Consider the following 115,343-nt stretch of genomic DNA (forward strand, 5'->3'; position numbering starts at 1 on the left):
GAACCCCGATCGAGGGACTGTACGCCGGTGGCTGGCTCACCGACGAATCGGTCCATCAGGCGGTGACCAACGCGGGCGACGGTGCCCGCGCCGCGCTCTCCCTGATCCGCGACGATCTGACCGACCGCTACTGGGCCGAGATCGGCGACATCTACGTCGACTGGGTGGTAGACGCCGACCGGTACGGCGGCGAGGAGTGGCACGAGAACGTCGACGGCTGGTTCGACCGCGAGATCGCCCCCGGCGCACCGGACGAGATGGACGACGAGACGCTCGCCGAGGTTCGAGACGACCTGAAGACGGCGTTTCTCGACCGGGGGATCACCGCCGACGAACGCGACCGGCGGGAGTGTGAGGGCCAACGACACCTCCTCGACGCCCTCGACGACGACGTGATCAGGGAGTACGTCGCCGAGATCGACGCGGACTGAACGCGGGTCGAATCGGGCGATTCGCCCGATTCGCCCGAGTCGACTGGTTCGATCTTGCCTCCTGACCCACTGCCCAAACCTACATACCGGATCGGGGCCACGCTTCTGACGACACTCGCGACGACCCATGCCACGCTACGCCCACTTCGAGGACCTCGACGACTTCGCCGCCTGCTACCGCGAGGAGATCGCCCCCGCGATGCGGGCCGACCCCGACGCGCCCGATCCGGAGGTCGACACCCCGACGTACGCGTGGCTGAAGTCGAACTTCTCTGGGTTCGTCGAACGACTCCGCCGGGACCACGACTGCTCTCCCGGCGAGTTCTACGACGCGGTCGGCCTGCCGCCGGCGACCGGCGACGGGAGTGAGACGGACGAGTCCGCCGACAGCGACTGGGGACTCGCTCACACCCCGACCGTGCAGGCGCTGGACGACTACCTCGAGGAACTCCGGCGTGATCGCGGCCGCGCGGAGACCACGGTCGGCCCGCGACGCTCCCGCCTGCGGACCTACGTGACCACCTACCGCGACGTGAACGACACCGACGACCTGCTCTCGCCACTGCTCGACGAGTCGGCCAGACCCGACGAGATCGCCCGCGTCCGCGACACCTTCCGGGTGCTCGACGACGAGTTGGGGACGCTCGCCTCGAAGAAGAAGTACGTCTCGGCGGTGTCGAACTGGTACACGTTCTGTGTCGAGATGGGTCGGGCGATCTACAACCCGGCCGAGAACCTCACGCGCCGCTTCGGGTGGGACGAGACCCCGATCTACGACCACCCCGCGCTGTCGCCCGCCGACATCGAGGCGATGCTCGCGGTCGCCGACGACGCCCAGCGATTCCTGCTCCTCGCGCTCGCCGGGTGGGGCCTCCGGCCGGTCGAGGCCTGTGAACTCCACGTCGAGCAGTTGGTCCTCTCGCCCGAGGCGGGCGACGTGCCGTACATCGAGTTCGCGCCCGGCGAGCGAAAGAACGCCCGGCGCACGCGGAACACGGTCGAACTGCTCGTGGGGCGGGAGGCGGTCGAACGGCGTATCGCCCGGCTCTCTGATCGGGCGGGGTGGACCGGTTACCTGCTCCCCGGCCAGTCTGTCGGTCGCCCCATCTCGACCGCGACGGCCCGGCGCTGGCTCCGCCAGTTGGGTGAGGAGGCGGGCGTGCAAATCGACGGGAGTCACCCGCTCCCGAAGATGGGCAGACGCACGTGGTACCGCCTCTACCGCCAGCAACGGCCGACTATCGACGCCGGGACGGCGGCGGTCGCAGACGCCCAGGGGAGCCGTGACGCGGGCGTCTCCGAGCGCAACTATCTCGACGAGCGCACGCGCCGGGAAGCCAGAGCCGACGCGATGCGCGAGTTGGTCCGCCAGGAACTCGCAGACGTCTTCGAGTCGTCGCTGTAGTCGCTCGGCGAACGACGTCGGCTCTCTCAACGGGTTATTGAAGCTTTCTTTAGGGTGAGTATCCTGTGACTAACTTAGTAATGACAGCAGAGCTAACATTCTATGTCCAGAAACGTTGCGTTGATCGTTCTCGACACGCTCCGGTACGATGCCTTCGAGTCGGAGTTCGGCTTTCTTGACGGGGTGACCTTCACCAACTGTTATTCGCCGTCTCACTGGACGATCCCAGCTCACGCATCCCTGTTCACCGGGTACTCCCCATCCGAGGTGCAGGCCCACGCAAAATCGACGGCACTCGATACTCCCAACTCGACGCTAGCCGAAGCACTCTCGGCGGCGGGGTACCGAACACGAATGTGGACCACCAATGTCCAACTGAACATCAATCCTGGGTGGAGGCGTGGGTTCGACGAGCTTCGTGGGCCACAGAACCTCGACCCTGCCGCAGACGATCTGTTCAACTGGACCGAGGCACTCGCCGATATCGACGCCACTGGACTCCGGAAGTACGCTCGGGCGGGACTTGAGTGCCTCCGGAGTGACGCCGCAACGGTCCCTTCGATGTTCGACATGGCTCGACGACACGTAACTGAACGACACACCGAGAACGACTCGCCCAAGGTACGTCGTCGGCTGGCAGAGACTTCTTTCGGTGACGGGAACGAGTTCCTCTACGTAAACTTGATGGAAGCACACACCCCTTACTGGTCGGGGCAGGACTTCGGCCTGGACGAACCGGTCGACGTGGTCGTTTCACAGTCGTTCCTCCCGGAGACGATCGACAGAGACCGTATCGTCGACGCGTACGGGGAGGTCGTTCAGTATCTCGCCAGTGAGTACGAACGACTGTTCACGTCGCTCACCGAGCAGTTCGACTGTGTGATCACGGTCGCGGACCACGGTGAGATGTTGGGTGAGGGTGGCTGGTGGAACCACGGCTACGGTCTCTTTCCGGAACTCGTCCACGTCCCATGCCACGTCTGGTATGACGGGGTCTCCGACAGAACCGTCGACCGACCTGTCTCGCTGCTGGACGTCCCCGCGACCGTGGCCGAGTTCACGGACATCCAACCGCTCGGCCGTGGTTACGACCTCCTCGGAGAGGACGCACCGAACGACCGTGCGGTCGTGACCGAATATCACGGTGTCCTGCCGTGGCTCTTCGACCAGGCGGAGAGCTACGGGGTGGATACGACGGAGTACGAACGACGGGACACGCCGCTTTTCGGGATCGCGGACGCAGACGGTTACCGGTTCCAGCGACACGGTCGAACGGATGAACTCACCGACACGGACCGCGACAGACTCGACGAGAAAGTGGACATTCGATCGATCGACTTGGAACACAAGCAGACGGACGTCAGTGACGATGCGATTAGTCGGTTGGAACACCTGGGCTACGCCTGAACGCTCGCCCTTGCTCCCTGTTCGACAGAACGCTCGTTCTCGCCGGACGAACCACTCGTCGGTCATGTCTCCGTAGAAGACGGCCGTCCGGGTCGCGGCCGTCTCGACTCGTCGACCGAGAACGTGGGGCCGTGCCGAAGGTCTCGTGATCTCGGTCACGCGGTACCCACGGGAAGTGCGGACCGCGTTGCGAGCGCTACAACCCCCGAACGCCACTGCCGTGTCGCACGAGGGTCACTCCTACAGTTCGGGTAGCGCTACTTGGTTATTGAGCGACTACGTCAGACGCTATCTCGCTGCAGGCTGGCGTTTCTTTCGCCTGTAGCTGGTTAACGCGGGTCTTATACCCCCGACGCTGTGTGTCGGCTGCTCACACGCACTAGACGCCGAGCGGAGCGGCCGGATCGTGTCTCGTTCCGGACTGTTCGTGTCGTTCATCGGTTTAGGCATGATATACTAAACCGCGTTCGGGTCGGAGACGAGGTATGTTCGGAACCAGCGGTATCCGGGGTCCCGTCGGTGACATCGTCACCTCCGATCTAGCCCTCCGACTCGGTCGCGGACTCGGCAGTACCAACGCAGAGACGGTCGTCGTCGGCCGTGACACACGCGCCACCGGCGAGTTCCTCGAAGACGCCCTCGCCGCCGGGCTTCGGGAGTCCGGCGTCGACGTGATCCGCGTCGGCGTCGCCTCGACGCCGACGATCGCCCGCAACGTCGGGTGGCTCGGCGCGGACGCCGGGGTCTCGATCACCGCCTCGCACAACCCGCCCGCCGACAACGGTCTGAAGTTCTGGGGTGCCGACGGCCGCGCGTTCGATACCGAGCGCCGCCGTTCGCTGATCCAGGGCGTCAACGCCTGTGCCTTCTCGCTGGTCCCGTGGGACGAGGCCGGCTCTCAGCGGACCGACACCGAGGCCGAAGAACGCCACGTGGAGGCCCTCCTGGACGCCGTGGGCGTACCGAACCCGGAAGACCTCTCGGTCGTCGTCGACGTGGGTCACGGGGCCGGCGGCGTCACGGTCGAGGCTCTCACTCGACTCGGCTGTCACGTCACGACGCTGAACGCACAGGAGGACGGCCGGTTCCCCGGCCGAGAGAGCGAACCGACCGCCGAGACCTGTACCGCGCTGCAAGCGACAGTCGCCGGGACCGACGCCGACCTCGGGATCGCCCACGACGGGGACGCCGACCGGATGATGGCGGTCGCCGAGGACGGCACCTTCCTCTCGGGTGACGCACTGCTCGCGCTGTTCGCTGGCGAGGCAGTCTCCCCCGGCAAACGCATCGCCGTGCCCCTGAACACGAGTCTGCTCGTGGACGAGGTCGTCGCGAGACACGGTGGGAGCGTCGAACGCACCCGCGTCGGCGACGTGTACATCGCGGAGACGGCGACCGACCCGGACGTGGTGTTCGGCGGCGAACCCAGCGGCGCGTGGATCTGGCCCGACGAGACGCTGTGTCCGGACGGCCCACTCGCGGCGGTCAAACTCGTCGAACTCGTCGCCACACGCGGTCGTCTCTCCGAGTTGACGGCCGACTTCGGTGGCTACACGCTCCGCCGGGAGAAGGTCGAGACCGACCACAAGGAGTCCACGATGGAGCGTGTCCAGGCGCGGGTCACCGCCGAGTTCGACGACGTGCAGACGATGGACGGCGTCCGGGTCGCGGTAGACGACGGCTGGTTCCTGATCCGGGCGAGTGGGACGCAACCGCTGATCCGGATCACGGCCGAAGCCCCGACCGCCGACCGTGCCGACGAACTGCTCGCTCGTGCGGGTGACATCCTCACGGGTGAGGCGCTCGAAGCGTGATTCTCGTCGGAGGCCGGGAGGGTAGTCTCGCCAGTGGTCGGGCACAGTGTCGGCAGGGACAGACTGGAAGCCCACCCGTGAAAGATTGTTGCCACACGACCGTCCAGGGGCGGGCTACGCGCTGGGCGCGTGTGCAGAAGTAGCACGACCAACGAAATAAAACTGTGGGTGGATTGTTCACCCCCGAGAGACGCGGCAGACTTACTCTATCGTCGAGATCGGTGAGGCGGTGATCCGCCCGTCGTGGACCGTGACGGTGTAGCCCGCGTACTCGAACTTGACCGTCCCGACGGGGTGGCCGTTCCGCGCGCTCGGTTCGAACAGTCGTTCGAGCGCGTCGGTGTCGACGTACTCTCCCAGCGGCACGACCTCGGTCGGCTGTCTGTCTTCGAGTGCGGCGACCAACTCGACGATGGCGTACGGGATCGAGTCGATCTCGTCGTCGCCCCACTCGACGGCGTAGGTGCCGTGACGGTCGTCGTATTCGATCTCTCGCCCGGATGGTAGTGCCCGCCCTCGGCTCATACTTCTTTTTCTACTCGGTCGGTGATCGCATATGAAAATACCGTTCTCGCCGAGATGATGTTGTTGGAGCAACACGATTTGTCGCACATTACTTGCGGGGTCGACTCCGTCTGGTATCGGTCTTGTGGCCGGTTCTGTGACTCGTGGCACCGGTCTCCCGGAGTCGCTCACCGACGGTGGCACACGCCGGACCGGTGATCGTGCGGGCGCTCCGTCACCGGTCCCGAAGCACCGTCTCGCCGGGCGTGCTCGTCGCGCCGGCCGAGAAGGTGACGCCAGCGTTGACGCTCGTGTTGATCCCGGTCTTCGCGCCGGGCCCGAACACGGCACCGAACTTCCGGCGACCGGTCGAGACGCGCTCGCCTTTCACCGTCAGTTCCACGTCGGCGTCGTCGTGCCGGAGGTTCGCGACTTTCGTCCCCGCCCCGAGGTTCACGTCGGGGGCGAGCAGACTGTCGCCGACGTACGAGAGGTGCGGCACTGCGGCGTCGGCCATGACGACGCTGTTCTTCACCTCGACCGCGTGACCGACCGTCGCGCCGGGGCCGACGTACACCGCCCCCCGGAGGTAGGCGTTCGGGCCGACCTCGGCTCCGGCACAGATGCGTGCCGGTCCCGCGATGGTGACGCCCGAGTGGACCGTCGCGCCCGCCTCGACGACGACACCCTCGGCGAGGGTCGCACCCTCCGCGACCTCGCCGTCGATCCGTGTCTCCTGTTCTGCCAGCTTCCACTCGTTTGCCTCCAACAACTCCCACGGGCGACCCACGTCCAGCCAGTGGTCGAACTCGACTGGTGTCACGGCGCGTTCCCGGATCACCCGCGCGAGGACGTCCGTGATCTCGAACTCGCCTCGGTCGCTCTCTGCCACGTCGAGCCAGTCGACAGCTTCCTCGGGAAAGACGTACGCGCCGGCGTTGACCAGCGAGGAAGGGGGGTGCTCGGGTTTCTCGACGATGCCCGTCACCACGCCGTCTTCTACGTCGAGGACGCCGTAGTTGCTCGGTTCGGCGACACGGGTCGCGCCCACCGCGGGACCAGACTGGAACAGTCGACGCAGGGAGTCGGCGTCGTAGAGGTTGTCGCCGTTCAACACCGCGAAGTCGCCGTCGAGTTCCGCGCGGGCGACCCGGAGTGCGTCGGCGGTGCCTCGGCGCTGCTCCTGTTCGACGTAGCTGACCGGCACGCCCTCGTACTCCCCGCCGAAGTAGTCGCGGACCGTCTGTGCCTCGTAGCCGACGACGAAGACGAGTTCGTCCGCGCCGGCCGCCACCGCGTCGCGGGCGACGTGACCGCAGATCGGTCGCCCGGCCACGGGGAGCATCGGTTTCGGAATCGTGTCGGTCAGCGGCCGCATCCGGGTGCCGGTCCCGGCTGACAGGACGACTGCTTGCATAGCTCTCGAAACTGGCCGTAGCCGCTTCGTTATAGTTCAGCTACCGGCCGCGACGCGAGAAAAGTGCGTTCGACGGTCGAGTCAGTCGGCGGCTTCCGCCGCCGAGCCCGTCGGTGCTGTCGCCGACTTACGACCGCCTGCGCGCGAGCAGTGCGGCCGCGAGGAGCGCGAGCAGTGCGACGAGCACACCGAAGCCGGGTGTCGTCGTGGTCGTCTCCTCGCCGGGGTCCTCGGCACCACTGCCGCCGTCGTCGCCCGGTTCGACCGTCACAGTCACCCGTTCGCCACCGACGAGCACGTCGTACTCGCCGACCGCATTGAACTGCTGGACGAACGTCACCGTCGCCGTCTCGCCGGCCTGGAGTGCGATCTGTTCGGTCGCGACCTCGTCGCCGAAGACGGTCAGACTCACGTCCTCGGTGCCCTCGGCGGTCCCGGTGTTCTCGACCGTCGCGGTGACGAGCACCGACCCGCCGGCCGACAGCGTCGTGCGGTTCAACTCGACCGAGCTGACGCCGATGTCGGGTTGGCGTTCGGTGACGACCACGGTCTGGTTCTCGGTGCCGATGCCGCTGCTCGTCCGGACGTGGACGCCCACGTCGTAGGTGCCGGGTTCGTCGAACTGGCGGCTGATCTCGATCGCCCGCCGGTTGCCGGTCGGGACACCGATCTGTCGCTGATCGACGCGCTCGCCGTCGACGAACACCGAGATGTCGGCGTTACCGAGCACCTCGCCGGTGTTCCGCAGGTTGACGGTCACGGCGTAGGGGTCGCCGACGAACACCTCGTCGGTCGCGTTCAGGCCGGTGAAGCCGACGTTGGCGCTCGGGACGTTCCCGCCGCCACCGCCGCCGCCGCCACCACCGCCGCCTCCGCCGCCGCCACCACCGGAGTTCTGGACGGAGATGGTTCGGTTGGCGGTCGCGGCGTTACCCTCGGTGTCCACGACACGGACGCTCGCGTTCTGCTCGCCGTCCGACTCGTAGGTGTGCTGGACGGTCGCCGACGCCGTGGTCCGGTCGATCTGGCCGTCGCCGTCGAAGTCCCACTCGTACTCGGCGATCTGCCCGTTGTCGGTCGAGTTCCCCGCGTTCATCCTGATGGGGTCGTCCTCGTCCACCTCGTCGGGAGCGTAGAGGTCGGCGGTCGGCTTCGTGGTGTCGGTCACCTCGACGCTCTGTTGGGCCGTGTCGCTGTTGCCGTCGGCGTCTTCCACGGTCAGGATGATCTGATAGGTGCCGGTCGCCGAGTAGGTGTGCGTCGCGGTCTCTCCCGAGGCGCTCGTGCCGTCGCCGAAGGTCCACTCGTAGTTCGTGATGCCCTCGGCGTCGCTGGAGTTCGAGGCGTCGACAGCGACCTGCGTCCCGGCCTCGACCGTCTCCGGTGCGTCGAACTCGGCCTGCGGGATCGACCGGTCGACGACCGTGATCGACACCGAGTCGTTCGCGGTGTTGCCCGCGTCGTCGACGACCGTGACGGTCGCCGTGACGGGACCAGCGCGGTCGTAACTGGTGTCGATGGACGATGCGGTGGTCGCCTCCTCGGCGGTTCCGTCGCCGTCGAAGTCCCACCGGTACTCCGTGATCGCCGTGTTGTCCGACGATCCCGAGGCGTCGAGCGTGATCGTCTCGCCGATCCCGACCTCGCTCGGCGTGGCGGTGAGATCGGCGATCGGGTCGTCCTCGTCGCGTTCCTCCACAGTGATCGTCGCGGTCGCCGTGGCCGTGTTCCCGCTGGCGTCCTCGACGGTCAGTCGCACCTCGTAGGTGCCGGCCGTCTCGTAGGCGAACTCGGGAGTCGCGCCGGTCGCGTCGACCGCGGTGTCGTCGCTCGTGTCGAAGTCCCACTCGTAGGAGACGACCTCGTCGTTGTCGGAGGAACCGGAGCCGTTCGCGACGAACGTCTCGCCGGTCTTCCGGGTCGTCGGCACGTCGATCTCAGCGACCGGATCTTCGTCGTCGGTGACGCTGATCTCCTGTGTCACGGTGCCGGTGTTCCCGTTCGCGTCCGTGACCGTCAACGTGACCGGGTACGTTCCGCCGTCGGGGAGCGTGGTGTAGGTGTGTTCGACCACCTCGCCCGAACCGGTCGCACTGTCCCCGAAGGACCACTCGTAGTCGGTGATCCCGCTGGCGTCACTCGACGCGCCCGCGTCGAACTCGACTGTCCCGCCGAGTGACACGCTGGTCGGATCAGCGGTGAAGTCGGCGACCGGATCTGTCGTGTCCTGCACGGTGACGGTCACCTCGTCGGTGGCCGAGCCACCGTTCTGGCCGACGACGACCAGCGTGACGGTGTACTGCCCGGTCGCCTCGTAGGTGTGCGGGACGGTCGGCGAGGCCGTCTGCGTCGTGTTCCCGTCGTCGAAGTTCCACTCGTAGCTCTCGATCTCGCCGGTCGAACTGGAGGCGTTGAACGTCACCGTGTTCCCGAGTTCGACGGTCTGCTGGTCCGCGGTGACGTTGGCGGTCAGTTCCTCGGCCGGTTCCGTCACCGTGACCTCGCGAGTCGTGGTGTCCGTCGCGCCGTCGTCGTCGGTGACGGTCAGTTCGACCGTGTACGTGCCCGAGCCACCGTAGACGTTCGTCGCGGTCTCGCCGGTCGAGGTGTTGCCGTCGCCGAAGTCCCACTCGTAGCTCTCGATCTGGCCGTCCACGTCTGAGGAGGCGGCGGCGTCGAACTGCACGTCGTCGCCGACGGTCGGGTTCGCGGATACGGTGAAGTTCGCCGTGGGTGGCGTGTTGCCCGCTTCGGTCACTTCGATGACCTGACTCGTGGTGTTCGACGCGCCCGCGTCGTCGGTGACGGTCAACGTGATCGTGTACGTGCCGGCGGTCTCGTAGGTGTGACCCACGGTGACGCCAGTGTCGGTCTGCCCGTCGCCGTAGTCCCACGTGTAATTCGCGATCGTGTCGTCCCCGTTCGGATCGGTCGAGCCGAGTCCGTCGAGACTGACCGACTCGCCGACCGTCGCGTTCTCCGGCGCGTCGATCCGAGCGGTCGGCGGCGCGTTCTCGTCGACGATCTCCACCTGCACGCTGTCGAACGAGGTGTTGTTGTCCGAATCGACGACTGCGAGGGTCGCCTCGTAGGTGCCGGTCTCGTCGTAGGTGTGTTCGACGACCGCCGTGTCGGTCGTCGTCAGATCTGTCGTGTCGTCGCCGTCGAAGTCCCACCGGTACTCCGCGATGGCACCGGTCGACCCGGTGCCGCTGAACTCGACTGGCTGGCCGAGCGTCTGTTGGGTCGTGTTGGCAGTGACGTTCGCCGACAGCCCCTCTTCGACGTTGACGATCTGGCCGACCGTGTCGGTGTTGCCCGCCGAGTCTGTGACGGTCAAGCTGACGTTGTAGACACCGGGCGTCGTGTAGGTGTACGTCGGTGCGACACCCGATCCGCTTCCGCCGTCACCGAAGCTCCAGTCGTAGCTAACGATGCCCACGTCGTCCGAGGAGGCGGAGGCGTCGAAGGTCAGCTCCTCGCCGGTCCGGGGATTCTCGGGGGCGTCGAAGCTGGCGACCGGGTCCTCGGTGTCCTCCTCAACTTGGCCGACGGGCGCGTAGAAGTACTGCCGACCGCTGGGCAGCGCGCTCCCGGACTGCTGGATCAGCACCTCGTTCGCCGCCGTGTCGACACCCGAGGGGTCACCGACCGACTCCCACTGACCACCGGGTCGGTCGTACCGCTGGAGGTTCAGCGTGCTCTCGGTCACCGGCGGCACGTCACTGTCCGCGTACGTGAGAGTCAGGTCGAGGACGCGTCCGGCGTCCCCGCCCGCCCCGACGACCTTCAGTTGCCGACCGATTGTCTGGTTGTTCGGTGGCTGCGTCGAGAGATCGTTCCGCTCGAGGCCACCGAGACCGAGGTTCTGTGCCTCACTGAAGGAGACCGTCTCGCGGTTCAGCCCGAGCGTGAAGTTCTCCGCCTGCATGTTCGCGGTCCGGCTCTGATCGTCGTAGACGAAGTGGAGGTAGTCGTACCGTTCGTTGTCGACCGATCGACTGTCGAAGATCGACACGTCCGTCACGGCCTCCTCGAAGTGGAAGCCCCAGAGGTTGCCGACTGCGGTGTTGTTCCGGAGGACGATGCCACTCGCTTGCCGGTGGGCGAACCCGAGGGAGTTGTCCTCGGCACGACTGTCGGCGATCAACACCTCGTCGGCCTCGATGGCCCACGTGCCGTCGATGCTCCCTCGGGCGGTGACGTTCCGCATCTCGCCGCCGGTGAGGAATCTGTAGTGGACGCCGACGAGCCAGTCGTTCGTCTCGACGTTCGTGACTGTGACGTTGCCGATCCGGTCGCCGTTGCCGGTGCCGTGCGCGTAGACGCCGTACGTCCCCGCCCTGTTGGCGGCCGCGCGGTCGAAGTCGAGCAAGTGGTCGTTCCCGTCGAAGTTCACGTCGCTAGTGGTGATCTCGATACAGTAGTCGACCGTCTGGTCGGGCTGATCGCTCGTCAGTTCGTAGCTGCCCTCGCCGACGATCAGCGTACACTGATCGAGCGCGAGCGTCTCACCCGACTCGGCGAACCCCACGTCGCGGGTGCTTGTCGCGGTGTCCGTGTTTCCGTTCCCATCCGTCACCGTTACGGTCGGCTCGAACAGTCCGGGGTCGGTGTACTCGGTGGTGATCGTCGGGCCGGTCGTCGTCTCGTCGACCTCGCCGTCGCCCTGGAAGTCCCACTGGTACTCGTCGATCCCGCTGTCGTCGGTCGACGCCGAGGCGTTCAGCCGGACCGTCTGCTGGCCGGCCGACTCCACCGAGAGGCTCGCGGTAGGTGACTCGGTGTCACCGGGCGCGTTCACCGTGACGGTCGCTTCGTCGGTGTTCCCGCCGGGATCAACCGCCGTGACGGTCGCGTCGTAGGTTCCGGATGCCACGTACTCGTGTTGGACGACCGGCTTCTCGGTCTCGCGGTCGATCTCGCCGTCACCGTCGAAGTCCCAGAGATAGCCGACGACGCTCCCGTTGTCCGTCGACCCGGTCGCGTCGAAGGTGAACGTGTCGCCGTTCTGTGTCGCCGAGAGATCGGCGGCTGGCGGATCAGTGTCACAGCCCCCGCGTGTAATCGTCACGTTCCGGTTCATGTCGAGGGTACCGGCCGAGCCCTCCACACCCCGGACGAACCAGTTCTCGATGCTGTTGTCGTCGAGGTAGTCACCGTCACCGTCGGCGTCTTCCCAGCCCTCCTCGGTGACGAACTCCTCGGTCAGCGGGAAGTCAGACTCCCCGTTGAACTGCGGCTGAATCTGGACGACGCCGAGATCGGCACCCTCGAAGCCTTCGATGGCCCCGCCGTCGTTCCGGTCGTTCGCCCAGAACCATTGGTAGTGTGACCGGCCGGCGTCCCGGTCGTGGCGAACCACGTCGTCACGGAAGTTATTGGACTCCGGCTGGAAGTAGAAATCGTCCTCAACCGCCCAGCGTGTCGTGACGCCGCGATCGATGGCGGCCTGGTCCTCGACGTCTTGGAAGCCCTCGGACGGGATCCCGGAGACGTTGAACGTCACAGTCCCGCCGTGGTCGGTGTCGTCGTCGAACCTGTCGTGCAGGAAGACGAGGCTGGTGCCGTTCGTTCCGTTGTAGAGGAACAACTGGGACTCGCTGTCGACTTGGAGGTCACGTGTCCCATAGGAACTGAACTGCCCGGTGGGGTCCGTGGTCGGGCTCCGGTAGTCGTAGAAGTCCTCAACCGACTCGGTGCCGTCCCCGAGCGGGGAGACGACGTAACAGACGCCGGGTTGGGAGACAGAGTAGTGAGCGGCGTCTTCCGTGTTCGCCGCGTGGTCCGCGAGTGCGACTCCGACGCCACCGACCGTCATCGTCGAGGTTACGACGAGCAGACTCAGTGCGAGGGAGAGTATCCGGCGGACCTGTTCTGTAGACGAGACCGTCGGCCGATGAACAGGGCGTTCGTCAGTCACGCCAGAAGGGTCGCCCCTGATACCCATTGTTATGGATGGACTATGCGCGCTCACACGCGGAAAGTGGAACCGAGGCGGCGACTGACAGGGTCTCACCGGCGGTGGAGAGGGACGAAGTGGCGACTGAAAGAAACAGCCCGAGGAGTGACCGGCGGCACTACCGGCGATAACGAGTGTTCGACCGCGAGACGCGATCGGTTGGTGAGGCCACACAGCGAGGGCCGCGTGGACAGCGACGACAGCGACCGTCGGACGACGGCCGACTCGGTGCTCGCGACCGCGACGGCTAGATCATGTCGGTCGCCTCCATGCGGTCCCAGACGCGTTCGCCCTCCTCGGTGATGCCGTAGACGCGGCCCTTCCGCTGGTCTTCGGAGACGAGCAACTCGACGAGCTCCTTCTCTCGGAGTTCGCCGAGCGCCCGCGAGACGTGTGCGATGGCGAAGTCGGCCTCGCCAGCGATCTGTGAGGGGGTCGCCGGCCCGTCGACGAGTCGGCGCAGTACGGCAGTTCGATACTGCGAGCGGATCACGTAGCTTACTAAATCCCAGTCGTTCGTCATGAGTTGGTGGTCGGTCACTCACCTTCGAACGGGAGGCTACATAATGGGTTGTGATAATACACCGGATAAACGACCAATTAACTAATCTTTGTACCATGATTAACTGCGTATGGTTATCTTTATCGAACTGTCGTCCCGATGAGAGTCAGAAACTTCTCAGTTGTAAGTTCGGTCTACACACCCCGCGCGTGAGGGTCGATCCACCCAGAAGTATTCATTCGGTAGTGTGTACGGGGGGTCTCCCGGCGGCCTGCTGACCGGCGATCAATCGGTCCGCTGGCTTGAACGGATTGGCGTATATATCTGTGATTAACGTCGTACGTGATCGGGTCGAGTTCGCCACGAACGGGAGACAGATTTCTGACTAGACAGAATTCGTATGTGTACGGCAGGAACTGCGTACCGACCGTTATCGGCTCAATAGTTATGAGGTGATCCTGACAGGGTACTCCTGCGATGTCAAGCCGTGCCACCAACCCCACGGGAAGCCGACAGCTACAGGACGACGACAGTGGAGACGCTGGCGACGAGCAACAGGACGCTGCCGAGCAGACACAGGCCGAGGCCGAGCGTGAACCGGTCGAGTTGTCGCTCGATACGATCTTCGAGATCCTGAAGAACCAGCGCCGCCGCTACGTGCTGAAGTACCTGCGCGAGGCGACCGGGACGGTCCAGCTCAACGAACTGGCCGATCAGGTCGCCGCCTGGGAGAACGACAAGGCGGTCGGACTCGTCTCCTCGAACGAGCGCAAGCGCGTCTACGTCGGCCTCTACCAGTGCCATCTGACAAAGATGGACGACTCGGGCGTCATCGACTTCGATCAGTACCGCGGCACCATCGAGGTGCGCCCGGCCATCGACCGACTCTACGAGTATCTCGACTTCGGCGAGGAGACCGAGGAGGAACCGGAACCGGCCTGGGACCGCTACTACACCGGTATCGCGGTCGGCGGTCTCGCACTGGCGCTCGCCGGGCTGGCGATTCCGACGGTCCCGCTCGGACTGCTGGGCTTCCTGCTCGCGACCGTCCTCGCGGTGGCCGTCGTCGGTGTGACGGCCGCGTCCACGCTCCAGGCACAGGACCTCTCGCTCGACGCCGTTCCCGCACAGTTCGTCGCCGATGACGAGGCGTAAGTCGCCGGCCCCTCCGGAGTTTCAATGATCAGAACTATCGTGACACAGGTCATCGAGATGGCCGCCCTGCGACGCCGTGCCGGACTCCTGCTCCGTGCGATCACGGAGTTCCCGGCCGACCTCGCGGTGGTCCTCCTCTACACGCTGGTCTCGTCGGTGCTCCTCGCCCGCCCGGCCCTGACCAGCGACGCCTTCCGGACCGCGCTGGCGGTCCCCCTGCTGTTCGTCGTCCCCGGCTACGTCCTCCTCGCGGTGCTGTTTCCCAGACGAAGCCGCCCGGACCCCGCGACCGCCTCCCCGCTAGTCGCCAGCCCCACCTCGTCGCTCCCGCTCCACGCCCGCGGTATCGACGGAGTCGAGCGTGGCGTCCTCTCGTTCGGTCTGAGCCTTGTCGTCGTTCCGCTGTTGGCCGTGACCTACGTACTGCTGCCGGTGTCCTTCACCCCGCAGACGGCGGTCGCGGTCGCCGGCGGGTTCGTCCTGCTCTGTATCGCGGTCGCCGCGATCAGGCGTGCGGCGGTCCCGCGCGAGGACCGGTTCTCGCTGGCGCTCGGCCACTACGCCGAGCGTGCCCGTGCCGGACTCACGGAGACGACGAGACTGGACGCGGGGCTGAACGTCCTGCTGGCGATCTGTGTCGTCGTCGGCCTCTCGGCGGTCGGCTACGCCGCCGTGAACCCGCAGGACGCGACACAGTACACGGAGGTCACGCTCCTCACGCAGTCGGACTCGGGCGACCTCGTCGCCGGAAACTACCCCGACGAGTTCGTACGCGGGGAGCCACAGCCCCTGACCGTCTCGATCACGAACCGTGAAGACGCCCGCCAGACCTACGAGGTGGTGGTGGTCGTCCAGCGCGTCCGTGACGAGGGTGGATCGCCGACGATCCTCGAACAGCGACGCGTCGACGACTTCAGTTTGACAGCCGATGCCGGCGAGACCACGCAGGTCCAACACGCCGCCCAGTCACCCATCTCGGGTGAGAACCTGCGGCTGGTCTACCTCGTCTACGACGGGACCCCGCCGGACCGCCCGACGACCGACAACGCCTACCGCTACGTCCACCTCTGGATAGACGTGAGTGATCCCGCATAACCCGCCCCCTGCCACGTCAGCCGGCGTTCACGACTGCGTGAGGTCCGACTGATGTGGCCGTGGGAACACGCCGCCGTCGCGTATCTCGCCTACTCGCTGAGCGTCCGCGCCGCGACCGGCCGCGCTCCCCGCGAGTGGCCGGTGGTCGCGGTCGCGTTCGGCTCGCAGTTCCCCGACCTGATCGACAAGCCGGCCGAGTGGGTGTTCGCGGTCCTGCCCTCCACGGGTGTCGCGCACAGCGTCTTCACCGCGATTCCGCTGACGCTCGTCCTGCTGGCGGTCGGCTACCGCCGGGGCTGGTTACAGGTCTCGACCGGCTTCTCGGTCGGCTACCTCCTCCACCTGCCGGGTGACGTCTACTACGGGGTGATCCTCGGCAACGAGCCCTCGTACGACACGGTGCTCTGGCCGCTGGTGCCCGGCGACGTGCAGTCGAACGTGGACCTGTTCGCCCTGCTCACGCGCTTCTTCGACCGCTACGCCGAGTTCATCCTCTCGCCGGCGGGCCTCCCGTACCTGCTCGGCGAGGTGGCGCTGGTCGGCGGTGTGATCGTGCTCTGGCTGGTGGACGGCCGGCCGGGACTCGGCGTCCTCCGGCGACTGCTCTGGCGGATGATCGGTCGGCCGGGGCGGTCGGTGCGGCCCGAGGATCGGTAGCCGTCGCTGATCGCCGGTGGTGTCACTTCCGAGTCGGCGACGGCTCAGCAGTGATAGTACTTCACGTCGCCGTCGGTGACGTCGATGCAGAACCGCTCGTCCTCGCGTGCGAGCCACACCGGCCAGACCGGATCGGGACCCTGTTCGTCGGGGTGTGCTTCCTCGTACCTCTCCTTTTGCCGGACGTATCGGTCGAAGATGGCCTGCGTGAGTTCGTCGAGTCCCTCGGTCTTCTCGGTGTCCGGGAAGCGGTTCCCGCGCTCGTAGGTCACCTCGTAGCCGCCGGCGCTGTCGGCCTGATCGAGAATCTCCTGGTGCGGTGTCGGCAGGTCGGCGTACACCAGTGGGTCCACGTACTCCGCGTACTCGGTCGGGAACTGGTGTTGAACGAGTCGGATCAGGACGGTCTGCCGTGGTGGCGTCTCGGTCGTCGTGGACTGTGGTGTCGTCGGCGTGTCGGTCGGTGTCGCCCTGTCAGTCGTCTTCTTCGTCGTCTGGCCCTCGCCGGGTGTCGCACTCCGACCGCGCTCGCCGAGACAACCGCCGAGTACGACCGCGCCGAACAGACCGAGGATCGTTCGTCGTGCGGGGATCCGACCAGAACGCGGTGGCTCCCGGGTAAGTGCTTTCCTGTGCCGAAAAATCGTCGCGTGTCGCCGACGCTTAGCCGTACTCCGAGTCTCGCCGACGCTCAGCCGTACTGCTTGTAGAGGTGTGCGGCCGCCCGAATTACCGGATGGCCGAACTCCGCGACGTGGTACGCCGACAGCTCCGGACTCCACTTCGCCTTGTACTTGTTCAGGCGTTGTGTGTTCGCCCCGATCAGGTCGTAGGCGGTCGCGCCGCGTTCTCTCCCTGCTGTCATCAGGTGCCAGTCGAGCAGGTCGTTCACCGGCAGGTCGCAGTCGAAGTCCACCGCGCCCTGCCACCGGTAGATCGTCTCCCCGCCGTCGACCGCGAGAATCCCACCGACGAACTCGCCGTCGGCGTGGCAGACGGTCGGGCGGATCGAACCCTCGGGAAGGGCCTCGTACAGGTCGACCGCGAACTCGGGCGTCAGGTCGTAGGGCTCGTCCTGTTCGGCGTAGCGGTCTGCGACCATCCCGACGATTCGCCGCACGTCGCTCGCGTCACCCTCAGTGATCTCGTAGGCGTCCGCGTCCGTGTTCCGGACGTTCTTCCGGGCGTCACTGCTGAAGGAGGCCAGCATCTCGTCGTCCGGCCGGTCGACGTCGACGACGTAGGTGTACGCCGGCGACACCTCGAAGCCGCCCCACTGGAGCGGCCTGAGGTCGTCGTACCGGGTCGTCGTCCGGAGGTGGCCGTAGCGGTAGCCGACCTCCTGGGCCAGCAGGTCGAGACAGCTCTCGACGAACTGCTGGTGTCTGCGCTCTGCCTTCCGGGTCGAGAGCTTCTGGTGGTTCAGCAGCGCCGGTCCGAGATACGGCACCAGCAGGTTCGGCGGCGGCGAGAACAGGGTGCCGAGACCCGCAGTCGTCAGCCCGAAGCCGGGGAAGATGCCGACCGGTTCCTGGCCTTTGTAGCCGACCAGCGTGTGCAGGTCGCTCCCCGAGTGGTCGGCACAGGCTTCCAGTGCCTCGTACCGGTGGAAGGGCGTCCCCTGTGGCGACTGCTCGACGAACCGGTTCCACTGCTCTGCGTCCGCGTCTGTCCCCCCTGTGTCCACCGATCCGAGTCGTTTCACGTCGATGCTCATGAGTCGAGATACCCCAACTGTTCCAGATGTTCCTCGACGGTCTCGTCGGCGGTCTCCCGCCGGTCGCCCGCGTCCCACGCCGGATACGTGATGCGCTCCCGCGACTCGGGGACGAGCGACCGCCCGTCCATGCGTTCGTCCGCCGGCAGATCCAGCAGCGCGAGGACCGTCGGTGCCACGTCGAACAGGTGTGCGCCCGCGAGGTCGGCCGACTCGGTGCCCGGTCCCGACAACGCGATCACGCCGTCCCACTTGTGGTTGTACGGCTCGCGTGGCTCGCCGAACACCGACTCCCGAAGCTGTGCCGAGAGGAACTGATCGAAGTCCGCCGGCACGACGATCACGTCGGGGGCGTCCTCGACGCGTGGCCCGTCGAACACCTCTTCTCTGCGTGCGACACGCTCGAAGACCGGATCGCCATCGGGCGTCTCGACCGACTGGAAGAGCTCGATCAGTCGATCTCGCAGGGGCTCGTACTCCTCATCCGAGACGACGCCCGCCGGTTCCCTGCCGGCGAGGTTGATCCGGACGCCGCACTCGATGCGGGAGCGCATGTAGACCTGCGAGGCCGGGAAGTCCACACGCTCGATACCGGCCCGGACGACGTCTTCGGGGACGATGCGCTGGACGACGCCCGCGAGCCGGAGCGTCGAGAGGACGCCCGCGATTCGCTGGCTCGTGATCCCGACGCTCGCGGCGGTCGCCATCGCTCGCTCCGCGAGACCCGGTGTGTCCTCGCCCGCGAGTGCGCCGTCGCGGACGTCGCCCCACTCGGGCATCCCGCCGGCACCGCGCGTCCCGGTCACCAGCCCCTCGCGTCGCAGGTGTTCGTTCACCCGGTACTCGTAGCCGCCGTACTCGCCCATCCCGTGGTCGCTGGCGACGACGACGATCCGAGGCTCGGTCGCCTCGATTGTCTCTCTGATTTCGCGGTCGATGCGTTCGTACACCGCCGCGACCGCCTCGTCGTCGCCCGGCAGTTCGTGGAAGACGGTGTCGGACTGCTGGAACTGGAGGAAGCCGAAGTCCGGATCGAACCGATCCGCGAGATACCGGAACGCCGAGCCACGCTGGCCGACGAGGCGCGTGTACGCCGACACGCGCTCCTCACGCGACGGCGTCCGGTCGGTGCCGGTCCAGTCGGGGTAGACGCGGTAGTCGCCGACCGCCTCGCGCACCTCGTCGAGGAGGCCGTCGGGGTGACACGGCGGGTTCTCCGGGGCGGTGTAGCCGGGGATCAGCGCACCGTCGAACGGTTCTGGTGGGCCGGTGACGGGGACGTTGACGACGACGCTCGACAGGCCGTGGTGGTCGAGCGTGTGCCAGAGCGGGCGCTCCCGAACGTGGGTCGCGTTCACCACGTCGTAGTCGTAGCCGTCGAACGTCAGAAACCCGAAGACGCCGTGTTTGCCGGGGTTCGTCCCGGTGTACAGCGAGGGCCACGCACTGGCCGTCCACGGCGGCACCTGCGACCGGAGGGGACCACGCTCGCCGTCGTCGAACAGTCGAGCGAGTGTCGGAATCCGCCCCTCCCGCGCGAGGGGGTCTGTGACCCCCGCGCAGGCGGCGTCGATCCCGACGAGTAACAACTCCATGGGACACGAGAGGCCACCGATCCGCTTTGTTATGCTCCGGTTGGTGGCCGGCGCGCGGCGTAGCCACCCCCTTCTCGACCGATCGATCCACCGAAACCGAAGTTAAACGTGTCACTCGAAGTGAGTGTATTCGGAGATAACGACCGGGTACGAGCAGTTTGCCTACCGATTCGATTCGTTTGATTCTGCTTACGTTCCGATTCGTGGAGGTGTGTCGTCGGTTTGCATCTCACCGAGTTTCCGGGCGCGAACGACGCGCTCCGTCCAGTCGCATCCGTCACGGTCGAAGACACACGGTAATTTTTTCTGTTTAAGCTGTGATTACGGGAGTATGCCACACGACCAGCCGCCATCCGACACTGCCGGGACGCGCGACGAACCGCGCGAGACGGCGGGTGTCGAGTGGGAGGCGAAGTGGACGCGGAAGGACCGCGCCGACCACCTCCTGTTCGTTCCCTCTGCGTCCGACCGGGACTCGATCGAGGAGTTCCTGGTCGTCGATCCGGCCAGCCTCAGGGACCTCAGCGAGTGGCGGTGACACACCGCCGCCGTCTGCGGCGTCACACGGCGTGAGCGACTGCGTTCGTCGTGACCGGGCGTCTACTCCTCGCGCAGTTGCTTGCGTTCGGAGGCGTCTCGCGGCGTTCCGGACTGCTGGGCGTGTGCGAGTGCGAGAACGACGAGCGCCAGCGAGACGAGCAAGAGGAGGTTCGCACCGGAGACGAGTCCGGCGGGCGGGAGTCCGAGCGAGACGAGTACCCCCAGCAGGACACCGAACAGGCCGACGGCGAGGTAGTACACCTGCCACGCCGGCCCCTCGTCGTGGGGGTTGAGATACGGGTCGAGGAGTCGCACGCGGTCGGTGAGTCTGATCGTCCCGGTGTCGTCGTGTTCGATCAGGCCGACCTCGGTCAGTCGCGGGACGTGACTCTGGTACAGCGAGACGTACACGCGTCGGCTCTGCTTCTCGGTCACGTCCTCCGGGTCCTCGTCTTCTTCCCAACCGGCGACCGCGTTCGCCACGTCGCGGAGCGGTGCCTCGCCGCCGTGCTCCTGGAGGTAGTAGATGATCTGTCGCCGCCGGCGGTTGCTGAGGATGTCGAAGACGGTGTCTTCGTCCAGCGGTTCGGCGTTCGAACCGGCGACTCCCGACAGCACCTCGCCGATGAGCCGTCTCGGGCGGCTCGACGAATCGCTCGACATCGGGAGGCTACGCCCACCGCCTCGGCGTCCGCCGCTGGTCTGGTACACGATAGATCGACATGGGTACTTCTGCAATGTGTCCGGGCTTTGTTACGATGTTCCTACCCGCTGAACGGTTGGTTATTCGGTAGGTAGCACCTCGCTGGCGACGGAGCGCGTCTGACGCTTCGAGCGGCGAAAACCGCCCGCCTGCGACCGACCGACCATCTCCATCCGTGGTAAAGAGACCCATAACAAAGGGGGAACTCGGCATCTCTTCTCACCGAGCAACGCTAACGATGGAACAGGAAGACGACGGACGACAGTTCGACGACACGGTCGGGTCGCCGGCGACTGCCGGTGAGCACGCAGTCGACCGACGGGAACCAGCCGACACGGCAGGTCCGGACACGGCCGAGTTCGGCACGAACGTCTCGGTCGCGGCCGACGCACGCGTCGGACTCCGGTACACAGACGACGCCGGTCCCGCCGTGATCGGCGACGACGCCACGATCAGGTCCGGGTCGGTGATCTACGCCGACACCACCGCCGGGGCCGGGCTGACGACCGGCCACCGGGTGCTGATCCGCGAGCAGACGACGCTCGGCGAGGATGTCCTCGTCGGCACCGACACCGTCGTCGAGGACCACTGCGAGATCGGCTCGCACGTCAGACTCCAGACCGGCGTGTACCTCCCGTCGTACACGACCGTCGGCGACCGGGTGTTCGTCGGGCCGCGCGCCACGATGACGAACGACCCGTACCCCGTCCGCCAGACGGCCGACCTCGTGGGACCGACCCTCGCGGACGACGCGACCGTCGGCGCGAACGCGACACTGCTGCCCGGCGTCCACGTCGGGGAGCGCGCGTTTGTCGCCGCCGGCGCGGTCGTCACCGAAGACGTTCCACCCGACACATTGGCCGTCGGCGCACCTGCCCGTCACCGACCGCTCCCCGCCGAACTGGCAGGAGGCAACGACTTACCGTGATCCCTATCGCACGCCCCCGACTCGGTCCGACCGAACGCGACCGCCTCCTCGCTGTCCTCGACTCCGGCTATCTGGCCGACGGTCCCGAGGTCCGCGAGTTCGAGACGAACTTCGCCGACTACTGTGGCACCGCCCACGGGGTCGCCGCCTCGAACGGGACGACCGCGCTCCACGCCGCGCTGGTCGCCCTCGGTGTCGACCCCGGCGACCGCGTGGTGACCACGCCCTTCTCGTTCGTCGCCACGGCCTCGGCGATCAGCCACGCCGGCGCGGAACCGGTCTTCGCCGACGTCGACCCGCTGACGTACAACCTCGACCCGCACGCCGTCGAGTCGGCACTCCGGGCCGACCCCGACATCACCGCCATCCTGCCGGTCCACCTCTACGGACTGGCCTGTCCGATGGACCACTTCCGCGAGTTGGCCGACGAGTACGACTGTGCGCTCCTCGCGGACGCCGCGCAGGCCCACGGCGCGACCTACCGAGGGACCCCGGTCGGTTCGCACGCCGACGCCGCCTGTTTCTCCTTCTACCCGACGAAGAACATGACGACGGGCGAGGGCGGGATGATCGTCACCGACGACAGCGCGGTCGCAGAGCGCGCCCGCCGGTTCGTCGACCACGGCCGGACCGAGGGGTACGAACACGTCTCGCTCGGGCACAACTTCCGACTGTCCAGTCTCGGCGCGGCGCTCGGCAACGCGCAACTCGACAAACTGCCGGCGTTCGTCGGCACCCGCCGGGACAACGCCGCCAGACTCGACGAGGCGGTCGCCGAGTCCGACCTCCGTGCCCCCGTCGAGCCACCGCACCGGGAACACGCCTACCACCAGTACACGGTTCGGTGTCCGCCGGGTGACCGCGACGCGGTCGCCGACGCCCTCGAGTCGCGGGGTGTCGCCAGTCGGGTCTACTACCCGACGCCGATCCACCGACAACCGCTGTACGCCGGTGGTCCGTCGGTCGCCGACCCGCTTCCCTCCCACGGCGGGGACTGTCCGGTCGCCGAGCAGGCGGCCGAGGAGGTCCTCTCGATTCCGGTCCATCCCGGCCTGACCGACGAGGAGTTGGCGACCGTCGCCGACGCGGTCGCGTCGATCCGGGGGGTGATCGCGTGACCCTCGCGGTCGGCGTGATCGGTGTCGGGCGGATGGGTCGGAACCACGTCCGCGTCTACAACGAACTGCCGGGTGTCGAACTCGTGGGTGTCGCCGACGCCGACGAGTCGCGTGCCGCGCACATCGCTCGCGAGTACGGCACCGCCGCACTCGACACGGACGACCTCCTCGCGGCCGCCGACGCCGTCTCGGTCGCGGTCCCCAGCGAGTACCACTACCGAATCGCTCGCGACGCGCTGTCTACGGGCGTCCACGCGCTGGTCGAGAAACCGTTCGTCCGGCGGGTCGACCACGGCGAGGAACTGATCGCGCTCGCCGAGCGCCACGACTGCCGACTGCAGGTCGGCCACGTCGAGCGGTTCAACCCGGCGGTCCGGGAGATCGGCGACGTGATCCGCGGCATGGACGTGGTCGCCGTCGAGAGCAAACGACTGGGCCCGCCGGTCGATCCGGTGCCGGACGACGACCCGGTGATGGATCTGATGATCCACGACCTCGACGTGTTGTTCTCGCTGTTCGGCGAGGACGTGACCGCGGCCAGCGCGACCGCACCCTCCCCGGAACACGTGCTCGCGCAGTTGACGTTCGCGGACGGGCCGACCGCCTCGCTGACCGCGAGTCGGTGTACCCAGAAGAAGGTCCGGACCCTGACCGTCACGGCCGAGGAGGCACTGGTCGAACTCGACTACACCGACCAATCGATCCGCGTCCACCGCCACTCGGTACCGGAGTACATCGAGCAGAACGGCGACGTGCGCTACCGCCACGGGAGCATCGTCGAGCACCCGCTCGTGGAGAGCGCCGAACCGCTCCGCGCCGAACTCGCCGGCTTCCGGGACGCCGTGACCGAGGGGACCGACCCCCGCGTCACCGGGCGTGACGGCCTGCGCGCCGTCGAGTTCGCCCAGCGCCTCCAGCGACTCGCCGGTCTGGTGCCGGGCGAGGAGGTGGAGCCGTGGTGAGTTCCGACGCCGAGCAGGTGACGTGGCTCTACGAGAACGAAGGACCGACAGAGCGCCAGCGCGAGGCGTTCCTGTCGGGGCAGGTCCCGGTCGCGGTGTACGGCCTCGGGAAGATGGGCCTCCCGCTTGCGGCCGTCTTCGCGGACGTGACCGGCAACGTCGTCGGCGCGGACATCGACCCGGCGGTCGTCGACAGTTTGAATCGCGGCCAGTCGACCGTGGACCGGGAACCCGGACTGGACGCCCTCGTCACCGACCTCGTGTCCGACGGCGACTTCCGCGCGGTCACCGACGCCAAGCGCGCCGCGAGCGACGCCGCGATCCACGTCGTCATCGTCCCGACCGGCGTCAACGACGACGGCACCCTCGATCTCGGCGCGCTCCGAACCGTGCTGTGTGACGTGGGCGACGGACTCTCGCCGGGCGACACCGTCTTCGTCGAGTGTACGGTCCCGCCGGGCACCTGCGCGAAACTCGTCGAACCGATCCTCGCGTCGGTCTCCGGGCTCGACCCTGGCGACTTCGGTGTCGCGTTCTGCCCGGAACGCACCGCGAGCGGGCGCGCGCTCCGTGACATCCGCGGGGCGTACCCGAAGATCGTCGGCGGCCTGAACGACGAGAGCACGCGAGTCGCCGAACTCGTCTACGAGACGATCAACGAGTCGGGCGTCGTGACCGTCTCGGACGCGACCACCGCAGAGGCGGTGAAGGTGTTCGAGGGGATCTACCGCGACGTGAACATCGCGCTGGCGAACGAACTGGCGACCTACACCGACACGCTCGGGATCGACGTCCGGGAGGCCATCGACGCCGCCAACACCCAGCCGTACTCCCACATCCACACGCCGGGACCGGGCGTCGGGGGCCACTGCATCCCCTTCTACCCGTACTTCCTCACGACGCCGTTCGACGTGGACGCCCAACTGATCCGGACCGCGCGCCGGATCAACGACGGGATGCCGGTCTACACGGTCCAGCGCCTCCAGGACTGTCTGGAGGCGGTCGGTCGTGACATCGCCGACTCGTCGGTGCTCGTCCTCGGTGTCACCTACCGCGCCGGCGTCAAGGAGACGACAGAGTCGCCCGCGCTGGGGATCATCGAGGGACTCCGGACGCTCGGCGCGACCGTCTTCGCCAGCGACCCGATGGTCGACGATCTGGAACAGTTCGGAGCCACCACGGTGCCGATCGAGTCCATCCACGAGGCGGACGTCGACGCGGTGATCCTCGTCACCGACCACGAGGAGTTCGGTGAGATCGAGTGGGACCGCTTCGACCGCCGGTTGGTGGTCGTCGACGGCCGGGACGCACTCGACCTGGGCGACACCGACCACTACGTCTACACCATCGGGAGTGGCTGATGTACCGGAACAAACACGTCGCGGTCGTCGTCCCGGCGTACAACGAGGGCGGCTTCGTCGGCGAGGTGATCGAGACGGTCCCCGACTTCGTGGACCGGGTGTACGCCGTCGACGACCGCTCGACCGACGGGACGTGGGACGAGATCTGCGAGTCGGCCGACCGGATGAACGCCTCGGATCGCGTCGACACCCCCCTCGCGGACGGCGGGCAGGGAGACGACGCGTTCGTCGTCCCGATCCGCCACGAGCAGAACACCGGCGTCGGCGGGGCGATCAAGACCGGCTACCGCCGGGCCTACGCCGACGGGATGGACGCGGTCGCGGTGATGAACGGCGACGGGCAGATGGACCCGGCGATCCTCGACCGCATCCTCGATCCGGTCGTCTCCGGCCGGGCCGACTACGCGAAGGGGAACCGACTGGCGCGTGGGACCGACCGCCGGGGGATGCCACCGGTTCGGCTGTTCGGCAACCTCCTCCTCTCGCTGTTGACGAAGATCGCAAGCGGCTACTGGCGGATGCTCGACCCGCAGAACGGCTACACCGCCGTCTCGCGGCGGGCACTGGAGACGCTGGAGATCGACGAACTGTACGATCAGTACGGCTTCGCCAACGACGTGCTGATCCGGTGTAACGCGGCCGGTCTCCGAGTCGCGGACGTCCCGATGCGCGCCCGGTACGGCGACGAGCGGAGTCACATCCGGATGTCCACGTTCGTCCCGAGCGTGAGTCGACTCCTGCTGTCCGGCCTGCTGTGGCGACTCCGGACCCGGTATCTCGTCTTCGACTTCCACCCGCTGGTCGCGCTGTTCCCCCTCGCGCTGTTCGGCTTAGCGTCCGGCCTCCTGGGTGCGGGTGCGGTCGCACTCGGCGTCGGCACCGCCGGTGACGGCGCGGTCGCCCGGACGCTCGTTCTGGCGGTCGTCGGGATCAGCGCGGTGCTGTTCTCGACCGGCTTGCTGTTGGACCGGCACGCCAGCGACCCGCTGTGGGTCCACGTCGAGGAGGAGGTCGGGCCGCGATGAGGACTCGTCTCGCCGCGAGCGAGTCGGCGACTCCGATCCGGAGGAGCCGACGATGAAGGTGCTCTCCGTCGTCGGCGCTCGCCCGCAGTTCGTGAAGGCGTTCCCCGTCTCCCGTGCCCTGCGAGCGCGCGGCGAGGAGGTGCTGGTCCACACCGGCCAGCACTACGACGAGGAACTCTCCGACGTCTTCTTCACCGAACTCGGCATCCCCGAACCCGACTACCACCTCGGGGTCGGCAGCGGGAGTCACGCGACCCAGACCGCCCGCGTCATGGAACGACTCGACCCGGTCGTCGTCGACGAGGACCCGGACGCACTGCTCGTCTACGGCGACACGAACTCGACGGTCGCCGCCGGACTGGTCGGGGCGAAACGCGACACCGCGGTCGTCCACGTCGAGGCCGGTCTGCGGAGTTTCGACCGGGAGATGCCCGAGGAGGTGAACCGCGTCGTCACCGACCACGTGGCCGACCTCCTGCTGTCGCCCACGGAGAAGGGAGCCGAGAACCTCGCGCGCGAAGGACTCGCGGACCGAACGGTCGTCACCGGCGACGTGATGTACGACGCCCTGCTGTGGGCACGCGACCGGGTCGGTGACGCGACGACGGTCCTCGCCGACAACGATCTGACGCCCGGCGAGTACGTCCTCGCCACGGTCCACCGGGCGAAGAACACCGACGATCCCGCCCGCCTGTCGGCCATCCTCGACGGTCTCGCGGGCGTGTCCGATCCGGTCGTCGTCCCGGTCCACCCGCGCACCGAGACGGCTCTGCGGGAGCACGACCTGTGGGACCGTGCCTGCGACGAGTTGCGGGTGATCGACCCGGTGGGCTACCTCCCCTTCGTCCGTCTGCTCGACGGCGCGCGCCGGATCGCCACCGACTCCGGCGGGGTCCAGAAGGAGGCGTTCTTCCTCGACACGCCCTGCGTGACCCTCCGCGAGGAGACCGAGTGGGTCGAGACCGTCGAGGCAGGCTGGAACGAACTTGTCGGGGCCGACGCCGACGCGATCACGACCGCGCTGACCCGCGACTGGCCGCTCGGTGAGAAGCCACACCCCTACGGCGACGGTGACGCCGCGTCGGTCGTCGCCGAGGCTATCGACGCGTACCTCCAAGACGGCGCGACGCCACCGACCGACGACGCTTCGAGGTGAACTGGCCGTGTTCGACGACTACTCCTTCGCGCTCTGTCTCACCCACGATATCGACCGCCCGTTCAAGACCTACCAGTGGCTCCACGAGGCGGTTCGCGACCGCGATCCGAGCGCCCTCCGGCGGTGGTACGCGGGCGAGAACCCCTTCTGGCAGTTCGAGACGATCCGGCGACTGGAGGCCGACATGGACGTCCGGTCGTCGTTCTACGCCCTCCAGACACCACGACTCCGTGACGGCCCCGCGAGCAGACTGACGGACCCGAAGCGACTGCTCGACGCGGTGGGTCGGTACGAGTTCGCGGACGAGCGAATCGGGCCGATGCTCCGGAATCTCGACGCCGACGGCTGGGAGGTCGGACTCCACGGCTCGTTCGAGTCGGCGGTCGATCCGGGTCGCTTGTGGGAGGAGAAACGACTGCTGGAGGAGACGCTCGGCCACGAGGTCGGCGGCTGTCGCCAGCACTACCTGCGACTGGCCGACCCCCCGACCGAGACGTGGCGCGCCCAGCGAGACGCCGGCCTCGTCTACGACGCCTCGCCGGGTTCGAGTGCGACGGTCGGCTTCGACCACGGCGACCGGCCCTTCCGCCCCTTCGACGACGACTTCCTGGTCTTCCCACTGACCGCGATGGAGGTCGCCCTCCCGGCGGACCCCGACGAGCGCTGGCTGACTTGCGAGCGACTGCTCCGGGAGGCTGTGGAGCGTGAGGCGGTGGCGACCGTGCTGTGGCACCCGCGCTACTTCGCGCCGGAGTTCCCCGGCTACCGCGAGACGTACCGCCGGCTGATCGAACGCGCACGGGAGTTGGGTGCGTGGGTCGGACCCGTGGGCGACGCCTACGCCCGGATCGACCCCGACGACTGTCCTCGCTGGCCCCGTGAGAGTCCGATCCCCGAGTAGTCCACGCACCGACAGTGGCACCGCGTCTCGCAGCGGGTACGGTCGGTTCCGGGTCGGTTCTCTCTCCCTCGCGTGACCCGTCGAGAGCCGGTCGAGCCACGGGATTTAGCAGACACGACGGGGGTGAACTGTGGGGGGGTCCGAAAGCCTGATAAGAACACGGCGTAATAAACAGACGTTATGAACGAGGACGCCGCGTCGCAGCTTTTGGGGACTAACAGCGGAACTGACGGGCGAATCGGCGAACTGCCGACCGACGAGATTCCGAACTCGTTCGGCGCCGCCGGCGAGAGCGGTGACGTCGAGGAACTGAAGACCGGGACGACCACCATCGGTATCACTGCGACTGACGGCGTCGTCCTCGCGGCCGACCGCCGTGCGAGCATGCAGAACATGGTCGCCAGCAAGACCTCGGTGAAGATTCACCAGATCCACCCGAGCGCCGCGATGACCATCGCCGGCAGCGTCTCCGCGGCACAGGCGCTCGTCAAGCAGATTCAGGCCGAGGGTCGCCTCTACGAGACCCGTCGCGGCAAGGAGATGAGCATGACCGCCCTCTCGACGATGCTCGGGAACCTGCTCCGCTCCGGACAGTTCCTCATCGTGTCGCCGGTGCTGGGCGGCGTCGACGAGGACGGCCCGCACGTCTACTCGTTCGACCCCATCGGGGGCGGCGGCGAGGAGGAGTACACCGTCAGCGGCTCCGGGTCGATGTACGCGCTCGGTGTGCTCGAAGACAAGTACCACTCGGAGCTCAGCCTCGACGAGGCACGCGACGTCGCCATCCAGTGTATCCGCAGTGCCACCTCGCGTGACACCGCCAGTGGCAACGGGATGATGCTCACCACGATCACCGAAGACGGCGTCGAGACCGAGACGTTCGAGACGATGGACGACGTGCCGGTCGTCTCCGAGTAAGCGCCCGCTCACCGCCGGCGAGCACTCACACAGTCGGACACTTCTCCGGGTAGCGAGGGGATAACCAAGCCCCACAGGGTCGTAGGTCGGCGCAAGCTGTGAACGTCGAATCTACGACCCTCGACGAGTGGGACGCCCTGCTCCCGTCGAGCGACATCGAACCTTTCCACCGGTCGGCAGCCCTGCGTGTCCTCGACACCCACGCCGCCGGCGACCTCCAGTTGTACGCCGGCTTCCGGGGCGAGCAACCGGTCGCACTGTTCCCCGCGTTCGTCCGCGAGACACCGGTCGGTCGCATCGTCACCTCCCCGCCGCCCGGCCTGCTGGTCCCGCGACTCGGCCCGGTGCTGATGCCGACCAGTCCGAAACAGCGCAAACGTGAGAAGCTGAACGTCACGTTCACCGACGCCCTGGTCGAGGCACTCGACCTCGACGCCCCGACCGCACTGTTCCGGACGCTCACGCCGGTCGGCTACGGCGACCCGCGACCGTTCGAGTGGCGCGGCCTGTCGGTGACGCCGGAGTTCACCTATCGCCTCGCGCTCGCGGACAGATCTGTCGACGACGTGCACGCGAGTTTCAGCAAGAGCCTCCGCCGGGAGGTACGAGACGGCGAGGACCTACCGATCACCGTCGAGGTGGAACCGGACGCCGCCGAGACGGTCAGGCGTGACGTGGCCGACTACTACGCCGAACAGGACGAACCGTTCGGCGTGACCCCCGACTACGCTCGGGATCTCGTCGAGGCGATGGGCGAGGACGCGCGCGTCTACGTCGCCCGAGGCCCGGACGGCGAGTACCTCACGGGCATCGTCGTCCTCTACGGTGGCGGGTCGGCGTACTTCTGGCTCGGGGGGACCAGAGCGACCTACGACGGGACGAGTGTCAACACGCTCGTCCACGACCGCATCCTCCGAGACGTGATCGAGGACCCCGACCTCGCGGACGTGACGGCCTACGATCTGGTCGGTGCGAACACCGAGCGACTCTGCCAGTACAAGGCGAAGTTCGGTGCCGACCTGACGCCGTACTACACCGTGGAGTCGGCCGGTGCGCCGATTCGTGTGGCGAAGAAGGTCTACGGTGTGGTGCGTGGGCTTCGGGGGTAAGTCGCACACCCAACGAGTCGGGGAGGCACTTATCGTCCGGACCGATCAACTGCAGTCGTGTCTCCCGCACCGCCAATCGACGGTAACGTGGCCCCGGGTTTCGAGCCAGTCCACGAGACCTTCCGCGAGAATTTCGAGTCACGCCGGGAACTCGGTGCGGCCTGCGCCGTCGTCCACGAGGGAGCGGTCGTCGTGGACCTGTGGGGTGGCTACCGCGACACCGGTCGGACCGACCCGTGGACCGCCGACACACTCGTCCTCGTCTTCTCCACCACGAAGGGCATCGCCGGCGGCGTGATGGCCCACGCCCACAGCGAGGGGCTGTTCGACTACGACGACCCGGCCGCCGACTACTGGCCGGCGTTCGGCCAGCAGGGGAAAGACGACGTGACGATCCGACAACTGCTCGCGCACCAGGCCGGCCTCGCCGGGATCGAGACGACCCTGACACCTGCGAAGATCGCGGACCGTGACGGTCTCGTCGATCTGCTCGCCCGGAAAGAGCCGGACTGGGAGCCGGGCACTCGCCACGGCTACCACGCGTGGTCACTCGGCTGGTACGAGAGCGAACTGCTCCGACGAGCAGCCCCCGGATCTCGGACCCTCGGGCGCTACCTCCGGGAGGAACTCGCCGGGCCACTGGACGCCGACATCTACGTCGGTCTGCCGGACGAGGACGGCGGGGTGAGCGAGACCCGGATCGCCGAGGTGCAGAGTTTCGGCCCGCTCGACCTGTTGCGGAGTGTCGGCTCGTTCCCGCCGGGGATGCTCCTCGGCTTGGCGAACCCGTGGTCGCTGACGACGCGCGCGATGAGCCCCTTCGACGTGTCGACGCCCGCCGAGTTGAACGACCCCGCGTACCGCCGACTGGAGATTCCGGCCGGCAACGGCGTCTGTCGCGTCCGGGACCTCGCGCGGTTCTACGCTGACCTGATCGACGAGGATGGGTTCCTCGATGCCGAAACGCGGGAGGCACTGGCCGCGTCCGGCACGCCACCCACCGACGGCACGCACGACGTGATCCTCCACACCGACACCGCGTACTCGCTGGGCTTCTGGAAACCGTTCGACGGCTTCCGGTTCGGCTCCTCCTCGGCCTTCGGTGCGCCGGGTGCCGGCGGGTCGTTCGCCTTCGCCGACCCCGAGCGTGAGTTGGCGTTCGCCTACGCGCCGAACCGGATGGGCACCCACGTCTGGGACGATCCACGCGAGACGGCGCTTCGGGAGGCGGTGCTCGACTGTCTCTGAGTCGGTGGTGCTCCGTCGACCACTCTCGTCGCGTCTCTGCCCCCCGACCGCCACATTCATGCCGACCGGCCGACAGCACCAGACCCCATGTCGCCCGGAGACCTCCCCTTCACCAGCACGGTCGAGTTCTACGCCGACTACCGCCCCGCGTATCCCGACAGCGTGTTCGCTCACGTCGCCGACTTCTTCGCGCTCGATGCCGACGACCGCGTTCTCGACCTGGGCTGTGGCCCCGGTACGGTCACGCTCCCGCTTGCGGAGTACGCCGGGCACGTCGTCGGGATGGACCCGGACGAGACGATGCTGGCGGCGGCTCGCGCTCGTTCCGACGCTGGCGGGCCTGCGGACACCGCTGGGTCGCCCGACACTCGGGGATCGGTCGAGTGGGTCGTCGGCTCCGACGCCGACCTGCGGACCGACGACAGACTGGTCGACCGCCTCCGACCACTCCGACTGACGACGATGGGTCGCTCGTTCCACTGGATGGAGCAGGGACCGACACTGGAGCGCCTGCGCGACATCACCGAACCGGGTGGCGGCGTCGCACTGCTGAACGACACAGGGTGGCTCACACGCGGGACCGCCGACTGGCAGGACGCGGTGTACGCGGTGCTCGACGACTATCTCGACGACCCACCAGAGCGCACCGGCCCGGTCAAGTACGACGACCCGTGGCACGAACTGCTCGCCGACCACGGCTTCGTGGAGACCGGCGAGGACCGCTTCCCGGTCGAGCGCGACTGGACAGCCGAGGCGGTCGTCGGCTACCTCCTGTCGCTCTCCTTCTGCTCGCCAGCGATTCTCGGCGACCGGCAGGCAGACTTCGAGCACAACGTACGGCAGGCTCTCGCGGAGTTCGACCGCGAGACGTTCCGGGAGATCGGCGACGTGCGAGTGACGCGCGGTCGGGTGCCGAGGACGGACGAATGACGGCTGGTGAGTGGGAGTCGGTGGTGTCCGCGTGCTGTGCTCGTCACGCCGACGACGTCCGGGTCACTCGTCTGCTTCACGCGGTCCCGCCCCACTGCGTCGCCGACGTCGAGTTCGCCGGGAGACGGGCGGTCTGCAAGGTGTCACTCGCCGAACGCGGCCGGGCAGGTGTCGAGGGGCGCGTCCTCCGGTACGTCGACCGCGAGACCTCGGTTCCGGTGCCGGCGGTGCTGGCGACAGACGACGCAGGCTTCGTCGCCGACTACCGTGAGGACGCGCCGACAAGCGACCGGTCCGCAGCCGGGTCGCCGGGAGACACCGACTCGTCTGCCGGAGACACCGACTCCCACGTCACCACCGAGTGGCTCAGCGCCGCCGGCCGCACGTTGGCGACACTCCACGACGAAGCGACGTTCGACCGGAGTGGAACGCTGGCGGTCGAGAGCGAGTCGTCGTCGGCTGAGTCCGAGCGCGACTCGCTCACGGTCGGCGAGTGCGGGCTCCGAATCGAGTCGCTACCCGGTGTGAAGACATCTGACGCGAGGTGGCCGGCCGCCCTCGACGCGCAACTCGCAGTCTACGAAGACTCACTCGCGGGGACGGGCTACGCCGACGTGGCGCGTGACGCCCGGCGGTTCGTCACGACCCACGCCGACCGCGTCGCGCTCCCGGCCGACTGGCGACCGTCGCTGTGCCACGGTTGGTTCTCACCGGACCACGTCGCGGTGCGGGACGGCTCGGTCGCCTGTGTCGTCGACTTCGAACACGCGCTGGTCGGGAGTCCCGAGTGGGACTACTGGCGGACGGTGGTGCCGCTGGTCTCGGGGCGAGGCTGGTCGGTCCCCGCCGGTGGGCGGGAGACGTTCCGAGCGAGTTACGAGTCGGTTCGGTCGCTCCCGCCCGGCACCGACGAGCGGGAACCGGCCTACCGCGCCCTGCTCGCGGTCTCGTATCTCGACTCCCTGCACGCTCAGCAGGGAATCGACGCCGAGACCCGCGACCGGGCCGAGTTCTTCCGGGAGCGCGCGACCGAAGGGTTCGACAGGCTCAGTGTGCAGTGGTCCGAGTGAGAGAGAAGCCGCCGGCTCACTCGGGGCTACTCAGCCCCGGGCGGTCCACGCCCCTGTTGGCGGTGCCGGCGGTCAGCCCCGAGACCGCACTGACCTCGTCGCGGTTGTACGCCACCGCCACGAGAAGATCGGTGAGGTTCACCATCTCCGAGAGGTAGTCGTGTGCCCGGCGCTCCCAGCGCGCTTCCGCGTCGGGGTCGGCCAGCAGGCGATGGGCGCTGTCGACCACCGCGTCGAAGTCGGCGTGGTTTACGATCAGATCGGCCGCCTCGAGTTCGACGAAGTTCCGCATGTCGGTCCCCCCGACGAAGGAGTTCGACCGGACTGCGGGCGTCCCGAGCAGGGCCGCCTCCGCGACCATCGTCTGGGTGTCGGCGACGAGCAGACTCGCCTCCGCCAGCGCGTCGTGCATCAGCGCCGGGTGCAGATCGTACGGTTCGGCGTCCAGGTCGTCGAAGTCCAGCCGGCCCCCCTCGTCGGAGACGAAGACGGTCACGTCCTCGCTCAACTCCTCGATCAGTCGCCGGCGGTCGCCCGGCGAGAAGCCCGACTGGCCCACGTCGTGGTGTGAACCGAAGGCGTTCAGTCGGACGATGGCGAACCGCTCGTCCTCGGCGACACCCAACTGCTCGCGTACGTCGCCCGAGGGACTGAACGTCTCCGGGTGGAGGTACGCACACTCTTTGAACCCCCGGAATCGGTAGTGGCGCGGGCCGAGGTCCTTGCCGAAGACGTGCGGCGTCAGGATCGCACGCGAGAAGGGACGCGAGAGCGCGTGATCCAGCGTGTCGGTCTCGGAGTCCACGACGAGAATCGTCGGTGCCCCCGTGATCGCCCCGGCGTGGGCGGCGTAGCTCCCGCGACCGAAGATGCAGTCCGGATCGAACTCGCGGGCGTGCCGGACGATGTTGTAGTAGTGTTTCGGTAGTTCGCGCGCCAGCGACCACTTCGTCGTGTCGAGGGTGCCGTAGACGCGGTGTGGGAGGTCGTAGTACTCGAGGAGGGCGACGGTGCAACCGTAGTCCCGCGCGAGGACCAGGACGTCGTGGCCGTCGTCGCGGAGTCGCCGAACGAGCCCCTTGTAGACGTGGACGTGGGCGGGGGTGTTCGTGAAGAACAGGAACTTCTCGGCGGTCATCTCGTCACCATCTCGGCCCGAGAGACGTTAAGTTACTCACCGCTTACCCGCAACGCGACCGAATTCACCGGAGCAGTCGGGTCGGTATCCGGTAACTACCCAGTTTACAGACGAGGACTACGCGATCCGAACCGGTCGTTCACCGGCGTCGAATCGGTCGTTTCTGATACTCAATCGGTCGTTCACCGACGCGCTCGCGTCGGTAGTCGGCGAGGATCCGACACGACTCGTCGGTGGTGACCGGTCGTGGGCGGTGACGAGAGAAACAGGAGTCGAGTGGACAGGGAAGGTGCCGCAGATCGTACAGGGGGTCGAGTGATCCGGAGACGCGCCACAGCGAGCACAGCAGGTCGAGTGAGGCGCGACCGACCCGCGCCTCACTCGACGGTGACGCTCTTGGCGAGGTTCCGTGGCTTGTCGATCGGTCGACCCAGCCGCCGGGCGGCGTGGTACGCCACGAGCTGGAGCTGGACGTTCGCCATGATTCCTGATGCGTACGCGGGGGCCTCCGGGAACGTCAACACCTCGTCGGCGACCCGGTGGACCTCCTCGCTCTCGTCGCCGACGACCGCGATCACGGGTGCCCCGCGCGACTGTACCTCCTTCACGTTGTTCAGCATCTTCTCGGTGTGCTGGCCGGTGAACACCGCGAAGACTGGCGTGTCGGGTGTCACCAGCGCGAGGGGGCCGTGCTTCAGTTCGCCGGCCGCGAACCCCTCGGCGTGTTCGTAGGAGATCTCCTTGAACTTCAGCGCGCCCTCCAGCGCGACGGGGTAGCCGAGTCCCCGTCCGATGAAGAAGTACGCGTCGCTCCCGTCGAACAACTCGGCGAGTTCGTCCGCCGTGGAGTCGTCCAGCGTCTGCTGGACGTCGCTCGGGAGCCGCGAGAGCGAGTCGAGCAGCTCGGCCGAGAACCGACTCGGCGTCCCGGTCACGTCCCGGATCAGGCGCTCGCCGAGCAGTGCCAGCGAGGCGACCTGCGAGGTGAACGTCTTCGTCGCCGCGACGCCGATCTCAGGGCCGGCCCGGATGTACATCGCGTCCGTACACTCGCGCGCGGCCGTCGAGCCGACGACGTTCGTCACGACCAGCGTCCGCGCACCCACGGCGTCCGCGTACCGCAGTGCTTCGAGCGTGTCGGCCGTCTCGCCGGACTGACTGACGCCGACGACCAGCGCGTTCTCCGGGATCGGTGGCTCGCTGACGCCGTACTCGTTGGCGAGGTACGCCTGTGCCGGGACGCCAGACTCGTTCAGCAGGCCCGCCGCGTAGACGGCGGCGTGGTAGGAGGTGCCGCAGGCGACGAACTGGACGCTCGTCACCTCGTCGAACGACCCCGGCGGGAACGAGTCGAGGATCACGTCGTCGTTCAGCGTGTCGATCCGCCCCCGGATCGTCTGCCGGAGGGCGGTCGGCTGTTCGTAGATCTCCTTCAGCATGTAGTGATCGTAGCCGCCCTTCCCCACGTCTTCGGGGTCCCAGTCGACCGTCTGGATCGGCCGCTCGACCGGTCGGCTGTCGCCGTCGGTGACGCGGTAGCCGTCGGGCGTCAGGTGGACCACGTCGCCGTCGTCGAGGTAGATCACCTCCGAGGTGTGTTCGAGGAACGCCGGGATGTCGCTGGCGAGGAAGTACTCGCCGTCACCCAGTCCGAGGACGAGTGGCGACCCTCGCCGGGTGGCGAAGACGGCGTCTTCGTCTCTGACGAGCATGGCGACCGCGTAACTGCCCGACAGTTCGCCGATGGTCCGCCGGAAGGCGGTCTCGGGATCGGTGTGCCGGAGGTGTTCTTCCATCAGGTGCGGGATGACCTCGGTGTCGGTCTCGCTGACGAACTCGTGGCCGGCCTCCGAGAGGCGATCACGGAGTTCGGCGTAGTTCTCGATGATCCCGTTGTGGACGACCGCGACCTCACCGTGGCAGTCGGTGTGCGGGTGAGCGTTCTCGTCGCTCGGCGCGCCGTGGGTACTCCACCGGGTGTGGCCGATGCCGACGCTCCCGGAGATCGTCTGGCCGGCGACCGCCGACTCGAGGTCGGCGATGCGACCCTCGCGCTTGTGGACCTCGATGCCGTGGCCGTTCTGGACCGCGATGCCGGCCGAGTCGTAGCCCCGGTACTCCAGTGTCCGGAGTGCGCCCAACAGGTCGCCGATCGCGTCGTCGTGGCCGACGCGGGCGATGATTCCGCACATCTAGATCACCTCCACGTTCGCCTCGACCGTTCCGCTGACGACCGTCCCCGGGGCGGCGTTCGCGCCGGTACCGAACCGGGTGCCGGGTCGGCAGGTGGCGTTCCCGCCGACGCTGGCTCGATCACCGAACAGCGAGCCGATCTTGACGGGGTAGACGCGCCCGCCGACCGGGAGGTCCACCTCGCCCGACGAGAGGGTCGCGCCGGGACCGACGACCACGCCTTCGCCGATCACGCTGTCGTGGAGGACGGCGTTCGCTCCGATCTCGACGTCGGCACCGACGACGCTCCGGGTGACGATCGCACCGGGGCCGACCCGGACGTTCTCGCCGAGACAGCTTCCCCGCCGGACGACAGCACCGGGGCCGACCCGGCAGTCCTCCCCGAGGACGACCGGGGCTTCAACGACGGCCGTCTCGTGGACGCGGGCCGACTCGGCGATCACCGGTTCGCGGGTGTCGCCGATCATGTCGCCGTGTTCACGCAGGAGTTCTTCGGTCACGTCCAGCACCTCCCAGGGGTAGGAGGGGTCGAGCCACACGCCGTCGGACTGCGCCCGGCGCACGCGCCCGGTGAGGTTCATCAGCGCGTCGGTCAGGTGGATGTCGCCGTTCCGCGAGTCGGTCTCCGCCAGCGCGTCGAAGATGGCGTGCGGGAGGACGTACACCCCGGCGTTGACGGCGTGGCTCGGCGCGTCGACGGGGTTCTCGATGACCGCCTCGATGTAGCCGTCGTCGGCGACGACCGCACCGTAGTCCTGCGGGTGTCGAGAGGTCGAGACGGCGGCCGTGGCGACGGCGTCACCCGCTTCGTGGGTCGCGATCGTGTCTCTGACCACGGTCGCGTCGATCACGTTGTCGCCGTTGACGACGAGGAACGGATCGGACTCGACGATGTCACGGGTCTGGAGGAGCGCGTGGCCGCTTCCCAGTTGGTTCTCCTGCGTGACGTAGGTCAGATCGACACCCCGGAAACTGCTCCCGAGGTGGGTCCGGATCCGGTCGCCACGGTAGCCGACGACGACCGTGATCCGGTCGATGCCGGCACCGACGAGCGCGTCGAGCACGTACTCGAGGATCGGCCGGTTGGCGACGTGGAGTAACGGTTTGGGGCGGCGCTCGGTGAGCGGCCGGAGTCTGGAGCCTTCACCGCCTGCGAGGACGACGGCTTCCATGCTAGCTGTGGTGGCGCGAGAGGTTCTCGCGTCCACCGTGGTCGGTCGTGTAGGTGTGTCGTTTCATCGGAAGTCACCGGACAGTGATGTCTACACATGTAGACCTCCTCTCGCGGGTTTGTTATTGAGAGACTACGTGAGGCGGTCGCACGGGTACGGAGTGCCGACTCGGCACGAGTGCCCGTGCCCGACCTCGCTCACGCCCGGTGCTCGCCGACGGTCCGTCCGCCCCGTCCCTGCGAACCACTCGCACATCGATCGATCGTTCGGCCGATCACCGTGTCGCGTGTCGTGGATCGACACCTACTTTAGCGACGTTTCCGACCCCTCGAACGACGACCGTTCGCTCGACGCTCGCTCTCGGCCGCCGGCGCTGTCTTCTGCGCCGTCGATCCGGCCACCCGCGCCGAGGCTCCGACCCGTCAGAGTAGTCAAACAGTCGACACTGTGTCCGTAAAGCACAGCTTAAACTGTGTAAATACGCTTGTAACTCCGGAGAAGGCGGTCTACTCTGTCGTTCCAGCCTGTCGAAAGGTACTGTGGTAATGGTAGGCATACGGCAGGCATCAGACAACCACTTTGCTACAAGCTGGCCAAATCTGTTTTATCCTTAATCGGCCATTAACGAGTATGCCACACGACCATGAAGACAGTCCCGGAGGGATACCTTCCGGACTCGACAGACGCAGTTTCCTTCGCCTCGGCGGTGCCGCCGTCGGGACGGCGGCGCTGGCCTCCTCGTCGGCAGCAGCGGCGGTCACTCGGTACGACATCACCTTCTCCCGGTCCGTGAACGTGGTTGAGGAGTACGGCGTCGATCCGACCGGGTCCGAGCGAGTCGACGACGTGTTACAGGAGCACATCGAAGACGACACGCTCTTGATCTTCCCGGAGGGCGAGTACCGGTTCGAGGGCAAACTCGCCGAGTACGGCATGGACCGACTGGGCTTCTACGGCGACGGCGACGTGCGGTTCGTCGCGCCGGACGGCTTCAACGACATGCTGATCGACTACAACATGATCGGCGAGATCCTCGTCGAGGGGATCACGCTGGACATGACCGCGCCGAACACCGTGACCGGGATCGACATCGACGCGAAGTACCGGGCGGTCGTCGAGGACGTGACCTACGAGGGTCGCGGCGTCCACGAGGACACCGGGACGACGAGCGCGTTCGGGATGTCGATGAAGAACGACGACGCGGTCGGAATCATCCGGAACGTCTCCGTTGAGGAAGGTGGTGCGCTGGGCCACTACGAGGGGGGCAACGGCCGGATCGGGGTCTACGTCGGCCCGAAGAACGAGGGGACCGTCCGTATCGAGAACACGACACTGGCCGACTTCCCGAACAACTGTGTCTACGCCAGTAAGACACCCGGTAACGTCGAGGTCGTCGACTGTACTTTCCGGAACAACAACGTCGCGTCCGTCAGGATCAGCGGCGAGGGCAGCTTCGTGAAGAACTCGACGTTCCTCATCGACCTCGACCAGTACGACGGACCGACCGACGGGATGGACTACTCGTTCAACACTCGCGGTATCTGGCTCGAACAGGGGAGTTTCGACTTCCCCGGCGGGGCCGTGATCGAAGGCTGTGACATCACCGTGGTCGACACGCGCTCCTGTTCGGGAGCCATCGCACTCGCGGGGTCGGCGAAAGAGACGACCATTCGTGACACCGAGATCCGCGTCGACACCGACAGCACGAACGCGATCCGACGGAAACCGCCGAACGACTACGCCCCACTCACTGTCGACAACGTCACCATCACCGGCAGTGCCGACGGTGGACAGGCGATCCTGCTGTGGGAGGCGGACGGCTCTGTCGTCAAGAACAGCTGTCTGTACGTCCCCGGCACGAACCGCGACGGCGTCCGTGCGCTGGAGGCCTCGAACTGTACCGTCGAGAACACGAACATCTCGGCCGGTGGTATCCGTGTCCGGGAGGACAACACGACCGTCTCGACTGCGGACCTCACCGAGATCGACGCCTGTCCGGTCTCCAGTGTCGACCGGAAGGAACTCCTGATCGAGAGCGTGGGCGACGAAGGCGCGGTCGACTTCGAGGCGACCGTCTCCGGCGACGTCGAACGGGGACCGCTCGCGGAGGACTACGACCAGATCGACGGCAGCACGGTACTTGGCCACGTCGCTGGCGGCGGCAAGGACTCGTTCATGTTCACGGGCGATCTGACGGACTTCGACGTGACATTCGGCGACTACTCCGACGTGCGGGTTTCGGTCGACGGCGAGGAGCAGTTGTGGGCGACCGGGAAGAAACTCGAGATCCGCAGCGTCGGCGACGAGAAGGCGGTCAACTTCGAGGCGACCGTCGACGGGAGCGTCGAACGCGGCGACCTCGCGGAGCCCTACGACGACATCTCGGGCGGGACGATCGAGGGCCACGTCGCCAATGGGGGCGTGGACACGTTTCGGTTCACGGGCGACTTGACGAACTTCGACGTGACGTACGGCGACAGCGCCGACGTGGCGGTGCTGGTCGACGGCGAGCAGGTATCGTGGGGGACGTCCCACCGGCTGTTGGTCGAGAGCGTCGGCGACGAAGGGGCGGTCGACTTCACCGCGACCGTCTCCGGCGAGGCGTGGCGCGGTGACCTCGCGGAGGACTACGATTACGTCTCGGGCGACACGATCGAGGGCCACGTCGCCGCCGGGAAGGCCGACAGCTACCGCTTCACTGGCGAACTGACCGACTTCTCCGTGACGTTCGGCGACAAACGGGACGTACGAGCTTCGGTCGACGGCGACACGATCTGACGGCGACCCGATCTGCTTCGGTCACCGGCCGTCTCCGCTTCTCCCGCTTCACCTTCCCGGGGAGACCGTCGAACACACTCTCGTTCGGGTGGTGACGATCCGTTCCCGGAACGATCAGTCGCTCTGCCGACCCGGCCTACCCACTACCTCGCGGTACAGCGCTTCGAGGCGGTCGGTCACGTGGTCCCACGCGTAGCGGTCTTCGATCAGGTTCCGGTTGCGTCTGCCCATCTCACGGGCGGTCTCGGGGTCGGCGAGCAGGTCACCCAGTGCCGCAGCGAGTGCGTCGGCGTCACCCGGTTCGACCAGTCGCCCGTTCTCGGGACCGACGACCTCCGGGACGCTCCCGACGCTGGTGGCGACGACGGCGTTCCCGCCGGCCATCCCCTCCAGCAGGGCGAAGGGCAGTCCCTCGGCGTGTGACGCGAGTACGGTGATCGTTCCCTCGGAGAGCAGGCGGCGCTTCTCGGCCTCCGAGACGTAGCCGTGGTAGGTGACGGTTCCGTGCCGTTCGGCCAGCGCCTCGGCTTCGGCCCGGAGCGGCCCGTCACCCGCCAGTACGAACTCGAACTCGACACCCTCGTCGGTGAGGCTGTCGACCGCGTCGAACAACTCGGCGATCCCCTTCCGGGGGACGAGATTCGAGACGACGACCACTCGCGGCGGATCGGCGTCGTCCCGTGGTTCGAAGTCGCCGGGCGTGACGGCGTTCGGGAGGACGACGAGCTTCTCCGGGGCGACGCGTCCGGCGAGGCTCTCTGCCCAGTACTCCGAGAGGACGATCACCGCGTCGCTCTGCTCGAAGACGAGCGACTGAAACCACGATAGCGGGGGGCGAGCGTCGGCGACGAACTCGTCGAAGGTCGGGCCGTGGACGTGGAGCACGACCGGGACCCGCCAGAACAGAGCCGACACCAGGACGTACAACCCTGCCCGGAGAAACGAGAGGTCGTCGGAGGCGTGGACGTGGACGAGGTCGGGCCGCCGCCGGAACGGAAACCGAGCGAGGGCTCTGAGGGTCCGGTAGCACTTGTGCCAGAAGACGGCCCGTTCCTCGCCGAGCAGTCCGGCGAGTGCGACCGTCCCCTCGGGTGCCGGTGTCGCAGTGTCGTGAATCCGCGACCGGACTGCGCCGTCGAACAGGTCGTGCTGGTGGTTGATGTAGTGGGCGATGCCACCGGTTCTGTGGCCTGCCGGACCGACCAAGAGTACGTCGAGTGGAGCCACCTCTTGTCGGCTGTGATGGTCCGACTGATCGTGCTCTCCTGCCCAACTGTGATCGTCAGACTGACAGCGGTCTCTCGGTCGGTTGTAGCTCACGGGGTTGTCACCTCCCGCGTTGCTGTGGGTACTGGTGTGGGCGCACCCTGCACTGCCGTCGGTCGCGGGACTCTCACCGGTCCGCTCGGCAGTCCTCGTTCGCTCAACCGTCTCATACCCTCCCGTGCGCTGGACGCCCGGTTAGTTATCGCCGACCTACAGCCCACGACCGCTAGCGCCGACGGCCGCTCAGACCGTTATACGATACATAACCAAGCCGCTAGAGGCTGGATGAAGGAGTACAAATGTCCCGACTCTCGAAAGTGGGTCTCGTCTGTGGGTACGCGGCACTAGCTGTCGCCGCAGCCGTGGCTCATCTCTCTCCTACGTCAGGGTACGAGCTGTCAATCTACACGGCGACGCCTCCCCCCTACTGGATCGCCGTCGGCGTCGCACTGTTCGTCTCCGTGCTCATCGCGTTCACGAGTACCGGCATCCTCCGAAGCGGCTCACTCGTTCTCGCCGTCGGGTCGATGTACTCCATCGGGAGCCTCCCGCTCGCTCGTGGCTACTATTTTTACGGCTCCGCAGACGCGATGACGCACCTCGGCTGGACAGCAGACCTCCTAACTGGCAGGCTCCCCGTTCTGGACCTGTACTACCCCGGTCTCCACTCGACGACGCTTCTCACGAGCACGCTCTCGTCGATCCCGACGAGACGAGCGATGCTTCTCTTCGTCTCACTGTTCCTCTTGGCGTTCGTCGCGTTTAGCTTCCTCGCCGTGCGGGCGATCACGACGCGACAGACCGACACGACGTTCGCGGTGTTCGCGGCGCTCCTGCTCCTCCCGATCACGCACCTGACGACCCACTACATCAACCCGCACCCGATCTCCGACGCGATCCTGTTGATCCCACTCGGACTCTATCTGCTTGCCCGGTACATCACCGACAGCGAGCGCGACAGACCCCTGACGAAGCTGGGTATACTGCTGGCGCTCTACTCAACGGCGACGCTTCTGTACCACTCGATGCAGGCGCTCCACCTGCTGATCCTGCTCGGTGGGATCGTGTTGATCCAGTTCTACGTCCGGGTGCGGTCCAATTTCTTCGAGAGCGCGACCGCCTCGTTCAGCCGGATCACCGAACACCGCCCTGTCTACGTCCAGACGGCCTTCCTCGCGGGACTGTTCCTGCTCTGGAACCTGAACCGGGATCGGACCGTGAACGCCGCCGAGGGGTTCGTCTCCGAGTTCAGCAGCTTACTCGCTGGTACCGGGCAGTCCGCAACCTACGTCCAATCGCGGGGGTCGTCGCTGTCCGCCATCGGAGGTGACCTCGTCGAGGTGTTTGCCAAGATGTTCCTGCCGAGTGCGATCTTCTGTGCGATCACGGGCATCCTGATGATCGGGGTCTTCTTCGGCCGACTGAAGCAGGACTCCGACGCCGACGCATTCGTCGAGTACCTCTGTGCCGCACTGGTCGGGTTGCTGGTGTTCGACGTGCTCCTGTTGATCGCCGGTGACACCTCTGACCTGTTCTTCCGGACGCTCGGTGCAGTCATGGCGGTCGTCACCGTCCTCACGGTGTTTGCGGTCCCGAGACTGCTGGACTGGGCACCGATCTCGCTTCCTGAGAAACCCCGTCGGATCGGGGCGATGGTCGCCATCGGTCTCCTGTTGACCGCCTCCGTTCCGACCGTCTACGCCTCGCCGTACATCTTCCAGACGAACGGACAAGTAACCGAACAGCAGATGACCGGTCACGAAATCCTCTTCGAGCACGAAATGGACGACACACAGATCGCAGCACTCCGAAACGGCCCATGGCGCTACTACCACGCCATCTACGGCGTCGAGACCTCCGAGGAACGCATCTCTCGGATGAAACAGAACGGTGTTCCCTTCGGGACTCTCGGCTCACTCCAAGCGACGTACCAGACCGATCAGTACGTCGCGCTCCGTGAATCCGACGAAGAACGAGAAGCCGGCGTCTATCGTGGCTTACGCTACGACGGCGCGAGCTTCGATTCGCTCGACTGGCAACGGGACGTCCACCGGGTGACCAGCAACGGCGGGTTCCGTGCGTACCTCGTTGATAAGGGGGGGTCGGCATGAGCGGTCCGGCCGTGGTCATCGGTCTCGACGGTGTCCCCTGGGATTTCATCGAGCGATGGACCGACGACGGCCATCTCCCGAACTTCGCCCGCCTCCGCGAGGAGGGGGCCGCTGGGCCGTGTCAGAGTACGGTGCCGGCGCTGACGGCGCTCGCGTGGCCGTCGATCACTACCGGTGTCCGGCCGGACAAGCACGGGTTGTACGCGTTCAGCGGGTTGCAGCCGAACTACAGCCACTCGCTCAACACGAGTCGGCAGTCCCGTCACCCAGCGATGTGGGACGCACTTCGGTCGGTGGTAGTTAATGTCCCGATGACCTACCCTGCCAGCGACATCGACGGCATCATGATTACCGGCATGATGACGCCGGACGGATCGCCACAGTTCACTCACCCGCCGGAGTTCCGGGATCGATTGGAAAGCGACTATCCCGACTACCGCATCGGTCTGGACTGGAAGGCGTATTACGGCCGGCCGACCGAACTCGCTGCGGACCTCGGTGAGGTGCTCTCGACCCGTCGTCGGTTGATGAACGACCTGCTGGACGAGGACTTCGAACTGTTCTTCTTCGTCTATACCGAACCGGATCGGCTCCAGCACCTCGTCTGGGACGAAGACTTGCTCCGCAGCCACTACGAGCGACTCGACGACGTGATCGGCGACGCGCTCGCACACGTTGAGGCGAACGACGGGACGCTGTACGTCGTCTCCGACCACGGCTTTGGGCCGGTGAAGCGACAGGTGAACCTCAACACGATCCTTCGCGACGCCGGGTTCCTCACTCCCGCGAGTGACGACGGCGTCCGAGGCTTGCTGTCACGAGCAGGTCTCACGAAGTCGCGCGTGCTCGATGGTCTCGAGAAGGTCGGGGTCAGCGAGAACCACCTCGTCAGATACCTGCCGCGACAGTTGGTCGATTCTGCGGCCGCGACGGTCCCCGGTGATCACGGGATGTACGACGTAAACCACGGCGAGACGGACGTGTTCGCCCATGGCATGGGTAACATCTATATCAACACGACCGATCGATTCGACGCCGGCACGGTGGCCCCCAGCGAACGTGATCGGGTCAAGACGGAGATCGTCGAATTGTTCCGGTCTGTCCAGGACCCTGAGACCGGCGAACGCCCGCTCCGGGTCGCCGACGGCGACGACCTTTTCCCGACAGATCCGGACTCACCGGACCTCGTCGTCGAAGCTGGCGAGAACTACACGGTCAGCACCGGAAAGCTGACCACGGCGGCGTTTAGCTCCCCAACGAACCTCGCCGCCGACCACAAGCCCGAGGGTATCTTCCTCGCGTGGGGGCCAGACATCGCGGCCGGCGTGACACCCGAAGACGCGACTGTCTACGACTTCGCACCCACCGTCCTCCACGGAATGGGAGAACCCGTGCCGGACGACGCTGACGGTCGCGTCCTCTCCGAAATCTTCACGCCGGGATCCAGCCCTGCCGAGACTCCGGTCGCGTCGGCCAACTACGGTGATCGAGTCTCCGACGGAGACGACGAGGAAGATGACTTCAGCGGCGTCGAGGACCGACTCAAAGGCCTCGGCTATATGGAGTGAAATGTTCGTCGACCAAGACGACGTATCGAAGTTACTCTCGAGCGCGTCCCTCGTCGTCGCCGGGTCGCTGATCTACTCGGTCGCACAACTGTTCGAGCGGATCATCATCGCCCGGGCGCTCGACCCCGGTGCGTACGGTGAGGTGTCGATCGGACTCACAGTCATGGGCATCAGCGCGACGTTCGCGTTGCTCGGGTTCAGCCAGGGGATCCCACGGTTCATGTCGAAGTTCGAGAACCCGACAGACGTTCGGGGAACGCTGGCGACGGGCCTGCTCGTCGCGGTCATCACCACCACGCTGATCACTGCGATCCTCCTGTTGAACGCCGAGTTCCTCGCGCGGACGTTTCTCGACCCCGGCACACCGTCGAGTCTGATCACCCTCTTTGCGCTGGCGGTGCCGTTCGTCGTCCTCATGCGACTCGGGATCGGCGGTATCCGTGGCCAGGAGAACACCCGCTACAAGGTATACGCGGAGAATCTGCTGTACCCCGGACTCAGGCTCGGCTTGATCGCGGGGCTGCTCGGTCTCGGTTACGGCATCCAGGCGGCTGGTTACGCCTACCTCACGGCCGCTGCCGTCTCGGCGGTGTTTGCGGTCTATATGCTCCACCGGTTGTTCCCGCTCGTCGGTGACTTCTCCCTGCACACCCGCGAGATGCTGACGTTTTCGGCCCCGCTCGTCGTCTCGTCGCTCCTCTCGGTGATCTTCTCACAGACGGACACGCTGATGATCGGCTACTTCCACCCCAGCGAGGAGGTCGGCTTCTACAGCGCGGCCTACCCGCTGGCGACCGGGCTGAACCTCGTCCTGACCTCCTTCGGGTTCATGTACCTCCCGGTGGCAACCCGGCTCGACACCGGGAACAAACGCGAGGAGGTCGACGCGGTGTACAAGCTGACGACGAAATGGATCTTCGTCCTCACGTTCCCACTGTTTCTCACGCTGGCGTTCTTCTCCAGTGACGTTCTTACTGTCGTCTTCGGGGCCGAGTACGCTGTCGCGGGCCTGACGCTGACGATCCTGACGATCGGCTACTTCACTCACGCGGCCGCCGGTCGGAGCAAGGAGACCTTCTCCGCGCTCGGATTCACGAAGTACGTCCTACTGGTCAACGCCATCTCGTTCGGCCTGAACTTCGTCTTGAACCTCCTCCTGATCCCCGACCTGGCACGCGTCGGGGCAGCTATCGGCTCGGCGACGGCCTACATCCTCGGCAACGTGATCACGCTCCTGATCTTGAACCGGAACTTCGGTATCTCGCCGTTCTCGCGCTGGTCGATCCGGACGTTCGTCGCACTCCCGGTCGTGATGCTTCCGCTCGCGTACCTCGTCTCACAGAACGTCGAGGGAACGTTTCCGATCCTCGCTGTCTTCGGGATCACGAGTGCGGCTCTGACACTGGTCGTCCTGACGCTGTCCGGCGGTCTGCAACCGGAGGACATCATCCCGGTCGAGTACGTCGAGACGGCACTCGGCGTCAGAATTCCCTACATCCGACGGTTCATCCCCGAAGACGACTCGATCCTCGAGTGAGCGATCGAACACCTCGAACAGCGGTCTTCGAGTGGCCCTTCGGACGACTCGATCGGTCGGCGCTCGGGAGTCTATCTTCGGTCTCTCGGCGCTTGTTGCTATTGCTCTGACACGACATTGGCGTCGACTCAGCTTCTCGGTGACGCGCCACTCCGAACTGTCACCAGGACTGTGATGGGGGACGCGGCTACAGGACGTTCCTCGGTCGAAAATTTCTTTCGGGTCTCCGATTCTCGGGTGGCCCTGTCCCCTGCCCTCCCGAGCCGGCTGCACATCCCGACGCTTCAGGCCACGGCATCGCCGTGATCGACGGACAGTCCGCCGTACTCGCCGCCGGTCAGCACCGACTCGTACAGATCGAGCAGTTCCGCGACGACCTCCTGCCACGTGAACTGCTCGGCGTACGAGAGAATCAGTTCGCGGTCCCACTCGCGGGCTAATCCGTCTTCGATCACGTCTGCCAAGCCCGCCACGTCGCCCGCATCGGACAGCAAGCCGTACCGGTCGTCGGTGATGATCTCGCCGACCCCGCCCACGTCCGACCCGACGTAGGGTTTTCCACAGCCGAGCGCCTCGAACATCACGGTCGGATTGCCTTCGGCCGTGCTCGGGAGCGCGAACACGTCACAGGCGTTCATCCACGCCGAGAGGTCTTCTTCCGGGATGTAGCCGAGCAACCGCACCGTTCCCTCTAAGCCACGCTCTGCGATCTGCTTCTCGATGGCGCGTTTCTGCCCACCGTGGCCGCCGATGGCACAGACGAGCGGTGTGTCGTCGCCGGCTCGCCCCCGGCGCTCCACGAGGTCCGCGATGGCGTCGACGAGGTAGTTGTAGCCTTTCCGCTTCTTCAACGCACCGAGCGAGAAGACCACGTCCGCGTCGGGATCGAGGCCCAACCGCTCGCGGGCGACGTAGGTGTCCATCAGGCTGAACCGCTCGCGGGAGTAGCCGTTCGGAACGAACACCGCGTTGTCGCTGTACTCCCGTAGCTTCGGCAGGTCCCGGCGGTTCACCCGGATCACGGCGTCCGCGTCGCGCCAGGTCTCGTAGACGCCCTCGGGGCCGTTCTCGTACTCGTCGAGGAACCGGCCGCGGTTCGCGTGGACCGTCAGGACGAACGGGATGTCGAACTCGCGGCTCACGGCTCTGGCGGCGTAGCCCGCCGTCCAGGTGAAGTGCGCGTGGAGCAGGTCGAAGTCCAGGGGGTGGTCACGAACCTGCTCACAGAGTCGCTCCGCGTGGCGGTCGCCGAGTCGACGGTAGCCGCCGTCGGTGGGGAGGTAGAAGAGCGACGTCGTGTGAACCTCGACGTTGTCGGGGGACTCTTCGTCGATCTTCGAGGACTTCCGGTACGGTTCGAGCCACCGGATCGGAAGGTAGTCGGCGGCCTCGGCGACCGGGTTGTACCGGACGAAGACGACCACGTTGGCGAACTGTTCTGCGAGAAGGTCGATCTGCTGTTTCGCGAACGTGGTGTACGAGTGGGAGACGACGAGGAGGTTCTTGTCGTCGAAGCGCATGGTCACAGGTCCGCGTGCTGTTTGACGACCTCGAACGCCTCGGCGTAGTCACAGTTGGCCTCGTAGCCCCTGTACGCCGCCCGGCCCCGGACAGCCTCCAGCCAGGTCTCGCCGTGCTTCTCGACCTGCGAGCCGTGAGCCCGCAGGCTGTCGATCTTCCGGTCGATCGAGTCGGTCACGTCCACGTAGTGTTGCGGCCGGAACTCGTGGGGCGTGATCCCCCCGGGGATCGTCGGTCCGTACATGTAGACGGACTCGTGGTTCTTCCGGGTCGCCGCGATCACCGCGCGGGCGAGGTGGCGGTGGTCCTGGTGGGAGTCGTAGTGCCACGGGACGTAGACGACCTCGGGGTCGTAGTACTCCAGCAGGTGGTCGACCTCGCCGACCAACTGTCTGTCGTACCTGATGTCGTCGAGTGGCACGTCCAGGATGTCCAACTCACAGCCGAGAATCTCGACTGCGTCGCGGGCTTCACGCCAGCGTTCGTCCTGCTCGTTGTCGGGGAAGCTCGTGGCGACGACCATCGTCACCGTGTCGCCTCTGTCTGCGTGGCGGGCGACCGTGCCGCCCATGCCAACCTCTACGTCGTCCGGGTGTGCGCCGAATGCGAGTACCTTCATCGTTCTAGTTCCGTGAGTTCGTCGGGCTGTACCACCAGTTCGTCCCAGAAGCGGGAGACCACGATCTCTTCCGGTTCGGGCACCGTGACCGACTCGCCGGCCGCCAGTCTGAGGGTGAGATGCGGGAGGTTGACGCCGGCGTGGGTGGCGATGACCGTCCCGCCGCCGAGACGGGGGTTCACCTCGACCAGTCGCGGCGTCCCCTCTGCGTCACGCTTCAGTTGCATACACGAGGGACCGACCAGCCCCAGATCGCGGGCGATGCCGCGACAGATCGTCCGAATCTCGTCGTCCAAGACGGTCCGACCCTTGAAGCTGATCCCGCCTTTCGTCTCCATCCGGACGCGCGGCAGTGCCACGAGTGGCTCGCCGTCCAGGTCCGAGAGGACGTCGACGGTGTACTCCTCGCCGGGGAGGTACTCCTGGACCAGCATCGGTTCGCCGGTGTCCATCGCTCTGTGGGCTTCCTCGGGCGTCTCACACAGCGCGACGTGGCGGCTCCCCTTTCCGGCGACCGGCTTGACGAAACACGGGTACGTGTCCAGTTCGTCGGGATCGGTCGCGGTTCGGGGGAAGGGGTAGTCGTCGGCAAGCGCGTCGTGGAAGGCCAGTTTGTCCGTGCAGGTGTCGATCGTCTCGGGACTGCTGACGACCGCCGTGACGCCCTCGTCTGCCAACTCCTCGCGGATCTCTGCGTAGCGTGGTAGATCGTAGCCGGTGGTCGGCAGGATCACGTCCACGCCGGCCTGTTCGATCACCGCTCGCGCCGTCGGGAGGAAGTCTTCCTCGTTCGCGCGCGGGACGACGAACCCCTCGTCGGCGAGGTAGAGACCGGCGGCGGTCTCGTCGGCGTCGGTTGCGACGAGTCGGCCCTCGAAGCCGGCCCGCCGGAGCGACCGCATCGCCCCGACGCCGGCCGCGCCGCCCGCCCCCGGAATCAGTACTGTCTGTCGATCCATTTCCATCGTTTCTGCAACTCCTGTGTACTTTGTAATTGAGAGGCTTCGTGGGCGTCACTGCCGACGACCACGCTCGCGTCGTGCGTTCTCGTGACCCCCACGAGGTCGGCTCGCGGCAGGTCGTATCGACTGTTCACCTCGATCGCCGTGTCGTGTTCGACCGCCGTAGCGACCACCTGCGACCAGTCGTCGGCCGTCAGGTCGAGTCCCCGCCGCGTCGGGAGCAGAGTAGGATGTCCATACACGTCCACGACAGGGTTCGCGACCAGCGCGCAGGCGGCGTCGACGTACTCCGCGACGCTCACCTCGGGGAAACTGTGGAAGACGCCGGTCACGACGTCCACCTGTCGCAGCACGTCGTCGGACACGTCCAGCGTCCCCTCGCTGTCCAGCACTTTCGCCTCACAGCCGAGGAGGATCGTGAGGGTCGGATACGCCTCGCGGGCCTGCGCTACGTCACGCCGGAGGGCGTCGAAGTCGTAGTCCAACTCCCGCCGGACGTGTTCGGAGAAACAGAGCAGGGCGGGACCCGCCTCCACTGCGCGTCGGCAGTAGTCCGCGACCGAACTCTGCCCGTCGGTGTAGTCGGTGTGCATGTGCCAGTCGCCCCCGCGCCGAACCTCGCTCGGGAGGTCCGCGACCGACTCGGTGGAGATCACACTGCTCACGGCCGACCACCGCCGACTGTCGTCGGACGAGTCACGGCCGACCACCTCCGACCGTCCCCTCGCTCCGCACGTCTCTCGTCGGCTCGCCCGCCTGCTCGCCGACGCCCGCGAGGTCGGCTACCTGCTCGTGGATCACTTGGGTCGTGTCGACCTTCTCGGCGAGGAGTCTGGCCCGACGTTCGGCCCACGACTCCCCTGTCGAGGCCAACACGTCGTCGGTCGCCGGCACCGGCGGCTCTCCGCCGGTCAGAATCTCCCGCGCGACCGCCAGCCCTTCGCGCTGTCGCGTCTCGCGGTCCTCGTCCACGAAGCTGAACAGCAGGCCGTACCGTTCCAGATCACGCGTGTAGCCGAGTTCCCAGTTCGAGATGTAGACGGCCGGCGTGCCCAACACGGCGGACTCGGCGGCCATCGTCGCGCTCTCGCCCACGAACAACTCGGCGTGGGCCAGCAGGTGGTGCATGTGCTCGGGCGGCACGTCGTACCGCCGGTCGGCCAGCGACTCGGGCACGTCGGCCTCCGCCGAGACGACGACCCGCCCGCCCGAGGCTTCCAGTTCTTCGACTACCGCCTCGATCCCACCGAGTCCCGACTGGCCGAAGTCGTGGGCCGCCCCCCACGCGACCGTCCGCAGGACGATCAATCGCTCGTCGGGGTCGACGCCGTGAGCGCGCAGTATCTCGGGGTCCGGCGTGAACCGGTTCGGGTGGAGATACGCGAGTTCGTGATACCCTGGGTACCGGACCGCCGTCGCCGGCAGGTCGCCGAAGTAGCAGTCCGGCACGCAGATCCGGTCCGCGAAGGGGAACGCGAGCCGATTCTGCAGGGTTCCGTGTTCGGTGTCTACGAAGAGCAGGCTCTCGGCACCGACGAGTGGTGCGACGTGGGTCACGCCCGGTTCGGCGATGGCGACCAGCACGTCGGGGTCGAACCGCCGGGCTTCTCCGAGGAGTTTCGCCTCCCAGACCAGTTGTGTCACGGCCAGATCGAGGAAGCCGTCTGTCGCACCCGCGAGGACCGTGTGCTCGACGTCGTAGGCGTCCAGCAGGGCCGTGGCGACGCTCTTCTCGCGGACGCAGACGTGGACCGCGTGGCCCTCGGCGCGCCACTCGGCGATGGCGTTCCGGAAGAAGTGGACGTGGCCGGGATGCTGGATGGTGACGAGGACTCTCACGGGGAGGGTTGCACCTCCAGCGGCCGGTTCCGCGCGCGATCCAGCGTCATCGCGGCCACCAGCAGGCCGCCGCCGAGCAACACTGCGAGTACCGCCGACAGCAGCCCCGAGACCGGCGAGGGGGGCGCGGGCACCCCGACGCCCGCGAGGGGAAGCGCGGTCCACAGCAGGAGGGGCAGACTCGCCCCCGTCAGGCCCGCACCGAGGTAGTAGCCGGCGAGCGTCGGGAGCGTGCGACCGCTCCGAAACTCGGCGTTGATCCGCCAGAGGAAGTTCCACAGCAACATCAACGACACGCGCCGGATGTAGGTCCCGTACTTGATACTGCTCTGTTCCTCGCCGTATCGGGCCGGCATCGGCACGTCCGCGATCCGGACGCCCGCGACGTTCAGCTTCACGAGGAGGTCGTTGCAGTAGCCGTAGTACTCGTAGAGGTCGTCGAGGTCGATGGCGACGAGTGCGTCACGCGAGATGGCCGTGTAGCCGTTCTGCGGGTCCATCATCCGCCAGTAGCCGCTGGCGATCTTCGTCAGGAACGTCAGGGTGAGGTTGCCGACGAACCGGAACCGGGGCATCTGCTCGCGGAACTCCCGGTAGAGCAGCCGGTTCCCCTTCGCGTAGCCGGCCCCGCCGTCGATCAGCGGGTCGAGGAAGCGCGTCATGATCGAGAGGTCCATCTGGCCGTCGCCGTCGACGGTGACGATCAGGTCGACCTGTCGTTCGACGGCGGCCATGTAGCCGGTCTTGATCGCACCACCCGCGCCCTGGTTCTCTCGGTGCTGGACCGGCAGGACGCGCCCGACCCGGTCGGACACGGTCGCCCGCTCTGTGAGCGGCGTCGCGGGCGCGTCGGGGTGACGAGCGACGGCGGTCGCCGTCTCGGCGGTCGGTTCGGTCTCGGCGGCCGTCGTCAGAATCTCCGCCCACGTGTCGTCGGTCGAGTCGTCGTCGACCGCGATCACCAGATCGACGTAGTCGGGCATCCCTCGGAGGACGTCGCCGACGAACCCGCTCTCGTTGTACGCCGGCACGACGACGGCGACGCGGTGGTTCCGGTACATCAGAGATCGCGGTAGATCGCCGGCAGATCGGCGAAGCTCTCTCGGTCGAACGTCCAGTCCACGTCGACGATCACGGGGTACTCGCCGAGTCCCGACACCACGTCGGCCGGTCGGAGATCGGTGAACTCCGGGTGGGCCGTCGGGATCACCACGCCGTCGAAGCCGGTGAAGTCGAGGTCCTCGAGCAGGTCGATCTCGAAGACGCTCGCGAGCACCTGGTCGTCACCGTGCGGGTCGTAGCCCACCAACCGGTAGCCTCGGGTCTCCAACTCCCGGACGAGTCGTTTCAGTACCGCAGACCGCACGTCGGCCGTCCCCGGCTTGTACGTCAACCCGAGCACGAGGAGGCGCGGACTGTCGTCGCTCTCGTCGCGCTCTGCGGTGATCGTCGTCGCCTCGTCGCGTCCCTGGACCAGTGTCCCGTCGGGCGTCTCGTGTGTCTCGTGGGCGACCGCGTGGTCCACTGCGTGGCTGTCGCGGATCTCCGCGCGCGTCGTGAAGGCGTCGTCGACGAGGTCACAGACCCTGTTCGGCACGTCGTCGTTCACTCGCCGGGCGGTGCTCATCAGCTCCGGTTCGTAGTTCGCCTGCCGCGCCCGGTAGATCAGGTAGTAGGGATCGATGGGGATGCAGTGACCGCCGACGAGACCGGGTTCGTACTGCTGGAAGTTCCACTTCGTGCCGGCGGCCTCCAGTACCCCACGCGTGTCGATGTCGAGTGCGGACAGGGCGGCCGACAGTTCGTTCATCAACGCGATGTTCACGTCCCGCTGGATGTTCTCGACGCACTTCGCGGCCTCTGCCGACTCGATGCTCGGTGCGGTGTGGACGCCCGCGTCGATGATGTCGCCGTAGAGGTCGGCGAGTCGTTCCGTCACCGCGTCGGTGCGACCGCTGACGATCTTCACCACCTCGTGGAGTTTCCGGCCGCCGATCCCCGGCGAGAGACGTTCCGGCGAGTAACCGACCTCGAACTCCTCGCCGACCGTGAAGCCGGACTCGGTCTCGACTGCCGGACAGAGCACTTCGCAGGTCGCACCCGGGTACACCGTCGATTCCAACACGACCGTCGTCCCCGGCGAGATGTGCCGACCGAGGGTCTTGCCGGCCGACTCGACGTAGCCCAGATCGGGATTCCCGGTGTCGTCGACCGGCGTCGGGACGGTGACGATGACGTAGTCGGCCCCGGCGAGCGACGACGGATCGGTCGTGAACTCGATACTGGACTCGGCGATGGCGTCTGCGCCGGTGTCTCCGGTCGGATCACCGCCGGCACGCAGTGTTGCAACTTTCTCGGCGTCGATATCGAACGCGGTGACAGTATGGCCGGCTCCGTCGAACGCCACGGCGAGCGGCAAGCCGACGTAGCCGAGCCCGATCACCGCGATTCGAGAGGGGCCCTGCTCCATTACGACTCCCCGTTCGACACCAACGGTCTTGACTAAACACTGGCTAACTGTGATAGGGGGACCGAAACACCGACTCGACGCAGCCGACCGCCAGACAGCAGATCGTCGATCTCGCGGGCCGCCGACCGCCCACCCACGGCCTCGCCTCCGACCGTCGATCACTCGTTCGCCACACGTACGACCTGGCTCGGCTCCGGGTCGACGTCTCCCGGCGTTCACCGCTCGTCCCACAGTTCTGCGGGGTCGTCGGCCCGCAGACGCCCGATCCGGCGGCAGACCTGCTTGACCGCTGTGGGCGGTCGCGTCCGGCCACCCCGCCGCCTGAGGGTCGCATCGGCAGGGTCTGACGACTGCAGGGACTGCCCGGTTAAGCCACTCTTAACGCCCGACGAGTCGGCAACAGAGCCCACCGCTGTCGGTGAGGGACGCTGACCGTCGATCGGTGCGTGACGCGCTCTCGTCGAAGGACGATGCCGATAAGCCGCTCCAGTCCCTTCTGCCGACAGTGACGACGCGACAGGATCGGACCGCGCTGGCGGGAATCGTCTTTCTCGTGCTGTTCGCGCAGGTCCTGCTCTACCCCGGCATCGACGCGCTCGTCGCGGCGCTCGGTGCGGAGACGCGACTCTCGGCGAGTATGTGGTTCCTCGCCGTCGAGTACGCCGCCTTCGTCGCCTTCGCCGTCGTCTGGGGGGCGCTCAGCGACGCGACCGGCCGCCGTGTTCCGTTCGTCGTGTGCGGTGCGCTGGGCGGTGCGGTCGGCTACGCCGTGCTCGCGTTCGTGCCCGTCGCCTCCTTCGAGACGATCCTCCTCTTACGACTGTTTCAGGGTGCGACTACCATCGGCGCGTTCTCGCTGGCGATCACGATGCTGATGGACCTGCCGGGCGGTCACGGCCGGAACATGGGCTCTGCCGGTATCGCGATCGGCGGGGGCACCGCCCTGGGCGCACCGATCGGCGGGCAACTGTACGAGGTCGGCCCGCTGGTGCCGGTGGCGGTCGCGGCCGGCCTGTTCGTACTGGTCGCACTGCTGGCGCTGACTGTGAACGACCGCGCGCCGGGCGAGCGTGGCACCTCGCACCCCTCGGCAGCCGCCGACACCGGCGGATCTCGCCTCGGTGCCGGCGCGGTCTCGTCTGCGCTGTCGGGACTCGCCCGCCGACCGATCCTGCTCGTCCCCTACGCCTTCGGCTTCGTGGACCGACTGACGGCCGGCTTCTTCGCGCTGGTCGGGACGCTCTACTTCCGGGAGACGTTCACGCTCTCGCCCGGCGAGACTGGTCTGCTCCTCGCGTGTTTCTTCGCACCGTTCGCACTCCTCCAGTACCCCTTCGGGAAACTGTCTGACCGAGTCGGTCGCGTCGCGCCCGTCCTCGCCGGATCGGCGGTGTACGGGCTGGTCGTGATCGTCGTCGGCCTCGCACCGACCGCGACGACCGCCGCGATCGCGATGGTCGGCGTCGGCGTCGTCGGGGCGTTGATGGCCCCCGCGACGATGGCACTCGTCACCGACCTGGCGAGCGAGACCGAACGCGGGGCCGCGATGGCCGGCTTCAACGTCTTCGGCAGTCTCGGCTTCCTCGCCGGCGTGCTGGTCGGCGGGACGGTGGCGGGGCTGTTCGGCTACTTCTGGGCGTTCGTCGTTGCCGGCGGCATCGAACTTCTCGTCGTCGTCCTGTCGCTGCCGGCGCTCTCGCGGCTCTCGGTCGGGACCGACAGATCGCCGGTCCTCACCGACTGAGGCCGTTCCTCGGTCGCTCGTGTGTCGGTGGTCAGTCTCTCGGTGGCTCGTGTGGCCGTGGCTCGTCTCTCGCTCGTGTGCCGACAGCGTTCCGCGACCCCAAACCACATTCTCACTGCCTCCGACAGACCGGTATGTCCACTCCGAGCGACCCACCCTTCGCCGGCGAAGACCACGAGAGACACGTCGGGCGAGCGATCGAACTCGCCCGCGAGGCGGGCGACCGGGGCGACGGCCCCTTCGGGACCGTGCTGGTTCGAGACGACGAGGTCGTCCTCGAAGCGCGGAATCGCGAGGTGACCGACGACGACCTCGCAGAACACCCGGAACTCTCGCTGGCGCGACGGGCGACCCGCGAGTTCGACGCCGAGACCCGCGCCGAGATCACGATGTACACCAGCACCGAACCGTGTCCGATGTGTGCCGCAGGGACCGCCTACGCCGGACTCGGTGGGGTGGTCTACAGCGTCTCGGGTGCGCGACTCGGCGAACTGCGCGACGGACCCGAGGGTATCCCCTGTGGAGAGGTCTTCGAACGACTCGGCCGGGAGATTCCGGTCCACGGACCGGTGCTCGCCGAGGAGGGCGAGGCGGTCCACCGCGAGTACGGCGCGATCAGCGACGACTGAGCCGGTTCCGAGACGACGGCGTCGACCCGGCACCCCAAGTGACCCACGCGTCACCGGGTGACGTCGAGGTACGCGAACCGCTAAACCCCCGGCGTGCGTCTATCGAAGTGTGACTGTACGTATCGACGGCCGCGACCGCGCGATTCGGCGCTCCGTCCGCCGAGAGACATCGATGACGCGAGCCGACAGCCGGCGACCCGGAGGACCCAGATGAGCGGTCCCCACCAGAACCAGCCTGTCGCGACCGCCGGCACGGCACCGGAGGACGCGCAGGCCGGGGTCGTACTCGTCCACGGACGCGGCGCGACCGCACGCGGGATGGTCGGCATCGCCGAGGACATCGGCGTCGACGGTGTCGCCTATCGCGCGCCACAGGCCGCGCGCGGGTCGTGGTACCCCAACCGGTTCATCGCCCCCATCGAACAGAACGAGCCACACCTCGCGTCCGCGCTGCAAGCCGTCTCGGACTCGGTCGAGTCGTTCGTCGATGCGGGCATCCCCTACGACCGGATCGTCGTCCTCGGCTTCTCACAGGGCGCGTGTCTCGGGAGCGAGTTCGTCGCCCGGACGACCCGCCGCTACGGCGGTGTGGTCGCCTTCAGCGGCGGCCTGATCGGACCACTCGGCTCCGAGTTCGACCACGAGGGCGATCTGGAAGGGACGCCGGTCTTCCTCGGCTGTAGTGACAGCGACCCGCACATCCCGGTCGAGCGCGTCCACGAGACCCGCGACGTGTTCGAACGACTCGGCGGCGAGGTCGAAGAACGCATCTACGAGGGGATGGGCCACACGATCAACGCCGACGAGATCGGCTACGTGCGTGAGCTGTTGTCGGACCTGACGAGCGACTGAACCGGCCGTCGATCCTCACTCCCGCGCGGATTCGATCGCCTCGCGGAACTGCTCTGCTCGCTCTGTCAGTGCGGCGTAGTCCTCGCGTTCGACCGCGTCGCCGTCGACCAGCGAACTCCCGACACCGACGCCGCCTGCTCCGGCGTCGAAGAAGTCCGCGACGTTGTCCAGCGAGACGCCGCCGGTCGGGAGCAGTGGGAGTTGCCCGAGTGGCCCGCCGATGGCTCCGACGTAATCCGGGCCGAGCGGCCCGGCGGGGAACACCTTCAGCAGGTCTGCGCCGGCCTCGCTGGCCTCGACGGCCTCGGTCGGGGTGGCGACACCGGGGGCGACCGCGACCCCGTGGCGGTTGCAGGTCTCGACGACGCCCCGGTCGAAACTTGGCGTGACGACGAAGTCCGCGCCGGCCCGGAGCGCGGCGCTCGCGGTCTCCGAGTCGAGGACGGTGCCGACCCCGATCAGGGCGTCCTCGCGGTCGAAGGCGTCGGTCAGGTGGTCGATGGTGTCGATCGCGCCGGGCGTGTCGGCGGTCACTTCCAGCGTCGTGACGCCGCCGGCGACGAGGGCGTCGACGACGCGGTGGGTCTGTTCGGCGGGGACGCCCCGGAGGATGCCGACGATACCGGTGTCGAGGATACGACTGACTGCGACGTGTCGCTGCATACTCGGGTGTCTGTGGTGGTCGGGATAAATCGGTCGGGGGACGACGTGGATGGTGTCGAATGCACTCTAGACGACGCGAGTCGAGAGCCTCCTTCTGACGGGAGTGTCGTCGAGTTCGTCGCGGACGACGGGGGGTGAAAGCCCCCGGACGATAGGATCATCGTTGGGTGAGTCGCAGACAACGAGCGGTGAAAGCCCCCGGCCCCTTTCAGTCCCACCCGGGGGAATTTGCGAAAGCGCACGCAACTCGCGGTGGACCAGTCAGTTTCAGCGATAGCCTCCCTGCGACCGTCGGCTCACCTGAGGCGGCCCTACGCCGCCGAAGTGCGCGACACGAGACCCGCCCGAGGCGGCCCCACGCCGCCGAGGTGTGGTGGCCGAGGCGGCCTCACGCCGCCGAGGTGTGGTGCCCGAGGCGACCCTTCGTCGCCGAGGTGTGGCACCCGAACCGGGTGCATCCCGGTGAGGTGTCGCGCCAGCCCGTTCGACTGGTCAGGAGCGCGTTCGCTTGGTCGTTCGTGACGATTAGCGAATCTAAGAATATTCCGTTCGTATATTTTTGATTTGGATTTCTGCGGTTGCGGTCGGCGCGCGCGAGGAGTCGTCCTCGTGAGCTTGCGAACAGGGCGAGACCGGAGGTCTCGCCAGCAACCGGCGCGAAGCGCCGGTGACGAGGGTCAGCGAGAGCGTCGCTCTCGCCAGACGTGCGAGGGAGTCGGATGCGGGCGGTGCGGAGAGCATCCGACGAGGTTGGGGAGTGTGAGGTGCGGTGCTGTCGCGGTTCCACTGGGAGGTGCGCTAGATTGAGTGAGGTTGCCGGTGCGGTGCTGTGTGGTCGCGTTCGCAGTGCTGTGCGGTCTGCGGTTGCTGTCGCGGATGCGTGCTTCTCGTCGGTGCGCTAGCAATCGTCGCGTTGCTGTCGCTGTTGTGGTCCCGGTAGCTGTCCGCGTGCTGATCACGCCCGAACTCGTCACAACCCGACTTCAGAGCCACGTCCCTACAGCACCATTGCGCGCAACACCACCGAACACACCAGTTTGAACCCACCCACTCCACGCTTTCACCGATACAAAACGAAACTCACGGACGAAATCTCGTTCACCATTACAAAACGAATCCAACCAGACTCACTCCGCGAGCGCCAACTCGACACTCTTCGCCGCACTCAACACCAGCCCCGGCAGGTCCTCCTCCAGTCGCTTCCCGGAGAGACGCTCACCCGGTCCCACGACCGACACACTCGCCACGACACCCGTTTCGCCACGGATCGGTGCCGCCACGCCACGCATCCCCTCGAAGAACTCGCCACGGTCGTAGGCCAACCCCCGGTCTGCGACCGAGCGCAGTTCCGCCCGTAGGTCGGCCGACTCAGTCACCGTCCGACCGGTGTGTCGGGACAAGCCACCCTCACAGTAGTCGTCCACCGCGTCCGGTGAGTCGTAGGCGAGCAACGCCTTCCCGCCGGCCGTCGCGTGCAGTGGCACTCGACTGCCAAGTCGAACCCGGCGGTCGTTCCGGTCGGCGTCCTGCACGTCGGCGTACACCGCCTCGCGGTCCTCTCGGAGCAGGACCGCCGCCGACTCCCCGCTGGACTCCGACAGCGCGGTCACCTCCGACCGAGCGACCGTCGGAATCTGCATCCCGTCGCGGACCGCCATCCCCAGATCGAGGAGCTTCAACCCCAACCGATACCGACCGTCCTCCCGCCGCACGACGCCCAGTGCTTCCAGCGTGGCGAGGTGGTTGTGAGCCGTCGCCTTCGAGACGCCCACCTCGTCGGCGAGTTCCGTCACACCGGCGTCTTCCACCGGGACCAGCGCGTGGACGATGCGGGCTGTCGTGTGGGTCGCTCCGACCGGATAGTCGCTCATACTCCCGTTCGCACGCGCAGTCACTTAAATATCGTTCACCGATACCGAACGAATCTGGTCGAACGTGAACGATCATGAGGAATATTCACTTCGGCACGATCGTCGTCGAGAGTCCGTGAATCTGCCGAAATCCCCGGAATCTCCCCGGATGCGACCGGCAGTGTTGTTCGGTATCGCCGAACACCGAGAATATGAATAACCCCCTTGCGTTCACGAAAACGACTGTCTTAGCGTCTCTAAACGTCGATCGCTGAAATCTACCCCAAGTTTTAAGTCGCAACTTTCCAAACCGTGATGATGGACACATCATGACAGATGATCACACGAACGCGGTCGGCAGACGACGCATCCTCCAGGGTGCCGGTGCGGCCACGCTCGCGGGACTGGCGGGCTGTGTCGGAACCGGTGACCCGACCCCGACGCCCGGATCGAGCGGCGGCGGCGGTGGCGACGACAGCGGTGGCGGCGGTGGCGGCGACACGACGACGGAATCGCAGATGGCCCAGTCGATCGAGGTGTGGGGCTGGGACGTCGCGGCGAAGTCGCTCGACCTGATCGACGAACCGTACGAGGAGGCGAACGGCGGCGACGTGTCGATCACCCAGATCGGCCGCGCCGACATGAAAGACAAGTTCAAGTCCACGCTCCTCTCCGGATCCGGCGCACCTGCCGCCGCGATGATGGAGAGCGTCGACGCCGCCTCGTGGGTCGACACGGGCGGCCTGCGCGACATCTCGGCGTGGCTCGACGAGGCCGGGATCAAAGACCAGTTCGTCGAGGGCAAGTGGGGTCCGCTGGAGAAGGACGGCGGCACCTACGCGCTCCCGTGGGACATCGGCCCGGTCGGGACGTTCTACCGCCGCGACGTGATGGAGAACCACGACATCGACCCGACGAGCGTCGAGACGTGGGACCAGTACATCGAGGAGGGCCAGAAGCTCCCCGACGACCAGTACCTGCTCAACCTCCCGTCGAACGACTACGACGGTCTGTGGCGGATGATGTTCCGTCAACTCGGCGGTCAACCGTTCACCGCGAACGGGGCGGTCAACATCCACTCCGACAAGAGTCTGCAGGTCGCGCGCATCCTCAAGCGCATCCGCGATTCGGGCATCGCCAACGACCTCGCCTCGTGGTCCTCCTCGTGGTTCACCGCCTTCGGCGAAGGCACCACTGCGAGTCTGACTGCGGGCGCGTGGATGGAGGGCACCCTGAAGGCCGAACTGGGCGACACGTCCGGCCAGTGGGGCGTCATCAAGCCGCCGGCGATCGAGTCCGGCGGCTCCCGTGCGACCAACTGGGGCGGCTCGAACGTCACCATCCCGGCGCAGGTCTCCGACGACGTGGCCCGGCGCGCGTGGGACTACATGGCCTTCACCCTCGGCTCTGCGGAGCACCAGATCACGATGTACCAGGAGTACGGCATCTTCCCGGCGCTGGAGTCGGCCTACGAGTCCGACGCCTTCGACCAGCAGAACGAGTTCCTCGGCGGGCAGGAGGCCGGTCGGATGTACGCCGAGATCGCGCCGGAGATCGCGCCGTACCGCTACACGGTCGACACGCCCGAGGTGACGAAGGCGGTCAACACCCACTTCCGGGACATGATGACCGGCGACAAGACGCCGAAAGAAGCTGTCGACGCGGCCGCACAGCAGGTCGCCGACCGCACCGACCGGGACCTCGCCTGAGGCCACGATGGCCACGCAGGACTCCACCGTTCCGGCCGGTCCGTCGCTGGCTGACCGCGTGCGGTTCGTCCGTCAGTCGCTGAGCCACCGGCTTCCGAACGCGGGCGAGGGCGTGGTCGGCTACCTCTTCTTGGTGCCGGCGTTTTTGCTGTTCGGCGTCTTTCTCGCGTTTCCGATCCTCTACACCTTCTACCTCTCCTTTTTCCGGTTCGAGGGCGTGAGCAACGAGACGATCCTCTGGATCGACACCGGCTTCTTCTCGTACCGACTCACCCGCATCGCCGACCTGGAGTTCGTCGGTCTCTCGAACTACACGGCGATGTTCGCCGACACGCTGTTCCACCAGGCGCTGTTCAACACGACGTTCATCCTCGTCGTGCAGGTGCCGCTGATGGTCCTCTTCGCGCTCCTCTTTGCGGTGGCGCTGAACGCCTCGTTCGTCAAGTTCCGGGGCGTCTTCCGGACCGTCCTCGCACTGCCGGTGTCGGCGAACCTCGTCGCGTACTCGACCGTCTTCCTGCTGATGATGCAGGACGCCGGCCTCGTCAACTACGTCCTGACGAGTCTCGGGTTGCCCTCGATACCGTGGCTGACCAGTTCCTTCTGGTCCCGGATGACAATCGTCGGCGCGGTGACGTGGCGGTGGACCGGCTACAACATGATCATCCTCTTGGCGGGGCTCCAGAACGTCCCTCAGCAACTGTACGAGGCGGCCGAGATAGACGGCGCGGGCCGGTGGGAGAAGTTCCGGTACGTGACCGTGCCACAGCTTCGACCGGTCCTGCTGTTCGTCTTCGTCACCTCGACGATCGGGACGTTCAAGCTGTTCTCGGAACCGGTGATCATCAACGGCGGCGGCGCGCCGCTGGACTCGACGATCACCATCGTCCAGTACATCTACCAGACCGCCTTCATCGACTTCCGGTTGGGCTACGCGAGCGCGCTGACCTACGTGCTCATCGCGGTGGTCAGCGTCCTCTCTGCGGTCCAGTTGCGAGTCGGAGGTGAGAGCGATGCGTGAGGAGACCCGCCGTGAGGCCGTCTGGCAGTTCCTCACCTACGCGTTCGTCATCGTGGGGGCCATCCTGACGATGGTCCCGCTGTACTGGATCTTCGTCGCGTCGACTCTCCGGGAGTCGGAGTTCCTCTCGTCGACCGACCCGCGACTCCTGCCGGGCGACAGCTTCCTCGCCAACTTCCAGTCGCTACAGGCACGCGAGAACGTCCAGTTCGTCGGCGAACCCGGGCAGATGACCCAGTTCGTCGATCTGGGACCGATCTACTTCGCGTACGACTTCTGGCACCTGTGGGACATGGGGGCCATCGAGAGCAGTATCTTCATCGCGGTGGTGTACACGCTGCTGTCGCTGGTGCTCTGTTCGATGGCGGGCTTCGCGTTCGCGAAGTACGAGTTCCGGTTCAAGAAGCCGATCTTCTACGCCATCCTCGCCACGCTGATCCTGCCGATCCAGTTGCTCGTCATCCCGCTGTTTCTCCTGATGAGTCAGATCGGGCTGACGAACAGCTACTGGGCGATCATCCTGCCGTGGGCGGCGAACCCGCTGGGTATCTTCTTGATGCGCCAGAACATGCAGTCGATCCCCGACGCCTTACTCGAATCGGCCCGGATGGACGGCGCGACCGAGTTCCAACTGTACTACAAGATCGCCCTGCCGACGATGAAGTCGTCGCTGGCGGCGCTGGCGATCATCCTGTTCTTGTTCCAGTGGAACCTGTTCTTGTTCCCGCTGGTCATCTTGGAGCAGGGCAAGTACACCATCCCGGTCGCCATCAACCAACTCGTCGGTGCACAGCGCGTCTACTACGACCAGATCATGGTCGCCGCGACGCTGTCGGTGATCCCGATCTTCGTGCTGTTCCTGTTCTTACAGAAACAGTTCGTCAGCGGGATCCTCGCGGGGTCCGTGAAGGAGTAACCTATGTCAGGAATCACATTAGAGACGGTACGGAAGGAGTTCGACGCCGGCGACGAGCAGATCGTCGCCGTCGAGGACATCGACCTGGAGATCCGCGACGGGGAGTTTCTCGTCCTCGTCGGTCCCTCCGGGTGCGGGAAGACGACCACGCTCCGGTGTGTCGCCGGCCTCGAAGACGTGACCTCCGGTCACATCCGGTTCGGTGACGACGACGTGACCGACCTCCGGGCGCGGGAACGCGACGTGGCGATGGTGTTCCAGAACTACGCGCTGTACCCGCACATGAACGTCAAGCAGAACATCGGGTTCGGCCTGAAACTCTCGACACAGCTCTCGTCGGCCGAGATCGACAGCCGAGTACAGGACGTCGCCGAGATGCTCGGCATCGAGGACCTCCTGGGCCAGAAGCCGAAAGAGCTGTCCGGCGGCCAGCAACAGCGGGTCGCTCTGGGTCGTGCGATCATCCGCGACCCGGCGGCGTTCCTGATGGACGAACCGCTCTCGAACCTGGACGCCAAACTCCGGTCGCAGATGCGGACCGAACTCCAGACCCTCCAGCACGAACTGGACGTGACGACGGTGTACGTCACCCACGACCAGACCGAGGCGATGGCGATGGGCGACCGCATCGCGGTGATGAACGACGGTCGTCTCCAGCAGGTCGGCACGGCAGAGGCGGTGTACCGGTCGCCGGTCAACGAGTTCGTCGCGGACTTCATCGGGTCGCCGAGCATCAACGTCTTCGACGTGCGGGTCGACGGCGACCGTCTCGTCGGACCCGGCGGCTTCGACTACCCACTCTCCGATACCGCACCGATCGAGGGCTACGACCGCCTGCGGGCCGGTATCCGCCCGGAGGACATCGACCTCGCGGCCGACGGCATCGCGATCGAGACGCAGGTGCTCGAACCGATGGGCAACGAGAACTTCCTCTACGCCACGCTCGGCGACCGGGAGATCACGGCCCGCATCGACGCCACCGCCCGTCCGCAGCCGGGCGACGTGGTGACGGTCGACTTCGCGGAGTCGTCGCTGTACCTGTTCGACCCCGACACCGGCGAGTCGCTGAAGACGAAGACCGACGGCGAGGGCGGGAGCGACGGCCTGCCGCCGTCCGCGACCGGCGCGACCGACCGCGACACGACTGGGACCGCCACCCAGGACGAGCAGGTGGGGGAGGTGACCGAGTAGATGCGCATCGTCGACTACGACCTCTACCAGGTGCCCCCGCGCTGGCTCTTCTTGCGACTGGAGACCAGCGACGGCCGTGTCGGCTGGGGCGAACCGGTCGTCGAAGGCCGCGCCCGCACCGTCAGAGCCGCCGTCGAGGAACTGCTCGACACCTACCTGCTCGGCGAGGACCCGACACCGATCGAGGACCACTGGCAGACCATGTACCGGGGCGGCTTCTACCGCGGCGGCCCCGTGCTCATGTCGGCCATCGCCGGCATCGACCAGGCACTGTGGGACCTGAAGGGCAAGCAGTTCGGCGCGCCCGTCTACGAACTGCTCGGCGGCAAGGCGAGAAACCGCGTCCGCGTCTACCAGTGGGTCGGCGGCGACCGGCCCGAAGGCGTCGCACAGGCCGCAGAAGAGAAAGTCTCGGAGGGGTTCACCGCACTCAAGATGAACGCGACCGCCGAGATGCGCCGAGTCGACAACCCCGCCGCCATCGACGCGGCCCGCGAGCGACTGGCGACCGTCCGGGAGACGGTCGGCCCGGAGGTCGACATCGGCGTGGACTTCCACGGGCGCGTCTCGAAGTCGATGGCGAAGCGCCTCGCCAGCGCCCTCGAACCCTACGAGCCGATGTTCATCGAGGAACCGGTCCTGCCGGAGCACAACGACGCGCTCCCCGAGATCGCCGCCTCGACCTCGATCCCGATCGCCACCGGGGAGCGGATGTACTCCCGGTGGGACTTCAAGGAGGTGTTCGAGTCGGGTGCGGTCGACGTGATCCAGCCGGACCTCTCGCACGCCGGCGGCATCACGGAAGTCAAGAAGATCGTCGGGATGGCGGAGGCGTACGACGTGGCGATGGCACCCCACTGTCCGCTGGGGCCCATCGCGCTCTCTGCCTGCGTGCAGGTCGACGCCTGTTCGCCGAACGTCCTCATCCAGGAGCAGAGCCTCGACATCCACTACAACGAGACCAGCGACGTGCTGGACTACCTCGCCGACCCCTCCGTGTTCGACTTCCGGGACGGCTACGTCGGCCTGCCCGACGACCCGGGCCTCGGCATCGAGATCGAGGAGGCACACGTCAGGGAACTGGCCGGCGACGTGGACTGGCACAACCCGGTCTGGCGACACGAGGACGGGAGCGTGGCGGAGTGGTGACGATGGACCGCTTCGCCGGGAAGGTCGCGGTCGTCACCGGGTCCACGCGAGGGATCGGTGCCGGCGTCGCGAAACGACTCGCCGCCGAGGGCGCACAGGTGGTCGTCACCGGGCGCACCCGCGAGGCGGGGGAGGCAACCGTCGCCGACATCGAAGACGCAGGCGGCGAGGCGGTCTTCGTCCGCGCCGACATGCGCGACCCCGACGACATCGAGGCGCTGTTCGACGCGACCGTCGAGCAGTACGGCCGATTGGACGTGCTGGTGAACAACGCCGGCGTGGAGACGAACACCGGTATCGAGGAGGCGACGATGGACGACTGGGCGTTCGTCGTGGAGACCGACTTCCGGTCGTTCTGGCTCTGCGGCAAGGCCGCCGCCGAGCGCATGGACACCGGTGCCATCGTCAACACCTCCTCGAACCACGCCTTCCTGACGATGCCGAAGCTGTTCCCCTACAACGCGGTGAAGGCGGGGATCAACGGGATGACGCGCGCGATGGCGCTCGATCTGGGTCCCAGAATCCGCGTCAACACGGTCAACCCCGGCTGGGTCGCCATCGAGCGGACGATGGGCGACATGGACCCCGACTACCGGGCACAGATCGAGTCCATCCACCCCGTGGGCCGCATCGGGAGACCCGCAGATGTGGCCGCCGCCGTGGCGTTTCTCGCGAGCGACGAGGCCGGCTTCGTCACCGGGACGAGTCTGCTGGTCGACGGCGGCCGGACCGCCGTGATGCAGGACGACATGCTCCCGGACTACCGGGCACGGCGCGGCCAGTTGGGCGACGCGGTGCCGGACGCGAACGCCTCGGGTGAGGCCAGTGGAGACGGCGGCTCGGCCCCGGCCGAGGACGGCGAATGACACGGGTCACCGCCGGCGAGACGACGGTCGAGTACGACCCCGAAACGGGTGGCCTCGCCGTCTTCGGGGACGGGACTCGACTTCTCGACGGGCGCGTCGTCGCCACGGGCCACGGCCACACCGGAGCGGATACCGGTCTCCGGACGACCGTCGACTGCCGATCGGCAGCGGACGGAACGGTCGATCTGAGACTGGGCGTCGAGAACCGGGGCAGCGATCCGATCCAGCTCGACGAACTTCGGCTGGTCGACCGGGCGACGACGCCGTTCGGCTCCGACGACCGCGTCTACGAACACGGCTACCAGTCGTGGTCGCCGACTTCGACACTCCGCCTCGGCGAGAACTTCCCCGACGAGTCAGACCGCGCCAGACCACAGATGGTCGACCTCGCTGCACCCGCGGACGCACGTACCAGCCACGCCGTGATCGGCCTCGCGGGCGACGCCGGCACGCTGACACTGGGCTTTCTCGACCACGCGGAGTACCTCTCACGATTCGAACTGCACACCGACGCCGACACGGGCGAGACCAGCCTCACCGCGACCTGTCCAGCAGACGGCGTGACACTCGCACCGGGCGAGTCCCGCGAGAGTTCGGCGCTCCGCATCGACGCGACGCACGATCTCACGGCAGCGCTCGTGGCCATCGCCGAGGCCGTCGCCGACCTGATGGACGCCCGCGTCCTCGACTCGGCACCGACCGGCTGGTGCTCGTGGTACCACTACTTCACCGACGTGACCGCCGACGACGTCGCGGAGAACGTCGCCGCTATCGACGACTGGGGCGTCCCGCTGGACCTCGTGCAACTCGACGACGGCTACGAGGCCGCGTTCGGCGACTGGCGGACGCTCGCCGCGGGGTTCGACGACATGCGCGCCCTCCGCGACTCGGTCGTCGACGCGGGCCACACGCCCGGGCTCTGGCTCGCGCCCTTCTACGTACAGGCCGACTCGCTGCTCGCGCAGGAACACCCCGAGTGGCTGCTGACTCGCGACGGGGAACCGGTTGACGCTGGTGCGCGCCACGGTCCGATGTACGCACTCGACACGACGCATCCCGAAGTCGAGGCGTGGCTGACCGAGACGTTCGAGACGGTGGTCGACGACTGGGGGTTCGACTACCTGAAACTCGACTTCCTCTACTGTGCGGCCCTGCCGGGCGACCGGCACGGCGACCTCACCCGCGCCGAGGCGTACCGTCACGGGATGGAGACCATCCGCGAGGCGGTCGGCGAAACCACCATCCTCGGCTGTGGCGCACCGCAGTTCGCCAGCGTCGGCCTCGTCGACGCGATGCGGATCGGGCCGGACACCGCCCCCTACTGGCGGCGCGGGGGCGACTCGGCGAGCCAACCAGCTCACGAGAACGCAGTCCGGAACGTCCTCAATCGACAACTGTGGCACCGCCGCCTCTGGCTGAACGACCCCGACTGTCAACTCGTCCGGACGACGACGGACCTGACCGCCGCCGAACGCGAGTCGTTCGCCGCGCTCGTCGCGCTGCTCGGCGGGACGAACGTGCTGAGCGACGCGATCCGGGAGATCGACGCACCCGGCAGACGGCTGTTCGAGCGCACGCTCCCGCCGGTCGAGACCGGTCGCGTGGCAGACTTCGGTGAGCGCGAGTTCCCGCAGACCGTCGTCGCCGAGCGCCCGGCAGACGGCGGCCGGGCGGTCGCGGTCTGTAACTGGCACGACGAGTCGCAACTGGTCGCAGTCGACCCGAGCGAGTACGTCGACGCTGAGGACGGCGTCGGCGTCGTCGCACTCGCCTCTGGCGACGAGGACGCTCCACCCGCCGGTCTCCACGCCGACCGTATCGAGCGTGACCTCCCGCCGCACGGCGTCCTCGTGGTCCACGTCGCGCCGGCGCGTGACCGACCGCACCTCGCTGGTGCCGACCACCTCGCGGGTGCCGTGTCGCAGGTGACGGCGACCGAGTGGGACGCCGACAGCGGGACGCTCTCGGTGACGCTCGACGCCGACCGACCGATGGACCTGCTCGTCGCTACCCCGAGGGCGTGGCGACTCGTACCCAGCGGCGGCGACACCACGAGTGAACCGACGACGACCCGAGTCACGGCGACTCCGGGCGAGAACCACTTCGATTTCTTCGAGCCATGACCGACGACACGATGCAGGACGACGACAGCACAGCACCCGCCAGCGGCGTCCGCGGGGGACAGACTGGCGATGCAGGCCCGCAGATCGGCGTCTGCTACTTCCCGGAACACTGGCCGGACGACCGCCTCGAACCCGACGTCGAGATGATGGTCGACGCCGGCATCGAGGTGGTCCGCATGGCCGAGTTCTCGTGGGGGCGACTCGAACCAGAGCGGGGCGAGTTTGACTTCGAGTGGCTCGACCGGGCGGTCGGGACCCTCGGCGAGGCGGGCATCGACGTGGTGCTCTGCACCCCGACCGCGACGCCGCCGAAGTGGCTCGTGGACGACCACCCCGGGATTCTGCAGGCGGAAGCCGACGGCACGGTTCGGGAGTTCGGGAGTCGCCGCCACTACTGCTTCAACTCGGCTGTCTACCGCGAGGAGACCGAGCGAATCGTCTCCCGGATGGCCGAGCGGTACGCCGACTCCCCGCACGTCGTCGGCTGGCAGACCGACAACGAGTACGGCTGTCACGAGACGGTGCAGTGCTACTGTGACGACTGCGCCGCGGCGTTCCGCGAGTGGTGCAGCGAGCAGTACGAGGACATCGCCGACCTGAACGAGACGTGGGGGACGACTTTCTGGAGCCAGCAGTACGGCTCCTTCGAGGCCATCGACCCGCCACGGCACAGCGCCGCCGAACACCACCCCTCGCGCCTGCTGGACTACGCTCGCTTCGCCAGCGACAGCGTGGTCGACTACAACCGCCTGCAGACCGACCTCCTGCGCGAGGCGAACGACGACTGGTTCGTCACCCACAACTTCATGGGCAACTTCCCGACGCCGGACGCCTTCGCGGTCGGCGAAGACCTGGACTTCGCCTCCTGGGACTCCTACCCTACCGGGTTCGCGCAGGACCGCGCGCTCGGCGAGGTGACCGCCGACCGCCTCCGGGCGGGCGACCCGGATCAGGTCGGCCTGAACCACGACATCTATCGCGGGCCGGCGGGCTTCTGGGTGATGGAACAGCAACCCGGCGACGTGAACTGGCCACCGTACTCCCCGCAACCGGGTGAGGGCGCGATGCGCCTGTGGGCACACCACGCCGTGGCTCACGGTGCCGAGGCGGTCTGTTACTTCCGGTGGCGGCGCTGTCGAGAGGGGCAGGAACAGTACCACGCCGGCCTCCTGCGCCACGACGGCACCCCGGACCGCGGCTACCACGACGCGAGTCAGTCGGCCCGGGAACTGGGCGCGGTGGCCGAGTTCACCGACTCCAGCGCCAGCGACGTCGCCGATACTGGGAGTCTCGCGGGCGTCGACGCACCGGTCGCGGTGTTGTTCGACTACGAGGACCTCTGGGCGCTCGACACACAGCCACACTCGCCGGAGTTCGACTACTGGACACTCGTCGGGCAGTTCTACGGTGCGCTCCGGGCGCGGGGTGTGCAGGCCGACGTCGTGTCGCCGGAGTCGGACCTCACCGACTACGCGGCGGTCGTCGCGCCGACGCTCCACCTCGCGGACGAGACGCTCGCCGACCACCTCGCCGAGTTCGTCGACTCCGGCGGGCACCTCCTGCTGGGCCCGCGTTCGGGCGTCAAGACACCGGGGAACCAGTTGCACGAGAATCTCGCACCCGGTCCGCTCGCGCCGTTGGTCGGCGGCCACGTCGATCAGCACGAGACACCGCCAGAGTCCTTGCCCACGACCGTCTCCTACCGGGGAGAGAGCTACGACTACGACACGTGGGCCGAGTGGCTGGTCGCCGAGGACGCGGACGCGACCGGCACTCACGAGTCGGGCGTCGGCGACGGGAATCCGGCACTCCTCGATCACGCGGTCGGCGACGGTTCGGTCGCCTACTGTGGCGTCCAGCCCGGTGAGGACCTCGCGGACGCACTCGTCACCGACCTGCTGGACCGGGCCGACGTGGCCCACACCGACCGGTTCCCCGAGACGGTCCGGGTCGCCGAACGCGACGGCCTGACGTGGGTGCTGAACTTCGGCGCGGAGTCGGTGACGGTCGAGGCTGCGGACGACGCCGAGTGGGTCGTCGGGAGCGAGACGGTGCCGGCCTACGGCGCGAGCGTGGTGTCGGCACCAGTCGCGTCGGTGTCGCTCGCGGATCGGTGAATCGGTGAGTCGGCGGGTCGACCACCCAGCGACTCGCCGGCAAACACCCACGCGGTCACAAGGCCGATACGACGCCGGTCCCAACTCGGGTGCATGGTAGACGAGACGCTGACTGTCGGTGACTTCTCGGTGCCGACGATGGGACTGGGCACGTGGGAACTCGAAGGCAAGCAGTGTTACGACGCGGTGAAGACCGCCCTCGAGTTGGGCTACCGGCACATCGACACCGCGCAATTGTACGAGAACGAGTGGGCGGTCGGCCGGGCTATCGCCGACGCCGACGTGGATCGGGAGGACGTGTTTGTCACGACGAAGATCAACCCGATGCACCGCTCGGCCGAGGCCATGCGGGAGTCGGTCGATGCGAGTCTGGAGCAGTTGGGCGTCGACGCGGTCGATCTGCTCCTCATCCACTGGCCGAACCCGCTCGCCGATCTGGAGACGACGATGACGACGATGTCCGACCTCCAGGTCGAGGGCAAGACCCGACACATCGGCGTCAGCAACTTCGGTGCCGACCGCCTCGAGCAGGCACAGGAGTACGCCCACGTCCCCATCGCCACGGACCAGGTGCAGTTCCACCCCTTCTACCCCCAGCGCGAACTGCTCCAGTACTGCCAGCAGGAGGACGTGGCGCTGACGGCCTACAGCCCCCTCGCGCAGGGTGGCGTCCTCCGGGACGACCTGCTCGCGGAGATCGGTCGCCGGTACGACAAGAGTCCCGCGCAGGTCGCCATCCGGTGGGCGATCCAGCACCGGAACGTCCACGCCATCCCGAAGTCCACGAGTCGAGACCACCTCGCGGACAACCTCGACGTGTTCGACTTCTCGCTGTCCCGCGAGGAACACGACCGGATCACCCGGCCGTCGATGCTGAAGACCGGACTGGCGACGGTTCGTGGGCGATTCGGGTGAGGCGACAGTCGGGCGTTTGTACGCCGATGCTCGTTCACCCCGCGCCGAGTGGCGGTGCCCCCGTCGGCTGTGGAACACACCTATATCGACAGCGGACGACACCCGGGCATGACGACCGACTCGAACGGAACCATTGCACTGTGGTTAGGGCTCGGAAACGCACTCGGTGCCGGGACCGGGACGGCTATCGGCGCTGTCACCGGCGACCTCCCCTTCTGGTTGGGGGTCGGCATCGGACTCGGTGCTGGACTCGGGACGGCGATGGGTGTCGTGTTCTCCCGTGACGGGGACGCCAGTCCCGCCGACACCTCGGAACCCGACTCGGTCTGACCGGCCCGCCCGGTCTCCGTCTCGGTCCGGTAGCCTCCAGCGACTCTGGCTCTCTACGCCGGGCGAAGGAATTTCACGCTCCCCTGCGCATCTCGGGTTATGGACCTCACGAGCGTCGTCGCCGATCTCGTTCACGAACCGATCCAGACCGAGAGTCGGGGTCTCGATCTCACGGTCGCCGAGGTGCGCAAAGTAGTCGACCCCGGTCGCATCGACTTCGGCGGCGGGGAACTGACCGATGCGACGACCGAACCGGTCGAGACCGACCTGCGGAACCCCGACGACGACTACGGCTGGTGGCACCTCTCGAACGACGTGTACCTGCTAGAGTACAACGAGTCGCTCGCCGGACCGGGGGACGTGAACCTCGTGCTCCAACCGCGCGACGAACTTCGGACGCGCGGGGCGTTCCACCCGACCCTTCACCTCGCGGGCGACGACGATTTCGGGGCTGTTCCACTGAGCGTCTCGAACGGCGGCCTCATGCTGAAGGAGAACGCTCGGGTCTCGACACTGCTGGCGGACTGACTGGTGCGGCGTGACCAGTGCGAACTCACCGGCGGACTGTTCCGGCGGTCGCGTGCGACTCGTTAGCACTCGATAGCGGTCCCGATCCCTGCCGAGTGGCACGTACCGAAATTACCGAAGAACTAAGCGAGCGAGCGTCTACCCGCCGGATAGACGCGGTTCCGACGTGGGTCAGCCGACTCCGGTGGACCGCCCCAGACGCCATGTCACGAGCAGACTCTCACCCCCCGGACAGCACCGCAGAGTCGATCCACCGCGAGTACCCACTCGACGTGCGGATCGTCGAAGTAGACGAAAGCGAGCAGCACGGGGACGACGTCGGACCGCGCTACCGGTTCGAGGCCCCCCAGCACGTCGAGATAGAGTTCGAAGCGGCGGAGACGGCGGAGTTGTACGCCGACGTCTACTTCGACACGAACGGGTTTCAGGAGGCCGGCACCGGCGACCGGGGTATCCCGCCGGAGGTCGTACAGGCTGGCCGGGACACCTTGGCGGCGTATATGTTGACTCAGCCGATGGCCGACGAGTACTTCGTCGCGTCCTTCTTCGGCAAGAAGCCGAGTCGGATTCAGCGGTACGTCTCGTGGGTGCAGGATCGCGCCGAGGAAATCCGCGCCGGTGTCGAAGCGGAGGGAATCGAGTCGGCCGACTGAATAGTGGGTGGATAGCGGGTCGTGGACGCCGAGGAGTGAAAGCCCGCGACTGCCCGACCTGCCGACCCGTTTCAGTCCCACGCCGGAGAATCTGTAACGCATCACGCGGTCACCGATCGTCACCCGGAAACCGGTGATCTAGTCGAGCACCCGACAGTCGCGGTCTGCGCTCGTGGTCGTCTCGTCGATTCGCCCGCCCTCGTCGCCTCACTGTCGCGGATTTCACAGCCAACACCACCTCGACTCACGACCGGTCGTCGTGATTTCCGGACCGCCACCGGACCGACACTCGGACCACGTTCCTTCAGAGAAACGTGTTCGCTGTTTATACGACACCTCAACCCTCAGTACTCTTGTCCAGCGGAACCCGACTCACGCTACACGTTCCACTCGACACACTCGATTCGGCGTATCCCGAGACCGACAGTTTCAAACCCGTAAACCACGAATCGAGAGACACGTCAGCACCGTTATCTAAGCGATTTACGGACCAGAAATTATCGCTATATACCGCGCTGGAGTGATCCAGTCGAGTAAACCTACGTCAGATTCATATTATAAACTGATTTACAACGGTTTCGCAGTTCTCCACCTGCATGGTCGAATTCACTCGACGTACCCTGATGGCCACCTCGGTCGCCGCTTCGCTCGGAGCCAGCGTTGGCGGCGCCGGCGTGGTGACTGCCGACGACACCGACACCCCCGGCGCACCGAGCGTCAACGGGTCGCTCACGCGCCTCTCCTCGACCGCCTTCGGTGCCGAGGTCACCGGCCCGTTCGTCTTCCAGGACGGCTCGCTCCTCTACAGCGTCCAGCACCCGAGTCGTGACAACCCCGCGCCCTTCGACAAAGCCGGCGTCGGCTACTTCGAGGGGTTCCAGTTCACGATGAACGGCCGCAACGACGAGTTCGAGGAACTCTCGACCCCGCAGACCAACGAGGAACAGGGCGTGGTCAGAGGTGCCGGCGAGTTCGTCTACCTCGCACAGGAGGGCGAGGAGATCAACGGCGGCACCGAACGACTCGGCGTCTGCCAGACACCCGATGGGACCGACCTCACGCTCGACAACTTCGCCGGCCCGCTCTACTCCGGCAACGCCGCGTACAACCCCGACTGCAACCAGTTCGTCCCGACGAACGACGACGGCACCGAGGGCTACCTGTTCACCAACTGGGAGAACAGCCCCGGCAACGTCTCGCGCATCCCGCTCTCGCAGGCCGAAGACGGCTCGTGGGAGGCAGACCTCGAGAACGCGATCAACCTCGCCAACACCGACGCGCTCCGCGAACTGGGCGGGACACGCATCAACTGCTACGGCAACCGGTCGCCGTGGAACACGATGCTCTCGGCCGAGGAGAACTACGCTCACCCGCGCGTCGCCCTCTCAGCGACGGTCAGCGACATCGTGGAAGCCGGCTCCGGCGTCGGCCTGCGCGGCGGCCACGAGTTCTGGAACCGACCGAACCCGACCGAGATCCAGTCCGCAGTGGACGAGTACTACGGCGACGACTCGTGGTACGTGCAGGCGACGTGGGCACTCGGCGGGACCGAGATGCTCGCCTACTACCTCGGCGCGACTCCGGTAGACGAGGCCGAGGGCGGCGAGACGAACACCCGGAACCCCATCGGCGACACGTACCCGAATCCATACGACTACGGCTACATCGTGGACTTCCGCGACCCGGGCGCCGAGGAACCGTCGCCCGTCAAGTACTACGTCATGGGCCGCGCCGCGTGGGAGGCTCCGGACGTGCAGACCGACGAGCAGACCGTCTACCTCTGTTCCGACGGCGACAGCAAGGGTATCTACAAGTTCGTCGCCGACGGACCGATCCCGAGCTACGACGACCCGATGGACGTGGCCGGGACGCTCTACGCGCCGAAGGTCACCAACGCCGCGGCCGCACAGGGTGGCTCACCCGCCGAGGTCCCCCTCGAACTCGACTGGCTCGAACTCGGCCACGCGACGAACGCCGAGGTCGCCGAGTGGATCGCGGCGTACGACGACGTGACACAGGAAGACTACCTCGACGCCCACGCCGAGACCGACTGGACCGACGACCTCGCGACTGCGCTCGAAGAAGCCGACCGGGAAGTCGTCGAGAACGGGAGTCAGAACTACATCACGGATCAGGAGATCGTCGCGTGGGCCGCACAGTACGACCAGCACGGCCCCGACGGCGTCGACGACGACCTGCGCAAGATTCCGTTCCTCGAGACGCGCGCCGCCGCGAAGGAGATCGGTGCGAGCATCGAGTTCAACAAAGCCGAAGGTGTCGACAGCGTCGAGGGCGCGGGTCCCGGTGACTTCGTCTACTTCGGCATCTCGGAGTTCAACGACGACCTGAGCGACGAGTCCGGCTACGAGGGTGTCGGCGACGTCGAACTCGACCGCGTGGACGGCGGCGTCGTCTACCGAGCCGAACTCGACGCGAACTACAACGTCTCGACGCTGGAACCGGTCATCACCGGCCCGGACGCGACCGACCCGGCGGACGTGGCTGACGACGCGCTGATCAACGTCGATAACGTCTACGCCTTAGACGACGGCCGTCTCCTCTGCTGTGAGGACGCCGACCAACTCGGGCGCTCGTACCCGAACGACTGCCTCTACGTCTACCAGCCGAACGTGATGCTCGACGTCGCCTCGGTCGCCATCGCCAACGGCCAGACGGCGCGCACGCCGCTCGTCATGTCCTCGGCTCCCGAGGGACTGGCCGGTGGAAAGGTCACGGTCACTATCGAGGAGCAGAACGTCGCGGCGTTCACCGACGTCGAGTTCGCGGACGCGGTCGGCCTCACGGAGTCGTCGGTCAGCAACGACGGTTCGACGGCGACGCTCCGGTTCACGGACACCGAGAAGGCGATCCAGCAGGGCGCACTCGACGTCACCCTCGCGACGCTCGGTCTCCGGGCGCGCGGGACTGGCACGACAGACGTGACCATCGAGGTCGAACGCGTGGACGACGAGGGTGGCGATCCCATCGCGGTCGAGATCCGAACCGGGATGGTCGTCACCGGCCCGCCCTCGGTCGGCGGCGGCACCCCGACCGATCCGGACGGCGACGGGAAGTTCGAGGACCTGAACGGCAACGGTCGGATCGACTACGACGACATCGTCCTGCTGTTCGAGCAGTTCGAGTCCGATGCGGTCCGACTGAACCCGGCGGCGTTCGACTTCAACGAGAACGGCGAACTCGACTACGACGACATCGTGACGCTGTACGAAGAGGCCTGAGACCGCCACTCACGGCGACAGCGTCACACGCCACTCGCGTATCGCTCTCGACTACCCGGACCACACCTGCCATGCACACCGACTCACCGCCAGATCCGCCGACCCATGTTCGCCCCGCTGTCGCCAGCCGACCCCCGGTGACCGACAGCCCCGGCGCGAGGGCGCTCCTGACAGCAGCCCTCGTCGTCTGTCTCGCACTCGCCGGCTCGGTCGGTGCCGTCACCGCCAGCGCGCCCCCGGCTTTCGACACGAACCCGCCCCTCACGAACGCCACTGCCACACAGCCGGACGCGCCGACGCCGACGACGAGCCAGTCTGACGCGCCGACGCTGACGACGACGACTGCCTCGGTCGATCCGGGCGAGACGACGACGGTCACGGTCCTGTTGACCAGCGCGCCGGAGGGTCTCGCGGGCTACGAACTCGTCGTCTCGCTGTCGGACGACGCCGCGACGATCACCGACGCGACCTACCCCGAGGGCTTCGGGTTGACGACCGACCCACAGATCGTCGGGGACGTATCGAGCGTCACGCTCGAAGCGGCCGACACCGCCAGCACGGTCGAACCGGGCGCGACGAACGCGACGCTGGCGACGCTCACCATCCGGGGAGAGTCGGTCGGGACGGTCGCGGTCGAACTCGACGCTCGCCAACTGGACGCCGACGGCGGCGGCGAGTTCACGCCAGCGACCGTTCCGGGGACGGTGACAGTCGGTGATCCAACGACCGCGACACCGACTGCGGGCGACGACGCGACCGACCGGCATCCGGGGTCGGCCGACACCGGCGAGGAGACGAGCGTGACGACCGCGCTCCCGCTCGCCGGCGTCGGCGTCAGTCTGCTCGCGGTGGTTCTGGTTGCCGGACTGCTCGGGCGGCGAGGCTGAGACAGTCGGCGACCGAGCAGTCCCTCGCTTCCTCACCACTTCTTCGCCCGATTCGTGTCAGACACAACTGTCATGCGACCCTGATTCCAGTGAAACGACAGCGTAGTTAAGCCAGTCTCCAGCGATCTCCCACCTGCCACAGCGTGGCACACCATGCCGACACTGACGAGCTGTATTTTCGAGAACAGCAACTTCACAGGCGGTGCGAACTGCTTCAGCCAACCGTACGGCACCGGGGGGTGGGCGTGGGTCACGTGGACCTTCGGCAACCGACGCGCCTCGCTCGCTCGCGTCCGCCGGGACGACGAGATCGAGGTCGCGCTGGTACCGATCATGGACACGCCGGCCAACCGCAACCTGATCGACGGCTTCCTCTCCGGGGACGCCGACCGGATCACCGGCATCCGAGCCGGGATGGTGCCGTACAGCGCGGTCCCGTACTCGTCGAGTCACCCGACGCGACACCCACCCGGGCGCGTCCTCGTGGACATCTCGTTCCGCGTCCGGATCGACCTGCCGTGGTACTGTTTCGTCGGCGACACGCGCGCGACGATCCACTACTACGTCCACGTCTTCCTCGACGGGTCGGGCCGCGTCCGGGCGAACGTGGACGGCTGGAGTTGGAACCGCACCGAGAGCGCGGGCGTCTGCGGCGGCGGTGTCGCGGACGAACTGAACGACAACGTGCCGGACGGGATGGCACCCCTCCAGCGCGCACTCGACACGCAACTGGGGTTGCTGTCCGGCTTCCGGTTCAGCGACCTCTACTTCCTGCCGGGTGACGGCCGGACCTCCGGCCGCGACGACGTGAGCGAGGTCCGAAACGAGGCGGCACTGATACTGATCCCATGACGACCGAGACACACCGGAGCCGACGATGACAGACGAGAGACGCGAGGAGTTCACGGAGGCACTGTTCGACGCCATCCGCGAGGTGGCGGCGGAGTACGGACTACCGGAGAAGGCAGTCGCGATCGAACGCGCCGACCCGACCGTCTTGGCGCTCCGCGGCGATCTGACGGCAGACGACGAAGACGAGCAACCGACGCCGGTCGAACTGGTCGTCCAACTCTCGGGCGACATGGCTCGCGCCCGGCGAGTGAACCTCGACGCGCGAGCAGTGCGGGAGGATCTCGCGATCGACCCCGAGGAGGTCGCCCGGAGTTTCGACATCACCTCGGCCGACCTCGGCCGACTCGTCGCCGAGGAGTCGGGACAGCGCGTCTCGACCGACAGCGCAGGCCGGGAGCAGGACGCAGACGAGCGACGCGACGACTTCGACCGCGACGACGTTCGGGCGCGAATCGACCATCTCACTCGGCTGAAGTCGCTGGACGACGTGAAACAGTACGGGAAGTGACGCTCGCGATCACCGACGCGAACGACGGAGGCGTCGAGTAGACCGGCTCTGCCGGCCACTCACTCGTCTCGCTCGGCCTCGGCCGGCACGGCCTTCAACCCGTACCGGATCACGCCCTCCTGCTCGTAGATGCGCCGAATCGTCGTCCGCACCTCGGTTCCCACGGCGGGCGTCTCGTCGCATTCGACCACCTGCATCGGGACGCTGACGCTCCGGTCGGCGTCACCACCGCCCGCTTCCGCGTCGGCCACGCCGAACGCGACGACCGCACTGACGTAGCTCCCGCCACGAGCCTGCTGTTCGACGAACTCCGGCGGCGCACCGCCCTGTCCGATGGTCGTCGCGGTCTCGACCGCTCCTCGGCGGGCCAACCGGACCGACTCGTACTCGACCAGTTCGTGGCAGTCGCGGCAGGCACCTTCCGGCGGGAACGCGAGCGCACCACAGTCGGGACACTCCCCCGCGACCAGTCGGTGTCGCTGTGGGAGCGTCCGCCGCCAACTCGGGACGCTGACGTACGCGCCGCCGCCGGCCGGTTCGCCGGGCGTGATCTCCCCCCGGAGTCGCAGATACTCGGCGTAGCTCACCTCGTCGGTGCCGGCGGTTCGGCGGGTGACCGGAACCGACTCGTCCGCCTCGAGCATCAACGCGGTCGCCTCGCTTCCCGCGCCGTAGCCGACGACCAGCACCGACTCGCTTCCGGTGTCGAGTGCGCGGGCGAGACCGAGCAGTGGTGTCGCGGTCCCGCAGTCGCCGAGGTCGTGGACCACCGACCCGGGTCGGATCGCCTCCGAGCCGACACCGAGGGCGTCGCTCGCTCGGTACGGGAGGCTGCCGTCGGGTGCGCCGATCGCCGCCGCGTCGACGCCGGCGATCCAACTGTCTGCATCGTCGTCGCCGACCGCCGCACCGAGCGACTCGACCGCGCCCGCGACCGTCTCTCGGTACGCCTGTCGCTCGTAGGCCGTGATCCCCAGTTCCTCGCTCTCGCGTTCGCCGGCCCGCCGGAACCGCGTCCCGGGGTAGCTTTCGGTGTGCTCTGCGACGCCCAGCACCCGGCCGGGACCGTCGGGCGTCAGCACGACCGCCGCCGCACCCGCCCCGCCAGCCTGGTCGACCGCACTGTCCGGGTCTCCTCGCACATCGTCGCTGGCGACGACCAGCACTGCCTCCTCCCCGGTGTCGTCGTCGGCGAGTTCGGCGTCGTCTGCGCCCTCGGCGTCGAGACTCCCCGACAGCGCGGAGACGCCGCCGGTCGCGCTCCCTCCGACCTGCCGGGTCGTCGTCGCCGCGTCGAGCCCCAGCATCGAGACGAGTCGCGCCGGCATTCCCGGTTCCTCGGTCGGTGGGGTGGTGGTGCCGACCGCGAGACGGGCGACTCGCTCGGCATCGACCTCGGCCGCGTCGAGCGCGAGTCGGGCCGCCTCGGCCGCCATCGTCAGGGTGTCCTCGTCGCCTGCCGGGACCGACGTCTGCTGGACGCCACTCCCGGCGAACTGCCCCCACGCTTCCTCCACCGCCTCGCTGGTGACGTACCGCCGAGGGGCGTAGGCTCCGACGCCGGCGATTCCCAGTTTCGCCTCGGTCGCCTCACTCGCCTCGTTGTTCTCGTCGCCCCCGTCGCTCGCGTCGGTCATCGCCCCGCCTCCCGTTCGAGGACGTGGACGACCGCGCCTCCGCCGGAGCCGCCGACGTTGTGCGTGAGTCCGCAGGTCGGGTCGTCCAGTTGCCGGCTCCCGGCCTGCCCGGTCAACTGGTCGAACGCCTCCACGATCTGGCCGGTCCCGGTCGCGCCGATCGGGTGCCCCTTCGACTTCAGGCCGCCCGAAGTGTTCACCGGCAGGTCGCCGTCCCGGTCTGTCAGGCCCTCGCGTAGCAGTCGATTAGCGTCGCCGGGATCACAGAAACCGAGGTCCTCGTAGGCCAGTAGTTCCGCGATGGCGAAGCAGTCGTGGACCTCGGCGAAGTCGAGGTCGTCGGACCCGATTCCGGCCATCTCGTAGGCCTGCTGACCTGCCTCGCGGGACGCCGAGATGCTGGTGTAGCTGTCGCGGTCGGCTAGCCCGACGCGGTCGCTTCCGGCACCGACGCCTGCGACTCGCACCCGGTCGTCGGTGTACTCGCCGACCACGTCACCGCCCGCGAGGAGGACGACCGCCGCACCGTCGGAGGTCGGACAGCAGTGGTAGAGGTTGAGTGGATCGGCGACCGGCGGCGCGTCGGTCGCGTCCGCGAGCGAGCAGGCGAAGTCGAGGTGTGCTTTCGGGTTCTGCGCGCCGTTCGCGTGGTTCTTCACGGCCACGCGTGCGAGGTCTTCGGTCGTCGCGTCGTACTGGTCCAGGTAGGCGCGGGCCATCTGCGCGTAGACGCCCGAGAAGGTCGTCCCGGTCAGTCGCTCCCACTCGGTCTCGCCGGAGACGCCGAGCCAGTACTTCGTCGTGTCGGCGCTCGCGTCGGTCATCACCTCGACGCCGCCCGCGAGTACCACGTCGGCCATCCCCGACTCGATGGCCTGCACGCCCTGCCGGACTGCGAAGCCCCCGGCGGCACAGGCGTTCTCGACCCGACTGGCCGGTACCCCGTGCAGACCGACGTGTTCGGTGACGGCCGGCGCGGAGAGACCCAACTGGCGACCGCCGACACCGAGGGTGCCGACGACCGCCTCGTCGATAGCGTCGGGAGGAAGGTCACCCGCCACGCTGTCCAGCGCCTCGCGGTAGGCGTCGGCGAACAGACTCCGGTAGCTCTCGTCGGGAAACGCGCCGAAGGCGGTCTGTCCGGCCCCGACGACGTAGACGTTCGACATGGGCGGGCGGTTCGCCCGTAGTCGTGAAATACGTTCTCACGTACCGACCCAGTCGAGACTCGGCGACGCCAGCACGATTTAGACACGTCTAAACTAGAGGTTAGATACAAACCCTTTTCAACTTCGGCATCACACAGTCACGTGTTCACAGACTCATGTCGCTCTCGCTTCTCTCGACGGACACGGCCGACTCGCTGTCCAGCCGTGAGCAGACGCCCTCGCTGATCGAATCGACTCCGGAACGGCCGGCCGACACGACCGACGGGACTGGTGATCGGCCGTGATCCCGCTCCAGTCGCTCGCCGACACGCTCGGCATCTCGGCACAGGAGGCACTCGACATCCTGATCTTCTCCGTGCGGGACGGCTTCGTGCAGGTCAGCGCCTTCGTCGCGGTCACGGTTCTCATCTTCAGCTACATCCAGTACCGCACCGGCGGCCGACTCGTCACCTATCTGGAGGAGAACGAACGCCTCCAGCCACTCGCGGGCGCACTGCTCGGCCTGACGCCGGGGTGTGGCGGCGCGATCATCGCGATGCCGCTGTACATCCGGGGATCGGTCAGCTTCGGGACCGTCGTCGCCGCACTCGCCGCGACCGCCGGTGACGCGGCGTTCGTCATCCTCGCGTTGGCTCCCGAGGCGGCACTGTACGCCTACGGTCTCGCGTTCGTCTCGGCCGTGCTGTTCGGCTACGCCATCGACATGTACGGACTCGGTGTCGGCCGGGTCGACGACGCGGTCGCTCGACTCGGTCGGCCGATGACCGACGGCGGCCTCGCGACCACGAACGTCGCCAGCGGCGGCCCGAGTATCCCCGACTACGAGGGCGACGACGCGCACTGTCGCGTCGACGACGACTCACCGGTCGAGAGCGGTCCCATGACGACGATCAGTCACGCGGTCCACGTCGTCTGGTGGGTCGTCGCCGCCGGTGGATTAGTCGCCGGCGTGCTGTACCTCGCGCGCGGTGCCCCGGAGGTCCCGCTGGCGTTCGGCCTGTCCTTCTTCGGCCTGTTCACCGTGGCCGGTCTCGTCGGCACGGTCGCCTCGTTCTACCTCCACTTCGTCGGCCGCCGGTTCATCGGCGAGGGTGCGGCCGGTCGCATCCGCGACGACTTCGCCAGCGCCTACGACACCTTCCAGCACGCGGCGATGGAGACCAGCATGGTCACGGTCTGGGTCATCGGCGCGTATCTGGTCTACGAGTACAGCATCGTCGTCTTCGCGCTCGACATCGGCGCACTCACGGCGGCCGCGGGCGTCCTCGCACCGATCGGCGGCGCACTGCTGGGTCTCATCCCCGGCTGTGCCCCCCAGATCGTCTTCGCCGGCCTCTACGCCGAGGGGGCGATCCCCTTCTCTGCGCTCACCGCGAACGCGATCAGTCAGGACGGGGACGCGCTGTTCCCCCTGATGGCGATCGACATGAAGGCCGCCATCGTCGCCACCATCTACACGACGATCCCGGCGCTGATCGTCGGCATCGCGCTGTACTACGTCTGGCCATTCGCCGACTTCGGCTTCGGGGTGCTGTAGATGTACGACACGATCCTCGTCCCGACCGACGGGAGCGACCGCTCGCTGACGGCGTTGCGCCACGCGCTCGAACTCGCCGAAGCGGTCGACGCGAGCGTCCACGCGCTGTACGTCGTCGACACCGAGACGAGTTGGCTGACGGTCTCCAAGTCGGAGGTACGAGACACGCTCAGGAACGTCGGTGAAGACGCCGCCCGGCAGGCGCTGTCGAGTGCCGAGCGACTGGCCGCCGACTTCGACGTGTCGCTCGTCACCGCGACCCGCGAGGGGAGTCCCGACGAGGCGATCATCGACTACGTGACGAGCGAGGACATCGACCTCGTGGTGATGGCTACCCACGGGCGACAGGGTATCGGACGGCGGCTCCTCGGAAGCGTGACCGAGCGAGTCGTTCGGGACGCGCCGGTGCCGGTGACCACGATCAGCGAGTCCGCCGGCGACGGCTGAGTCGGTCGACGCGAGAGTGCGTGCGAGTCCAGTCCAGTCCAGTTCGGTCGACGCGCGAGTGGTCCTGCCCGGTTAGTCCAGTGGCTCTCCGCGCGCCTTGTGGTCGGCGACGATCCCTTTTCCCCACTCGACGGCCGCGTCGTCGTCGGTCGTCGCCACCGCCGCCACGATGCCGCTCTCGTCGTCGAACCCGGCGACCACGAGCGTCCCGTCGTAGATACCGATGTCCAGCGGCGACTGGTCGACGATGTAGGTCGTGGTCGTGTCGAACCTCATCAGTTCGTCGTGGCCCTCGTTGTGTTGCCGGCGTACCCCGTCGAAGGCTGACTGGGTGAGCACCCACTCGACGTCCACGCCGGAGCGGATCACCTCGTAACTCGCCGCCATCACCGACGGCGACGCGAAACTGCTGGTGAGGCCGGTCATCGACTCCTCCGTCGACTCGATGATCGCCGCGATGTGCTGGTCGACGGAGTAGGGCGCAGCCGGTGTACTCTGCACGACGGTCGCGTCGGTGAACAGGTCGGCGTTCGCGGCCAGTTCCGGCGCGTCGACGTGTGCCAACACCGGTTCGAGCGTGGTCGTCCCGTCGAGCCCGGACCGGAACGACTCGATCTGTCGGAGCACGGTCCGCCCGACCCCCGTCAGCCGATAGCCGTTGCCGACCTTCTCCAGGAGTCCCCGTTCTTCGAGACTCCCCGTCGCCCGGTACGCCGTCGCTCGTGAACAGTCCGCGCGCTCGGCGATCGTCGGCCGACCGACCGGACCGTCACGACAGGCCTCGAGGACCGGGGCACGCTGGACGAGCGACCCGATCTCGTCGAGTGGCGTCCGACTCATACGATACTCTCTCTGTCGCACACCTTAACGTTTCATCTCCCGTACCCATCTCACAACTGTTGTGACGGCCGCACGGTCGCGTTCGGTCGTCTCAGCCGTGAACCACCGTCTCACCGGTGCTTATTAACGGAATTGGACATTTCCCGAACTAATGGCAGTCAGGAGACGGGCGACGGCGGGACGACGTATCGACAGATCACGAACCTGGGAGACGGTCGAGGTGGGTGCGACTGCGGAGCACCCCGAATGAGTCTTCCGAGTGACACATCATATCGTCGACTGATCACTCGCGGCCGACTCCAGACACTGGTCGTGGTGCTCGTCACCCTGCTGGTCGTCACCGCCGGCGTCGGCCCGGCGGTCGCCGTGTCGACCGCGTCCGGCGACGCGACGCTCTCCGATTCGACCGACCCGCCCGCCGACCGAACCGAACTCGCGGTCGTCGACACCAGCGTCGCCGGCCACGAGACGCTCGCACGAACCGCCTCGGCCGAGGGGATCGAAGTCGTCCGCGTCGACGGCGCTCGCGACCTGCGCTCGGCACTCGCCGACCGGTCGGGCCTCGACGCGATCCACCTCCTCTCACACGGGAATCGCGGCCGCCTCCACCTCGGTGACGACGACTTCTCCGCAGACGGCCCGACTGCCGCTGACGCCACCCTGCGCGCACTCGGCGACAGTCTCGCAGTCGACGGCGACCTGCTCCTCTACGGCTGTCGGATCGGCACCGACGCGGGCGACGACTCCTTCGTGACGCGACTCGCGGCCGTCACCGGTGCGGACGTGGCCGCCTCGACCGACCTCACCGGCACCGAGCGTCTCGGCGGCGACTGGGACCTCGAACGCGAGGTCGGACGCGTCGACACCGCGAGTCTGACAGCCGACGACTACTCGGGTCTCCTCCTCGGTGGCTACACCACCATCCCGGCCGGCAGTTCGCCACTCTCCGGCTTCTCCGACTCGCGGCTCCGCATCTCGGGCGCGACCGAGATGCTCCCAATCGACTACGACGGCGACGGCGACACGGACTTCATCGTGGCCGACTCCGGGAGCAACTTCAACCTCCTCGAGAACGACGGGAGTGGCGGCTTCACGGAGCGAACCGGCGTCACGGTCGATCTGACGCTGACGACGGTGGACAACTTCGTGGTCGTGGACTACGACGACGACGGCGACCCGGACATCGTGGACGCGAACGCCGGTGCCGAGAGCGAGGCGCGAATCCTCCGGAACGACGGCGGCGGAACCTTCACCACACTCTCGGCTGGTAGTTCACCCCTCTCGGGGTTCGGCAACTCCCGACTGGCGATCGGTGGCACGAACGAACTGATCCCCATCGACTGGGACGGCGACGGCGACACCGACTTCGTCACGGCCGACACCGGCGCGGGCTGGAACCTCCTCGAGAACGACGGCAGTGGCGGGTTCACGGAGCGAACCGGCGTCTCCATCGACATCTCGGAGACGAACGCGATCAACATTCTGGTGGTGGACTACGACGGCGACGGCGACCCCGACATCGTCGATCCGATGGTCGACAGCGCGAACGACGCGACCGTCCTCCGGAACGACGGCGGTGGCTCGTTCACGACGCTCGCGCCCGGGAGCGGCTCTCCGCTGGCTGGCTTCACGAACTCACAGTTCAACGTCTCCGGCAACCGGGAGCTACTCCCCATCGACTACGACGTGGACGGCGACACCGACTTCCTCGTCGCGGACTCCGGCAGTGGCTGGAACCTCCTCGAAAACGACGGCACCGGTGGGTTCACCGAGCAGACCGGGGTCGCGGGCGACCTCTCGCTCGACACGGCAAACGAGTTCCCGGTCGTGGACTACGACGACGACGGCGACCCGGACATCGTCGACGCCACGGCGGGGACCGATCAGAACGCGGCGATTCTGGAAAACGGTGCGTCTCCCCCCGCGCTGATCGCCAATACACCGGCAGACGGCACGACGGATTTCCCGGCGAACGCCGACATCGTGCTGGAGTTCGACGAGACCGTCTCGCTCGGCACCGGCGACGTGGTGATCCGGCGCGTCTCGGACGACTCGCCGGTGGCGACCGCAGACGTGACGACCAGCGCAGTCACGCTCGGTAGCGGGACGCAGGTGACGGTCGATCCGTCCAGCGACCTGCCGACCGGCGTCGATCTGTACGTCCACGTCGAACCCGGCGCGATCACCGACGGAGACGGGGAGATTCCGACCTCGCTGACGGACGACCCCTCGACGCTGAACTTCGTCGCAATCGTGCCGAACGACCCGCCGACCTTCGTCGACGCCAGTCCCTCGGTCTCGGTGCCGGAAGACGGCGGGCCGGTCTCGGTCGACGCGGGCCTGACAGCCAGCGATCCCGACGGTGACGCCCTGACGTGGGAGGTCGCCAGCGCACCCGACCACGGTACACTCGCCGGCTTCCCGACGACGGTCTCCTCGGGGACCACCACCGACACCGATCCCTCGGGACTGAGCTACGAACCCGACGCCGACTTCGCCGGCTCGGACAGCTTCGAGGTACGCGTCGTGGACGCAGTCGGCGACAGCGACACGATCACCGTCTCGGCGACGGTCGCCGACGCGCCCGAAGTCGCGTCGATCACCCGCGCCGGCGCGGGCGACGAGACGAACGCCGACAGCCTCGACTTCGACGTGGCGTTCTCGACAGCAGTCCAGAACGTCGACACCGGCGACTTCACCCTCACGACGACCGGCGACGCGACCGGCACCGTCTCGGCGGTCGACGCCTCGGCCGGCAGTTCGATCACCGTCACTGTCGGTTCGCTCGCCGGCGACGGCACGGTCCGACTCGACCTCGCGGACGACGACTCGATCACGGGCGACGACGTGGGCGCGGTCCCTCTCGGCGGCGTCGGGACGACCGGCGCGGGCGACGGGAGCGCGACCGGCGACGAGACGTACACGCTCGACAACACCGGGCCGACCTTCGACTCGGCTCCCAGCGCGTCGATTCTCGAAGGTCGGACCGGCACCCTGCTCGACGTACAGGCCGACGACGACGCCGGCACCGCGTACGACACCGATGTCTCCTACGCGCTCTCGGGGACCGACGCCGGACCCTTCTCGCTCGACTCGGGCACTGGGTCGCTGTCGATCGGGACGCCACTGGACTACAGTTCCCCGACCGACGCGAACGCGGACAACGACTACGAACTGACCGTGACCGCGACCGACGACGCCGGCAACACGGCGACCCAGTCGGTCGTCGTCTCGGTCACCGAGGACACCAGCATCCCGACCGTCCTGCCGGCCGACTCCGACCCGGCAAACGGCGACTACTACGTCTCGGGCGATCCGATCACGGTTCGGTTCTCCGAGCCGATTCTCCTCGGCTCGGCGGGCACCGTGACGATCACCGACGAGACGAGCGGGACCGTCGCCGAGACGTTCGACGTGCAGGCCGACGCCGGGAGCGGTCCCGGCACCGTCTCGGTCTCGGACGCGAACCTGACGATCAGGCCGTCGTCCGCGCTCGCCGACCGGACCGACTACGCGGTCGATCTGTCGGCCGGTGCGGTCGTGGATCGCGGCCAGAACCCGATTCCTGCGTTCGACGGCACCGACACGCTCCAGTTCACCGCACTCGCGGGCGACTCGGCACTGATCACGACCGCACCCGACTTCGACACGACGACCGGCGCGGGCATCCGCGACGGGGTCACGGCGAGTGCGAGCGACCAACTCCTGATCGTCTCCGACCCTGCCCACCTCACGTCGGGGTCGGTTCTCGACGGGGCTGGGGGCGACGACACCGTCTCGCTCTCGCAGGCGGGCACCTACGACCTCACCGCCACCTCGCAGGTGACCGGCTTCGAGGACGTACAGAGCCGCGCGGACGGCGACACGACACTCGTCGTCGGGAGCGGGAGCGACGACTTCGACGGCTACACCGGCACCACGGCCCACACCGAGACGCTGACGACGACCGCGAGTAGCACCTCGCTGACCTTCGTCCCCTTCACCGACTGGGAGCGCGTCAGCGTGACAGGCACCGACGCGACGCTCACCGTCACGACCGGCGTCCTCACCGACCTCGACAGCCTCGACGCGCCGGGCGCGGCCAGCGGGGACACCCTGCGGTTCGCCACCGGATCGGCGGACGCCACCGGTGCCGACCTGACCGGCTTCGAGACGGTCGCGGTCGGCACCGGCGGCGACACGCGCCTCGTGATCGACCGCGACGCGACGCGCGACGTGACCGCGTTCGACACCGGCGACACGGCCGGAAACGACTCACTGGTGACGACCGACGCCGAACTGAACGTCTCCGGGCGCTCGCTCGGCGGCTTCGACACGCTCCAGACGACGAATGCCAGCGGGACGACCTTCGTCGTGGACGACGCCGGCACGAGGACGCTGACTGAGATCACCGGCGAGTTCGCCGCGAGCGACACGCTCTCGCTGACCGGCACTGCGCCGAACCTGACCGGCACCGATCTCACGTCTCTCGACACGATCCGACTCTCTCGGGACGCGACGCTGACGACCGACCAGCAGACGGTCGACTCGGTGACGACCCTCGCGGGCAGTGACGGGACCGAGGGACTCACGACCGCAGACGAGACCCTCGACCTCTCGGGGACGCAGGTCACGAGCGTCGAGTCGCTGGCGAGTACCTCGGTGAACGCCTCCTCGTTCACCGTGACCGACGCGCAACTCGGCTCGCTCACGACAGTCACCGCGACCGAGAGCGGGAGCGAACTGGTCACGACCGGCCCGACGCTCGACGCCTCGACGCTGACCGTGACGAGAGTGGACACCTTCCGGACCACGGACGCGTCCGGCACGGTGATCATCGGGACCGCGACGCCGGACACCCTCGTCGGCTTCGACGGCGACGACAGCCTCGTCGGCGGCACGGGTGCGGACACGCTCACCGGGAACGCGGGCGTCGACGAGTTCGGCGGGACTCCCGCCGGTCTCGACCGCGACACGATCACCGACTTTGGCGACGCTGGCACGACCGTGGACGCCGAGTCCATCGTCGTCACCGGCGACGCGACCGCCGCGACCGAGGGCGAGTACGCTCGTGTCACACAGAGCGGTGGCGACAGCGTCGTCACCCTCGACACCGACGTCCCCTCGGCCGACACCTTCGACTCGGCGGACACTCGGCTCACGCTGACGGGGATCACTATCGACAGTCTCCGGGTGGAGACCGACGCCGGCGACGCGGTGCTGACGGTCAACAGTCCGCCGACGACCGCCGACTTCGGCGTCACGACCGACGAGGACACCCGGTACGTCTTCGCGGTCGGAGACGTCCCGTTCGACGATCCGAACCCCGGCGACACGCTCCAGCAGGTGACGTTCACCGGCGTCGCTGGCGACGGCTCCTTGTTCCTCGACGCGAACGCCGACGACCGGAACGACGGGGAGGAACTCACTACCGGCGACACCGTGCCGGTCGGCAACATCTCTGCGGGCGACCTCCAGTACGCACCGCCCGCAAACGCCTCGGGCGACGCGCTGGCGACCGCGACCTTCACGGTCGGCGACGGCGTGACGACTGCGGCGACAGACGCGACGCTGACGGTAGACGTGACCGCCGTCAACGACGCCCCGCGCATCTCGGGGTCGCCGACCGCCTCGGTCGCACAGGACCAGCAGTATCGCTTCACGCCGACCGCGACCGACGTGGACACCGGCGACACGCTGACGTTCTCGGGCACCGGCGTCCCGGACTGGGCCAGCGTCGATCCGGCGACCGGCGAACTCGCCGGCACGCCCGGGCCGACCGACGTGGCGACCTACGACGGGATCGAACTCGTCGTCACCGACTCCGCGGGCGCGACAGACACGCTCGGGCCGTTCTCGATCACGGTGACGAACGTCAACGACGCGCCGACGATCACGAACAGTCCGGCGACCACCGCACCCGAGGATGCGGCGTACAGTTTCGTCCCGTCGGTCACGGACCCGGACGCGGGCGACACGACGACCTTCGCCGTGACCGCGCTCCCGAGCTGGGCGAGCTTCGACACGGCGACCGGCGAACTGTCGGGGACGCCGACGAACGCGGACGTGGGTAGCTACGACGACATCGAGATCACCGTGACCGACGCGGCGGGCGCGACCGACACGGTCGGGCCGGTCTCGATCACGGTGACGAACACGAACGACGCACCGACCGCGACCGACGAGCAGTACGCCGTCGGTGCGAACTCGACGCTGTCGGTCTCCGCGCCCGGACTCCTCACGAACGCGACCGACCCGGACGCAGGCGACAGTCTCTCGGTCGAGCAGACGCCGGTCACCGCCCCGACGAACGGGAGTGTCACGCTCTCGGCCGGCGGGTCGTTCGACTACGACCCCGACGGGACGACCGGACCGGACACGTTCACCTACCGCGTCCGCGACGGCAACGGCGGCACTGACACCGCGACCGTGACGATAGACGTGCGTCAGCCGACCTTCGCGGTGAACGTCACCGACACGAACGACCCGGTGACGGAGGGCGACACGCTGGTCGTCAACGCGACGGTCGCGAACACCGGTTCGCTCACCGACACCCAGCGCGTCGACCTCCGGTCGGAGGTCGACGGTGTCGTGAACACCACGGCGGTCACACTCGCGCCGAACGCCTCGACGCGGGTGTCGCTCGTCTGGCCGACGAGTCGCGGCGACTCGGAGACGGGTAACGTGACGGTCGCCAGTCCGACCGACGCCGACAGGCGCGCCGTCGAGATTCGCGTCCGGAGTAGCGGCGGCGGTGGCGGTGGCGGCGGCGGGGGCGACCCCGGCGATGGCGAGGCGGACAACTGGCCGCGTATCATCGAAGCCGAGTCGGACATCCGCGCCGAGATGGCGGTCCCGACCGGGGTCCGCCCGCACTTCGCGGTACAGGACAGACTCCCGGTGAACCGACTCGAACCGGCCGTCGCCGAGTTCGCCGACAACTCCTCGGTCGCCTCGGTCCGGTACGAGACCGGCACGACCGGGACGGTCACGGTCGCGGAGTTCGACCGGCCGACCAGCCTCACCGACGCGACGCCGGGACGCGTACTGACCGCGTTCCTCGTCGGTGCGGCGGGCGACGCAGAGCGGACGACGGCGACGATGCGCCTGCGGATTCCGACCGACCGACTGACCGACGGTGGACTCACGTCCGACGACCTGCGAGTCGCCCACTACGAGGACGACGAGTGGACGCTGCTCGACCCGACCGTGGTCCGACAGCGGAACGGTGTTCTCCTCGTCGAGATCGAGACGGACGGCTTCTCCCCGTTCGCGGTGACGGCGGTCGGCGACCCGACTGCCGACTTCGTCACGCCGTCATCGGCGACGGTCGGCGAGGAACTGACGCTCGACGCGGGCGACACGACGACCCGGTTCGGCGAGATCGTCGCCTACCAGTGGTCGGTCGACGGCCGGACGCTGACGGGCGAGACGGGTACGCTGACGTTCGACGCGCCCGGCGAGTACGGCGTCACGCTGACGGTCACCGACGACACCGGCCGGACGGCGACCGCGACTCGGACGCTGGTCGTCCGCGAGCAGGGGGAGACCCCGACCGCGACTGCGACGCCGACGGCGACGAGTGAGCCGACCACGACGACGACGCCCGGATTCGGCGTCCTCGTCGCACTGCTGGCGCTGCTGTCGCTGGTGGCGGTCGCGCTGGTGGCTCGGCGGGACTGAGCGCCCGCCGAGGTGGACACCCCTCGCCGACACCGATCACACAGAATCGAGGAGGAAGCCCACGACTTCAGTCGTGGGTTACTGACACGGCGATCTCTTCTGTCGACACCGAACACGGACCGACTCATTCTACCGACACCGAACCACGCCGGAGCGGCGGCCCCCGGCGACGTACAAAGGTAAAGTGTCTCTGCCGCGCATAGTGCTGCATGGCCGACCAGGAGATCGACGACGTGGACAGGGCGATCCTCTACGCACTGCAGGAGGACGCCCGAAACATGTCCTCGGGCGACATCGCACAGCGAACCGGCACCTCGGACAGCACGGTCCGGAAACGCATCCAGCGGCTCGAATCCGACGGCATCATCAAAGGCTACAGCGCCAACGTCGACTACCAGCGGTCGGGCTATCCGCTCCGGATGCTCCTCTTCTGTACCGCGTCGATCCCCGAACGCGGCGAGTTGGTCCCCGAGATCCTGCAGATCGACGGGGTCGTCTCGGTCCAGGAACTCGTGACCGGCGAACAGAACCTCCTCGTCACCGCCGTCGGCGAGTCCGACAGCGACATCACGCCGGTCGCACAGGCACTGCTCGACATGGGACTGACCGTCGCCGACGAGGTGCTCGTCCGGAGCCACGAGACGACCCCCTTCGGCACCTTCGACGCCGGCCGCGAGGAGTAGCCCGGCCTCCTCGGCCACCGGTCAGACGAGCACGCGCTTCACGTCGAGTTCGGTCGCGCGCCGGACGACCGCCTCCACCACGTCCGTCGTTCCAGCCAGATTGTCCGAGTCGCCGTCGAGGACGAGCAGTGCCGCACGCCGGCCCGGTTCGACGACCCCGCAGTCGAGGCCCGCTATCTCCGCGCCGGCGGTCGTCGCCATCCGCAACACCTCGCGTGCGCTCACCTCGAACTCTCGGGCGGTGTACGCCATCTCGCGAAACATCGACGGGACGTTCAGCATCACGTTGTCCGTCCCGAGTGCGACCGTCGTGTGGTCGAGTAACTCGCGGATCGGAGCTCTCCCGACCTTCAGGACGCTGTTCGCGCGCGGACACGCGACGATCGGGACCGACTGCTCGGCGACGCGGTCGAGATGCTCCCGTTCGGCGTGGACCATGTGGACGAGCAGATCCGGGTCGAGATCGAGCGCCGGATGGATGTCGGTGGCGTCCGGTTCGCCGGCGTGGATCGCGAAGGGGACGCCACGCTCCCGGCAGGCGGCCCGTTCTGCGGTGAAGTCGGCGTCGTTCGCACCGGAGGCACCGTAGCCGTCGGCGACGTCTAGCACCGAGAGGTCGTCGCTCCCGAAGATGAACGGGTCGACGGCGACCGGTTCTGCGGCCTCCCGGAGAGCGCGTGCTCCGGCGAGCCCCGACTCGCGGAAGTCGAGACAGGAGACGGTCCCGGTGCGTGCCACGAAGCGGAGCGTCCGACGCATCGCCGACACGAGGTCGTCGTGGCCGGCGGCCGCCAACCGACGGTGTTTCAGACTGTCCGGCGGGACGACCGCCTCCTCGAGCGACAGACCGACGGCCGCGTCCTTCGCCACGGAGTCGCCCAGGTGCGTGTGGGCGTTGACGAACGCCGGCAGGACGATGTCCGTCGACGCCGTCTCCGTCTCCTCGACCGCCTCGATCTGTCCGTCTTCGACGACGACCCGGCCCCGGATCGGGTCGAACGACTTCCCGGCGAGTACGGTCCCGGCGAGTGTTTCCATACTCGTACCGGTCGGTCGATACCGACATGATACTTTCTCCCCGTCCGGACGACCGATCCGGTAGCGGATCGTCCGATCTGCGGTCGTGGTCTCGGTCCGACCGGTCCGGATCTCCCCGGTCCGCCCCGGGGACAGCGTCCGGACTCGTCCCGGTCGTCGACGGGCGACTCGGGGCTGGACTCCCGCCGGCGAGCACCCCGAAAACATAACGTTCTATAATGCGAGTTTTGCGAACGAATTGTGAATTTAGGCAGATTTAATAGGCAGTCTGTTCTCGATAGCGGGTAGAGACGATCAGAACCGGTCGTGTGAAGGTGTCACAGTCGCCGGGGCGGTCGTCACGCCAACCATGTCAGGACGTACCTCGAACCAGTCGGTCGGAGCGCTCCCGGACAGGACGGCCGAGTCGCCGCTCCTGCCCCTCGTATCGACGTGGCTCGTGTGGGCACTGTTCGCCGCGAGCACCGCCGCACTCGCGGCCCGAGTGCTGGTCGGCGGGACGTGGGAACTCGCCGGCGTCGTCGCCGTCGACGGTCTGACCGTCCTGTTGTGGGTGGTCGTCACCTTCTTCAGCGGTATCGTCCACAGCTACTCGCGCCGTTACATGGCGGGGAGTCGCCACGAGACGCGCTTCTTCGCGACCGTCTTCGGCTTCACGGTGCTCGTGATGGGCCTCGTCGCGGCCGACCACCTCGCACTGTTCGGCCTGCTGTGGCTGGCGATGGGACTGGTGATGGCAGAACTCGTCGGGACGCTCGACGACTGGCAACAGGCACGGGCGGCCGCGTCGGTCGCTCGCCGGTACTTCCTCGCCAGTAGCGTCCTCCTGGGCGTCGCGCTGACGGCGCTGTGGTGGACGACCGGCGCGACCAGCGTCTCCGGTGTCGCCGGGGCGACCGCGAGTCTCGGCGGCCCGGTCTGGCTTGTCGCCGTCGCCTGTCTCGTCCTCGCGGCGATGATCCAGTCGGCGCTCGTCCCCTTCCACACCTGGCTCCTCTCCTCGATGACCGCGCCGACCCCCGCCTCGGCGCTGATGCACGCCGGCTTCGTCAACGCGGGTGGCATCCTCCTGCTCCGGTTCGCGCCGGTCGTCACCGTCGACGCGTCGCTGATGCTCGCCGTCGTCGTCGTCGGCGCGACCAGTGCCCTCCTCGGGAAACTCCTCAAGTCCGTCCAGTCTGACGTGAAGGGCGAACTCGGCTGTTCGACCGTGGGGCAGATGGGCTTCATGATCATGCAGGCCGGTCTCGGCTTCTTCGGGGCGGCGATCACCCACCTCGTCCTCCACGGCTTCTACAAGGCGTACCACTTCCTCGGCTCCGGCGGGCAGGTCGAACGCACCAGCCCCACCGCCCCCGACAGCACTCGGACGACCGTGGCCGGCGTCGCCGTCACGCTCCTGACCGCTCTCGCCGGCGGTGGGCTGTTCGCGCTCCTGACCGGCAAAGGGACGAGCCTCGACAGCGGACTCCTGCTCGCGGTGTTCGTCGTCCTCACCACGCTCCACGCGGCCCGCAGTCTCGTCACCCGGACCTCGCTTCCGGCGACGGTCCGCTTCGGCGCGGTTCCGCTCGTCTTCCTCCCGGCTATCGCCGTCTACGCGCTCGTGTACGAGGCCGTCCTCACACTTCTCGCCGGCCTCCCGGTCGTCTCGGCACCGGTCGACCTGAGTCCCGTCCACGTCCTCGTCGCCGTCGCCTTCCTCGTCGTCTACGTCGCCATCGAGACCGGTCTCCACGAACGCAGTACGCGTCTCTACGTGGCGCTGGTCAACGCGAGTCGTCCGTCGCCCCGTACCCTGCTGACCTCCCCGGAGGAGTACAATGAGTAACGAGTCCACCATCCACGACAGCATCGACAAAGCCGCGAACACGGTCGGTTCGGTCTGGCCGATCCACTCGTTCGTGACGGCCAACCCCCTCTCGGGGTTCGAGGATCTCCCGTTCGGCGAGGCGGTGACCCAGGCGGCCGACTTACTCGGCGGTCGCGGCTACCCGAGTGCCGACGCCTTCCGGGCCGCACTCGACGACGGCCAGATCGACCCCGAGCGACTCGCGGCCGAACTCGACGCCCGCGGCTTCGCGGACGACCCGGAGACGCTCCTCGACCGCATGGACTCCGAGGCCGACGCGTCGGCCTCGGACTCCAGTCTCCCGTCGCCAGCGGCCGACACCGCAGTCGAATCCGGCACGGCAGACACCGCCGGCGAGCGCACCGACCGCGTCCTGACGAAGTGGCTGGCCGCGTTCCTCGACGAGGGGCGTGCGTCGTGGTCGATGCCGAACCGCGACGACGGCTTCTACGACGCGTTCCGCGCGGTCGCCCGGTACGACGGTGCCGTCCCCGACGAGGGCATCGTCGCCGACCTGCCGGCGACGCCGACCGAGACCATCGAGACCGTGTTGGCCGACTACCCGGAGAGTCAGTGGGTCCCCATCTTCGAGAAACAACTGGCCGCGCTTCCCGGCTGGACCGGCTTCCTCAAACACCGTGCCGACGCCGACGGGCCGTGGCAGTCGGCCTCGCCGATCACGCTCGCGGGGTATCTCGCGGTTCGGTTGGCCCTGCTCGACGCCTTCGGTGGCGACTTCACGCCCACGACCGGCCCCGACAGTACCGAGGACGACCCGGCCGACGACCTCGCCGAGGCGTTCCTGAGCGCCTGGGAGGCGACGTACCGCGCCGACCTCGTCGACCGTGTCGCAGCCGAGAGTCGCTCGCGTGCCGACCGCGAGTCGCCGGGTCGCCCGGACGCACAACTCGTCTTCTGTATCGACACCCGCTCGGAGATCGTCCGCCGGCACGTCGAGACGGCGGGTGACTACGAGACCTTCGGCTACGCCGGCTTCTTCGGGGTCCCGATGGAGTGGCAGGGGTACGACGACGCCGTGCCGGTCGCCGCCTGCCCGCCGATCCTCGACCCACAGCACCGGATCAGCGAGGTGCCGACCGAGCGTGACACGCAGGCGACCCACGACCGGTGGGCGCACCTGCGCGAGACCGTCCACGAGACCGTGGAGACGCTGAAGACGAACCCGGCCAGCGCCTTCGGCTTCGTCGAGAACGCCGGCACCGGCTACGGCGTGGGACTCGCGGCCCGCACGCTCCTCCCGCGTCGCGTCCGCGACCTGTTCGACACCGCCGACGACGCGGTTCCGGACAGCCACGAGTTCTGCGAGCAGACCGTCCACCACCAGCACACCTACGCCGGCGACCTCCCGGTGGGACTGACACACGACCAGCAAGTCGAGTACGCGGCGACCGCCTTCGAGTTGATGGGCTGGGAGTCGTTCGGTCGCCTCGTCGTCTTCACCGGCCACGCCAGCGAGACGACGAACAACCCGTTCGCGTCGAGTCTGGACTGCGGTGCCTGCGCCGGCAACCCCGGCGGGCCGAACGCCCGCGTCCTCGCGGCGATCTGTGCCGATCCCGACGTGCAGGCCGCCCTCCGCGACCGTGGCTTCGACCTCCCCGCTGACACCGTCTTCCTCGCCGGGCAACACAACACGACGACCGACGAGATCGAGATCTACGGCGACGTGCCCGAGAGCCACGCCGAGGATCTCACACAACTCCGCCGTGACCTCGACACCGCCCGCGAACGTGCGACCGCCGAACGTGCCGAAGCGATGGGCGGAGACACGACGAACGGCCTCTCCGAGACGGGCCGCCGCGCCGGCGACTGGGCCGAGACGCGCCCCGAGTGGGGGCTGGCCGGCAACGCCGGGTTCGTCGTCGGCCCCCGCGACCTGACGAGCGATCTCGACCTCGACGGACGCTGCTTCCTCCACTCGTACGACTGGGCGACCGACACCGAGGGCGACGCGCTGGAGACCATCCTCACCGGCCCGATGATCGTCACGCAGTGGATCAACAGCCAGTACTACTTCTCGACGGTCGACAACGCGGTCTACGGCAGTGGCTCGAAGGTGACGCAGAACCCGGTCGGCAACGTCGGCGTCTACCAGGGCAACGGCGGCGACCTGATGGCCGGACTCCCCCTGCAGTCGCTCATGGCCGCCGACGAGACGCCGTACCACCAGCCACTCCGCCTCTCCACCGTGGTCCACGCGCCGGTCGACCGCGTGACGGCGGTGCTGTCCGCCCACGAGAACCTCGTCCAACTGCTGGACAACGACTGGCTCTCGCTGACGGTCGTCGACCCGACGCAGGACCACCGCGCGTTCGAGTACGACGAGGCGCTGGCGTGGACGCCGGTCGCGGACTCGCCCGAGGTGACGCCCCAGTCTCCCGAGACGGCGAACGCGCCCACGGTCGCCGACGACTGAGAGCCGACGGGCTCAGTCGCCCTCGACGGCGGCCCGGACGTCCGACTCGAACTCCGTGACTTCTGCCTCCAAGGTGTCGCGTTCGAAGTAGAGGAGTTCGACCGCGACTACGACCACGGCGACGCCGAGCACCGTGTAGAACGTGTTCGGCTCGCGGGTGTAGAGGTTGTACAGCATCAGCGGGAAGAACGCTGCGGCGCCGACGGCCCCGACTGCCGGGACGACGCCGTTCACGTCGTCGTGGTCGCGCCGACGGAACGCGAGGTAGCTCATCGACCCGAAGACGAGGATGAACGCCAGCGAGGCGAACGACGTGATGGCTCCGAGGCTCCCGTACCACGTGAACGCGGCGGTGATCGCCCCGAGGACGAGCACGGTACGCTCCGGGACACCGTCGGCGGACGCGTCCCCGATCTGGTCGGGGAGGAGGTCCTCACTGAGCAACCCCTTGGCGAAGTGCGCAGACGAGAAGAGGGTGGCGTTGATGGCACTCCCCGTGGAGAACAGTGCCGACAGCGCGAGGACGACCGCCCCGACGCGCGCCAGTCCGTACGGCTCCATCATCATCGAGGCGGCGTCCTTGAGCGCGACGTGCGGGTGGGATTCGAGCGCCTGCGGCACCAGGTTCACCGTCACCATCCCCACGAGGACGTAGAGCGCGACGGCGACCGGGATCGAGATGTACACCGCCTTTCGGATGGTCTCGACGGGGTCCTCGATGCTCTCCTGGTCGTAGTACAGCAGTTGCCAGCCCTGGAAGGCGACGAACGAGATGGCCGCCGCCACGACGGGTCCGACCCCTTCGAGTCGGTCGACGCCGTACTCCAGCGGCACTCCGCTGAAGCCCACGGCGTACACCGCCCCGAGGATCCCGAACAGGACGAGAATCCCGATCTTCAGGGCGACGAGGACGTTCTCCGCGGCACCGGTAGTTCGTGCGCCGAGCAGGTTCAGGCCGACGAAGCCGGCTACTGCCACGACGGAGATCAGTGGTCGGACCGGAACGCCGGCGACGCTCGTCGGCACGACCCCGAACGCGGCCGTGAACTCACCGAAGGCGAACGCGTACATCGCCATCGAGCCGACGTACCCGAACAGCAACGTCCAGCCGACCATCCCCGCCAGGGTGGAGTTCCCGACGTAACACTGGACGAACGTCACGGAGCCACCTCGGTTGTCCGTGAGTCTGTTGAGGACGTTGAACGAGTAGCCCGCACTCGTGGCGACGACACCGGCGACTAGAAACGCGACCCAGATGGCAGACGTCGCTATCCCCGCCACGACCCCGAGAACGGCGTAGATGCCGCCGCCGATCATGCCGCCGAGTGCGATCGAGACCGCTTCCGTCAATCCGAGGCTGTCACTCATGACTGTCGATCACCATCAGGTCTCACCGTGGTGGTCTACGTCCGCTGAACCTTCTGCTTGCTGACGCAAGGTCGGCGCGCTCACACGCCGGTCGCGCCGGAGTCCGTCGTCCCAGCGCCCTCTCCCAGTCTCGAGCGGCGAGGGCGACTTCGCGCGTCTCGACACGCTCGATCCGTTCGTCCGCCCGGCGAATTTCGTATAGCGGCATATGATTTATGCACTATCGAGGCGATATCGCCGAGAATCTGTGTTGTATCGTTGTCCAACCCAGACAACTGCACACCACGAACTGAAAGAATACTGATTGCTTTTCGCTCTCGCCCGAAATCAGCACACACAGCGCCGGTGTCCGGCGCGGTGTGCCGGCTTCAGTCGTCTGCTTCGAGCATCATCCGGCTATCTTCGATCAGTTCCGCGCCGAGCGTTCCCTCACTCACGAGGCCGACCGCGATAGCGGAGTAGGCCGTCGCGCCCTCGAACTCGATTCCGGACAGCGACAGCGCGACCTCGTCGCTCCCGCTCGGCAGCACCTCGATGTCGTACGTCCCGGCATCGACCGGCGTGTAGTCGGTCCCCCGGCGGAAGCGGACGTTCTCGAACAGCGTCGGGCCGTCGTCTGCGACACGAACCGTCACTCGCGGTGCGTCCGGCGAGCAGTGGATAAACCGGACGTGTGCCTTCCCGGACGGCACTTCGCCGACCTCGTCGGTCAGCACGGTCAGCTTCAGGTTCTCGTCGGCGACCGTTCCGGTCGCCAGCGCGGTGTACTGCTCACCGGCGTCTACGTCGATCGACGTCTCGATGACGGACTCCTCGCTCCCGGTCGGCAGCACGTGGACCTCGTGGCTGCCGGCAGGGACCTGCTGGTAGTCGCCGATGGTACGGAACGGAACGTCTTCGATCACGGTCTCCCCGTCCAGTCGTACGTCGACGTTCGGTGCGTCGGGACTGCAGTGCCCGATACGGACGAATGCGTCGTCTGGCATGGTAGTTCCCCCCAGCAAGATCTACGACGAACGCTCCAATGACCGTTGTCGTCGGATCGGTGCCAGGAACGAGTTCCTTCACTTTCCGCTGGCCACGACTCGGCTACCGGTCTCTCCCGGTTACGGACTGGATACTCTCCTCACTCCACGACTGCACGCCGGCACCGCCGGAGCGCGTCGGCTTGCGCGTCCGCTTCTGCCGGCGACTCGACGGTCGCAGTGTAGACCATCGGCGTGGGCAGACTGCGCCGAACTCGGACGGTCGACCCTTCGGTCGAGATGGCCCGAACGCGCCGCCACGAGATCACCTCCGCGCCGCCCCTCGGTCTGTCGGCGACCAGCAGTGCGCGGTCGGTCGCGGTCAGTTCGACCGACGGCGTCCACGTGAACACCGACGCGATCAGTGCGCCCAGTCCCGCACCGAGCAGGCTGGGAACCACGGGGTCCCCGAACAGGGGGCTCACGAGGCCGGTCGTCCCGAGGAGACCGACGGCCATCGTCGCCAGGGCGTAGCGGCGGGACTTCTCGGCCTGCAGTACCACCCGGACCGTCGATTCGCGCCGAATCACCGTACCCCGACGCGTCCCGCCGCTACCGAGGACGAACACGGCCAGCAGTGACAGACCGAGCACCGGGATAGTGGCCGACCCGGGAACTGCAACGAGGCCAGTCCGGCCGAGCAGGGCCACGGCGACCAGCGCGACCGCCAGTACACCGGCGAGCCAGTGTGCACGCGCGAGTACCAGTCGGTCGACACGGTGGGGGAACTGTTCGAGGAGCGTCCACGTCGTCAGGCCCGCCAGTGCCGCGAGTCCGATCACGACACGACCGGTGGACGAGCCAACGGCGACGACGATGCCGGCGACGAGGACGCCGCAGGCGACGCTAAACCAGTCGAGGGAGGGGAGGCGGGGACGCACACGTCTCCCGTATCACGGCCGGCTCAAATGCGTTCTGATCGGCTATTCGTCACCAGTTACGTGTCTTAAGTTCACCCACCAACTCGCTAACGAGTACTTAGCTTTCGCGAATCTCGTCGTCTCTCCACCTGTGTCCCGGAGTGTCCCCGCGGACGCTCCGGACACGGGAGAGACGCATGTACGACACTATCACACGTAGATCCCTACTGCAGACGCTCGGTGTCACCGGCCTCGCACTCGCGGCCGGGACAGCCACCGCCAAACGACCCCGCCGTGTCGGTGAGCTCCGACTGGTACTCGACTTGGACCCCGCACAGGGCGAACTCCCGGAGAACGTCGCGATCGACCGACGCGGCCGGAAGTACGTCAGTCTCCCGCCGCGTGGGGAGATCAGACGCCTCTCGGCGGACGACTCCACCACGGAGACGTTCGCACAGTTCCGGACTGCAGGTGCGTTCCTGACCGGCGTGGTCGGCCTCGAGGTCGCCCCCGAGGGAACGGTCTACGCCTGTTTCTGGGGCGACGAAAGCGACGAGACCGACACCCACGGTGTCTGGCGCGTCGACCGGGACGGCACTCGTGAACTGTTCGTCGAACTCCCGATCGATACGCGCCCGAACGACATCCTCCTGTTCGGCGACGGCCTCCTCGTCACCGACATGGAGAGGGGCCTCGTCTGGTACATCGAGGAGGGCTCGCACTCGGTCTGGGTCGACGACGACCTCCTCTCCGGAACCGGACTACTCGCCCCGTACACCATCGGCGCGAACGGGATCACGGTCCTGAAAGACGGCACCGTCGTCGTCGGGAACTTCGACAACGGAAGGCTGGTCGCCATCCCGGTCGACCCCGACGGCTCGCCCGGCACGCCCTACGTCTACGCCGAGGACGGTCGACTGATCGGCGTCGACGGCCTGGCGACGGACACGCAGAACACGGTCTACGCCGCGATCAACGGCCAGAACACGCTCGTCCGTGTCTTCCCCGACGGCGAGATCGAGACGCTGGCGAGCGGCGACCCACTCGACAGCCCCGCAGACGTGACCTTCGGCACCGCCCGCGGGCACCAACAGACCGTCTACGTCCCGAACCTCGCGTTCTCGCAGACTCCCGACCCGAGTCTGGTGGCACTCGACGTGGGCGTCCCCGGCCTGCCGATCCGCCGGTGAGGCCCGACCGACGGCAGCATCTTCCCGCCAGCCGACGCAGTGAGACCTATGCAGACCGTCTTCCACGTCTCCAGCGACGATCCGGCCGACCAGCGCCACGCACTCAGGAACGTGGTGAACCTGCTCGCGGACGAGTCGGTGTCGGGACCGGACGACGACGTGGTGCTCGTCGCCAACGGCGGCGCAGTCCGGCTGTTTCTGTCGCCGACGACACCGGCGACAGCGACCGTCGCCGACCTGCGAGACGCGGGCGTCGCCCTGTACGCCTGCGGGAATTCGCTCCGCCGACTCGACGCGAGCGACGCCGACCTCCTCCCCGGCGTCGAACGTGTCCCCTCGGGCGTCGGGAGACTCGCCTCGCTCCAGCAGGACGGCTTCGGCTACCTGAAGGTCCCCTGAGTCGTCGACGACCGGGCCAGCCCTGCTCCCGGTCCAAACATTCTACACTGTTCACAAATTTCTAACTGTTCGCGCGGTCTGCGCTGTCGGCACGGTCGAGGCGGCGTCGACACTGTGGACTGCCGGAACCGTCTGGACTGCCGGAACCGTCTGGATTGCCGAGCGCGTCGCCGATGCCCGGACCGTCGAGAGTGCGGTCGGAGTCGAGACTGTCGAGACGATGGCCGAGAGCCAGACTGCCCGAACAGTCGCAGAGAGTCACACTGGCGAGACGGTCCACGTGTTTCTAGTTGGTTCCTCAGTGGAGCGTCCCCTCGCGGTGTTCGGCGTCGTACGCGAACAGTGCGTAGCCGACCTCCGCCGTCGTGTATCCCGACTCAGCGGCGATCTCACGAATCGGGGTCATCATCGTCACGTAGTCGTCCGCGTCGAACGACTCTCTCCGGCCGTCGAGGTAGTCGAAGCGGTCGAGCGTCGCCCAGACCCGGGTGTCCACGACCGCGTGCCGCTCCGGGTCGAGGGCGGTCAGCACACAGGAGGCGGTCGGCGCTTTGAACCCCGAGAGTCCCGACAACAGGTGGATCTGCGAGAAGTCGTCGTCCACCCGTCGGACGTTCCGGGTGACCGTTCGGCACCGCTCTTCGGGGTTCGACTCGACGTGGTAGGCGCTCCGAGTCGACGACTCGTAGGCGATGTCGTACAACTGGTCGCGCGTGAGATACCCCTGCGAGCGATAGGCGTCGCCGAACTCCGCGAGTCGCTCCGGCAGGACGCCCTGCGTGTCGGTGTATCGGTCGAGATACCCGGCGACGTGGTCGGCGTCGAAACGAGTAGTGGTCACGCGCGTTCGTTCTCGTCTCCCCGAGTTGAGCGTGACGGAGTGTGGTCGTCGACGCCCGGTCGACCAGCGGGACTGTCTCGGCGGTGAGAACTGTCGAGGGGTTCTGAAAATTTCACAATGTGTGAAATTTCTCTCTCACAGCCGTCGGGTACCGACTGACCCCCTCTCCACGACTGTGCGTCACTCCGGTAGGAGCTAGACTGTGGCGGCACTCTGAAGTGGCCCGGCCCTCCACGCGGTTCAGAATTTGTGAACATTGTGAACGGCGTTGGAGTGGGACTCTCGCCGCTCACTCTTCTACGCCGAACGACCGACTGGAGTTGGCGACCACGAGCAGACTGCTCGTCCCCATCGCCACCGCGGCGAACAGCGGATTGAGCAGGCCCGTGACCGCCAGCGGGATGGCGACCGCGTTGTAGAGGAACGCCCACCCGAGGTTCGTCCGGATCCGCCGGTGAGTCGACCCTGCGAGCGTGAACACCTCCGGCACGGCCGCCAGTCCACGGTCGACGATCACCACGTCGGCGGCGTCGGTCGCGAGGTCGGTCCCGGAGGCCATCGCGATGCCGATGTCGGCCGTCGCCAGTGCTGGCGCGTCGTTGCTCCCGTCGCCGACCATCGCGACCGGCCCCTCGTTCCGCAGGCGGTCGACCGTCTCGGCTTTGGCCGCGGGCGGTACGCCGGCGAACACCCGATCCACGGCGGGGTGCTCGCGGAACCGGGCGGTCGCACGCTCGTCGTCGCCGGTCAGGACCACGACCTGCCGCGCCCCGTCTGCCGAGACGGCCGTGACGACCTCGTCCCACGACTCACGCGGGTCGTCGCCGGCGACGACCACGCCGAGGACACGCCCGGCCCGCCCGATCACGACCGGAACCGTCCCCCTCGCACGGGCCGACTCGATCGTCTCCTCGACGGCCGCCGGGAGGTCGTAGCCCGACTCGACCGCGAGCGCGGGGTGGCCGACGACGACAGACGCACCGTCGACCGTCGCTGTCAGCCCGCGGTCGTGCGTCTGGACGTCGGTCACACCGTCTCCGGCCCTCCGTGACGACTCGGCGTCGTCGCTCGCCGTCACCTGCCCACCGTCTGCGGCCGGGGTACCGTCGCTGGCAGTCGGGGGCGTCTCGTCGAGATCTGCGGCGGCCACGACAGCGTCGGCGATGGGGTGTCGCGAGTAGCGCTCGACGCGCCCGGCGAGTCCGAGGAGGTCGTCTGCGTCCCACGCCTCGGAAGCGTCGTCGGCGACGGCCGTCTCGGTGACCGCCATCTCGCCGTCGGTCAGCGTCCCGGTCTTGTCGAAGACGACCGTCTCGACGTCCGGTGTCTCCTCGAAGACGGTGTCACCCGAGACGACGATGCCCCGACCCCCGGCGGCCGCGATGCCGCGAGCGACCGCCAGCGGCGTCGCCAACCCGAGCGCACACGGACAGGAGACGATCAGGACCGTCAACCCGGTCAGCAGTGCCGACCCGAGGCCGGCCCCCGTGACGACCTGCCAGCCGAACGCGGCGACGCCGAGTACCAGTACGCCCGGCACGAACACGGTCGCCAGTCTGTCGGCCAGCCGCTGGATACCCGAGCGACTGCTCTGAATCTCCCAGAGGTGGTTCACCAGTCTGTCGAGCGTGCTGGTCGCGTCTGTCCCGACCGCGATCACGAGGGGTTCGTCGGTGACGACCGTCCCCCCGCGCACCTCGTCGCCCCGGCGGCGCGTCCGGGGGAGCGACTCGCCCGTGACGAGCGACTCGTCGACCGCCGCCGTCCCGTCGACGACCTCGCCGTCGACCGGGATGCGCTCGCCCGGCCGCACGAGAACGTGGTCGCCCGGGGCGAGGTCCTCGACGGAGACCGTCCGGTGGTCGTCGTCGGTGACGACGCGCGCCTCCGAGACGCGGGCGGCGGTCAACTCGCCGAGTCGCCCGACCGCGCTGCGCTTGATCCGCGTCTCGTAGTAGTTGCCGAGCGTGACCACCAGCACGACCGCGACGGTGACGTCGAAGTAGACGTGGGTCCGGCCGAGGGGGATGGCGAGCGTGCTGTAGACGTACGCACTCGTCGCGGCCAGCGCGACGAGTAGGTCCATGTTCGGTTGGCCCGCCCGGAGGCTGACGTACGCGCCCCGCAGGATCGGGAAGCCGGTGTAGAAGAGGACGATAGAGGCGAACACCCAGACGTTCCACAGCAGGTACTGCCCGTCGAGGCCGGCGAGGTTCACGAACGACTCGAAGCCGAAGTACGTCGGGTAGAGGAAGATGGCGTACCACATCATGACCATCATCCCGAACAGGCCGCCACCGATCAGGAACTTCACGACCTCGTCGCCGTCGTCCGTCTCCTCACGCGCCCCCGACGCCTCACTGGCGGTGTAGCCGTAGCCGGTCAGGCGGTCGAGCAGATCGTCGGTGTCGGTCGCGTCCGGCGCGTGGCTGACGCGGACGAGATCGGTCGCGTACGAGGCCTCGGCGGCGTAGACCGACCCGTCGTCGCGGGCGACCGACTCGACGAACCGCTCGCAGGTCGCACAGTGCATCCCGTCGACGTGGACGAACGTCTGCTCGGCGTCGTCCGGGACCGACTCGCTCCGGTCGTTGTCGAGTGCCGCCTCCGGGTCCGCGTCGGCCGGATTCCCGTCCAGCGTCCGCGCGACCTCGAGACAGCCCCGACAGCAGAACGCCCCGGAGACGTGGTCCTCGTCGGCCGGGTCGCGGTCGTCCGTCACCGGGGGGTCGGGCGTCGGCAGGTCACAGAGTGTGCAGGTCGTCATGTTCGGTGGGTCGTCTCGTGGTTGTCTGATCGAGGCGAGTCAGCCGAGCGGTTGGTAGATCGGGACGTGGACGTGCGGGACGTGGATACCGAACAGCATCAGCCCGTGTGAGAGCGGCAGGTACGCAAGCGCGACGAACGCGACACCCAGCACGCGGTGGAGACTCGCCCGCCGCGCCGGCGACAGCGAGTCGAGTAGCGTCCCGTAGAGGAACAGCGACGGAATGGTCCCGATTCCGAGCAGTCCCAGCAGCAGCGCCGCCCGAACCGGGTCGCCGACCGCGAAGGCGTACAGGTACGCCGGGTAGGTCATCGGACACGGCAAGAGGCCGTGGATGCCACCGAGTACGGCGATGCCGGGCGTCCCGACCAGTCGGTCCACGCGGTCGTGGAGCAGCCCCGTGACGCGTCCGAACAGCGACGACGCGGCGTCGGGGGTCAGTCGGTGGAGCGCGGCCGACTTGCCGACGAGGTAGTACGCGCCCGTCGTCAGGATGACGAGTCCCACTGCGAGGCCGGTCGCGCCGCGTACCGGGTCGGCGACGACGCCGAGGCTGTCGGCGGTCGTGAACACCGCCCCGCCGATCAGCGCGACGACCGCCCCGAGGACCGCGTAACTCGTCGCACGGCCGAGGTTGAACAGCGCGTGCTGGCGGACGTGAAAGGCGGTCAGGGTGTCGGTCCGTCCCGGCGTCGTCGCGTCGAGTCGGCCGGCGTACATCGTCACGAGGGGGCCACACATCCCGAGGCAGTGTGCCCCGCCGAGCAGTCCGATCAGGAGGAAGACGACCGCGTCGACGTTGCCGGCGACGAGGTCGACCGGCGTCCCCCCCGCGAGGACGGTGCCCGACGCGCCAGAGAGCCCCGGCGTCGCCGTCTGCATCAGTCCCATCACGCCGCGTGGCTCGCACCCTCGTGTGGCGACAGGAACAGGTAGATACACGCCGAGATGAGGGCGACGTTGACGACGGTCACTGCTCCGGCATAGAGGTTACTTTTGCCGATAGCGAACGCGACTGCCGGGACGACCGCCAGTGCGGCGACGACCACGGCGACGCGTAGTGGCACGCTCTCTAAGTCCATGATGTGGGGGCCTTCTCTCGGGACACTTAAAAGTTGTACCCCGATTCTCCGGTCGTTGGAAGAGGGACACGCTTTTACTGGTTCCCTTTCTTGCCGGCGAATATGGCTACTAGTACTGACGCCGATGGAGAACTCGCGGGCGACGACGAGTTCGACCCCATCGGGACACTGGTGTTGATCGGCATCTACTTCGCCATCCTCGTGGCGATGTGGATCTTCATGTACTTCGTCGAGTTCCTCGGTAACGATCTGACGGTGATCGGCTGAGCATGCACGTTCACAAGTACGAGAAACTCTGGTTGGTCGCGGCACTGTTGCTGATCGTCGGGTTCGTCGCCACGATCACCTACGGCGCGGTCGGTGCCGGGGTGGCGATGGTCGACGACAGCGGCGGAACGATCGACGCGAACTCGATCGGCGACGACGAGAACTTCGGCGATCCGGGAGTGGTCCAGACCGGCGAGGACGAGTACGCGGCCTACGTCGTCGCCCAGCAGTTCAGCTTCCGCCCCGACCCGATCCGGGTGCCCGCGGGTAGCGAAGTGACCTTCTACGTCACCTCGCCGGACGTGATCCACGGCTTCGAGATCGTCGGGACGAACGCCAACACGATGGTCGTCCCCGGACAGGTCTCGGAGATCACCGTTCGGTTCGACGAGCAGTCCGAAGTGAAAGAGTACGGCATCCTCTGTAACGAGTACTGCGGCTCCGCACACCACACGATGGAGGGCAAGGTCGTCGTCGTTCCCCAGTCGGAGTGGGACGGAGGTGACGCCTGATGGCGACGACAGAACCGACGTTCGCCGACCGGTTCCCGGACACGGCTGCGGTCGTCAGGGCGTGTCTGTACGTCTCGTTCATCTCGCTCGGCATCGGTGCGCTCGCGGGACTCGTCCAGGCGCTCCACCGGACGAACGTCCTCCGGGTGATCAGTTCCGTGGACTACTACACGGTCCTGACCGTCCACGGGGTCCTGCTCGCCATCGTGTTCACCATCTACTTCCTCTGTGGCATCTTCGCGTGGGCGACCGCCCGGAGCTTCGACCGGCCACCCGAGAGCATCCGGTTCACGTGGACGTGGTTCGGACTGATGACGCTCGGCACCGTCCTGGCGTCCGCCGCCATCCTCGGCGGCTTCGTGCCGAGTCTCGGTGTCAGCGCAGACGTGCTGTTCACCTTCTACGCGCCGCTGCAGGCACACCCGCTGTTCTACATCGGACTGGCGCTGTTCGTCGTCGGGACGTGGCTCGCGGGCGTCGACTGGTTCTGGACGTGGCGCGCCTGGGCCGGTGAGAACCCGGACGAGCGCATCCCGCTGCAGGGGTTCATGGTACTGACGACGATGCTGATGTGGTACATCGCCACCATCGGCATCGCCGTCTCCGTCGTCTTCTTCCTCATCCCGTGGTCGCTGGGCCTCATCGACAGCGTCAACCCACTGCTCACGCGGACGCTGTTCTGGTTCTTCGGCCACCCGATCGTCTACTTCTGGCTGATGCCGGCGTACCTGTTGTGGTACACGGTCCTGCCGAAGCTCTCCGGCGGACGCCTGTTCTCCGACCCGCTCGCGCGTGTCGTGTTCGTCCTCTTTCTCCTCCTGTCGACGCCGGTCGGCATCCACCACCAGTACGTGGACCCAGGTATCGCAGAGGGGTTCAAGTTCATCGCCATGACGAACACGATGTTCCTGCTGCTGCCGAGTCTGCTCACCGCGTTCACGGTCGTCGCCTCGATGGAGTACGGCGCGCGCCAGCGCGGCGGTGAGGGCTACTTCGGGTGGCTCTCTGCGCTCCCGTGGCGGAATCCGGCGTTCACCGGGATGGCTCTCGCGGGGCTGATGTTCGCGGCCGGCGGCTTCTCCGGGATGATCAACGCCGGGATGAACATCAACTACCTCGTCCACAACACGCTGTGGGTGCCGGGCCACTTCCACATGACCGTCGGCACCGCGGTCGCACTGACGTTCATGGCCGCCTCCTACTGGCTCGTCCCGCAGATATCGAACAAGCGGCTCTACAGCCGGCCCATCGGACTGGCGCAGGTCGCGCTCTGGTTCGTCGGCATGACGTTCATGTCGAACGCCATGCACCGTGGTGGCCTCCTCGGCATCCCGCGCCGGACCGCAGAACCGCAGTACACCAACTTCGACTTCGTGACGGCCATCGGCAGTGTCGCCGAGATCCGGGTCCAGATCGCGCTCGGCGGCGTCCTGCTGTTCGTCTCGACCGTGCTGTTCCTCGTGAACATGCACATCACCGTCGCCTCCTCGCGGGCCGACTCGATCCGGCAGTCCGGCACGCTTCCGACGCCGCTCTCGACGGCGGCCGACTCGCCGCGCGTGCTCGACAACCTCAAGATGTGGACCGGCATCGCGCTGGTGCTCGTCGCGCTGGCGTACGCGCTCCCGCTGTACTCCATCGTCCAGCAGCAGGGGCTGTTCGGCAACGGCGTCGGCACCTACCCGGTCGTCATCGAACTCCTGCGCGGCCACCTGCCGGTCGGCCTCGTGGAGTTCCTCCGGCACCTGCCGACGACCGCCGTGGACGCGACGGTCGGCCTCCTGGAGGTGGTCCGATGAGAGAGCTCTCTCGTGGCGGCCTGCTGATCGTCGTCGCGTTCAGCATCCCGCTGTTCGTCGAACTCCGCACCGTCGCGGGGTTCGTCGGTGTCGACCTCCCGCTCACCGCGGTGGCGGTACTCGCCGTGTTGTTCTACGCCGGTCTCCTGCTGGCGTACTACCTGAGCAAGCCGGTCGAGGGCACCGCCGCCTGAACCGCCGATGTCGACCCGCCTCGCCGCCGTGACGCGGCCGTTCCGTGCGACCGGGCTGCCGCCCCGCCGACTCGCCGTCGCGCTCGCGGGGCTGGTCGGCGTCGAGGCACTCCTCCTGCTCGCGTGGCTGTGGGTCTCTCCCGGCGACGTGACCGCACCACGGTACCTGCTGTACCCGTTCGTCTGGATCGACGCGAGCCTCCTGGCCGCCGCGCTGGTGCTCGGCGACGCGCGTGGTCGACAGGAGTCGGCGGGCGGTCGTCCGGGGGCGGTGGCTGTGCTCGTCGGTGTCGGCTACGCCGTCCTGTTGCTGTGGGCCGGCGGACTGATCGGACGAGGCGGTGGGTCGGGGGCGCTGACCCTCCTCACGGCACCGCCGGGGTGGGGCCCCATCATCCTGTACGACGGGGCGGTCCGACTCGCCGTCGTCCCGTTCAAACTGATCGGCTACCTCGTCTTGGCGTGGCTCGTCGCGCTCGTCGTGGGTGCTGCGGGCCGGCCACTCGTCTCGGGTGCGCTCGGGCTGGTGACCTGCGTGGGCTGTACCGGCCCCCTGATCCTCGCGCTCGTCGCGGCGCTCGGGGGCGGGTCGGTGACGGCGTACGCTGCGGTCTCAGACCTCTCGTACGACCTCTCGACGGTGGTCTTCCTGGTGAGCCTCGTCGGCGTGACGTGGAGCGTCCTGCGGAGTCGCCACTGAGTGGCCGCGAGTACCGAGAGGGCCGCTGCGACCCGAGTCCGTGGGCCGGAGTCACCGAGTTCTCGTCGTCGGAACTCGTGGAGAAACAGGTCGGTTATCGACCGGGCGTCGGCTCGAACCGGCGGACCGCGAAGAACGTGGCGACGAGCAGGAGGCCCATCGCGGTCGCGGCGAGGAACGTCGGCGTGAGCGTGACGACAGAGCCGACGATGGAACCGACGACGGTCTGGGTGGCGAGGGCGTACCCCGCGACGCCGATCAGCAGGAGTGCGACCAGGCCGTACACGCTCATGACGACGCGGAGTGGGTCGAACTGGACTCGTGGGGTGGATCGTCGAAGTGTCATTGGTTCTCACCTCCATCTGACGCACCGGAGTATGGTATAAACCCCTCTCGATTCTATCTTCCTGAGAACGAGCCACTGTCGACTCCTCGCGTCGACTCTCGGGACGACTGCTGGACTCGACAGTCCGACCGCAGACGACGACTTCCGCGGTCGCCTCCCGTCGACGATTCGCGGGTCGATCTCTGAAGGTGGCTCGCCGGTCGGTCCCGGGGGCCGATACCCCGGACCCCGTATCGGACGCGATCTGCTGGCGACCGGCACCGGGCAGTGTCCGAGCGACGGCGAGGTCCTGCCCGCAGGCCGGGCCGCCGGCAGTCGGGGAGGGGTGGGGCGTACTGCGACCGCGGGGGTCCCCACCGCCGCCGACACGCCGACGGACGACCGGTGACGACGCCGACGCCCTGTCTCTCTGACGACGGTTCGGCGAGCGGTGACTGCCGAGTCCACCACAAGTGTCTTGTACGTATCGCACCATATTGGGAGTATGGAGAAGAACGTCGGACAGGTGGACAGTATCGCGCGCGTCGGACTCGGAGCGATCCTCGGGATCGTTTCGCTGCTCGTCCTCGCCGGGACGGTCGGCGGCCCGGCGATCCTCTCGCCGATCCTCGGCATCGTCGCGGTGATCCTGCTGGTGACGGGCCTCACCGGAACCTGTGGGCTCTACTCGGTGCTCGGCATCCGGACGAACTGAGGCCGATCGACCTCATCCGACGAGAAGCACCCGTCAGCCCGAGAATTTTCACAATTTTCACACAGTGCGACTCCTCAGTCCAGACTTCACCCGAGCGAGATGTCCAGATACAGCATGACCACGACACCGAGCATCGTGCCCAGCGTGGCGATCCGCTCGTGGCCGTGGACGTGGGTCTCGGGCACGATCTCGTCGGAGATGACGAACAGCATCGCCCCGGCCGCAAAGCCCATCGCGTAGGGGAGGAGTGTCGAGACGGTCTGGACCGCGTAGGCACCGAGCACCGCCAGTGGAATCTCGACTACCCCCGACCGTACCCCTGCGAAGACGGCGTAGAACCGGCGGTCGAGGCCGGCGTTGATCGCCGCCACGGAGACCGCGAGTCCCTCCGGGATGTTCTGGATACCGATGGCGAGCATCAGCGGGATCGCCGTCGAGAGGTCCCCCGACCCGAAGCCGACGCCGACCGCGAGGCCCTCGGGCATGTTGTGGAGCGTGATGGCGAGGACGAACAACACGACTCCTGCCAACTTCTCGTCCGAGACCGGGAGTTCGTCGCTCGGGTTCGCGGCGTCGCTCCGGCGTCGCCCGGTCACGAGGTAGTGGGCGTGCGGGACGATCGCGTCCGACCGATCCAGAAAGAGTGCCCCGAGTGCGATGCCCGCCAGCACCGGGAGCGGGTTCCCGTTCGAGTAGGTCTCGACCCCGGGGATGATGAGACTCGTGAACGCCGCCGCGAGCATCACCCCGGCTGCGAAGCCCAGTGCGCCGTCCATCGCCCGCTGTGACGGGTCTCGCCACAGAAAGACGAGTGACGCGCCGAGCAGATTCAGCCCCGCGATGACGAGTCCCCCGATCAAGCCGTGGATCACCGGGTCGGTCCCGAACAGACTCGTGAACTGATCGGCTACCACGGCTCCCTCCGGTCGGTACCGACACGACTCACTGTCATTCGCTCGGTTCGTTCGACGGCCGGGGATTTGAGTGGTCGGGTCGACCTCACTACGACGTTCCCCGATCTCGTCGGACGCCGAACACTCCCCGACCTCCACTGGCTGGCACCGATCCGACTCACGCCGTAAACCAGTGACGGCACCGGCGACGTGCGTGGTCCTGATACGAACTGATGTAGTCGCCGACCGTACCGTAGAGATATGTCCACAGACGACACGATGCGAGCGATGCAGGTGCCGGCCGGCGGCGAACCGTTCGAGGCGGTCGAACTACCGGTTCCGGAACCGGCCGGAGACGAGGTGCGTGTCGCGGTCGAGGCGTGCGGCATCTGTCACAGCGACGCCTACGCCCGCGAGGGGACCCACCCCGCGGCGAGCTACCCGCGCGTGCCGGGCCACGAGATCGCCGGGCGGATCGACGCCGTCGGTGATGACGTGGACCTGTGGGAGGTGGGCGACCGCGTCGGCGTCGGCTGGCACGGTGGCCACTGCTTCACCTGTGACCCCTGTCGCCGTGGCGACTTCCAGGGCTGTGAGAACAGCGAGATCACGGGCCTGACGTTCGACGGCGGGTACGCCGAGTACGCGACCGTCCCGGCGGAGGCGGTCGGCCGCATCCCCGAGGAACTCGACGCCGTCGACGCCGCACCCCTGCTGTGTGCCGGCATCACGACGTTCAACGCGCTCCGGAACGCCGACGCCGATCCCGGTGATCTCGTCGCGGTCCAGGGGATCGGTGGACTGGGCCACCTCGGCGTCCAGTACGCCCACGCGATGGGGTTCGAGACGGTCGCGCTCTCCCGGTCGCCGGAGAAGGAGTCGCTGGCCCACGAGTTGGGTGCCGACCACTTCGTCGACACGAGCGAGACCGACGCCGGGGAGGCGCTCCAGTCGCTGGGCGGGGCGTCGCTTGTCCTGGCCACTGCGCCTGCCGAGGACGCCATCGCCGAGGTCGTCGGCGGAATCGGGCGGAACGGGTCGGTCGTCGCGGTCGGCGTGCCGGGCGAACCGGTGCCGGTCGAGGTCGGACACCTCGTCGGCACTCGTGGGTCGGTCGCCGGCTGGAGTTCCGGTCACGCGAAAGACTGGGAGGACACGCTCGACTTCAGCGCGCTCCGCGACGTGACACCGACCGTCGAGACGTATCCGCTCGCCGAGGCCGAAGAGGCGTACCAACGGATGCTGGCCAACGAGGCACGGTTCCGGATCGTCCTCGAACCCTGAACGACGACCGCTCGGCCCCCCGGCCGCCCACCGCCGACCTGAGTGACGTGGTGGGGCTACAGCGTTCACCCTGTCGACGTGCCCCACACGTCTATGTGTGTGAGGTCCTCACCTCCTGGCGATGACGTTCGGCCCGTACCACACGCTCCGTTGCAAAGACGACATCGCGGCCGCGTTGGTCGATCACCCCGACGAGGAGGACCGTCCGGAGACATCGGGTCCTCGCGAGACCGACGGTCTCGTTCCCGATAGCGCCTCCGAGGTTGATTCGGAG

At 67.4% G+C, this 115,343-nt stretch carries 93 protein-coding genes (2 of these 93 only partly in view); 59 read left to right on the top strand and 34 right to left on the bottom strand.

The window, feature by feature from the left end; genetic code table 11:
- The 4 genes from LI337_RS18030 to glmM form a co-directional block, all read left to right on the top strand.
- Positions 1-431: the 3' portion of an NAD(P)/FAD-dependent oxidoreductase gene (locus LI337_RS18030; RefSeq protein WP_227231313.1), read on the top strand. The gene continues 475 nt to the left of window position 1, outside the view; 431 of the gene's 906 nt are visible here — the last part of the coding sequence; the start codon falls outside the window, past its left edge; the stop codon is at positions 429-431.
- 127 nt (positions 432-558) lie between these two features.
- Entirely contained in the window at positions 559-1,836 is a 1,278-nt protein-coding gene (locus LI337_RS18035; RefSeq protein ID WP_227231314.1) for a tyrosine-type recombinase/integrase, read from the top strand.
- Between the two features lie 102 nt (positions 1,837-1,938).
- Positions 1,939-3,243, top strand: coding sequence for a sulfatase-like hydrolase/transferase (locus tag LI337_RS18040; RefSeq protein WP_227231315.1), 1,305 nt, complete (start codon positions 1,939-1,941; stop codon positions 3,241-3,243).
- Between the two features lie 485 nt (positions 3,244-3,728).
- Positions 3,729-5,057 (top strand): phosphoglucosamine mutase, encoded by a 1,329-nt coding sequence (glmM, locus tag LI337_RS18045; protein WP_227231316.1) that lies wholly within the window; start codon positions 3,729-3,731, stop codon positions 5,055-5,057.
- A gap of 201 nt (positions 5,058-5,258) precedes the next feature.
- Here the strand turns inward: glmM and LI337_RS18050 are convergent, their stop codons facing one another.
- The 4 genes from LI337_RS18050 to LI337_RS18065 all read right to left on the bottom strand — a co-directional run bounded on the left by LI337_RS18050 (position 5,259) and on the right by LI337_RS18065 (position 13,463).
- On the bottom strand, positions 5,259-5,582 hold the full coding sequence (locus LI337_RS18050) for a HalOD1 output domain-containing protein (protein ID WP_227231317.1): 324 nt from the start codon (positions 5,580-5,582) through the stop codon (positions 5,259-5,261).
- A gap of 214 nt (positions 5,583-5,796) precedes the next feature.
- Positions 5,797-6,978, bottom strand: coding sequence for a bifunctional sugar-1-phosphate nucleotidylyltransferase/acetyltransferase (gene glmU / locus LI337_RS18055; RefSeq protein WP_227231318.1), 1,182 nt, complete (start codon positions 6,976-6,978; stop codon positions 5,797-5,799).
- Positions 6,979-7,105: 127 nt separating this feature from the next.
- Entirely contained in the window at positions 7,106-12,799 is a 5,694-nt protein-coding gene (locus LI337_RS18060) for a PKD domain-containing protein (protein ID WP_227231319.1), read from the bottom strand.
- A gap of 388 nt (positions 12,800-13,187) precedes the next feature.
- Entirely contained in the window at positions 13,188-13,463 is a 276-nt protein-coding gene (locus LI337_RS18065) for a winged helix-turn-helix domain-containing protein (protein ID WP_227231425.1), read from the bottom strand.
- A gap of 456 nt (positions 13,464-13,919) precedes the next feature.
- On the opposite strand from LI337_RS18065, the gene LI337_RS18070 reads away from it, so the two are divergent.
- From LI337_RS18070 to LI337_RS18080, 3 genes are read left to right on the top strand one after another with little or no spacing between them, the layout of a single operon-like run.
- Positions 13,920-14,597, top strand: a complete 678-nt coding sequence (locus LI337_RS18070) for a DUF7344 domain-containing protein (RefSeq protein ID WP_227231320.1) — start codon at positions 13,920-13,922, stop codon at positions 14,595-14,597.
- 24 nt (positions 14,598-14,621) lie between these two features.
- A complete protein-coding gene (locus LI337_RS18075) occupies positions 14,622-15,692 on the top strand; it encodes a DUF1616 domain-containing protein (protein ID WP_227231321.1) in 1,071 nt (356 codons plus the stop codon).
- Positions 15,693-15,743: 51 nt separating this feature from the next.
- Complete coding sequence (locus LI337_RS18080) at positions 15,744-16,349, top strand: metal-dependent hydrolase (RefSeq protein WP_227231322.1); 606 nt, start codon at positions 15,744-15,746, stop codon at positions 16,347-16,349.
- A gap of 44 nt (positions 16,350-16,393) precedes the next feature.
- Here the strand turns inward: LI337_RS18080 and LI337_RS18085 are convergent, their stop codons facing one another.
- The 3 genes from LI337_RS18085 to LI337_RS18095 form a co-directional block, all read right to left on the bottom strand.
- Positions 16,394-16,702, bottom strand: a complete 309-nt coding sequence (locus LI337_RS18085) for a hypothetical protein (RefSeq protein WP_227231323.1) — start codon at positions 16,700-16,702, stop codon at positions 16,394-16,396.
- Between the two features lie 338 nt (positions 16,703-17,040).
- Complete coding sequence (locus tag LI337_RS18090) at positions 17,041-18,066, bottom strand: lipid II:glycine glycyltransferase FemX (protein ID WP_227231324.1); 1,026 nt, start codon at positions 18,064-18,066, stop codon at positions 17,041-17,043.
- Positions 18,063-19,661, bottom strand: a complete 1,599-nt coding sequence (locus LI337_RS18095) for an alkaline phosphatase family protein (protein ID WP_227231325.1) — start codon at positions 19,659-19,661, stop codon at positions 18,063-18,065. The genes LI337_RS18090 and LI337_RS18095 overlap by 4 nt, the downstream gene beginning before the upstream one ends.
- A 331-nt stretch (positions 19,662-19,992) precedes the next feature.
- Here LI337_RS18095 and LI337_RS18100 point away from each other — a divergent pair, with 331 nt between their 5' ends.
- Entirely contained in the window at positions 19,993-20,199 is a 207-nt protein-coding gene (locus tag LI337_RS18100) for a hypothetical protein (RefSeq protein ID WP_227231326.1), read from the top strand.
- A 62-nt stretch (positions 20,200-20,261) separates the two neighbouring features.
- Here LI337_RS18100 and LI337_RS18105 read toward each other — a convergent pair whose 3' ends face one another.
- Positions 20,262-20,864 (bottom strand): DUF7344 domain-containing protein, encoded by a 603-nt coding sequence (locus tag LI337_RS18105; RefSeq protein ID WP_227231327.1) that lies wholly within the window; start codon positions 20,862-20,864, stop codon positions 20,262-20,264.
- A 278-nt stretch (positions 20,865-21,142) separates the two neighbouring features.
- Here LI337_RS18105 and LI337_RS18110 point away from each other — a divergent pair, with 278 nt between their 5' ends.
- The 12 genes from LI337_RS18110 (at position 21,143) to LI337_RS18165 (ending at position 33,630) form a co-directional block, all read left to right on the top strand.
- On the top strand, positions 21,143-21,832 hold the full coding sequence (locus tag LI337_RS18110) for an acyltransferase (RefSeq protein ID WP_227231328.1): 690 nt from the start codon (positions 21,143-21,145) through the stop codon (positions 21,830-21,832).
- Positions 21,829-22,950 (top strand): DegT/DnrJ/EryC1/StrS family aminotransferase, encoded by a 1,122-nt coding sequence (locus LI337_RS18115; RefSeq protein WP_227231329.1) that lies wholly within the window; start codon positions 21,829-21,831, stop codon positions 22,948-22,950. Before LI337_RS18110 ends, LI337_RS18115 begins: the two co-directional genes overlap by 4 nt.
- Complete coding sequence (locus tag LI337_RS18120; RefSeq protein ID WP_227231330.1) at positions 22,947-23,912, top strand: Gfo/Idh/MocA family oxidoreductase; 966 nt, start codon at positions 22,947-22,949, stop codon at positions 23,910-23,912. The genes LI337_RS18115 and LI337_RS18120 overlap by 4 nt, the downstream gene beginning before the upstream one ends.
- Positions 23,909-25,273 (top strand): nucleotide sugar dehydrogenase, encoded by a 1,365-nt coding sequence (locus LI337_RS18125; RefSeq protein WP_227231331.1) that lies wholly within the window; start codon positions 23,909-23,911, stop codon positions 25,271-25,273. The genes LI337_RS18120 and LI337_RS18125 overlap by 4 nt, the downstream gene beginning before the upstream one ends.
- On the top strand, positions 25,273-26,298 hold the full coding sequence (locus LI337_RS18130; protein ID WP_227231332.1) for a glycosyltransferase family 2 protein: 1,026 nt from the start codon (positions 25,273-25,275) through the stop codon (positions 26,296-26,298). The genes LI337_RS18125 and LI337_RS18130 overlap by 1 nt, the downstream gene beginning before the upstream one ends.
- A gap of 52 nt (positions 26,299-26,350) precedes the next feature.
- Complete coding sequence (wecB, locus tag LI337_RS18135) at positions 26,351-27,454, top strand: non-hydrolyzing UDP-N-acetylglucosamine 2-epimerase (protein WP_227231333.1); 1,104 nt, start codon at positions 26,351-26,353, stop codon at positions 27,452-27,454.
- Between the two features lie 7 nt (positions 27,455-27,461).
- On the top strand, positions 27,462-28,355 hold the full coding sequence (locus LI337_RS18140) for a polysaccharide deacetylase family protein (RefSeq protein ID WP_227231334.1): 894 nt from the start codon (positions 27,462-27,464) through the stop codon (positions 28,353-28,355).
- Positions 28,356-28,562: 207 nt separating this feature from the next.
- The gene (gene psmB, locus LI337_RS18145; RefSeq protein WP_380700463.1) at positions 28,563-29,273 is read left to right on the top strand and encodes an archaeal proteasome endopeptidase complex subunit beta; all 711 of its coding nucleotides are present in this window, start codon (positions 28,563-28,565) and stop codon (positions 29,271-29,273) included.
- Between the two features lie 98 nt (positions 29,274-29,371).
- Positions 29,372-30,382: a GNAT family N-acetyltransferase gene (locus LI337_RS18150; RefSeq protein ID WP_227231336.1), complete on the top strand. Its 1,011-nt coding sequence runs from the start codon at positions 29,372-29,374 to the stop codon at positions 30,380-30,382.
- An 87-nt stretch (positions 30,383-30,469) separates the two neighbouring features.
- A complete protein-coding gene (locus LI337_RS18155; RefSeq protein WP_227231337.1) occupies positions 30,470-31,630 on the top strand; it encodes a serine hydrolase domain-containing protein in 1,161 nt (386 codons plus the stop codon).
- Positions 31,631-31,717: 87 nt separating this feature from the next.
- A complete protein-coding gene (locus tag LI337_RS18160) occupies positions 31,718-32,560 on the top strand; it encodes a class I SAM-dependent methyltransferase (protein WP_227231338.1) in 843 nt (280 codons plus the stop codon).
- Positions 32,557-33,630 (top strand): phosphotransferase family protein, encoded by a 1,074-nt coding sequence (locus LI337_RS18165; RefSeq protein ID WP_227231339.1) that lies wholly within the window; start codon positions 32,557-32,559, stop codon positions 33,628-33,630. The genes LI337_RS18160 and LI337_RS18165 overlap by 4 nt, the downstream gene beginning before the upstream one ends.
- Before the next feature lie 16 nt (positions 33,631-33,646).
- On the opposite strand, the gene LI337_RS18170 is transcribed toward LI337_RS18165, so the two are convergent.
- The 3 genes from LI337_RS18170 to LI337_RS18180 form a co-directional block, all read right to left on the bottom strand.
- Positions 33,647-34,768 (bottom strand): DUF354 domain-containing protein, encoded by a 1,122-nt coding sequence (locus LI337_RS18170; RefSeq protein WP_227231340.1) that lies wholly within the window; start codon positions 34,766-34,768, stop codon positions 33,647-33,649.
- A 377-nt stretch (positions 34,769-35,145) separates the two neighbouring features.
- Positions 35,146-36,960 (bottom strand): glutamine--fructose-6-phosphate transaminase (isomerizing), encoded by a 1,815-nt coding sequence (glmS, locus tag LI337_RS18175; RefSeq protein ID WP_227231341.1) that lies wholly within the window; start codon positions 36,958-36,960, stop codon positions 35,146-35,148.
- Positions 36,961-38,133, bottom strand: a complete 1,173-nt coding sequence (locus LI337_RS18180; RefSeq protein WP_227231342.1) for a sugar phosphate nucleotidyltransferase — start codon at positions 38,131-38,133, stop codon at positions 36,961-36,963. It abuts the gene before it with no gap.
- A gap of 630 nt (positions 38,134-38,763) precedes the next feature.
- Between LI337_RS18180 and LI337_RS18185 the strand changes: the two genes are divergently transcribed.
- A complete protein-coding gene (locus LI337_RS18185; RefSeq protein WP_227231343.1) occupies positions 38,764-40,911 on the top strand; it encodes a right-handed parallel beta-helix repeat-containing protein in 2,148 nt (715 codons plus the stop codon).
- A 114-nt stretch (positions 40,912-41,025) separates the two neighbouring features.
- Here the strand turns inward: LI337_RS18185 and LI337_RS18190 are convergent, their stop codons facing one another.
- On the bottom strand, positions 41,026-42,138 hold the full coding sequence (locus tag LI337_RS18190) for a glycosyltransferase family 4 protein (protein ID WP_227231344.1): 1,113 nt from the start codon (positions 42,136-42,138) through the stop codon (positions 41,026-41,028).
- A gap of 338 nt (positions 42,139-42,476) precedes the next feature.
- Here LI337_RS18190 and LI337_RS18195 point away from each other — a divergent pair, with 338 nt between their 5' ends.
- From LI337_RS18195 to LI337_RS18205, 3 genes are read left to right on the top strand one after another with little or no spacing between them, the layout of a single operon-like run.
- A complete protein-coding gene (locus tag LI337_RS18195) occupies positions 42,477-44,288 on the top strand; it encodes a hypothetical protein (protein ID WP_227231345.1) in 1,812 nt (603 codons plus the stop codon).
- Entirely contained in the window at positions 44,285-45,856 is a 1,572-nt protein-coding gene (locus LI337_RS18200; RefSeq protein ID WP_227231346.1) for an alkaline phosphatase family protein, read from the top strand. The genes LI337_RS18195 and LI337_RS18200 overlap by 4 nt, the downstream gene beginning before the upstream one ends.
- A 1-nt stretch (position 45,857) precedes the next feature.
- Positions 45,858-47,393 (top strand): oligosaccharide flippase family protein, encoded by a 1,536-nt coding sequence (locus LI337_RS18205; protein ID WP_227231347.1) that lies wholly within the window; start codon positions 45,858-45,860, stop codon positions 47,391-47,393.
- Positions 47,394-47,677: 284 nt separating this feature from the next.
- Here the strand turns inward: LI337_RS18205 and LI337_RS18210 are convergent, their stop codons facing one another.
- The 7 genes from LI337_RS18210 to LI337_RS18240 are packed head-to-tail and all read right to left on the bottom strand — an operon-like array spanning position 47,678 to position 54,804.
- Positions 47,678-48,913 carry a glycosyltransferase gene (locus LI337_RS18210; RefSeq protein WP_227231348.1) on the bottom strand — a complete coding sequence of 412 codons (1,236 nt, stop codon included), beginning with the start codon at positions 48,911-48,913 and terminating at the stop codon, positions 47,678-47,680.
- Positions 48,914-48,915: 2 nt separating this feature from the next.
- A complete protein-coding gene (locus LI337_RS18215; RefSeq protein WP_227231349.1) occupies positions 48,916-49,533 on the bottom strand; it encodes a PIG-L deacetylase family protein in 618 nt (205 codons plus the stop codon).
- Positions 49,530-50,492 carry an ATP-grasp domain-containing protein gene (locus LI337_RS18220; RefSeq protein ID WP_227231350.1) on the bottom strand — a complete coding sequence of 321 codons (963 nt, stop codon included), beginning with the start codon at positions 50,490-50,492 and terminating at the stop codon, positions 49,530-49,532. Before LI337_RS18220 ends, LI337_RS18215 begins: the two co-directional genes overlap by 4 nt.
- Positions 50,471-51,160 carry a PHP domain-containing protein gene (locus LI337_RS18225; protein ID WP_227231351.1) on the bottom strand — a complete coding sequence of 230 codons (690 nt, stop codon included), beginning with the start codon at positions 51,158-51,160 and terminating at the stop codon, positions 50,471-50,473. The genes LI337_RS18220 and LI337_RS18225 overlap by 22 nt, the downstream gene beginning before the upstream one ends.
- 31 nt (positions 51,161-51,191) lie before the next feature.
- Positions 51,192-52,334, bottom strand: coding sequence for a DUF354 domain-containing protein (locus tag LI337_RS18230; protein ID WP_227231352.1), 1,143 nt, complete (start codon positions 52,332-52,334; stop codon positions 51,192-51,194).
- Positions 52,331-53,395 (bottom strand): glycosyltransferase family 2 protein, encoded by a 1,065-nt coding sequence (locus tag LI337_RS18235; RefSeq protein ID WP_227231353.1) that lies wholly within the window; start codon positions 53,393-53,395, stop codon positions 52,331-52,333. Before LI337_RS18235 ends, LI337_RS18230 begins: the two co-directional genes overlap by 4 nt.
- Entirely contained in the window at positions 53,395-54,804 is a 1,410-nt protein-coding gene (locus LI337_RS18240; RefSeq protein WP_227231354.1) for a nucleotide sugar dehydrogenase, read from the bottom strand. The genes LI337_RS18235 and LI337_RS18240 overlap by 1 nt, the downstream gene beginning before the upstream one ends.
- Positions 54,805-55,309: 505 nt before the next feature.
- On the opposite strand from LI337_RS18240, the gene LI337_RS18245 reads away from it, so the two are divergent.
- The 3 genes from LI337_RS18245 (at position 55,310) to LI337_RS18255 (ending at position 58,029) form a co-directional block, all read left to right on the top strand.
- On the top strand, positions 55,310-56,548 hold the full coding sequence (locus LI337_RS18245; RefSeq protein WP_227231355.1) for an MFS transporter: 1,239 nt from the start codon (positions 55,310-55,312) through the stop codon (positions 56,546-56,548).
- Between the two features lie 134 nt (positions 56,549-56,682).
- Positions 56,683-57,177, top strand: coding sequence for a nucleoside deaminase (locus LI337_RS18250; RefSeq protein ID WP_227231356.1), 495 nt, complete (start codon positions 56,683-56,685; stop codon positions 57,175-57,177).
- Positions 57,178-57,387: 210 nt separating this feature from the next.
- Positions 57,388-58,029 (top strand): alpha/beta hydrolase, encoded by a 642-nt coding sequence (locus LI337_RS18255; protein WP_227231357.1) that lies wholly within the window; start codon positions 57,388-57,390, stop codon positions 58,027-58,029.
- Between the two features lie 15 nt (positions 58,030-58,044).
- On the opposite strand, the gene LI337_RS18260 is transcribed toward LI337_RS18255, so the two are convergent.
- On the bottom strand, positions 58,045-58,692 hold the full coding sequence (locus tag LI337_RS18260) for a bifunctional 4-hydroxy-2-oxoglutarate aldolase/2-dehydro-3-deoxy-phosphogluconate aldolase (protein ID WP_227231358.1): 648 nt from the start codon (positions 58,690-58,692) through the stop codon (positions 58,045-58,047).
- A gap of 1,127 nt (positions 58,693-59,819) precedes the next feature.
- On the bottom strand, positions 59,820-60,563 hold the full coding sequence (locus LI337_RS18265; RefSeq protein WP_227231359.1) for an IclR family transcriptional regulator: 744 nt from the start codon (positions 60,561-60,563) through the stop codon (positions 59,820-59,822).
- 308 nt (positions 60,564-60,871) lie between these two features.
- Here LI337_RS18265 and LI337_RS18270 point away from each other — a divergent pair, with 308 nt between their 5' ends.
- The 16 genes from LI337_RS18270 (at position 60,872) to LI337_RS18345 (ending at position 79,546) form a co-directional block, all read left to right on the top strand.
- On the top strand, positions 60,872-62,251 hold the full coding sequence (locus LI337_RS18270; RefSeq protein ID WP_227231360.1) for an ABC transporter substrate-binding protein: 1,380 nt from the start codon (positions 60,872-60,874) through the stop codon (positions 62,249-62,251).
- Positions 62,252-62,258: 7 nt separating this feature from the next.
- The gene (locus tag LI337_RS18275) at positions 62,259-63,272 is read left to right on the top strand and encodes a carbohydrate ABC transporter permease (RefSeq protein WP_227231361.1); all 1,014 of its coding nucleotides are present in this window, start codon (positions 62,259-62,261) and stop codon (positions 63,270-63,272) included.
- A complete protein-coding gene (locus LI337_RS18280) occupies positions 63,265-64,188 on the top strand; it encodes a carbohydrate ABC transporter permease (protein WP_227231362.1) in 924 nt (307 codons plus the stop codon). Before LI337_RS18275 ends, LI337_RS18280 begins: the two co-directional genes overlap by 8 nt.
- Positions 64,189-64,191: 3 nt before the next feature.
- Positions 64,192-65,379 carry an ABC transporter ATP-binding protein gene (locus tag LI337_RS18285; RefSeq protein ID WP_227231363.1) on the top strand — a complete coding sequence of 396 codons (1,188 nt, stop codon included), beginning with the start codon at positions 64,192-64,194 and terminating at the stop codon, positions 65,377-65,379.
- Complete coding sequence (gene dgoD / locus LI337_RS18290; RefSeq protein WP_227231364.1) at positions 65,380-66,528, top strand: galactonate dehydratase; 1,149 nt, start codon at positions 65,380-65,382, stop codon at positions 66,526-66,528.
- 2 nt (positions 66,529-66,530) lie between these two features.
- The gene (locus tag LI337_RS18295; RefSeq protein WP_227231365.1) at positions 66,531-67,394 is read left to right on the top strand and encodes an SDR family NAD(P)-dependent oxidoreductase; all 864 of its coding nucleotides are present in this window, start codon (positions 66,531-66,533) and stop codon (positions 67,392-67,394) included.
- Positions 67,391-69,517 (top strand): glycoside hydrolase family 36 protein, encoded by a 2,127-nt coding sequence (locus tag LI337_RS18300; protein WP_227231366.1) that lies wholly within the window; start codon positions 67,391-67,393, stop codon positions 69,515-69,517. Before LI337_RS18295 ends, LI337_RS18300 begins: the two co-directional genes overlap by 4 nt.
- Positions 69,514-71,634, top strand: a complete 2,121-nt coding sequence (locus LI337_RS18305; protein ID WP_303645293.1) for a beta-galactosidase — start codon at positions 69,514-69,516, stop codon at positions 71,632-71,634. The genes LI337_RS18300 and LI337_RS18305 overlap by 4 nt, the downstream gene beginning before the upstream one ends.
- 93 nt (positions 71,635-71,727) lie before the next feature.
- The gene (locus tag LI337_RS18310) at positions 71,728-72,549 is read left to right on the top strand and encodes an aldo/keto reductase (protein ID WP_227231367.1); all 822 of its coding nucleotides are present in this window, start codon (positions 71,728-71,730) and stop codon (positions 72,547-72,549) included.
- A gap of 108 nt (positions 72,550-72,657) precedes the next feature.
- Positions 72,658-72,879 carry a hypothetical protein gene (locus tag LI337_RS18315; protein ID WP_227231368.1) on the top strand — a complete coding sequence of 74 codons (222 nt, stop codon included), beginning with the start codon at positions 72,658-72,660 and terminating at the stop codon, positions 72,877-72,879.
- 99 nt (positions 72,880-72,978) lie between these two features.
- Complete coding sequence (locus LI337_RS18320) at positions 72,979-73,407, top strand: dCTP deaminase/dUTPase family protein (RefSeq protein ID WP_227231369.1); 429 nt, start codon at positions 72,979-72,981, stop codon at positions 73,405-73,407.
- Between the two features lie 203 nt (positions 73,408-73,610).
- Positions 73,611-74,060 (top strand): hypothetical protein, encoded by a 450-nt coding sequence (locus tag LI337_RS18325; RefSeq protein WP_227231370.1) that lies wholly within the window; start codon positions 73,611-73,613, stop codon positions 74,058-74,060.
- Between the two features lie 596 nt (positions 74,061-74,656).
- Positions 74,657-77,299, top strand: a complete 2,643-nt coding sequence (locus tag LI337_RS18330) for an alkaline phosphatase PhoX (protein ID WP_227231371.1) — start codon at positions 74,657-74,659, stop codon at positions 77,297-77,299.
- A gap of 137 nt (positions 77,300-77,436) precedes the next feature.
- The gene (locus tag LI337_RS18335) at positions 77,437-78,186 is read left to right on the top strand and encodes a cell surface protein (RefSeq protein ID WP_227231372.1); all 750 of its coding nucleotides are present in this window, start codon (positions 77,437-77,439) and stop codon (positions 78,184-78,186) included.
- 153 nt (positions 78,187-78,339) lie between these two features.
- Positions 78,340-79,038, top strand: coding sequence for a hypothetical protein (locus LI337_RS18340; RefSeq protein ID WP_227231373.1), 699 nt, complete (start codon positions 78,340-78,342; stop codon positions 79,036-79,038).
- Between the two features lie 25 nt (positions 79,039-79,063).
- Positions 79,064-79,546 (top strand): hypothetical protein, encoded by a 483-nt coding sequence (locus tag LI337_RS18345; protein WP_227231374.1) that lies wholly within the window; start codon positions 79,064-79,066, stop codon positions 79,544-79,546.
- Between the two features lie 59 nt (positions 79,547-79,605).
- On the opposite strand, the gene LI337_RS18350 is transcribed toward LI337_RS18345, so the two are convergent.
- A complete protein-coding gene (locus tag LI337_RS18350; RefSeq protein WP_227231375.1) occupies positions 79,606-81,183 on the bottom strand; it encodes a zinc ribbon domain-containing protein in 1,578 nt (525 codons plus the stop codon).
- Positions 81,180-82,352 (bottom strand): thiolase domain-containing protein, encoded by a 1,173-nt coding sequence (locus LI337_RS18355; RefSeq protein WP_227231376.1) that lies wholly within the window; start codon positions 82,350-82,352, stop codon positions 81,180-81,182. Before LI337_RS18355 ends, LI337_RS18350 begins: the two co-directional genes overlap by 4 nt.
- A gap of 280 nt (positions 82,353-82,632) precedes the next feature.
- Between LI337_RS18355 and LI337_RS18360 the strand changes: the two genes are divergently transcribed.
- Positions 82,633-83,889, top strand: a complete 1,257-nt coding sequence (locus tag LI337_RS18360; RefSeq protein ID WP_227231377.1) for a putative manganese transporter — start codon at positions 82,633-82,635, stop codon at positions 83,887-83,889.
- Positions 83,890-84,336 (top strand): universal stress protein, encoded by a 447-nt coding sequence (locus LI337_RS18365; protein ID WP_227231378.1) that lies wholly within the window; start codon positions 83,890-83,892, stop codon positions 84,334-84,336. It abuts the gene before it with no gap.
- Positions 84,337-84,408: 72 nt separating this feature from the next.
- Here the strand turns inward: LI337_RS18365 and LI337_RS18370 are convergent, their stop codons facing one another.
- Complete coding sequence (locus LI337_RS18370; RefSeq protein ID WP_227231379.1) at positions 84,409-85,176, bottom strand: helix-turn-helix transcriptional regulator; 768 nt, start codon at positions 85,174-85,176, stop codon at positions 84,409-84,411.
- Positions 85,177-85,422: 246 nt separating this feature from the next.
- On the opposite strand from LI337_RS18370, the gene LI337_RS18375 reads away from it, so the two are divergent.
- Positions 85,423-92,838: a DUF4347 domain-containing protein gene (locus tag LI337_RS18375; RefSeq protein ID WP_227231380.1), complete on the top strand. Its 7,416-nt coding sequence runs from the start codon at positions 85,423-85,425 to the stop codon at positions 92,836-92,838.
- 209 nt (positions 92,839-93,047) lie between these two features.
- A complete protein-coding gene (locus tag LI337_RS18380) occupies positions 93,048-93,521 on the top strand; it encodes an Lrp/AsnC family transcriptional regulator (protein ID WP_227231381.1) in 474 nt (157 codons plus the stop codon).
- A gap of 21 nt (positions 93,522-93,542) precedes the next feature.
- Here LI337_RS18380 and LI337_RS18385 read toward each other — a convergent pair whose 3' ends face one another.
- Positions 93,543-94,559 (bottom strand): amidohydrolase family protein, encoded by a 1,017-nt coding sequence (locus LI337_RS18385; protein ID WP_227231382.1) that lies wholly within the window; start codon positions 94,557-94,559, stop codon positions 93,543-93,545.
- Positions 94,560-94,908: 349 nt separating this feature from the next.
- On the opposite strand from LI337_RS18385, the gene LI337_RS18390 reads away from it, so the two are divergent.
- Positions 94,909-96,390, top strand: a complete 1,482-nt coding sequence (locus LI337_RS18390) for a proton-conducting transporter transmembrane domain-containing protein (RefSeq protein WP_227231383.1) — start codon at positions 94,909-94,911, stop codon at positions 96,388-96,390.
- Positions 96,383-98,848 (top strand): DUF2309 domain-containing protein, encoded by a 2,466-nt coding sequence (locus LI337_RS18395; RefSeq protein ID WP_227231384.1) that lies wholly within the window; start codon positions 96,383-96,385, stop codon positions 98,846-98,848. Before LI337_RS18390 ends, LI337_RS18395 begins: the two co-directional genes overlap by 8 nt.
- A gap of 12 nt (positions 98,849-98,860) precedes the next feature.
- Here LI337_RS18395 and LI337_RS18400 read toward each other — a convergent pair whose 3' ends face one another.
- From LI337_RS18400 to LI337_RS18410, 3 genes are all read right to left on the bottom strand, one after another.
- Positions 98,861-100,216 carry an APC family permease gene (locus LI337_RS18400; RefSeq protein ID WP_227231385.1) on the bottom strand — a complete coding sequence of 452 codons (1,356 nt, stop codon included), beginning with the start codon at positions 100,214-100,216 and terminating at the stop codon, positions 98,861-98,863.
- A gap of 368 nt (positions 100,217-100,584) precedes the next feature.
- Positions 100,585-101,202, bottom strand: coding sequence for a DUF4397 domain-containing protein (locus LI337_RS18405; RefSeq protein ID WP_227231386.1), 618 nt, complete (start codon positions 101,200-101,202; stop codon positions 100,585-100,587).
- Between the two features lie 140 nt (positions 101,203-101,342).
- Positions 101,343-102,122 carry a hypothetical protein gene (locus LI337_RS18410; protein ID WP_227231387.1) on the bottom strand — a complete coding sequence of 260 codons (780 nt, stop codon included), beginning with the start codon at positions 102,120-102,122 and terminating at the stop codon, positions 101,343-101,345.
- Positions 102,123-102,298: 176 nt separating this feature from the next.
- On the opposite strand from LI337_RS18410, the gene LI337_RS18415 reads away from it, so the two are divergent.
- Entirely contained in the window at positions 102,299-103,291 is a 993-nt protein-coding gene (locus LI337_RS18415; RefSeq protein ID WP_227231388.1) for an SMP-30/gluconolactonase/LRE family protein, read from the top strand.
- Positions 103,292-103,339: 48 nt separating this feature from the next.
- A complete protein-coding gene (locus LI337_RS18420; RefSeq protein WP_227231389.1) occupies positions 103,340-103,690 on the top strand; it encodes a DsrE family protein in 351 nt (116 codons plus the stop codon).
- A gap of 298 nt (positions 103,691-103,988) precedes the next feature.
- On the opposite strand, the gene LI337_RS18425 is transcribed toward LI337_RS18420, so the two are convergent.
- The 4 genes from LI337_RS18425 to LI337_RS18440 form a co-directional block, all read right to left on the bottom strand.
- Positions 103,989-104,531, bottom strand: coding sequence for a hypothetical protein (locus tag LI337_RS18425; RefSeq protein WP_227231390.1), 543 nt, complete (start codon positions 104,529-104,531; stop codon positions 103,989-103,991).
- A gap of 289 nt (positions 104,532-104,820) precedes the next feature.
- Positions 104,821-107,298: a heavy metal translocating P-type ATPase gene (locus LI337_RS18430; protein ID WP_227231391.1), complete on the bottom strand. Its 2,478-nt coding sequence runs from the start codon at positions 107,296-107,298 to the stop codon at positions 104,821-104,823.
- A 39-nt stretch (positions 107,299-107,337) separates the two neighbouring features.
- Complete coding sequence (locus LI337_RS18435; protein WP_227231392.1) at positions 107,338-108,189, bottom strand: sulfite exporter TauE/SafE family protein; 852 nt, start codon at positions 108,187-108,189, stop codon at positions 107,338-107,340.
- Positions 108,189-108,380 (bottom strand): DUF8131 family protein, encoded by a 192-nt coding sequence (locus tag LI337_RS18440; protein ID WP_227231393.1) that lies wholly within the window; start codon positions 108,378-108,380, stop codon positions 108,189-108,191. The genes LI337_RS18435 and LI337_RS18440 overlap by 1 nt, the downstream gene beginning before the upstream one ends.
- 102 nt (positions 108,381-108,482) lie before the next feature.
- On the opposite strand from LI337_RS18440, the gene LI337_RS18445 reads away from it, so the two are divergent.
- The 5 genes from LI337_RS18445 to LI337_RS18465 are packed head-to-tail and all read left to right on the top strand — an operon-like array spanning position 108,483 to position 111,852.
- Positions 108,483-108,647 (top strand): cytochrome oxidase, encoded by a 165-nt coding sequence (locus LI337_RS18445; protein ID WP_227231394.1) that lies wholly within the window; start codon positions 108,483-108,485, stop codon positions 108,645-108,647.
- A 2-nt stretch (positions 108,648-108,649) separates the two neighbouring features.
- Positions 108,650-109,159 carry a cytochrome c oxidase subunit II gene (locus LI337_RS18450; RefSeq protein WP_227231395.1) on the top strand — a complete coding sequence of 170 codons (510 nt, stop codon included), beginning with the start codon at positions 108,650-108,652 and terminating at the stop codon, positions 109,157-109,159.
- Complete coding sequence (locus LI337_RS18455) at positions 109,159-110,958, top strand: b(o/a)3-type cytochrome-c oxidase subunit 1 (RefSeq protein WP_227231396.1); 1,800 nt, start codon at positions 109,159-109,161, stop codon at positions 110,956-110,958. Before LI337_RS18450 ends, LI337_RS18455 begins: the two co-directional genes overlap by 1 nt.
- Positions 110,955-111,152: a hypothetical protein gene (locus tag LI337_RS18460; RefSeq protein WP_227231397.1), complete on the top strand. Its 198-nt coding sequence runs from the start codon at positions 110,955-110,957 to the stop codon at positions 111,150-111,152. The genes LI337_RS18455 and LI337_RS18460 overlap by 4 nt, the downstream gene beginning before the upstream one ends.
- Before the next feature lie 7 nt (positions 111,153-111,159).
- Complete coding sequence (locus tag LI337_RS18465; RefSeq protein ID WP_227231398.1) at positions 111,160-111,852, top strand: DUF7546 family protein; 693 nt, start codon at positions 111,160-111,162, stop codon at positions 111,850-111,852.
- Between the two features lie 94 nt (positions 111,853-111,946).
- Here LI337_RS18465 and LI337_RS18470 read toward each other — a convergent pair whose 3' ends face one another.
- Complete coding sequence (locus tag LI337_RS18470) at positions 111,947-112,198, bottom strand: hypothetical protein (RefSeq protein ID WP_227231399.1); 252 nt, start codon at positions 112,196-112,198, stop codon at positions 111,947-111,949.
- Positions 112,199-112,682: 484 nt separating this feature from the next.
- Between LI337_RS18470 and LI337_RS18475 the strand changes: the two genes are divergently transcribed.
- A complete protein-coding gene (locus LI337_RS18475) occupies positions 112,683-112,892 on the top strand; it encodes a YgaP family membrane protein (protein WP_227231400.1) in 210 nt (69 codons plus the stop codon).
- 86 nt (positions 112,893-112,978) lie between these two features.
- Here the strand turns inward: LI337_RS18475 and LI337_RS18480 are convergent, their stop codons facing one another.
- Positions 112,979-113,806: a ZIP family metal transporter gene (locus LI337_RS18480; protein ID WP_227231401.1), complete on the bottom strand. Its 828-nt coding sequence runs from the start codon at positions 113,804-113,806 to the stop codon at positions 112,979-112,981.
- 258 nt (positions 113,807-114,064) lie between these two features.
- Here LI337_RS18480 and LI337_RS18485 point away from each other — a divergent pair, with 258 nt between their 5' ends.
- Both LI337_RS18485 and LI337_RS18490 read left to right on the top strand, forming a co-directional pair.
- Positions 114,065-115,069 carry an alcohol dehydrogenase gene (locus tag LI337_RS18485; protein ID WP_227231426.1) on the top strand — a complete coding sequence of 335 codons (1,005 nt, stop codon included), beginning with the start codon at positions 114,065-114,067 and terminating at the stop codon, positions 115,067-115,069.
- A gap of 121 nt (positions 115,070-115,190) precedes the next feature.
- Positions 115,191-115,343: the 5' portion of a hypothetical protein gene (locus tag LI337_RS18490; protein WP_227231402.1), read on the top strand. Its footprint extends 75 nt past the window's final position; only the first 153 of its 228 coding nucleotides appear in the window; its start codon is at positions 115,191-115,193; its stop codon lies off the right edge, out of view.

This window comes from Salinirubrum litoreum (assembly GCF_020567425.1).
Lineage (GTDB): Archaea > Halobacteriota > Halobacteria > Halobacteriales > Haloferacaceae > Salinirubrum > Salinirubrum litoreum.

Excerpts from the sequence above, each read along its gene's own strand:
- LI337_RS18035 (WP_227231314.1), top strand. The coding sequence starts at position 559 with ATGCCACGCTACGCCCACTTCGAGGACCTCGACGACTTCGCCGCCTGC.
- LI337_RS18040 (WP_227231315.1), top strand. The coding sequence starts at position 1,939 with ATGTCCAGAAACGTTGCGTTGATCGTTCTCGACACGCTCCGGTACGAT.
- glmM (WP_227231316.1), top strand. The coding sequence starts at position 3,729 with ATGTTCGGAACCAGCGGTATCCGGGGTCCCGTCGGTGACATCGTCACC.
- LI337_RS18050 (WP_227231317.1), bottom strand. The coding sequence starts at position 5,582 with ATGAGCCGAGGGCGGGCACTACCATCCGGGCGAGAGATCGAATACGAC.
- glmU (WP_227231318.1), bottom strand. The coding sequence starts at position 6,978 with ATGCAAGCAGTCGTCCTGTCAGCCGGGACCGGCACCCGGATGCGGCCG.
- LI337_RS18060 (WP_227231319.1), bottom strand. The coding sequence starts at position 12,799 with ATGACGGTCGGTGGCGTCGGAGTCGCACTCGCGGACCACGCGGCGAAC.
- LI337_RS18065 (WP_227231425.1), bottom strand. The coding sequence starts at position 13,463 with ATGACGAACGACTGGGATTTAGTAAGCTACGTGATCCGCTCGCAGTAT.
- LI337_RS18070 (WP_227231320.1), top strand. The coding sequence starts at position 13,920 with ATGTCAAGCCGTGCCACCAACCCCACGGGAAGCCGACAGCTACAGGAC.
- LI337_RS18075 (WP_227231321.1), top strand. The coding sequence starts at position 14,622 with ATGATCAGAACTATCGTGACACAGGTCATCGAGATGGCCGCCCTGCGA.
- LI337_RS18080 (WP_227231322.1), top strand. The coding sequence starts at position 15,744 with ATGTGGCCGTGGGAACACGCCGCCGTCGCGTATCTCGCCTACTCGCTG.
- LI337_RS18090 (WP_227231324.1), bottom strand. The coding sequence starts at position 18,066 with ATGAGCATCGACGTGAAACGACTCGGATCGGTGGACACAGGGGGGACA.
- LI337_RS18095 (WP_227231325.1), bottom strand. The coding sequence starts at position 19,661 with ATGGAGTTGTTACTCGTCGGGATCGACGCCGCCTGCGCGGGGGTCACA.
- LI337_RS18100 (WP_227231326.1), top strand. The coding sequence starts at position 19,993 with ATGCCACACGACCAGCCGCCATCCGACACTGCCGGGACGCGCGACGAA.
- LI337_RS18105 (WP_227231327.1), bottom strand. The coding sequence starts at position 20,864 with ATGTCGAGCGATTCGTCGAGCCGCCCGAGACGGCTCATCGGCGAGGTG.
- LI337_RS18110 (WP_227231328.1), top strand. The coding sequence starts at position 21,143 with ATGGAACAGGAAGACGACGGACGACAGTTCGACGACACGGTCGGGTCG.
- LI337_RS18130 (WP_227231332.1), top strand. The coding sequence starts at position 25,273 with ATGTACCGGAACAAACACGTCGCGGTCGTCGTCCCGGCGTACAACGAG.
- wecB (WP_227231333.1), top strand. The coding sequence starts at position 26,351 with ATGAAGGTGCTCTCCGTCGTCGGCGCTCGCCCGCAGTTCGTGAAGGCG.
- LI337_RS18160 (WP_227231338.1), top strand. The coding sequence starts at position 31,718 with ATGTCGCCCGGAGACCTCCCCTTCACCAGCACGGTCGAGTTCTACGCC.
- LI337_RS18165 (WP_227231339.1), top strand. The coding sequence starts at position 32,557 with ATGACGGCTGGTGAGTGGGAGTCGGTGGTGTCCGCGTGCTGTGCTCGT.
- LI337_RS18170 (WP_227231340.1), bottom strand. The coding sequence starts at position 34,768 with ATGACCGCCGAGAAGTTCCTGTTCTTCACGAACACCCCCGCCCACGTC.
- glmS (WP_227231341.1), bottom strand. The coding sequence starts at position 36,960 with ATGTGCGGAATCATCGCCCGCGTCGGCCACGACGACGCGATCGGCGAC.
- LI337_RS18180 (WP_227231342.1), bottom strand. The coding sequence starts at position 38,133 with ATGGAAGCCGTCGTCCTCGCAGGCGGTGAAGGCTCCAGACTCCGGCCG.
- LI337_RS18185 (WP_227231343.1), top strand. The coding sequence starts at position 38,764 with ATGCCACACGACCATGAAGACAGTCCCGGAGGGATACCTTCCGGACTC.
- LI337_RS18195 (WP_227231345.1), top strand. The coding sequence starts at position 42,477 with ATGTCCCGACTCTCGAAAGTGGGTCTCGTCTGTGGGTACGCGGCACTA.
- LI337_RS18200 (WP_227231346.1), top strand. The coding sequence starts at position 44,285 with ATGAGCGGTCCGGCCGTGGTCATCGGTCTCGACGGTGTCCCCTGGGAT.
- LI337_RS18205 (WP_227231347.1), top strand. The coding sequence starts at position 45,858 with ATGTTCGTCGACCAAGACGACGTATCGAAGTTACTCTCGAGCGCGTCC.
- LI337_RS18210 (WP_227231348.1), bottom strand. The coding sequence starts at position 48,913 with ATGCGCTTCGACGACAAGAACCTCCTCGTCGTCTCCCACTCGTACACC.
- LI337_RS18215 (WP_227231349.1), bottom strand. The coding sequence starts at position 49,533 with ATGAAGGTACTCGCATTCGGCGCACACCCGGACGACGTAGAGGTTGGC.
- LI337_RS18220 (WP_227231350.1), bottom strand. The coding sequence starts at position 50,492 with ATGGATCGACAGACAGTACTGATTCCGGGGGCGGGCGGCGCGGCCGGC.
- LI337_RS18235 (WP_227231353.1), bottom strand. The coding sequence starts at position 53,395 with ATGTACCGGAACCACCGCGTCGCCGTCGTCGTGCCGGCGTACAACGAG.
- LI337_RS18240 (WP_227231354.1), bottom strand. The coding sequence starts at position 54,804 with ATGGAGCAGGGCCCCTCTCGAATCGCGGTGATCGGGCTCGGCTACGTC.
- LI337_RS18250 (WP_227231356.1), top strand. The coding sequence starts at position 56,683 with ATGTCCACTCCGAGCGACCCACCCTTCGCCGGCGAAGACCACGAGAGA.
- LI337_RS18255 (WP_227231357.1), top strand. The coding sequence starts at position 57,388 with ATGAGCGGTCCCCACCAGAACCAGCCTGTCGCGACCGCCGGCACGGCA.
- LI337_RS18260 (WP_227231358.1), bottom strand. The coding sequence starts at position 58,692 with ATGCAGCGACACGTCGCAGTCAGTCGTATCCTCGACACCGGTATCGTC.
- LI337_RS18265 (WP_227231359.1), bottom strand. The coding sequence starts at position 60,563 with ATGAGCGACTATCCGGTCGGAGCGACCCACACGACAGCCCGCATCGTC.
- LI337_RS18270 (WP_227231360.1), top strand. The coding sequence starts at position 60,872 with ATGACAGATGATCACACGAACGCGGTCGGCAGACGACGCATCCTCCAG.
- LI337_RS18275 (WP_227231361.1), top strand. The coding sequence starts at position 62,259 with ATGGCCACGCAGGACTCCACCGTTCCGGCCGGTCCGTCGCTGGCTGAC.
- LI337_RS18280 (WP_227231362.1), top strand. The coding sequence starts at position 63,265 with ATGCGTGAGGAGACCCGCCGTGAGGCCGTCTGGCAGTTCCTCACCTAC.
- LI337_RS18285 (WP_227231363.1), top strand. The coding sequence starts at position 64,192 with ATGTCAGGAATCACATTAGAGACGGTACGGAAGGAGTTCGACGCCGGC.
- dgoD (WP_227231364.1), top strand. The coding sequence starts at position 65,380 with ATGCGCATCGTCGACTACGACCTCTACCAGGTGCCCCCGCGCTGGCTC.
- LI337_RS18295 (WP_227231365.1), top strand. The coding sequence starts at position 66,531 with ATGGACCGCTTCGCCGGGAAGGTCGCGGTCGTCACCGGGTCCACGCGA.
- LI337_RS18300 (WP_227231366.1), top strand. The coding sequence starts at position 67,391 with ATGACACGGGTCACCGCCGGCGAGACGACGGTCGAGTACGACCCCGAA.
- LI337_RS18305 (WP_303645293.1), top strand. The coding sequence starts at position 69,514 with ATGACCGACGACACGATGCAGGACGACGACAGCACAGCACCCGCCAGC.
- LI337_RS18310 (WP_227231367.1), top strand. The coding sequence starts at position 71,728 with ATGGTAGACGAGACGCTGACTGTCGGTGACTTCTCGGTGCCGACGATG.
- LI337_RS18315 (WP_227231368.1), top strand. The coding sequence starts at position 72,658 with ATGACGACCGACTCGAACGGAACCATTGCACTGTGGTTAGGGCTCGGA.
- LI337_RS18320 (WP_227231369.1), top strand. The coding sequence starts at position 72,979 with ATGGACCTCACGAGCGTCGTCGCCGATCTCGTTCACGAACCGATCCAG.
- LI337_RS18325 (WP_227231370.1), top strand. The coding sequence starts at position 73,611 with ATGTCACGAGCAGACTCTCACCCCCCGGACAGCACCGCAGAGTCGATC.
- LI337_RS18330 (WP_227231371.1), top strand. The coding sequence starts at position 74,657 with ATGGTCGAATTCACTCGACGTACCCTGATGGCCACCTCGGTCGCCGCT.
- LI337_RS18340 (WP_227231373.1), top strand. The coding sequence starts at position 78,340 with ATGCCGACACTGACGAGCTGTATTTTCGAGAACAGCAACTTCACAGGC.
- LI337_RS18345 (WP_227231374.1), top strand. The coding sequence starts at position 79,064 with ATGACAGACGAGAGACGCGAGGAGTTCACGGAGGCACTGTTCGACGCC.
- LI337_RS18350 (WP_227231375.1), bottom strand. The coding sequence starts at position 81,183 with ATGACCGACGCGAGCGACGGGGGCGACGAGAACAACGAGGCGAGTGAG.
- LI337_RS18355 (WP_227231376.1), bottom strand. The coding sequence starts at position 82,352 with ATGTCGAACGTCTACGTCGTCGGGGCCGGACAGACCGCCTTCGGCGCG.
- LI337_RS18365 (WP_227231378.1), top strand. The coding sequence starts at position 83,890 with ATGTACGACACGATCCTCGTCCCGACCGACGGGAGCGACCGCTCGCTG.
- LI337_RS18370 (WP_227231379.1), bottom strand. The coding sequence starts at position 85,176 with ATGAGTCGGACGCCACTCGACGAGATCGGGTCGCTCGTCCAGCGTGCC.
- LI337_RS18375 (WP_227231380.1), top strand. The coding sequence starts at position 85,423 with ATGAGTCTTCCGAGTGACACATCATATCGTCGACTGATCACTCGCGGC.
- LI337_RS18380 (WP_227231381.1), top strand. The coding sequence starts at position 93,048 with ATGGCCGACCAGGAGATCGACGACGTGGACAGGGCGATCCTCTACGCA.
- LI337_RS18385 (WP_227231382.1), bottom strand. The coding sequence starts at position 94,559 with ATGGAAACACTCGCCGGGACCGTACTCGCCGGGAAGTCGTTCGACCCG.
- LI337_RS18390 (WP_227231383.1), top strand. The coding sequence starts at position 94,909 with ATGTCAGGACGTACCTCGAACCAGTCGGTCGGAGCGCTCCCGGACAGG.
- LI337_RS18395 (WP_227231384.1), top strand. The coding sequence starts at position 96,383 with ATGAGTAACGAGTCCACCATCCACGACAGCATCGACAAAGCCGCGAAC.
- LI337_RS18400 (WP_227231385.1), bottom strand. The coding sequence starts at position 100,216 with ATGAGTGACAGCCTCGGATTGACGGAAGCGGTCTCGATCGCACTCGGC.
- LI337_RS18405 (WP_227231386.1), bottom strand. The coding sequence starts at position 101,202 with ATGCCAGACGACGCATTCGTCCGTATCGGGCACTGCAGTCCCGACGCA.
- LI337_RS18415 (WP_227231388.1), top strand. The coding sequence starts at position 102,299 with ATGTACGACACTATCACACGTAGATCCCTACTGCAGACGCTCGGTGTC.
- LI337_RS18420 (WP_227231389.1), top strand. The coding sequence starts at position 103,340 with ATGCAGACCGTCTTCCACGTCTCCAGCGACGATCCGGCCGACCAGCGC.
- LI337_RS18430 (WP_227231391.1), bottom strand. The coding sequence starts at position 107,298 with ATGACGACCTGCACACTCTGTGACCTGCCGACGCCCGACCCCCCGGTG.
- LI337_RS18435 (WP_227231392.1), bottom strand. The coding sequence starts at position 108,189 with ATGGGACTGATGCAGACGGCGACGCCGGGGCTCTCTGGCGCGTCGGGC.
- LI337_RS18440 (WP_227231393.1), bottom strand. The coding sequence starts at position 108,380 with ATGGACTTAGAGAGCGTGCCACTACGCGTCGCCGTGGTCGTCGCCGCA.
- LI337_RS18445 (WP_227231394.1), top strand. The coding sequence starts at position 108,483 with ATGGCTACTAGTACTGACGCCGATGGAGAACTCGCGGGCGACGACGAG.
- LI337_RS18450 (WP_227231395.1), top strand. The coding sequence starts at position 108,650 with ATGCACGTTCACAAGTACGAGAAACTCTGGTTGGTCGCGGCACTGTTG.
- LI337_RS18455 (WP_227231396.1), top strand. The coding sequence starts at position 109,159 with ATGGCGACGACAGAACCGACGTTCGCCGACCGGTTCCCGGACACGGCT.
- LI337_RS18460 (WP_227231397.1), top strand. The coding sequence starts at position 110,955 with ATGAGAGAGCTCTCTCGTGGCGGCCTGCTGATCGTCGTCGCGTTCAGC.
- LI337_RS18465 (WP_227231398.1), top strand. The coding sequence starts at position 111,160 with ATGTCGACCCGCCTCGCCGCCGTGACGCGGCCGTTCCGTGCGACCGGG.
- LI337_RS18470 (WP_227231399.1), bottom strand. The coding sequence starts at position 112,198 with ATGACACTTCGACGATCCACCCCACGAGTCCAGTTCGACCCACTCCGC.
- LI337_RS18475 (WP_227231400.1), top strand. The coding sequence starts at position 112,683 with ATGGAGAAGAACGTCGGACAGGTGGACAGTATCGCGCGCGTCGGACTC.
- LI337_RS18485 (WP_227231426.1), top strand. The coding sequence starts at position 114,065 with ATGCGAGCGATGCAGGTGCCGGCCGGCGGCGAACCGTTCGAGGCGGTC.